The following is a 115,343-nucleotide window of genomic DNA, read 5'->3' as shown; positions in this document are numbered from 1 at the left end:
AGAAGACGAGCGCGAGCAGGGGGATGCGGCTCCATTCCTGCACGTCGCCGGGCTGCCAGTCGGAGGTGGCGAGGAGGATGGTCAGCGTGAGGACGAAGGCGCCGCCGAGGAGGGTGAGCTGCGTCGGGAGCCAGGGCAGGCGTTTCGAGAGGTAGCCCATGAGGAAGCGGCTCAGGGCGATGGAGCCGGCATAGACGCTCAGCAGCCCCGCCGCAATGGCGGGCGCGAGGCCGAAGATGCGCTCGTGGAACGTCGGCAGCCACGTGCCGAAGCTCTGCTCGATCATCACGTAGAGCCACGCGCAGAGGACGAAGACCCACACCATCGGCAGGCGGAGCAGCTTGAACATCTCCACGATGCCCGCCTGCTCCGGATGCGCCGCCACCTCGCGCTCGTCGAGCGGCGTGCTGAGCAATAGCAGAAACGCCAGCGCGCTCACCGAGGCGATGAGCCAGTACGTCTGGTTCCACGAGAAATGCAGGCTCAGGGCAAGGGAGAAGAAGAGCGGCCCCGTCAGCGCGCCGACCTGAAAGGTGCCTTCCAGGATGTTCATCAGGCTGGTGTGGTCCTGCTGGTTTTTCGTGATGAGGCCGATGGTCGAATACACCGCGCCTTTCATCAGCGCGAAGCTGACGCCGATGGTCATGTAGAGCACGGGCGTCACCCAGAAGCCGCTCACGAGCGCCACGAGCATGCTTGCCAGCGTGACGGCCAGCAGTCCCGCCAGCATCGAGCGCCGGTAGCCGAAACGCGGAATGTACGAGGCCAGCAGAAACGACGCCCCGGCGATGGAGAGGTCCTTGAACGCCTCCAGGCTCGCCGCCAGCGCATCGTCGACGCTGTAGCTCTCGATGACGCGGGCAATGACGATGCCGACGGTGTTGAGCAAAATGGCGAAGACGAAGAAGTTCAGCGCCAGCGAGATTCGAACTTTCCAGGTTGAGGACATGGGCCGGATCGGATTGGTGAGTGACCCCGCTTCGCTTCATCCGTCGTCTGCATGGCCGGGTCAGGGCTTGGAGCGGGTTTCGAGGTGGTCGGGTGGCATCGCACGCCGAGCCATGGGAGGCGGCGCGTCCCGTCGGGGCGTTCCCACACGGCGCATGGGCGCGAGCGGTTTCATGAAGGCAGTCGCCTTCCCCCGAACGCGCGCCCGTCGGGGCGAGCCACGGGTCGCCCGATGCGCCATGACTTCAAAGCTCAAAGATCCGCATTTCTCCGGCCTTCATCCAGTACGTTTTTTCGGACCATCCGGCGATGTGCGGGTCGCGCTTTTTGAACCATTGGAAGGTGAAACAGACCCCTTCCGGGATTTCGACCTCGGCGGTCCAGTACGGGTAGTCGTCGGCGTGGAGCGGCACGGCCCGCCGGGGGTCGCCGCCGCCGAGCGCTTCGAGCGCGCCGAAAGCGTGGATCGTCTCGCCCCAGAACGTCTCGATGCGGAGGCGGAGGGTCGTCTTCACCGGCGCGCCCGGCGCAGCGTCGGGCGCGGGCAGGAGCCACCGGAAGCCGTACGGGGGCACGACGAGGTCGCCGGAGGTGAAAAAGAGCGTCTCACCGGTGAGCGCGTCGCGGAAAGCGGGGCCGCGCCAGGCCGCCGGAAGGGCGGAGAGCCGGAGGCGCTCGGGCGCGCGCGAGAAGTTGGACACGACGAGGAGCCGCTCGCCCTCATACACCCGCTCGACGACGAGGAGCCGGTCGCTCTCGGTGAAGAGGAGGTGCTCCTCGGCCCGCCCGTGGAGCGCCCGGAGGCGTTTGCGCGTCGCGGCGAAGCGTTGGAGGCCGTGGAAGAGCCGGTGCGCCGCCGTGCCCGGCACGCGCCTTCGCTCGGCCCGTTCCCAGTCCATCCTCGGGCGATGCACCCACCGGTTGTCGGCGGCTTTGAGCGGGTCGTCGAGGTACGAGAAGTCGTTGAGCTGACCCACCTCGTCGCCGCTGAAGAGCAGGGGCGCGCCGCGCATGGTGAAGACGACGTTGTGCAAAAGCAGGAGCCGGTCGAGCGCCGCCTCGACGGTCTCCGGCGCGCCTTCGACGAGCGCTTTCTGCAGCCCGGCGAGGGCGGCGGCCGTGCCGGAAGTGCGCGCCTCGCCCGTGCGGCGGTCGATCTGAAAACGATAGCCCTCGGCGTAGCTTCCGGCCAGGCGGCCCGCGTAAAAATCCGCGCAGAACATGCGGGTGCGATGCCCGTCCTGCCCGACGGCGGCGGCGTCCTCGTCGGCGATGCCCCATCCGATGTCGTCGTGGCAGCGGACGTAGTTGAGCCAGAGCGCGCTCGCGGGGGCCGGCGGAAGCGTGGAGAGCGCCGTGCGGAGCAGGCGGGTGTTCTCGGAGGCGAGCGCGTGCCAGAGGTGACACATCAGCGTGGCATTGTATGCCAGTTCGCACGCCTTCTCCTCGTGCCCGCCCACGCCGAGATAGCGGATGATCTCGTCGGGCGCGACGATGGCCTCGGCTTTGAAGAGCACCCCCGGCGCGGCGATCCGCATGAGCGCGCGATAGGCGCGGAGGAGCGCGTGCGCCTCGGGCAGATTGCGGCAGTCCGTGCCCATCTCTTTCCACAGAAACGGGACGGCGTCGAGGCGGAGGACGTCCGCGCCGGTGTTCGCCAGAAAGAGCATTTCCTCGAACATCGCAGCGAAGACCGCCGGGTTCCGGTAGTCGAGGTCCCACTGGAAGTCATAGAACGAGGTCCACACCCACTTTCCGATCTCGGGCACGAAGGTGAAGTTGCCGGGCGCGAAGTCGGGGAAGACCTCCGGGAGGGTGCGTTCGAAGGCGTCGGGGAGGGCGCGGTCGTCGAACATGAGGTAGAACGCCTGACGCTCGGGGTCGCCGGCGAGGGCCTTTTGCGCCCACGGATGCTCCCGCGCCGTATGGTTCATCACGAAGTCGATGGCGAGGCGCATCCCCCGTGCGTGGAGGGCGTCGGCGAGGGCGCGGAGGTCGGTCGTCGTGCCCAGGCGCGGGTCGACGGTGCGATAGTCGGCCACGGCATAGCCGCCGTCGTTCGGCCCCTCGCGCGTCTTGAGCAGCGGCATCAGATGCACGTACGTGACGCCGAGTTCTTCGAGGTACGGGAGCTGCTCGCGGACGCCCGCGAGCGTGCCGGCGAAGAGGTCCACGTAGAGCGAGACGCCGATGACCTCCTGGCTTTGATAGTCGTGCGGGTCCGCTTCGTGCCGGGCGTCGCGGGCGCGGAGGGCGGCCCGTCGGCGGAGGGCTCCCCGGACGGCGGCGTCGAGGAGGCGGAGCGCCCACGCGGCTTGCTCGAAGGCCGAGCCGTATACGCTCGCGTAGGCCTCCCAGAAATCGGGCAGGTGCGCTTCGAGGCGGGCGTCGAGGGCCGGCCGGTCGGCGAGCCTCTTCGCCTGCCGCGCCCGGAACGCTTCGAGGAGCAGCCGCGCGTGATCGCCGGTCGCCCACCGCTTCTTCGTGATTCTCTCCGGCGTCTTCGCAACCATGGCGCGCTCGTGTGAGGGCGGCGCCCGGCATGAAGCCCGCACCGTCCGCCCGGGTTTCTTACCAGAACATGCCGACGAAAAGCGCGATGAGCAAAAGCAGGGCCACCGACTGGTACCGATAGTTCAGGTACCACGGGAGCGCGGCCAGCTCTTTCGTCTCCTCACGGAAGAAGGCGGGCGTCCACGTCAGCTCTTTCACCTGCTCCGGGTCCGGCGCTTCCGTCATCAGGCTGACGACGACCATCGTGACGGCGCTGATGGAGAGGAGGATCGGGGGGAGGTAGAGGAAATGGAGCACGGGCACGCCCTGCGCGGCAAGGAGCGCCTCCTCGGGGCCGAGCGGGCCGGTCTGGATGATGAGCTTGCCGGCCAGCGCGAAGGCGAAGATGACGGCCGCCGAGAAGTGTCCGACGAGGAGCGCGGCAAAGGCGCTGTGCCGGTTGGCCCGTTTCCAGAAAAGCCCCACGAGGAAGCAGGCCAGCACCGGCGGCGCGAGGTAGGCGAGCATCTGCTGGAGGTACGTCCACAGGTCGGGGAAGCGGAGGATCTGCGGCGCCCACAGGATCGCCAGCGTCATGAAACCGAACGTGACGACGCGTCCGACGATCACGAGCGTGCGGTTGCTCGCGTTCGGACGGAGCTTCTTGACGAAGTCCATCGTCACGAGCGTCGAGGCCGAGTTGAGCGTCGAGTCCACGCTCGACATGATGGCGGCCACGAGCGCGGTGATGATCAGCCCCCGGATGCCGGGCGGCAGCAGATCGAACATGAGGGTGGGAAAGATGAGGTCGGCGTTTTCGGCCAGGCGCGCGGCGATCTCGGGATGACTCTCCGCCGTATAGATCAGCCGGGCGAAGATGCCGGGCAGCACCATGATGAAGATGATCGGGAGCTTGAGCAGTCCGGCAAAGAGCGCGCCCCACCGCCCGTGGTTGAGGTCCTTCGCGCCGAGCGTGCGCTGGACCATGAACTGGTTGGTGCCCCAGAAATAGAAGCCAAGGAGGAAGACGCCCGTGAGCAGTCCGGGCCACGGCATCGTCGGGTCGGTGGCCGGCTGGATGACGCTCAGGTCCTCCGGCGGCACGACGGCGAGCACGGCGTCCCACGAGCCGACGGCGTCGAAAGCGATGACCGACACGAGCAGGGCGCCGAGGATCAGAAGCACCGCCTGTACGGCGTCGGTGTAGACGACGGCCTTCAGCCCTCCGGCGATCGTGTAGAAGCCCGCCAGCACGCCGAGCACCGTCACGGCCTGCCACAGCGGAATGTTCGGGTAGATCATCTGCACCACCAGCGCACCCGCATACAGCGCCGCCGCCGTGTCGATGACGATGTTCATGAACACCAGCAGCGCGGAGTAATAATACCGCGAACGCGCGTCGAAACGACGCTCGAGAAACTCGGGCATCGTGAAAACCTGCGTTTTCAGGTAGAAAGGCAGGAAAAAGACGATGAAGAAGATGAGCACGAAGGCCGCCATCCACTCGTAATTATACACCGAGATGCCCGAACTGAAGGCGCTCGAGGAGAGCCCCACCATCGTGCTCGAAGACACGTTGGAGGCAAACAGCGAGAAGCCGATCAACCACCATGTCAGCGATCGCCCCGCGAGGAAGTAGTCGGTGGTGGTCTCGGTCTTTTGGGAGACGTAGATGCCGACCCATACGATGAAGATGACGTAGGCCACCACCATGAAGAGATCGAGCGCGGTCAGTTCAAAAGCGGGCATGGAGGTGCGAGGCTGGTGAGCGGACGGGGACGAAGCGCCGCCGGGGACGAATGCGCGTGGACGGGGTGGAGAACGTCCGTCGCCCGGAGGGCAGGGCGGCCTCCCGGAGAGAGGCCCTGAATTGTAATCGTTTGCATCACAAAAATGCAAGCGGGATCTTGTGCACCCGAGAAAAAGCTGAAACAAAACACGCGGTGCGCTCCGGGGCGCGTAAACGCCTCCGCCCGCGCATCCCAAACCGGCAACACCCATGGCATCCTCACGGCTCCTTCCGCTCTGCCTCGTGCTCGTCACCTTCGCTTTCCCGACGACCGCCCGGGCGCAGACGACGGCGGGCCTCGTGCCGCGCTTCGAGCCTGCGGAGAGCGGCCTGAAGCTCGAACGATCCGCACGGATCGGCGCGTTCTTCGACGTGCTCGGACGAAAGTCCGCCGTCTTCGGCTATGAAAACCGGCCCTTCGAGGTGTGGGCGTATCCGCTCAAACTCATCGCCGACTTCGAACTGGCCTTCCGGATCGCGGACTATCCGGGCACGTTCGCCGGGACGGACCTCATCACGAGCGTGGACGTGCGGCCCGAGGCGACGATCCTCACGTACACCCACGCGGCCTTCACCGTCCGGCAGATCCTCTTCGCCCCGGTCGACGAGAGGGGCGTGGTCATGCTCCTCGACGTGGACAGCGTCCGGCCCCTCACCATCACCGCCTCGTTTCGCCCCGATCTCCGCCTCATGTGGCCCGCCGGGCTGATGACGGGCAACATTTTCTGGGATGACGAGGGCGACTATTACGGCATCGTCGAGGAGAGCCGCCGTTTCGCCGGGATCGTCGGCGCGCCGGGGGCGCGGGACGTGTCCGTGATGCCGTATCAGGAGGAGCCGCGCGATGTGCCCAACCGGTTCGTCCTCGACGTGTCGCCGGAGACGGCGCGGGACTATCTCCTCCCCGTCGTCGTGGCGGGGAGCGTGGACGGCTTCGAGGCCGCGCGCGCGACGTACGACCGGATCCTCGGCTCGGTCGAAGCGCTCTATGACGCTAACGTCCGGTATTATCGCGACTTCCTCGCGCGGACGACCGCCCTGCACACCCCGGACGAGCGGCTCGACGAGGCCTTCGCGTGGGCAAAGATCGGCACGGACAAGGGGCTGGCTACGAACCCCTACCTCGGCACGGGCTTCGTGGCGGGCTTCCGAACGGCGGGCAACAGCGAGCGGCCCGGCTTCGCCTGGTTCTTCGGACGCGACGCCCTGTGGACCACGTTCGCCCTCCTGGCCTACGGCGACTTCGACGCCGCACGCACCGCGCTCGACTTCCTCAAAAAATTTCAGCGTGAGGACGGAAAGATCCCTCACGAAGTCTCGCAAAGCGCCGCGCTCCTCGACTGGTTCGACGACTATCCGTATCCGTGGGCGAGCGCCGACGCCACCCCGCTCTTCATCATTGCCCACGCCGAACATTATCGCGCCACGGGCGACCTCGACTACCTCCGGGCGAACTGGGAGGCCTTGAAGAAAGCCTTTGCCTTCACCGCCGCCACGGACACCGACGGCAACGATCTCATCGAGAACACGGGCTTCGGACACGGATGGGTCGAGGGCGGCGAGCTTTATCCGGCGCACGAGGAGATCTATATGCAGGGCCTGTGGGTGGAGGCGGCCCGGGATATGGCGGAGATGGCCGTGGCGCTCGGCGACGCGCGACAGGCGGCGGATGGCCGCGCCGCCGCCTTCCGCACACGGCAGGCCCTCGAGAAGGTCTACTGGCTCGAAGACGTGGGACGCTATGCCTTTTCGAGCCGAACGCCGGGCCGCGCCGACCCCGAACACACCGAGCCCTTCGCCGACGAGAACACCGTGTTGCCCGCCGTGCCGATGTGGTGGGGCGTCCTCGACGACGAACGGGCGCAGGCGACCATCGACCACCTCGGCGCGGGCGCGCTCGCGACGGACTGGGGCGCCCGCATTCTCTCGGATCGCAGCGAACGCTATGATCCGCTCTCCTATCACTACGGCTCGGTGTGGCCGCTCTTCACCGGATGGGCGGCCATGGGAGCGTATCGGTACGACCGGCCCCACGTCGGCTATCAGGCGCTCATGGCGAACGCCTTCCTCACGCATCAGGACGCCCTCGGCTACGTGACCGAACTCCTTTCGGGGGATTTCAATACGGCGTTCGGGCGCTCGTCGCACCATCAGGTGTGGTCCGAGGCGATGATCGTCACGCCGGCGGTGCGCGGGCTCTCCGGCGTGGAGGTCCGGGACGCCGGGCGCACGCTCCGCTTCGCCCCGCAGCCTCCGGCGGACTGGGACCACTTCGAACTGACGAACGTGAAGGCGGGCGATGCGACGTACACGCTCCGGATGACCCGGGACGTCGGGCGGACGCGCCTCGTCGCCGAGCGAACCGCCGGGACGGGCGTGGCGACGCTGGAACTGGCGCCCGCCTTTCCGATAGACGTGACGTTCACGGACGTTCGGGTGAACGAGGGGCCGCAGGCGGACTACGAGGTTGTTTTCCGGGGAGATGGTCAGCGGGCCGTCGTGCGCGTGGAGGATCCGCCGGAACGGGTGGAGGTCGTCTTCACCCACACGCCGGGCACGCACGTGTACGTGCGGCGGGAGCCCGCGCCGGAGGGCGCGCGGAACGAGGGCCTTCGCGTGCTCCGGGCACGGGCGCTCCCCCTTACCGAAGGGGAGGTGCTCGACCTCGTCGTCGAAGGGCGGGGCGGACGGACGTACACGCTCTACGTCCGCACGCCGCACCGGATCGGCGTGGTCGGCGGCATGACGGTGACCGAAGCCGCCAACGGCGACGCGGCCCTCCACATCACCTTCGACGAATCCGACGAAGGGTACGTCCGCCGGTCGATCCGTTTGCCGTTGCGGTGAGCGGCGCTCTCGCCGAAGGGGGCATAACCGAAGGAATTATCGAACCTTGAGGAAAACGGGGGGTAACATACGTCGGTCCCTCGCATCGAAAGTTCGAGGCGCGGAAGGCGTGTGTTTTACGGTTGATCGGAGAGCTCCGAGATGGCGAGGCGAAGACGATTTTTGACGATGGTCGGCGCACTCTGCGGGATGATGTTGCTCGTCGGAGTGGCGCGGGGACAGGGGCTGTCCGGGCTGAACGTTGCGTTCGCCGAGGGCGTGCGGGCCGTCGAGGCAGGGGCGTATGAGGCCGCCGTGATGCCGCTCGCCGCCGTCTTTCGCGAGGCTCCCGACTTCTTCGTGCCGGGGCGCGGGTCGGCGGCGTACTGGCTCGGGCGCGCCTATCGCTCCGCGGAGAAGCCGGAACGCGCCCTCGACGTGTGGGCGCGCGGGTGGCAGGCGCTCACGGAAGCGGGCCGCATCGACCTCCGGCTCGCCGATGCGCTCATCACACAGACCTTTGCGCGGAAGGACACGCTTCGGTATCCCGTGGCGGCGTCCGCCTATCTGACGCTTCTCGAACACCTCGACGGCGATCTGCCGGAGGACCTTCGCCCCATCCGCACGCGCGTGCTCGCCCCGCTGGCGCTCATCCTCCCGGACAGCCTCCGCGAAGCGACGGGGCTCTCCGAGGTCGCCGCCGCCGACACGGTGCGCCTGCCCCCGGGCATGGGCGCGCGGCTGGCCGCGTGGTGGCGGAGCATGGACCCGCTGCCGGCCACGCCCGAGAACGAACGCCTGCTCGAACACCTCGAACGCGTCGCCCACGCGACGAAGACCTTCGGCCACCCGCTCGCCCCGCTCGGCTTCGACGACCGCGCACAGATCTATATCCGTCTCGGGCCGCCCGCCCGCACCACCGCCGTCATGATCGATCAGAATGAGCCGCTTCGGCCCCAACTCTCCGACGCCCTCGCGCCGTTCTATCCGGAGGGCGTCTTCTGGGTGTACGACCACGTAGACGACACCGCGCAGTACCTCTTCGTGCGCGAGCGCGGGCGGCCCTTTCGGCTCGGCAGTCCCGTGGATCTCGTGCCGCCTTCGCTTCGGGGTCGGCGGAGCAGCCTGCGCCTCATGGCTTCGATGATGGGCATCTATCGGTTGCTCGCGCTGTACCATCCGAAGGGGCACTACGTCTCGATGTACGAACAGATCGAGAACTACCTCGGGCTCCTCGAAGACTATGCGCTCGCCGGGACGCAGCGCAGCCCCGCCGGAACGTATCGGGCCACGCCGCCGGCGCCGGCAGCCACGGTCTTCTCGACGCTCTCGCGCGCCCGCGCCGAGGATCGCCGCGCCATCCAAAGCCGCGAGGCCCGCGTCCCCGCCGCCTATACGAACGTTTTCGACGACGTGGACCGCCTGCCCGTCGAGGTGCGATGGGCCCGCTTCCTCGACCCCGACGGCACGACGCGCACCGAAGTGTACTGGGGCCTGAAGACCCGCGACCTCGCGCCTTCGAAAAAGCTGGAGAAGCGGCTGAGCGAGGAGGGCTTCACGCCCGAGGGACCGTATCTCATCGAGATGACGGCGCTCCGCCAGACGGACGACTTCCGCGCGCGGGGCCGGCAGGTGGCCCGCCGCATGGTGGCCGACGCCGGGGGAGACGAGACGGCCGTGATCCCGGCGCAAACCTTCGTGGCGCGGGGCGATACGGGACGATACGGCCTCGCGCTTCAATGGGACGTGTCCGTATCGTCGGTGGGCGCGGCGGTGGCGCGCGGGCCGAAGTTCAAGGTCGGCGTCTACCGCATCGGCATGGTCGAGGCGCTCTCGCCCGACCCGGCCCGTCTGGAGATGAGCGACCTCAAGCCGATCCGGCTCCTCGACGCGGCGCAACCCCTCGACGAGGCGACGCCGTATCCCCACGGCGCCCTCACGCCGGAGATCGCGTTCGGGCTGTACTTCGAGGTGTATCACCTCCTCTTCGGCGCGGACGATCGCGCCCATTTCACCGTGGCGTATGAGGTGGTGCGGCGCGGCAAGAACGGCGAACGCGAACAGCGCATCACCGCGACGACGCCCTACACGAGCGACCACCGCACCGCCCGCGAAACCATCTTCCTGGATCTGCGCAAGCTCCGCGCAGAGGGGCGCTTCGAGGTCGCCGTCCACGTCACCGACGACACGACGGGCCGGACCGTGACGCGCACGCTGTCGTTCGACGTGCGGAAGTGAAGGGACTCGCGTCGGCTCGGCGCTATCGGCCGCGCTCAGGCGCGCGTTCCCCCGGCGAAGATCGGCGTCCTCACTGCGGCCGTTTCGAGAGGACGATTTCCAACTCGGCGATGCCTGCGAAGCCGGGGCCGCTCATCGTGCCCCGGATCTGTTTCAGATCTTCCGTGATGGCGCCGTTGAGTTCACCGAGCGGAGGGCCGTCGAAGAGGAGGTCGAAGTTGATGATAGGGTGGAGATAGCTGCTCGACCCCTCGACGAGCACGAACGATTTCGCGCCGTCCGGGCCGGTCACGGTGCCGCCGCCGGTGACGTTCGAACGGTCCTCGGCAATCGTCATGTCGACCGCGAACGAGAGAGGCATGCCGTTCTGATCCTGCGAGGTGACTTCGCCGACCCAGTTGCCGTCGATGGAGTTCGGCTTGACCTCCGGCTCATTGGAGCCCGAGGAGTCGCACGCGGTGAGGATGAGAAGAAAGGCGAGCGGGAGAAAGAGTGCGGTTCGGGTCATGATGAAGAGGGATACTTCGTGGAAGGGAGTGGCATACATACGCGCGGTGGGGCGGGGCGATCCGGCGGTCTCCCGTCTGAGAGGTTGCACGCAAGCGCCCGCGTGTGACCAGCGTGTGGAAGCTTATTCGCGCCGGGTGAGCGCGGCGTCCGGGGCGTGCCACTGGACGAGTTGGAGGCGGTCGTCGTTACGGGCGGCCACGAGGAGGCGGCTGCCGTCGGCGCGGCGGAGACGGCGGAGGGCGCGCACCTCGCCCGTGAGCCACAGGTTGCTCGTCGCGGGCTCGACGACCGTGAAGCCGCCCCGTCCGTCGCCATGGAGGAACCATCCGTAGCTCGCGTCCTCGCGCCCGCGCCGGGTGGGCGTGCCGCCGAAGTTGCCCGCGAGGATCACGTCCGCATGCCCGTCCCCGTCGAAGTCGCCGGAGAGGACGGCGCGGACGGGGGCGAACTGCGCCTGCACCGGGAGCGCGCGCGTGGTGTACGTGCCGTCGCCGTTGTTCTCGGCATACGTCGTCGTGAACGTGTACGCCACCCGCACCTCGGCGTCCCGGAGGTCGTCGTCGGAGAAAACGTCGTGGAAGCGGGCGGCTCCGAAGGCGGCGTACGTCGGGAAGCGCTCGGCGAGGCGCGGCATCTGCCGGATCAACTCGTCGCGGTCGGCGAAGAGCGACTCGACGCCGTCTTTGTACAGGGTGAGGATCTGATCGACCGTGCCGTTGGCGTCGAAGTCTTTGAGGTAGAGGCGGACGGGCTGCTCGGCGGTGGCGCGGAGGTATGTGTTGTGCCCGAGGTTGCCGAGCACGAGGTCCTCGTCGCCGTCGCCGTCGAGGTCGGCGGCGTGTACGGCGCTCCACCATCCGTTCGTGCCCGTGAAGCCCGCCGCCCCGGTGCGCTCGACGAAGCGGCCGTCCTCGTTCTCAAAAAGGCGCACGGGCATCCATTCGCCCACCACCACGAGGTCCTCGTCGCCGTCGCCGTCGTAGTCGGTCCACGCGGCGGCGGTGACCATGCCCGCCCCGGCGAGGGCTTCGGCTTTCGAGGCCGTCACGTCGGTGAAGCGGCCCGCGCCGTCGTTTTCGAGGAGGAAGCTCGGCGGCGTCGCGCCGTAGGTGCGCGTCTGCACCCGGCTGCCGACGAAGAGGTCGAGGTCGCCGTCCCCGTCGAAGTCGGCGGGTGCGACGACGGACCCCTGCGCGTAAAGCTCCGGGAGGGCCGCCTCGTCGCGCGTGAAGCGGCCCGCGCCGTCGTTCACGTACAGACGGTCGCGGAGGGCGTTGTTTCGGCCCCAGAACTCATTGCCCGCGCTCACCACGTACAGGTCGAGGTCGGCGTCCCCGTCGGCGTCGAAGAAGGCGGCGGCGACGTCCTCGAAGAGGCTGTCGGCCTGCCACAGCGCCTCGTCGGCGGGGCGGAAGTCGCCGGAGGGCGTCTGCTTGAGAAGGCGTGCGGGCTGCCACTTCGCCCCTCCGGCGAAGAGGTCCTCGAGGCCGTCCCCGTCGACGTCGCCCACGGCGAGGGCCGGGCCTTCCGTCGAGAGGAGGTGCGGCATGAGCGGCTCGCGCGTGAAGTCGATGAACGGGTTCTCGCGGTGGCGGTAGGGGAGGTCCACGGCGTCGGTCACGTCCTCGAAGAGCGGGTGGGCGGGGGTCGGCGGGGGATAGACGTAGACGCCGCCCGCCTCGGCCTGCCGGAGCGTGAGCACGCGGTCCGCGGCGACGTCCGTGAGCACCTGAAAGCGGCGATCGGGCCAGATCACCGTCAGCGTGTCCACCAGGGCGCTCGCGCCGAGGCCGAAGTGGAGGCGCGGATCGACCGACGAGACCCACCCGCGCGTGGGCGACTGTTCGAGCATCTGCCGCAGGCCGCCGTGCCGGACGATCACCTTCGCGCCGATGCCCATCGTGTTGCCCCCCTCGCCTTCGAGCGCCACCGTGAGGTAATGGCGGTCCGGTTGCTCGCTCGCGTGGTTCTCATAGATCGACGCCGTCGCGTTGACGTTGTTGACCACGAGGTCGAGGTCGCCGTCGTTGTCGAGGTCGGCATAGGCCGCGCCGTTCGAGAAGCCGGGTTCGCCGAGGCCCCATTCGGCGGCGCGGTTCGTGAACGTGAGGTCGCCGTTGTTTTGGAACGCATAGTTCGGGAGCGGGACGGAGGGCATGTGTTCGAGCAAGGCTTCGAGGACGGGGCGCGTGAGGGTGTCGCGGAGGACGGCCTGCACGCGGGGTTGCACGACGAAGCGGAGGTAGTCCCGGTCGTTCGGACGATGGAAGATGCCGTTCGTGACGAAGAGGTCCTTCCATCCGTCGTTGTCGAGGTCGGCGAGGAGGGCGGCCCAGCTCCAGTCCGTCGCGGCGATGCCGGCATAGAAGCCGAGGTCGATGAAGCGCCCGCGCCCCATGTTGATCTGAAGCGTGTTTCGGGTGAACTGAGGGTGATAGCCCCGGTTGCGTTTGATGCGATAGACGTCGTAGCCCTCCGGGCCGACGACGGTCTTGAGGATGTCCGGACGGGCGGGGAGCATGTCGGTCACCACCACGTCGGGCCGCCCGTCGTTGTTCACGTCCGCCGCGTCGTTGCCCATCGAGGAAAGGCTCGTGTGGCCCATGGCCGAATAGACCGACTCGGTGAAGGTCCCGTCGCAATGGTTGAAATAGAGGTAGTCGTTCTCGTGGAAGTCGTTCGAGACGTAGAGGTCGGGGCAGCCGTCGAGGTTGAGGTCGGAAGCGACGGCGGCGAGGCCGTAGCCGAGGAAGCTGCCGTAGATGCCCGCCGCCGCGCTGATGTCGATGAAACGGCCGTTCTCGTTGCGGAGGAGGAGGTCGCCCGCTTCGGGGTTCCGGTTTTCTCGAAACTCGACGCCGCCGATCTTGCCGATGTCGTGGACGGAGTGTCGGACGAGGTACACGTCGAGGTCGCCGTCGCCGTCATAGTCGAAAAAGACGGCCTGCGTGGAGAGGCCTTCGAGGTCGAGCCCGAAGTCGGCGGCGCGGTCGGTGAACGTGCCGTCGCCGTTGTTGACGAACAGGGCATTTTTGCCCTTCATGGGGCCGTGGGACACGTTCGAGACGTAGATGTCGAGCCGTCCGTCGCCGTCGACGTCGGCCATGGTCGCGCCTTTCGTCCAGTCGGCCTTTCCGCCGACGCCGGCCCGCTCGGTCACGTCTTCGAAGACGAGGCCGCCCCGGTTGAGATAGAGGCGGTTCGGGAGGCGGTTGGCCGTGAAGAAGAGATCGACGAGCCCGTCCCCGTTGACGTCGCCCACCGCCACGCCGCCGCCGTCGTAGAAGTACAGGTAGTCGATGAGGTTGAAGGTCGAGTCCACCGGCAGGTCATTGGAGAAGGCGACGTGCGAGACCTCGGGCGGCACGGAGGTGAAGAGCGGCGGCGCGGTCGGGGCGGAAGGGTCGGCGCAGCCGCCCGGCAGGACGCTCACGACGAGCCACGCGAGGGCGAAGGTGCGAAGACGGACGAAGGGGCGGGAGGCGGTCATGAAAGGGTCGGCGATAGGTTGAAAAGGCGCTCGTAAGCGGGAGGGTCGAAGACGAGGGCACGACCCGGAGGAAGAAGGTTGTTTTGAGGAAGGGTGCGGAGAAAACGGCGAGGGGGCGCTCTGAATGATCTCTGCATGCTCATCGCACGACGAAGGTGCGCGCGGCCGCATCGTTCCGCGCGACGACGACGAGCCGTCGCCCGGGTGTGGCGACGAGGGCCATGCGCCGCGTCTGTCCGGGAACGAAGAAGCCGCTGTCTTTCGGCAGGACGGTCGTGAAGCCGAGCGCGCCGTCGCCGCGAAGGAAAACGCCGTAGCTCGCGTCCATGCGCCCGAGTTCGGGTTTGAAGCCGAAAAAGTTACCGGCGAGGAGGAGGTCCGTGCGCCCGTCGCCGTCGAAGTCGTCGGCGAGGAGGCCGTACATGGGCGAGAGCTGCGCTTCGAACGGGAGCGCGTGGAAGGCGAACGTCCCGTCGCCGAGGTTCTCGAAGACCGCCGTTCGAAGCTCGTACGCCTTTTTCACGAGCGCGCCTTCGAGCTCCGCCGGCGTGAAAAGCTCCTCGACGGATTTTCCCGCGTACGACGCGTGGGTGGGAAACCGTTCCCCGAGGAAGCGAAGCTGCCCGACGAGGTCCTTCCGGAGCGCCATCGGGAGGCTTTTGCCGTCTTTGTACACCGAGAGGATCTGCTCCACCCACCCGTTCCGGTCGAAGTCGTGGACGACCATCGTGAGCGGTTCCGAGGGGGTGGCGCGGAGCCTGGCGTTCAAGCCGAGGTTGCCCGCCACGAGGTCGAGGTCGCCGTCGCCGTCGAGGTCGGCGGGGAGGAGGCGGTTCCACAGGCCGTGGCTTCGGTCGAGGCCGTCGTCGGTGCGTCGTTCGAGCCTGCCGCCGCCCGCGTTTCGGAAGACGGTGACCGGCATCCACTCGCCCGCCGTCACGAGGTCCGCGCGTCCGTCGCCGTCGAGGTCGGTCCATACGGCGTCGGTGACGAGGCCCACGCGGGCAAGGCCGGGCGCGCGCTCGTCGGGGACCTTCGTGAAGAAGCCGCGTCCGTCGTTTTCGAGGAGGACGCTTTCGGGCGTCTCGCCGTATCGCCACGGCACGGAGCGCGCGCCGACGAAGAGGTCCGTGTCGCCGTCGCCGTCGAAGTCGGCGGGGGCGACCACCGAGCCGCTCTCGTACATCCCCGGCAGGCGACGCACCGTTTTCTCGAAGCCGCCGCGTCCGTCGTTGAGGTAGAGACGGTCCACGAGGCCCGGAGCCATCTGCCCGTATTCGCTCCCGCCGCTGACCACGTAGAGGTCCTTGTCCCCGTCGCCGTCGGCGTCGAAGAAGGCGGCGCTCACGTCCTCGGCGATGGCGTCGGCGTCGAAGACGTCCGTGTCGGCCCGCGTGAACGCGCCGTCCGTCGTCTGAAGGAAGAGCGCGCCCGGCGACGCCTTCGCTCCGCCGAAGAAGAGGTCCGTGCGCCCGTCGCCGTTCACGTCGGCGGCGGCGAGGGCCGGGCCTTCGGTCGAGAGCATCTTCGGCAGGAGCGGTTCCCGCTTGAAGTCGACGAAAGGGTTCTCGCGATGGACGAAGTCGGGGCCGACGTCGTCGGTGACGTCCTCGAAGTGGAGGTCGGCCGGGGGCGGTGAGCGGTAGACGTACGTGCCCCGCGCATCGGCCTGTCGGAGCGTCAGGCGTTGGTCGGCGGCGACGTCCGCGCGCATCTCGAAGCGGTCGTCCGGCCACACGACGAGGAGCGAGTCGACGCGCACGGACGAGCCGAGACCGAAGGTGAGCACCGCGTCCACGGTCGATTGAAAGCCGCGTATGGGCATCTGTTCGAGGTACAGCGTTTGCCCGTCGCGAAAGAGCATCACCTTCGCGCCGACGCCCCGGGTGTTGGCCCCCTCGCCTTCGAGCGCGACCTGAAGGTAGTGGCGGGTGCGGAGCGTGTCGGTTTCGTTCCGATAGACGAACGCCTCGTGGTTGAGGTTGTTGACCACGAGGTCGAGGTCGCCGTCGTTGTCGAGGTCGCCGTAGGCCGAGCCGTTCGACCAGCTCGGGGCGTCGAGGCCCCATTCGGCGGCGCGGTTGGTGAACGTGAAGTCGCCGTTGTTGGCGAAGAGGTAGTTCGGCAGCCGCGTCGAGGCGATGCGCGAGAGGAGCTTCGGATAGTTCAGCCCTTCCTCGGCCACGAACTCGCGGATGCTCGCGTCGCTCCCGAACGATTGGATGAAGTCCTGGTCGGTGAGGTCCTTGTAGACGCCGTTGGCGACGAAGATGTCCTTGTATCCGTCGAGGTCGAAGTCGGCGAGGAGGGCGCTCCAGCTCCAGTCCGTCGCGGCGACGCCGGCGATCAGGCCGATCTCGCTGAAGGCGCCGTCGGCGTTGTTCCGGTGGAGCATGTTGCGCATGATCTGATGGTAAAAATCATTGCGCAGGCCGCCTTCATAGGCTTCCCACGAATCGAACGTCGAGGTCGTTTTGAGGCGGAGGTCGCTCTCGGGCAGCATGTCGGTGACGTAGATCTCGGGGTAGCCGTCGTTGTTGAGGTCGGCCATGTCCGCGCCCATCGACGACTGGCTGATGTGGGGCATGGCCTCTTTGACGGCTTCGCGGAACGTGCCGTCGTGGTTGTTGAGGTAGAGGTAATCGCGCTCGAAGAAGTCGTTCGAGAGGTAGAGGTCGGGCCAGCCGTCGCGGTTCACGTCGCCGACGGTGACGCCGAGGCCGAAGCCGATCTCGCTGCCGTAGATGCCGGCGGCTTCGCTCACGTCGGTGAAATGGCCGTCGTCGTTACGAAAGAGGCGGTCGCCGCCGAGCGCGTGGCGGACGTGGCGGACGTTTTGCACCTTGAAGCTCGAGATCGGACGCGACGAGTTGTTCATGAGATAGAGGTCGAGGTCGCCGTCGCGGTCATAGTCGAAGAAAGCGGCGTGCGTGCCGTAGCCCCGGTCGTCGAGACCGAAGGCGGCGGCGCGTTCGTCGAAGCGGGGCACGCCGTCGTCGTCCACGCCCCGGTTGATGAAGAGCTCGTTGGCGCGGTCGTCGCCGGGGACGTCGCCCGAATTGCACACGTAGAGGTCGAGGTCCCCGTCCCCGTCCACGTCGGCGATGCTCACGCCGGTGGCCCATCGGTGCGAGCCGCCGACGCCGGCGCGGTCCGTCACGTCTTCGAACACGAAGTCGCCCCGGTTGAGGTAGAGGCGGTTTTCGAGCTGGTTGGCGGTGAAGAAGACGTCGAGGAGTCCGTCGTCGTTGAAATCGGCCAGCCCGACGCCGCCGCCGTCATAATAATTGCGATAGGTGAAGACGTTGAACGCGTCGGTGTCGGTGAGCCGGTTGACGAAGTCGATGCCGGTGTATGTCGCCGGGAGGAGGGTGAACAGCTTGTCGCCCGCGACGTGGATCGCTTCCCGGGGCGGCTTTTCCTGCGCGCATCCGGCCGGGAAGAGAAGGCCGATCAGGGGGAGGAGAAGCGAAAGGGCGCGGCGTGGCATCGGGCGTATCGGGCGGGTCAGGGGGTGGGGGAAGAGGTCACTATGGTTGAGGATGCGCCCGGTTCCCGGCGTCGGGGGACGCGCGATGCGGGCTTGTGTCAAGGGCGATCGCCCGGCAGGGGCGACCGGCCGATCGCCCCTACACGTTGCGGAAAGGCGAGTGAGGCGAAGGGGCTCAAAAAACGAACCCCGCCCGTCCACGTGGGGCGAGCGGGGTTGTTTCGAGGTAGCCGTTACCCGAAGGGCAACGTTCGGTCCGGTTTAGTAACCGGGGTTTTGGGTCAGGTTCGGGTTGGCGTCGATCTGGACCTGCGGGACCGGCCCGACGACGCGGAAGCCTTCGCTCTGGGGTTTGAATTCCCAGGCGCGGGTGAACTGATCGAAGCGGATGAGGTCCTGGCGGCGGGTGGCCTCCCAGAACAGTTCGCGTCCGCGTTCGGCCAGCACGTGGTCGAGAGCCTCTTGCTGGCTGTTCGCCGTGAGCGGTTCATCCGGGTCGAAGCTCCGGGCGCGCACGAGGTTGAGCAGGTCCATGCCGCCCTGCACGTTGCCCTGGCGGATGAGCGCTTCGGCCTTGATCAGGTACATCTCCGCCAGGCGGAAGAAGGCGTAGTTGTTGCCGTTGTCGCCGCCCGTACGAGCCGGGTCGATCTCCCACTTGAGGATGCGCACGCCCGAGGTCTCATTGACGCCGACGGGGGTGCCGGTGACGGGGTTTCCGTTGGGGTCGAGGAACTCTTCGGTGAACACGAGCGGGTTGCCGACGCGGTCCTGGAGCGGGTCACCCGAGGAGAAGCACTCCGCGCCGATGCATCCCTCGTTGGGGCTGGAGAACATCTGTCCGACGAGGAACATGTTCTTGCGGCGGTCGGTGTCTTCGAAGGACTCGAAGCGTTCGGCGAGCGTCGAGAAGCCGTTCCACGGCGTCTGCGGGATCTGGTTGTAGTGGAGCGTCCGCATGATGAAGTTCAGCCCGAGGCCCGGCTTGCCGAGGTGCCCGACCTGGAAGATGATCTCCGGCGAGTTGTGGTTATCGACGCGGAAGTTGTCGAAGTAGTCGCCGGCGAGGCTGAACTGCCCGGAGTTGATCACCCGGTCGGCGGCGGCGATGGCGTCCTGCCAGCGATCGGATCCGCGCTGGATGCCGGACGTGGAGATCGTGCCGGTGAACTCGCGGGCGTTGAGGTAGATTTTCGCCAGGAGGGCGTCGGCGGCCCACTTCGTGGCGCGGCCCAGGTTGGCGTCATCCCATCTGTCGGGCAAGGCGCTGCGGATCGCGTTGAGCTCGCTCTCGATGAAGGAGAACACTTCGGCGCGGCTGGCGCGCGAGGGCGGATTGTCCGGGTCGACGGCGGCCTCCTCGACGATGGGCACGCCTCCGAAAAGGTCCATCAACTGGTAATAGTAGAAGGCGCGGAGGTAGCGCAGCTCTGCGCTGACGGCGTCCTTCGTGCTCTGGTCCACGTCGGCGTTGGCCAGGTTTTCGAGCACCACGTTGGCGCGGGCGACGCCCGTGTAGGCATCGACCCAGGCGCCGTTCCAGTCCACCGTCAGGGCGTCCCAGTTATGCTGGTGCAGCTGTCGCCAGTGGCCGCCGTCGTCCCAGTCCGTGCCGCGCACGGGGATGATGGCTTCATCGGAGGTCACTTCACTGATGTTGTGGTAATTCCACATCATGGCCCGAAGCTGGGCATAGACCGGCGCGAGGGCCGCGACGATCTCGGCGTCGGTCTTGAAGAACTGGTCGGGCGTGATGACGCCGAAGGTCTCCTCGTCCAGATTGGTGCAGCCCTGGAGCGTCACGGCCGCCGGAGCGAGGAAAGCCGCCGCCAGCAGGACGACCGTCCAGGTCTTGCGCGTTAGGAAGGCATTCATGGGATTAAGGGTCTGGTGTAAAAGTTGAAATACGGGACAGGGCTTCTATCAAGCACCCGGAGGTCAGGGGATGACCACTAGAACCCGATGCTGATGCCCGCCGTGAAGGTGCGCGGACGCGGGTAGTTCGTGTAGTCAATGCCGAGGCTGGTGATCGGGATGTTGCCCACGCTGGCCGAAGCCTCCGTGTTCGCTTCCGGGTCGAAGCCGTCGTAAGGCGTCAGGACGAACAGGTTGTTCGCCGCCACGTAGATGCGCGCCCGGCGGATCATGCCCACGGCGGAGCTGAGCGTCTTGACGTTCTTGAACGTGTAGCCGAGCGTGATATTCTCCATGCGCAGGAACGAGGCATCCTGCACCCAGCGCGAGGACCAGACCGGCGCTTCGGCAAGCGGTGTCGGATCGTTGAGCGCGGACCGGAGGAAGTTGACGTTCGTGTTGAGCAGGTTCTTCGAAGAGTATTCGAGCGCGGTGTTGTTGAACACCTCACGTCCCTGCTCGCCCCGGAGGAAGAAGCTGAAGTCCCAGCTCTTGTACGTCAGATTCGCCGACAGACCGTAGGTGAAGTCCGGCTGGGCGTTGCCGATGATCTGGAGCTTGCGGTTGCCCTGCGCGTCGAGCTCGAAGGCCTGGGAGCCCTGCTCGAGGCCGGCGCACTCGGCAGAGTTCTGATCCACATCCACGCCGCAGAAGCCGAGAAACTTCGGGCCGAAGAACGTCCCGAAGGGTTCGCCGGGCGTGAGGATCTGTGTGTTGATCTGCGACAGACCCGCGCCGCTGGCGCGTCCGGTGAAGATCTGCGTCCGCCCGCCGAGGTTCTGGATCTCGTTGCTGTTGGCGTTGAACGTTGCGCCGAGTTCGAGGAACAGGTCGCCCCGGTCGAGCACGACGCCGTTGAGCGAGAAGTCGATGCCGGTGTTTTTCATCTTGCCGGCATTGGCCAGACGCGTCGGCACGGCGGCCGGCTGCGGCACTTCGAACTCGAGCAACAGGTCGTCGGTGGTTTTGCTGTAAAACTCCACCGAGCCGTAGACGCGGCTCCCCCACAGGTCGTAGTCGAGACCGACGTTGAACTGGGTCGTTTCCTCCCACTTCAGGTTCGGGTTGGGGAAGTTCGTCGGAGCCACGCCGGAGACTTCACTCTCGCCGATGACCGCGTTCCCGGCAGAGCCGAAGATGGGCAGTGAACGCAGGTTGCCGATCTCCTGGTTGCCCGTGACGCCCCATCCGAAGCGGAGCTTGAGGTCGCTGATGGCCTCGATACTTTTGAGGAAACGCTCGTCCGAGAGCCGCCAGCCCACCGTGACCGCCGGGAAGATGCCCCACTTCTCGTCCTTACCGAAGCGCGAGGAACCGTCGCGGCGAAGGGAGGCGGAGAGGATGTACCGGCCCTTGTAGTCGTAGTTCAAGCGGCTGAAGAACGAGATCAGGCGGCTCTTCTGCTTGAAGGATTCCTGTCGGAACGTGTTCGAGCTGCCGGCGGCGAGGTTGTTGTACTCGAACAGGTCCGTGACGAAACCCTGGGCGGCGGCGCGGAAGCCCTCCTGCGTGAACTCCTGGAACGAGTAGCCGCCCACGAGGCTCACGTTGTGTTGCTCCTCGAAGACGCGGGCATAGGTGCCGTAGACCTCGACGAGTTCCGAGCTGAACTCGGCGTTGGACTGGATCGCTTCCCCGTTGACCGATGAACGGAGCGGGTTGGCGCCCGGGATGAAGTAGCGCCGGCTGGCCTGCTGCCGGTCGAGGCCGAGGTTCACCGTGCCGGTCAGGCCCTGCGTGAGGAAGGTGAAGTCATAGTCCGCCTTGAAGCTTCCGAGCACGCGGGTCGTCTTGGTGATGTCCGCGATCTGCCTGGCCATGGCCACCGGGTTTCTAACCGACGTCTGGCCGGGGATCTCGAAGAACTCGTCGCTGCCGACGACGCCGTCGCCGTTGCGGTCGGCATGGACGGGCAACGTCGGGTTATACTTCATGACGTTGGTCAGCAAGCCGCCTTCAAAGCCGCCGGTCTGGTTGAACGGCGCGCGGTTGTCGTTGAAGAACGACCCCGTCAGGCGCGTATCGAGCCGGAGCCGATCGTCGAAGGCTTTGTGGTTGACGTTGATGCGACCCGAGACGCGCTCAAGCCCGGAGTCGATGATGATGCCTTCGTTGTTGAGGTAACTGACCGAGGCCCGGTACTGCGTGGCCGTGGTGCCGCCTCCAAAGGACAGGTTGTGCTGCTGCGAGACGGCGTCCCGCGTCACGGCATCCTGCCAGTCGGTGTTGGCGTTGCCGAGGTTGTTCTCCGGAAGCCCGAACCGGCGGACGGCTGCGCGGTACTCGTCGGCGGTCAGCAGGTCCAGCTTTTTGGCGAAGGTCGACGTAGAGACGTAGCCGTCATAATCGACCTGGATCTGCCCGGCGCGTCCTTTCTTCGTGGTGATGAGGATGACCCCGTTGGCGCCGCGGCTTCCGTAGATGGCCGCCGCCGAGGCGTCCTTGAGGATGTCCACGGACTCGATGTCGTTCGGGTTCAGGAAGACGAGCGGGTTCTTGCGCCCGGAGGAGGGGGTGTTGCCGCCTTCGCCGATCAGCTGCGGCGAGCTGTTGCTGTTGTCGATCGGCACGCCGTCGATGACGTAGAGCGGCTCGTTCGAGGCGCTGATCGAGGTGCCGCCGCGGATGCGGACCGTCACCGGCGCACCCGGCTCCCCGCCGTTCTGGATCACGTTCACCCCGGCCACGCGCCCCTGGAAGAGTTGCTCCGGAGAGTTGATGAGCCCGACGTTCGCCTCATCGGCGATCACGCGCTCGGCCGAACCGGTGATGTTGGCCCGGCGCTGCGTCCCATATCCCACCACGACCACCTCGTCGAGCAAGACCTGGTCGACTTTCATCGCCACGTTGATGACGTTCGACGTGCCGACGGGGACTTCCTGGGTCTGATAACCGACGAAGGAAAATACGAGCACATCCCCCTCGTTGGCCTGGATGCTGTATTCTCCGTCGATGCCGGTGGTAGTGCCGGTCAGGGTTCCTTTGATGGCAATGTTGACGCCCGGCAGGGGGAGACCGCTTTCGGCGTCCGTTACCGTACCGCTGACGGTCTTCTGCGCCAGAGCAAGGCTCGCGCAGGAAAGCATCAGGATACTGAAGAGCAGTATACGTTTGACCATGTCGATTAAGCGTTAAGTTGGCGGGATTTACGGGTGAGGCAAACCAAATCGTGCGGCCCGACGCGAAGTAGACCGCGCGATCCAATGGGTGTTCGGAAGATGAAAGTCAGGCAAAATAGGCGCGTACCTGTTTCGTCTGCCGCCGGACAATAGCTTTCAGAGACGAAGGAGGGGGCGGTAAAAGCGCTTACATGCGCCTGTGTTCGACGCCCAAAGGCGTATGGAGGCACAGGAAAATCAACGCAAAATACACCCCAATGTCAACAGGGGATAAAGAAAATGTAAACGATTACGTCAGGCAAGGGAATTCGGATCGCCCTATGGGCGAAGGCAAGGGCGCGCGAGGCTAGACCACCGGCGCCGGGCCGCACGATTGCCGAACGACGAGTTCGGGTTGAAGCACGACGAGCGAAGCCGGGCGCGCCGGGTCGGCGATGCGTTTCAACAGCAATTCCGCCGCGCAGCGCCCGATGGCATGGCCGGGTTGCCGGACGGTCGTCAGCGGAGGGTTCAGGGAAGCCGCCCACGGCATGTCGTCGAAACCGATGATCGAGAAATCGTGCGGCGGATGAAAGCCCCGCAGGTGGATGGCTTCGAGCGCGCCGAGGGTCATCAGGTTGTTGCACACAAAAAGCGCCGTGGGCGGCTCGGGCAGATCGAGCAAAGCGTCGGTCTGCCGGAGGCCGCTCCGATACTTCGAGTCTCCCTCGCGCACCAGGGCGGGGTCCGGCGCGACGTGATGCTTTGAAAGCGCTTCCATGTACCCCTCCAGGCGCTCCCGGCTCGTCGAGAGCGACGGCAGCCCGGTGATGATCCCGATGCGCCGGTGACCCAGGCGGATCAGCCGCTCGACAGCCTCGAAAGCGCCGCGCCGGTTGTCGACGACGACGGTGTCGGGCGAACTCCCCGGCAGCCGCCGGTCCAGGCACACGACGGGCAGACGATCCTTCTCCAGCAGGTCCTCGATGACGCGGTTCTCGCCGGGGATGGGCGGCAGGATGATGCCGTCCACCGATTCGGCCTGCATCGTGTTCAGATAGAACGCCTGTTTTTGGGGATCCTCGTCCGAACTGCACAGGATGACGGCATATTCATGCGTGTAGGCATAGTCTTCGACGCCGCGCGCCACGTCGGAAAAGAAGGGGTTCTGGATGTCGGGGATCATCAGGCCGAGGATGTGTGAGCGCCCGCCCTGCACGCGCAGCCGCCGCGCTACCCGGCTGCGCCGGTAGCCGAGCCGCTCGATGGCGTCCTCGACCCGTTTGCGGGTCTTCGCGTGCACCTTTGGCGAGCCGTTCAGGACCCGGGAGACGGTTGCGGAAGAGACGCCGGCCTCCCGCGCCACATCTTGTAAGGTTGCCATAAAGGATCTCTGGGATTTCGAGTAGAGCGCCTCCCGAGTTCGTCCGCGCACGGAAGGGGCGCCCGGTGAAGAGCGTCCGGGAAAATGGAGATACCCTCGGGGAGGTGATGTAATCGTTTACCTTTCAAAAAAAGACGGCTCGGTCAGAAAACGTTTTCGGGGGAAAGACTCTGAGAAGATTGGAGGAGCGTGGACCGAAACATGTAGATGGAGCATGGGGCCCGCGCCGGGGGAATCGACCCACAAATCTAGAAATCGGAACGGCGCATTGCAAGCAAGGCGTGTGAAAACGGGTTCGGGAGCGCCGGGCAGCCCGGCGTCATCGGGCAAGGATTACGGCCTCGTGGGGGCGCAGGGACACGTGTTCGCGGAGCGGCTCGTCGTCGCGGTCGAGGTGGGAGGAGAGGAGGAGGCGGCCCTGCCCCGGGAAAGGCACGCGCGCGGGTTCCGCCGCGAAGTTGAGCGCGATCATGACGGTTTCGCCGTCGGCCTGTCGGAGATAGGCGAAAACGTTCGGGGGGACGTCGTCGAGGGGTTGGTAGTCGCCCGCGTGGAGGGCGCGGGTGTTTTTTCGAAGCGTGAGCAGCCGTCGGTAGAGGGTGAGCGTCGAGCGCGGGTCCTTCAGCTCGGCGTCCACGTTGACCGATTCATAGTCGTCGTTGAGGGGGAGCCAGGGTTCGCCGGTGGTGAAGCCTGCGGCGTGAGAGGCGTTCCAGGGCATGGGGGTGCGGCATCCGTCGCGGCCGAGGCCGGGCACGCGCAGCCCCCACGGATCCTGCCGTTTTTCGGGCGGGATGTCCACTTCGCGCAGGCCGAGTTCATCGCCGTAATAGAGGGTGGGCGTGCCGCGCAGCGTGAGCAGAAGCACGGCGGCGACGCGGCTCTGCGCCCGTCCGTAGCGCCCGGCGATGCGCGTCTCGTCGTGGTTGCCGAGCACGTAGTTGGGCCAGGCGCCTTCGGGCAGGGCCGCCTCCAGGCCGTCCACCACGGCGCGGACGGCGCGGGCTTCCCAGTTCGGCCGCAGGAGCGCGAAGTTGAACGGCATGTGCAGCTCGTCGAGGTTCTCGCCGTAATACCGGGCCCACGCGTCCCAATCGTACAGATGGATCTCGCCGACGGCGAAGCGCTCGCGCTCGCGGCTGTAGGCATCGAGGAGGCGGCGCAGGTCCCGGAAGACGCCGTGCACGTCCTCGTGGCCCTTGTCATACAGGTGAAGCTGCGTATCGTAGGCGCCCATGTCCTTGTGGTAGTCGCCGGGATGCGGGTTCGGCGGATTGTCGCGTTCGAGCGGATCCTTCATGATGAAGTGCGCCACGTCGATGCGGAAGCCGTCCACGTCGCGTTCGAGCCAGAAGCGGAAGACCTCGAACATGGCGCGGCGGACCTCGGGGTTGCGCCAGTTCAGATCGGGCTGTTCCTTGAGGAACGAGTGCAGATAATATTGTCCGGTCGTTTCGTCCCATTCCCACGCCGGTCCGCCGAAGACGCTCAGCCAGTTGTTCGGCGGGCCGCCGTCGGGAGCGGGGTCGCGCCAGACGTACCAGTCGCGCCGGGGATGGTCTCGGGAGGCGCGCGATTCGACGAACCACGGATGCGCCTCGGACGTGTGGTTCGGCACGACGTCGATGATCACCTTGAGGCCGCGTTCGTGTGCTTTCCCCACGAGCGCATCGAACGTGGCGAGGTCGCCGAAGAGGGGGTGGACGTCGGTATAGTCGGAGACGTCGTAGCCGAAGTCGGCCATGGGGGAGGGGTAGAAGGGCGAGAGCCAGAGGGCATCCACGCCGAGCGTGTGGTCGAGGTAGTCGAGCGTTTCGATGATGCCCCGGAGGTCGCCCACGCCGTTGCCGGTGGTGTCTTTGAAACTGCGGGGATAGATCTGATAGATGACGCCGGTTTTCCACCACGGCGCGTTCGGAGGGAGGGGCATGGGGCGGGAAGGGATGGGTTGGAGGGAAGCGCACGAAGATACCGCCGACGACGTGCGGAGTTTCGTCGTGCGAGGGGCGTTCCAATGCGAGGGCGTTTGCGCGCGAATTATCCCGGAAGAGGACCGTAAGTGCGGGAGGCGGCGTATATTGAGGACGAATCGTCTCGAGCATCGTGAACAGAGAAAAGGAAGACTATGGCGGGCCACAATAAATGGTCGAAGATCAAGCGGCAGAAGGCTGCGACGGATGCGAAACGTTCGAAAGCGTGGGCGCGCATCACGCGCGACATCATGGTGGCGGCCCGGGAGGGCGGCGGCGATCCCGGCATGAACCCCCGCCTGGCGCTGGCCGTCGAGAAGGCCAAGAGCGAGAACATGCCCAAAGACAACATCGAGCGGGCCATCAAGCGGGGCACGGGCGAGATCGAGGGGGCCGACTACGAGGAAATCACGTACGAAGGGTATGCGCCGCACGGTGTGGCGGTCTTCGTCGAGGCGCTCACCGACAACACGAACCGCACGGTGGCCGACCTCCGGGCGCTTTTCAGCAAGGCGGGCGGCAGCCTCGGACAAAGCGGCTCGGTGGCCTTCCTCTTCGACCGCAAAAGCATCTTCGAAATCCCCGCCGAGGGTCTTGACGAGATGGAGCTTTTCGAACGCGTCGTCGAAGCCGGTGCGGAGGATCTGACGGAGGAGGACGGCGCGTTCGTCGTCACGGCGCCGGTGGAGCAGTTCGGTGCGGTGCAGGAGGCGCTCGAAGCGGCGGGCATCGAGCCGGAGGAGGCGAGTCTTCAGCGCATTCCCACCACCACGGTCACGCTCGATCCGGAGGCGGCGCGGAAGGTCGCCGCGCTGATCGAGAAGATCGAGGAGCACCCGGACGTGCAGGCCGTCTATACCACGCTCAACCTCGACGAGGCCACCCTCGAAGCGCTCTCCTGACCTCCGGCGATTCCCCCTGTTTCCGGCGCTCGGGAACGGGTTTTCTCACGCATGCCCCACCCGCTCCATGATTATTCTCGGCATCGATCCAGGCTCGCGTTTCACCGGCTACGGCGTCGTCGAAGTGACGCGGGGGCAACCGGAACGGTTGATCGAATACGGGGCGCTCAAGCTCGATACACAGGACGATCACCAGCTCCGCCTCAAGCACATCTATGAGCGGGTCACGGGCGTGATCGAGCGATGCTTGCCGGATGCGTGCGCCATCGAGATGCCGGTCTACGGGCGCAACCCGCAGTCGATGTTGAAGCTGGGTCGGGCGCAAGCCGCCGCCATGCTCGCGGCGCTCAACCGGGGCGTGCCCGTGACCGAGTACACGCCGAAGGAAGTGAAGAAGGCCGTCACCGGCATGGGGCAGGCGTCGAAGGAGCAGGTCGCGTACATGATCCGCACGCTGCTCGCCATCGAGGCAGACGCGCCGGAGGTTACGCTCGACGCCTCGGACGCGCTGGCGGTGGCGGTGTGCCACGCGCATCGCCTCGCGCACGGGGCCACGCGCCGGCATAAGAACTGGGCTGAGTTCGTCCGAAGCAATCCGGACCGGATCGGTTGACGGGGAGCGCGGCCGCAGACGCGCGGCCGCGGACGCGCGGATCAGTCGTAAAAATATCCCCGCTCTTCGTCGCGGACGCGAACGACCTCGGCCACCTCATTGAGGTCGAGCGTGCCCTTGCTCATGCGCATGATGAGGTGCGCGATCTGCCGGTCTTTCTGCGGCGCCTGGTTCCATTCCGGATGGGCCTGTTCGATGATGCTGATGAGGATGCGCAGGTAGGGATAGCGTTCTTCGGCGGTCTCCATTTGGCCGATGGCCTGGGCGAACAGTTCGGCGTTTCGCCCGACCTGCCGGTCAACGATCTTGTCGCGATAGGTGGTCATGAAAGTGCGGTAATGAAAAGGTGGGAAGAGAGGATGCCGGGAGGCTGCCGAGCGGGCAGCGGTGGGAATCGTATGGGGCGACTATAATACCCAACGGGCGGCGGCAAACCAAGCCGCCTTATCGGAAAAACGACGAAAACGCCCGGGTGGCCCGGCGGAAGGGAACGCGCGTCGGACGCGGCGGGACTGAATCTTGTCCGGGCACGCGGCGTTAGAGACCCGCCCCGAATCGGCGTTGCCGTCGGCCCCCCCACCAGGGTTTTTGTGCGTTGCGCAGTCAGACAAGCAGGTTCTCGTGAGAAAAGCACGTGCGGCGAAGAAGAATGGATTGAGTCCCTATCGGCTGGAGCTGCTGCCCCGGGTGCCGGCCTTTCACCGGCGCGCCCGGCGAAGGAAAGAGCTCAGCGAAGGACAACTCGTGTATTATGGCCCGATGCCGGTCTATTACGGCATCGGTGAGGTCAAACGCGTGGTCGAGAACTACGTGGCCGTGGACTTCCGGGGGACCGGCCAGTTCGGCGTGCATGAGGACGTGTTCGAAAAGCAATACCTGATCCCGATCCCGTCGGCGACGATGAATTTGCTCTGAGCCTCGGAAGCATTGCGGGCGTGGAGGGGCGAGGCGTATCTTGGCGCCGTCTCTGCGCGTTGTCCCGGTGGCAACGGCGGGTGCTCCCCGTCACCCGAACCCCTTCGGCAGGACCGTCTTCCCGATGCGAGCGACTGCCCCGTTGCGCCTCAGCTTCTGCGCAACTTTTGGAGGGGAGGCTCGAAGAAGATGTTGTTTTTTTGCGATCCGCTGCAGGCCTATGATGCTCTCTCTCGAGAACGTGACGAAGCGATACGACGACCTCGTGGCCGTGAACCACGTCTCCTTCACGGCGCATCCGGGGCGGATCCTCGGTCTGCTCGGTCCCAACGGCGCGGGCAAGACCTCCACCATTCGCATGATTGCGTACATCACCGTGCCGGATGAGGGGCAGGTGCTCCTCGACGGTCAACCGGTGGGACCGTGGAGCCAGGAGCGCATGGGCTATCTGCCCGAAGAGCGGGGGCTGTACAAGAAGATGAAGGTGGGCGAGCAACTGGTCTACCTGGCCGAACTGAAGGGGCTCTCGCGCTCCGATGCCCGGAAGAAGGTGCGGCACTGGCTCGACCGCTTCGGCGCGAGCGACTGGGCGGGGAAGAAAACCGAAGAGCTCTCCAAGGGGATGCAGCAGAAAGTGCAGTTCATCGCCACCATCCTCCATGCGCCCGAACTGCTCATCCTCGACGAGCCTTTCGGCGGCCTTGACCCGATCAATGCCGAGTTGCTCAACGATGTCATCATGGAACTGAAGGAGGACGGGCGCACGATCCTCTTTGCCTCACACCGCATGGAACAGGTGGAACAGTTGTGCGACGACATCTGCCTGATCTCGAAGGGGGAGATCGTGCTGCAGGGAGCGCTTCGCGAGGTGAAACGTCGCTTCGGGCGCAACACCATCCTGCTCGACTTCGACGGCGACGATGCGTTCCTCGACGAGATCGAAGCCGAAGGGCTGGCGCGGGTGAGTATGCGGAGCCGGAGTCACGCGGAGCTTCGCCTGCTCGACGGGGCGACGCCGCGTCGCGTGCTCGAACGGGCCCTGGCCGGCGTGCGGGAGATCACGCGCTTCGAACTCGTGGAGCCGCCGCTGCGGGAAATCTTTGTCACCGTCGTGAGCGGCCGCCGGCAGGAGCCGGAAGCGTCCGGGGCCGCCGCCGGATGACCGTGTGGACCGGCGTTCGCGGGGTGGGCGCACCCTCTCATTTTGAGCCGTTGATGCTATGAGCAAAATCTGGATCGTCCTCAAGAACGAATTCTTGCGACGGGTGCGTTCGAAGTGGTTCATCCTCACCACGTTGCTCGGTCCCATCGCGTTGATCGCCTTCTTCGTGATCATCGGCGTGGTGGCGGTTTCGGCCATGGAAGGCGGAGAACGCACCATCGCGGTGGTCGACGAGACGGGCGTGCTGTTGCCGGATCTGGAGGCGTCGTCGGACGAACGGTACCGGTTCGTCGCGCCCGACGTCCCGCCGGATTCGGTGCGGAGCGCGGTGATGGCGGGCCGATACGACGGTTATCTGGTGCTCCCGGCCGGGTTGCTCGACGGTGAGGGAGAAGCCGTGTACTACTCGCCGGAGGGCGGCGGGGCCTCGGTCTTTCAGGGAGAAATTGCGGGGCGGGTGCGGAGCGCCGTCGAGAAACAACGGCTGCTCCGGCGCAACGTGCCGCTCGAAGTGATCGACATCCTGAAGGAACGCGTGCCGATCCGCATGGTGAAGCTGACCGAAGCGGGCGAGACTGCCGGGGACACGGGTGCGTACATCGTGGTCGGATTCATCATGGGATTCCTCATCTATCTGGCCATGCTCATCTACGGCTCCGTGGTGATGCAGGGCGTCATCGAGGAGAAGCTCAGCCGCGTGGTCGAAATCATCGTCTCGTCGGTGCGGCCCTTTCAACTGCTCATGGGCAAGGTGCTCGGCATCGGCGCGATGGGGCTGGTGCAGATGGTGGTGTGGGCGGCGCTCATCATGGCAGGGACGCTCTTCTCGGGGACCATCCTCTCGCTCTTCCTCGACCCGGCGAAGCTGAACCTCCCGGTCGACGCCTCGCAGGAGGAACTGCTGGCCGCGGCCAACTTCACCCCGCCGCACCTCTCGCCGGACGTCTTCGTGTGGTTCGTGCTTTTCTTTCTCGCGGGCTATCTGCTTTATGCCAGCCTCTTCGCCGCCATCGGCTCGGCGGTGGAACAGCAGCAGGACGCCCAGTCCCTGCTCCTGCCGGTGATGATGCCGATCATCATCTCGATCATCTTCATCCAGCCGGTCATCGAAGCGCCCAACTCCACGCTGGCGGTGCTCCTGTCGATGATCCCCTTCTTTTCGCCCATCCCGATGGTGGTGCGCGTGGCCGTCACCGACGTGCCCTTCTGGCAGGTGTCGCTCTCGTTCCTCTTGCTCGTCGGCGCGTTCATCGGGGCGATCTGGGTGAGCGCCCGCGTCTATCGCGTCGGCATCCTCATGTACGGCAAAAAGCCGCGCCTCAAGGACCTCCTCCGATGGATCCGGTACGCGTGAGGAAGCGCCCGAGAGGGCGATCCGCGGGAGAGGACGGCTGGTTTGGGAAATGACGAACGTCCTGACGCGAAATGTGTGGGTGTATGGGTGTGGGACCTCGACGCGACCGAAGGGAGCCCCCGACGGCGAACGAAGGTGAGTCCCCTGACCCGGGCGGACGCGAGCCTCTGATGTCCCCCCTTTTTGCCTTGGATTTCAGGAACTTGGAGGAAGGCGTCGGTTAGAACCCGGTGTCTCTCCGCGTGTAAATTTCCCCTTTCCAATGTCGAACGCGTCGTGGTGTCGGGTCCGGAGGATGGCGGCGGCCCTGCTCGTGGCAGGGGCGGTGACGGGAGCGGTGGCGGGACGGGCATCGGCCCAGTATTTCCGGTTCGGAAAAAACAAGGTGCAGTACCGGGCCGAGACGTGGCACTACGTGCAGTCGGAGCACTTCGACGTCTATTATTATGAGGGTGGAGAGCGTCTGGCCGGCTTCACGGCGCGGGCGGCGGAGCAGGCGTACGCGCAGATCACACGGCTCTTCCAATACCGCCTCACGCACCGCATTCCCCTGATCGTCTATCAGAGCCACAACGATTTTGCGGTGACCAATGCGGTGGACCTGCCTGCCTACTCCGAGGGCATCGGCGGCGTCACCGAACTGTTCAAAAATCGCATCGCCGTGCCGTTCACCGGCGACTATCGGGATTTCCGCCGCGTGGTGCACCACGAACTCGTCCACGCCGTCCTCAACGATATGCTTTATGGCGGGTCGATTCAGGCCATCCTTCAAAACAACATCCGGCTTCGGCTGCCGTTGTGGTTCAACGAAGGGCTGGCCGAGTATGCCGCCCTCGGGTGGGACACCGACTCCGACATGTACGTGCGGGAGGCGGTTCTCGACGATCAACTGGCCTCCATCGAGCGCCTCGACGGTTTCTTTGCCTATCGCGGCGGGCAGAGCGTGTGGGATTACGTGGCCGAGCAGTACGGAGACGAGAAGATCGCCGACATTCTTCAGCGCTTGAAGGCCGGGCATTCGGTGGACGGCGCCTTCCGGCGGGCGACGGGCCTTTCGCTGGAAGACCTCTCCCGACGCTGGCACAAAGCGCTCCGCGAGGTCTATTTCCCCGAGGTGGCCGCCCGCGAGGATCTCGGCGTCATTGCCCGCCCGCTCATCACGCGCGAGGACGGCTTCTACAACACCAGCCCCGCGCTCTCGCCGCAGGGAGACCGACTGGCGTTCGTCACCACGAAGAACGGCCTCTTCGACGTCTATCTGGCCAATGTCACGGACGGCACGATCCTTCGAAAGCTGGTGGCGGGGCAGACGAGCACGGCCTTCGAGAGCCTGCGCATCCTCACGCCCGGCCTGTCGTGGAGCCCCGACGGGGAGAAGATCGCGCTGGCCGTCAAGAGCGGGCCGAGCGACGCCGTCGCCGTGGTGGACGTGCGCACCCGCGCCGCGACGCACTACCGCGTCCCCGGCGTCGATCAGATCCTGTCCGTGGCGTGGAGCCCGGACGGCGCGCGCATCGCCTTCGAAGCGTCGGTGGATGAACAGAGCGACCTCTTCGTGCTCGACCTCGCCACGGGCGAGACGGTCAACTATACGAACGATGTCTTCAGCGACCACGAGCCGGCGTGGAGCCCGGACGGCGCGGCCCTCGTCTTTCACAGCGACCGGGGCGCCCACCTCGAAACGGGACGCTATCGGGGCGATGCCTTCCGGATGATCGACCAGGACTATCACCAGTTCGACGTCTATCGCCTGAGGTTCGGCGCGGACCGCCTCGAACGGCTCACGTTCGACGAACAATGGGACGACAAGCACGCAAAGTTTGGCGCGGACCCGAACCGGCTGCTCTTCGTCTCGGACCGGAACGGGGTGTACAACCTGTATGAAAAGGATCTCGCCACGGGCGTCGAACGGCCGCTCACGGATCTGGCGGTGGGGGTGATGCAGGTGGCGCTCTCGGCGGACGGGCAGCGCGCGGCGCTCGTGAGCCTGCGGGAAGGCACGCCGTCGATCTTCATCCTGCGTGCGCCTTTCGAGCGGGACCCGGGGCGCGCTCCGCTCGCGCCGAACGTGTGGGCGCAACGGGCGATGAAAGAGACTTCCGCGCCCGCCCCCGCGCTGGCGCTGGCCCGCCCCGCGCTCCGGCAGAGCAACCCCTTCCTCCGCGACGCCTCCGACGGCGTGCCGTATGCCCGCGACCGCACCCGCGACCCGCGATCGCTCCTGCTGGCGGCGGCGCAGCCTCCGTTCTCGGCCTCTTTCGAGGGCGCCGCCGACGCGGACGCCGCCCCGCCTCCTCTCGTCACCGACAGCCTGCACACCGGCGGCGTGCGCGTCGATTTCCCGGACTACACGTTCACCAGCGCCTTCGAAGAGATCCGCCGCGAACGGCGCGAGCGCCGCCGGGAAGCCGGCTACGAGGAGGGCGACCCCTTCGACGACCCCTTTCACCCGACGGACAACCTCGACGCCGAAGGCAACTTCAAACCGAAAAAATACCGGCTCAGCTTCTCGCCCGACATCGTCTACGGCACGGCGGGTTATGACGTGCTCTACGGGGTGCAGGGCATCACGCAGATGATGTTCTCCGACATGCTCGGCAACCACCGCATCGTCGTGGCCACGAACTTGCTCATCGATCTCCGCAATTCGGACTACATCATCGCCTACGATTACCTGCCGCGCCGCACCGACTGGAGCTTCACCGGTTTTCACACCTCGCGCCTGCTCCCCGATTTCCGCAGGCCCTCTCCTACGTACTTCCGCTACCGGCAGTACGGCGTGAGCCTGTCGGCCAGCTATCCGTTCGACAAGTTCCGTCGCCTCGACGTGGATCTGTCCGTCGTCGGCGTCAGCCAGGCCGACATCACCGACGCCGCCGAGCCGTCGCAGACGCGGACGCTCCTCTACCCGTCGGTCACCTTCACGCGCGACGTCACCACGCCGGGCTTCCTCGCGCCTTCCGGCGGGACGCGCGTGGCGCTGAGTCTCTCCGGCAGCCCCTTCAGCTTCAACGACCGCCAGGTGCAGTTCTTCTCCGTGCTCGCCGACGCGCGGGCCTACGCCTCGTTCGGGCGCGGCCGGTACAGCTTCGCCCTCCGCACCTCCGGCGGCGCTTCTTTCGGGCCGAACCGGCAACTCTTCTACAGCTCCGGCGTGCTCAACTGGATCAACCGCTCCTTCGACGAGGTCAACGGCTTCCCCATCGACGACCTCACCGACTTCGTCTTCGCCACCCCGATCCTGCCCCTGCGCGGCTTCGACATCAACGCGCGCAACGGCTCGTATTTCGGGCTCCTCAACGCCGAGTTTCGGTTCCCGCTCGTGGCGGCGCTCTTGCCGGGACCGCTGCCGATCCTCCCCCTCTACAACATCCAGGGCGTCGCCTTCACCGACGTGGGGGGCGTGTGGGGCGGGCGCGGCCTCGACAAACGGTTCAACGTCTTCCGCCAGAACGAAGACGGCAAGCGCGTCTTCGACGACCTGCTCGTCGGCGCGGGCTTCGGGCTGCGCACGATCCTGCTCGGCTATCCGGTACGCCTCGACTTCGCCTGGCCCTACGACGGGCGCAGCTTCGGCCCTCGAAACGTCTATCTCTCCGTTGGCTTTGACTTCTGAGTTTTCGTGAAAAAGTCGGCACGGTGACACTTTTTTGTCGAAAAGGGAAGAACTTATCCCGTTCGGCAGGGTCGATAGCGAGCCGGATGCTCTTCGGCAAATCCTACGCACACGGTTCACACGAGAGAACTCACAGGCTCGGAAAAGCTCATGCGCGAGATCACGGTGATGACGGGGCCGTTCCGGTATGAGGGGCGGCGGCTGGCGCGGGCGCGCGCCCGGCTCTTCGAGGACCGTCTGATGTTTTCCGGGATGGGATGGCGCGGGCCGCACCGACGCCTCGTGTCACTGGCCGACGTGGCCTCGGTCGAGTGGATCGACGGGGTGCGGGATCGCCGCACTGCCAACCTCGTGCTCACCCTTCACGACGGGGAGACGATCCGGGTGTGGATCCGGAGCGCGGGGCTGTGGAAGTTCAAGATCGAAGAGCTCATGCCCAAGCTGAAACGTCATGCGACGCCGCCGAAAAAGGCGCTCTACCCCGCCGCATGAGGGCGTTCAAGGTCAGAATATCTTTTCACGGAGGGGTGCCGAAGCATCCCTTTTCTTGTCGATAGACCGCCGTCGGACCCGGCCCCCGGCCGGTGCGAGACGCGCATTCCAGAGGACGATGCAGACAGAGATCAAACAGATCAGCGACGTCGAGTACGAGTTCGACGTGACCATTCCCGCCGAGGAACTGGCGGAAGAGCTCAACAAGGCGCTTCGGGCGCAGCGAAGCCGGGCCACCATGCGCGGCTTCCGGCCCGGCAAAGTGCCGCTTTCGCTCGTGAAAAAACTCCACGGGCAGGAGATCGGCGAGGCGCTGGCGGCCGAGCGGGTGCAGAAAGTCTACGAGAGCGAAGTGCTCGAAAAGGGCGCCTACGAGGTGCTCGGGCAACCCGTCCTGACACGGCTCGACTATGAACTCGAAGGCGACCTCCACGCCGCGGTGCGCTTCGGCGTGCGGCCCACGTTCGAACTCGAAGACCTGTCCGGCGAACAGGTGACGCGGCTCGTCCACGAGGTCACCGACGAGGAGGTCGAGCGGGAGATCGAGCGCCTGCTCGAAAAAGAGGCCGACCTCGTTCCGGTAGACGAGCCCGCCGGTCCCGAGGACTACGTCGAGGTCGAGATGCAGACCATCGACGAGGCGAGCGGGACCCCGATCATCGGGCAAAAGACGGAGCGCGCCTTTTTCCTCAACGATGAGGAGACGCCCGAAGCGCTCCGCAAGCCGCTCGTTGGAAAGAAAGCGGGCGAGACGGTCCGCGTGACGCTGGCGCACGATCATGACCACGGCGACGCCGGTTCCGGCGCTCCGCATCACACCCACACGTATGACGTGACGATCCGGGAAGTGAAGCGGCGGGAGATGCCCGAACTCGACGACGAGTTCGTCAAGGAACTCACCGAGGGCCGCATCGAGCGCGTGGAAGACCTTCGCGCCGACATCCGGAAGCATCTCGAAGAGATGTGGGAGAAGCGCGGGCGCGAGCTCATGGAAGGAGAGATGGTGGAACGGCTCGTGAAACGCCACCCGATCCCGGTGCCGGAGTCGGTCGTCGGCATGTACCTCGAGTCGTTCGTCGATGAATTGAAACAGTACGTCGGAGGCGAGATCCCCGAGGGCTTCGACCTGTCCGGCTACCTTCAGAGCCGTAAGCCCGACGCCGTGCGGCAGGCGCGGTGGATGTTCATCCGGGACAAGCTCATCGAGCAGGAAGGGCTGGAGGTGACGGACGAAGACCGGATGGCGCACTTCGAGGAGATGGCCGCCGAAGCCGAGTTCTCCGCCGACGACCTCCGCCAGTATTATCAGGTGAACCGGACGCTGATGGATCAACTCGACCAGCGCCTGCTCAACGAGAAGGTCTTCAAAGCTCTGGAGGCGAAGTTCGAGGTCGTCGAGAAAGACCTGGAGACGTACGAGGCGGAGATGAAAGCGCGCGAGGAGGAGGCGCTGCGTCTCGCCGAGGAAGCCCAACAGGCTTCCGAAGCGGAGTTCGAGATCATCGAGGGCGAGGAGCCGGAAGCCGCCGGGGCGGAGGCGACGGAAGCGGCCGCGCCGGAAGCCGGTAAAGACGAGGCCCGGGAGCAAGCCTGAGCGAGACGTTCCGGAGACCGGGGCCGCCGTCGCAGGCCGCTTCCGCCCCACATGGAGGGCGGCGCGGATGGCGCGGGCGCGCGCCCCGGAACGGTGTTTCGGCGACGGAACTAACGCCGTTCCGGCACGGTTGCATCAGGCGTAAAACAGGGGCGGCAGGAGGGCGCGGCTCTTCGAGGCCCGCTCTGCGTCGCATCATTCTGAACCCGATGGAAGGCAACGATGGTTGATGATTTTTTGAAATTCAGCAAGGGCCTGGGCACGCCGCCGGGCGGGATCTACAGCGGTCCTTTTCAGGAGAACTCGATGGGCGCGCTCGTGCCGATGGTGGTCGAGCAGACCACCCGCGGCGAGCGCGCCTACGACATCTTCAGCCGGCTTCTGAAAGAACGCATCATCATTCTCGGCACGGCGATCAACGATCAGGTGGCGAACCTGATGGTGGCCCAGTTGCTCTACCTGGCCAGCGAAGACCCCGAGCGCGACATCAATATTTATGTCAACTCGCCCGGCGGTTCCATCGACAGCGGGCTCGCCGTCTACGATACGATGCAGTACATCAGCTGTCCCGTAGCGACGATCTGCGTCGGTCTGGCCGCGTCGATGGGCTCGGTGTTGCTGGCGGCGGGCGCCGCAGGCAAACGCGCCGCGCTGCCGAACTCGCGCATCATGATCCACCAGCCCTGGATGGGCGGCGTGCAGGGGCAGGCTTCCGACATCGAGATCCACGCGCGGGAGATCCTGAAGATGAAGCGTCGGCTCTACGAGATCCTCGCCGAACATACGGGGCAGGACGTCGACAAGATCGAGGCCGACGCCGACCGGGATTACTGGATGGGCGCGGAAGAGGCCAAAGAGTACGGCCTGATCGACAACGTGCTCATGCCCAAGAAGCAGGCTTCCCCGGACGGGGAGCAAGGCAAAGGCGAATGACGCAGGCCCGGTCATGAAAAGACGAGCGGCTTCGGGAAACCGGAGCCGCTCTTTTTTTTCGTGCGGCGATCGCGAACGACTGCGGCGATCGCAAACAAAAAAGCCCCGGAGGAAGTGCTCCGAGGCTGGGTACCGCGTACGGGATTTGAACCCGTGTTACCGGCGTGAGAGGCCGGCGTCCTAGACCCCTAGACGAACGCGGCGTATCGTTTACAGGCAGTCGGAAACGCCTTTTGCGAATATCGGTTCCCGTCTCCGAAGCACGGGAGGGTCAGGCCGCGTGGAGGGCCTCGGTTTCGAGGTCGGCGAGGTCGAGGTGGGCGAGCGTCGGATGCGGCACGGGCTCGTCGTGCTCGATGCGTCCGTCGCGGAGGCGCACGATGCGGCGGGCGTGCTTGGCGATCTCAGCCTCGTGTGTGACGAGCATGATGGTGTTGCCCTTGCGATAGAGCGTTTCGAAGAGACGAAGGATCTCCTCGCCGGTGCGGGTGTCGAGGTTGCCCGTCGGCTCGTCGGCGAGCAGCAGCGAGGGGTTGTTGACGAGGGCCCGCGCCACGGCCACACGCTGCCGCTGACCGCCGGAGAGCTCGTTCGGCTTGTGATCGATGCGGTCGCCGAGACCGACGTTGTAAAGCGCGCGCTCGGCCATCTCCCGCCGCTCCCGTCGCCGGATGCCGGAGTAGATGAGCGGCAACTCCACGTTCTGCAGGCAGTTCACCCGGGGCAACAGATTGAACGTCTGAAAGACGAAGCCGATCTCCTTGTTGCGCACCTCCGCGAGTTCGTCGTCCGTCATCTCGCTCACGCGCTGGCCGTTGAGGATGTACGCGCCCGTGGTGGGCACGTCGAGGCAGCCGATGATGTTCATCATGGTCGACTTGCCCGAGCCGGAGGGGCCCATCACGGCGATGTACTCGTTCGGGTGGACCGTGAGCGAGACACCCGCCAGCGCGTGCACTTCCTGCGTGCCCATCTGGTAGACTTTCGTGATGTCGATCAACTCGATCAATGGTCGGCCGTCGCTCGGGGGTGCTCCCATATCGGTTCTTTCAGCGTCTGGTCTTCGGGAATGAGGCATCCGGGGCGGTTTATTCGGACGAGGCGACCGGGCCGCGCGCCTCGCCTTCTTTCTTGATCCGCACCGGGTCGTCCGGCTTGAGGATGCGGCTGACCACACGATACGGGCCTATGACGACCTCTTCTCCACCCTGGAGACCGCGCTTGATCTCGATGTGGGTGTCGTCCGAGATGCCGGTTTCGACCTCGACCATCCTGGCCTTTCCGTCCTCGACGAGGAAGACGACCTTGCGGAGGTCTTCTTTGAGCGACGGCTCGGCGCGCTCCTTCGTGGAGTCGGCGGGCGCTTCCTCGGAGGGTTTGACTTTTACGAAGTCGCGCACGGTGACGGCCTGGATGGGCACGGAGACGACGTCGTGGACGGTCTTGGTGTAGATGTCCACGGTGCCGCTCATGCCGGGGCGGAACTGGGGTGTGTCTTCGGTGGGGAGGGGCACCTCTTCGCTCTGAAGCGTCTGCCGGGCCGTATCGCCGAGGTCGAGGTTGTGCCGGTCGAGCACGCGGATCTTGACGGGGAAGTTGGTCACCTGTTCTTGTGTGCCCGCGCCGGTCGTGCGCGCCGAGTTGGCGATTTCGGTGACGAGGCCGTGGAAAGCACGCTCCGGATAAGCGTCGATCTCGATGGTGGCCGTGTCGCCGATGGCCACGTTGACCACGTCGTTCTCGTTGACGTCCACTTCGAGCTCCATCTGGTCGAGCTTGGCGATGCGGAGCATCTCGGTGCCCGTAAACTGCGTGGTGCCGACGACGCGTTCGCCGAGTTCGACTTCGAGCTTGCTCACGGTGCCGCTCATGGGCGCATAGATGGCCGTCTTCGAGAGCTGTTCGCGGGCCTCGCGCAGCCGGGCCTCCGCACTCTCGACCGAGTAGCGGGCGGCGTCGTATCCGGCTTTGGCCACGTCATACTGATTCTTGGCGCGCAGGAGATCGCTCTCCGAGATGGCCTGCTTGTCGAAGAGGGACTGTTGTCGTTTGTACTCGATCTCGGCCGTGAGCATATCGGCCCGGCGCTGGGCCTGCGTCGCCTGCGCCTGAGAGACGCCGGCTTCGGCCTGTTCCACCTGCGCCTCGTAAAAATCCGGTCGGATGCGGGCCAGGAGGTCGCCCTGCTTCACCTTGTCGCCTTCCTTGACGCGCAGCTCGATGATCTCGCCGGAGACGTCGGGGCTGAGCTTGACCTCGATCTCGGGCTGGACCTTGCCCGAGGCGGTCACCACCTGCGTGATCGTGCGCAACTCGGCCTTCGCCGTCTCCACCTCCACGCCCTTGTCGCGGGAGCCGAAGAGTCCGGTCGCCTTGCCGATGGCGCCGACGGCGGCGAGCAGCACGATCAGAGCGATAATCAAGAACAGGATGCGGCGCGTGGCGCTTTTCTTTTGTTTTGCCATGCCTTTGGTTTGCTTGAGGGGAGGGCGTCGGGATGCGAAGAGGCCGGTCCGAATGGGGCCGATGAAAATCAGCGAAAGAGCGGCCGCGAGGCATCGAGGATGCCCTGATAGTATTCGATCAACCAATCCTGAAAATGGAACCGATAGATCGCCTGGATACGGTTGCTCGAAGCCTGCACGAAGTTCGAGCGCGCCTGCGTCAGTTCGACGAGCGTGGAGGCGCCCACGTTGTATCGCTCCTGCTCCACGTCGAGGGCCTGTTGGGCGGCCTGAAGCTGCTTCTCCGTCACGTCGAGCCGCTTGACGGCCGTCTGATAGTCGAGGTAGGCCTGGCGCACCTCCGAAGCGACGGACTGTTCCAGGTTTTCCAGGTCCAGCCGCGCGTTCTCATATTGCACGCGCGCCCGCTCGACGTTGGTTTTCGTTTGAAAGCGGTTGAAGATCGGGATCTGGAGGTTCAGACCGATGAATTCGGAGCGGTTGTCGGAGAGCTGATTGCCGAAGGGCACGGTGGCAAAGCCGGTGGGGATCATCTGGGTCTCGCCGGTGACGGGGTCGGTGACTTCCTGGAAATCCGAAGCGCGCCGGAGCTGGCTGGAATACCGGGTGTTGAGGCCCCCCGACAGGGAAAGGCTCGGGAGCGAGGCGGACTTGGCGAAGCGGATGCCCTCCGAGGCGGCGGCGATGGTCAATTCCTGCGCCTTCAGGTCCGCCCGTCGGTCGAACGCGCTCCGGAGCAGCGCTTCGGCGTCGTACGTCTGAGGAATCAGGCTGATCTCCTGCGCCGTGGGCGCGACGAACTCGTATTCCTGAAAAGGATCGAGCTGAAGCACCTGGATCAACCGCGTCTCGCTGATCTGCGCCAGACGTTCTGCCTCCAGCAACTGAAGCTCGCTGTTGGCCGTGGTGGCCTGTTGCTGGTACAGGTCCGAGATGGGACGGGAACCGACGCGGACGAACTCGTCGATGCGCTCGAGCTGCCGTCGCTGCGCTTCGAGGTCCTCGCGCCGGATGCGGATCTGCTCATGATCGAGGATCACCTGGAGATAGTTGGTGATGACGTTGAAGAGCACGGTCTGTCGCGTGCGGTCGTAGGAATGCTCATTGGCCTCCAACGTCAGCCTGGCCTGGTTGTACGAGGCGACGTCGCCGAAGCCGTTGAACAGGTTGATCGAGGAGTTGGCGCCAAGACTGAAGGCGTCGCTCGTCGTGGAGACGACGCGGCCCGTCGTCTGATCGAACGAAAGGCCGAAGTTGCGGTTGGCGTTCGAGGAGAGGTTCAGGTTGGGCAGGAAGTCGGCGCGTTCCTTGGCGACGGTCGTCGACTGGAGCGAGACGGTGTTGCGGGCGCGTTTGAGCGTGACGTTGCGTTCGAGCGCGATGCGCACGGCTTCATCGAAGGTGATCGAGCGCGCGTTCTGCGCCTGTGCAGAAGCAGGCTCCGGCATCACGAGGAGCATTGCGCCAAGCAGGAAGCAAAAAAAGGAAAGGCATCGATGCGGGAGAGCAAAGGTGTGCATGGTCAAGAGGACAACGCTTGGTGATAGGCGGGCAAATCACGATGGCAGTAAACGGCAGGCGCTGCGAATTGTTACAGGCTGCACGGCGTGCCTCGAAGCCATCGCGGGGCGGGGTGAGGAGCGGAGATTCGGGGAAACCGCCCTCACCATCCTAGACGAACCGGACGGGGGAAGGCTTCCACGTCGTTGCGTTTGGGTGACGGGCTCTACGTCGGCGCTTCGGCCTTGTTGCGCGGCGGAAGCGCCGGAAGCGAGGAAACACGCCGGAGAGGTTCAGGCGGCGCGTGGAAGCGTGGCCGGAAGAGAGGACGGAACGACGCGGGGGAAGCGCACGGTGAAGGTGGCGCCCTGCCGGGGGGCGCTCTCGACGGTGACCTCGCCCTGGAGTCGGCCGGCCAGTTTTTTCACGATCGTCAGCCCGATCCCATTGCCGCCGTAGCGGCGGGTCTCGCCCGCCGATGCCTGGCGAAAGGCGTCAAAGAGATGCGGGAGAAAATGCGGCGCAATGCCCACACCGGTGTCTCGCACGCGCACCATCACCCAGGTCTCGTCGGCATCCACTTCCACGGTCACCCGGCCTTCTTCGGTGAATTTGATGGCGTTCGAGATCAGGTGGAAAAGGATCGTGTCGAGGCTCTTCGGGTCGAGGAGGGCGCAGGCTTCCGGCGCGCGGGCGATCATTTCGAGGCGAAGGCCCTTTTCATGCGCCCGTGGCTTGAGCGCGCGCACGGTCTCGGCGACGGGCACGCAGGCCCGCAACGGCTGCAAGACGAGGGGCGGAGGACTCTGTTCGAGGCGCGACAGATCGAGGATGGCGTTGAGGGTTTCGAGAAGACGCTCGGCATGGGTGCGGATCGGACGGGCGAGTTCGCGTTCGTGCTCTTCGAGGAGGTCTTCGAGCACGGCCAGATAGCCGAGGATGCCGGTCAACGGCGTTCGCACCTCATGGCTGATGTTGGCCAGGAGCGTGGCCTTCAGGTGTTCGAGTTCATCGCGGCGTCGGAGCAACTCGGCAAGGGCGGTTTCGTGCCGTGTCTGGTAGTCTTGCCGGATTTGTGCCGCTGCGTCAAGGGTGCGCTGCTGTATGCTCCGGAACCGGGCCCGGCGTTCCGAGGCGACGGCGCGGCTCCGCCGGAGCAACTCGCGGGCATGTGAGAGCCGGCGGCGGAGATGCGCGGCGTATCCCCACCCGAGCAGACCGAGCCCGGCGAGACCGAGGGTGACCGAGAGCACGAAGAAAGCGGTGAGCGTCTCGATGGCGGCTGGGGAGAGCAGCGCCGGAACCCACGATACGGGCCGGAGGAGCGCCGCCGCGATGGGGAGCGCGGCGGCGGCCGCCAGCCGGTGATCGACGAGGATCAGTCCCAGCGCCGGGAGCGCCGGCAGAAAAAACGGCGCGTGTAGGCCGACGCCGTTCGAGGCGACCGTGAGCGCGGCGGCCACGGCGGACAACTCCATGATGAGGAGTCCGCCCGCAAGCCGGGGCGCGCCGGTTACGCGAAGCACGAGCAGGAGCGACCCGAAAAAGACGGCCTGCGCGGCGATGACCGCTGTGGCCGCGCCGAAGCCGGGGGGCGAACCGAGACCGCGCGCCAGAAAAAGCACGGACGTGAAGAGCATCATGCCGAGCGTGACGACGAGCAGACGGCCCCGCCGTCGGGCCTCGCCGCGGAGATCGTCAGGCAGGATGCGGTCGCTCAGGCGAAGGGGGACGCGCACCACGGAAAGGGCGCGCAGAGACAGGCGGTGGGAGGCTCGTGCGGACATGGGGATCTCGGACAACTTGGGCTCGACTCAGCGGCGCGGTGGATACGCCGCGTCCGTCTACGTTCAAATCACGTACCACCGCACTGCCGACGGCGCCTGTCGTCCCTGTCGGTCCCGGAGACGCGTGGGCCGGGCAAAGATTTCACGATTACGGTAGGACTTGCCGCCGCTTCGGTGGGGGTCAACCCGCCCGGTCGGGGCGCGGCGCCATCGTCACGAGGAGCGTCGTCGGCGCGTCGCTGTCGTTTCGGACGCCGTGCGGCACTCCGGCGCGGGCGATCACCGCATACCCTGCCCCGAGCGACTGCCGCTCTCCGCCGATGTCGAAAACCGCCGTGCCTTCCAGGACCACGTAGATCTTGTCCTCGCGCGCATGCGCGTGCACCTTCTGGAATTGGCCGGGCAACAGGCAATACTGATCAAAAAAGAGCCGGGGCGATTCGAAAACCGGAACCTTCTGCATCTTTTCCGGACGAAAGCGACGGTGGGAGGAGAGGAGAACGGTTTCCATGGGGAAGGGTGATGGTCGGGTGAGGAGGAACGAAAGGAACGATTCATGCCCGGGCGTCGGGCGACGAATACAGGCGTCTGGAGCCCGCAGTATACGACGACCGGTGTTGCGACGTTCGCGTGGTCGGGCGGGGGAGTCGGATGCCCGGATTCGCACCTCTTTTTCAGGAAAAATGTGGGGACCGGAGCCGGTCCTTTCGAGGGATAGGGGACAGAAGAGGCGCGCTTAAGGCATTCCGGCGACAGACGATACCGGGAAACAGCGCCTCCCATTGAATTTGGTCCGTAAGACGGCGCTATCCCGAGATGGATGATGGATTTCCTGCCGAGACGTCGACGGCAGAGGTGGGGGGCTTCCCCGACATCAAAATGGTACGCATATAATGCCTTTTGGGGCGCCCCGGATATTCATTGCTTTGGTGTCGACGCTCCTGTGGATTGCAGGAGGCGGATTCGCGTTTGCGCAACAGGTTCGCTCGCTCGATCCCGAAAAGGCCGTCACGCAGTATGCGTTCGATCGCTGGGGCATCGAGGAGGGATTGCCCGTCAAGACCGTCACGGCCTTGCTCCAGACCCGCGACGGCTATCTGTGGGTGGGCACGCAGGAAGGCCTCGCCCGCTTTGACGGCCTTCGTTTTCACGTCTTCGATAAACGCAATACGGCCCTTCGCGTCAACAACATCGAAACGCTTTTCGAGAGCCGGGACGGGACGCTGTGGGTGGGCACCCGCGGCGGCGGATTGATGCGCTATCGCGACGGGTCCCTGACGCCGCATCCCCTGAACGACAGCCTGGCGAACGGGCGGATCAGCGCCATCGGTGAGGACGAGACGGGCGCGCTCTGGGTCAGCACGTTCGATGCCGGACTGTATCGCTTCGACCCCGACGGCGGTCTGCGTCGTTTCACCACGGAAGACGGCCTGCCGAGCGACGACCTCAATGCGCTTTACGTGGAGCCGGAGGGTCGGGTCTGGATCGGCACGCGCGGGGCCGGGGTGGCGGTTTACGAGGACGGACGCTTCTCCCGGATGACCACCGCCGAGGGGCTGCCGAGCGACGACGTCACGGCGCTTTATGAGGACGCCGAAGGGAATCTCTGGATCGGGACGCGGGACGGAGGGCTGGCGCGCCGGAGCAGAAACGGACGGCTCGACACGTTCACGGTCGCCGATGGCCTCTCCGGCAACGGCATCAACGTCTTGTGTCAGGATCGCGCAGGAAGCCTGTGGATCGGGACGGCGCGCAACGGCCTCAATCGCTTTCGCGAGGGCCGCTTCGAGCATTTTACGTCCGAAGACGGTCTTGGCAGCGATGTCATACACGCGCTCTTTCAGGATCGCGAAGGAAGCCTCTGGATCGGCGCCGAGGGTGGAGGGCTCGAACGCCTGTGGAACGGGAAGTTCACCCCCTATACCACGAAAGAGGGGTTTCCCACCGATGCGGCGTACGCCGTCTACGAAGCCGCCGACGGGGCAATCTGGGCAGGCTCGCAGGGCGGCGGCGTGACCCGCCTTCGGAACGGAGCCTTCACCACGTTCACAACCGCCGACGGCCTGCCGCACAACTTCGTCTTCTCCCTCACCGGCGACGACGGGGGAAACGTATGGATCGGTACGGCAAAAGGGCTCGTGCGCTACCGGGACGGCGTCTTTACCACCTACACGACCGCCGACGGCCTGCCGGCAAACGCCATCTATGCCCTGTATACCGATTCGAAAGACAACCTCTGGATCGGCACCACCGGCGGGCTCGTGCGCTACCGGGACGGCGTCTTCACCACGTACACGACCGAAGACGGTCTTTCGAGCAATGACATCACGGTGATCCTCGAAAGCCGGAACGGGGGACTCTGGGTGGGCACCTACGTCGGCGGGCTCAACCTCTGGATCGACGGGAAAGTGGCGGCGCAGTATACGAAAGCCGACGGCTTGCTCAGCGACTATGTGCTCACGCTCTACGAAGATGCCGACGGTGCGCTCTGGTTCGGGCTTCGCGAGGGGGGGCTCTATCGCCTCGAAGACGGCCGTCTGACGCGATACACGACCGTCGAAGGACTCTTCAACGACACCATACAGCAGATTCTGGAAGACGGGACGGGGCGTCTCTGGATGACGACGAACCTCGGGCTGTTCTACGTGGCCCGGGAACAACTCGATGCTTTTGCCCGGGGAGAGGTCGAAAAGATCACTCCCGTTGTGTTCGACCGCTCGGACGGACTGAAGTCGCGCGAGTTTATGGGGGGCTTTCAGCCGGCGGGGTGGAAAGCGCGGGACGGACGGCTGTGGTTCCCGTCCAACAACGGCATCGTGGCCGTCGATCCGGCCCGCCTGGCCATCAACGACGTCCCGCCGCCGGTCGTGATCGAACAGATAACGCTGGACGGCGAGCCGCTCGTGTCCGACGGCGAGACGCGCATCCGACCGGGACACCACAAGTTCGAGTTTCACTATGTGGGGCTGAGCCTGATTGCCTCGGAGAAGGTGCGCTATGTATACCGGCTCGCGGGTGAAGACGCAGGCTGGGTGGAGGCAGGCACGCGCCGAACGGCCTATTATTCCAACCTCCGTCCCGGCGAATACCGGTTTTACGTCCGCGCCGTCAACGCCGATGGTGTCTGGAGCTCGGGCGAGGCCATGGTCTCGTTCTATCTGGAGCCGTTCTTCTATCAGACGCTCTGGTTCCAGATTCTGAGTGTGCTGTCCCTGCTGTTCGTCGGCTTTACGGCCTATCGTTTGCGCATCAACCGGCTCAAGGCTCGCGGGCAGGAACTGGAGCGGGTGGTGGCCGAGCGCACCCGCGATTTGCGTCTGGCGAAGGAGAAGACCGAGACGGCGCTTCGGGAGACCGAACGCGCGCGGGCCGTCATCGAGGAACAGGCCGAGCAACTCCGGGAGATGGACCGCATCAAGACGCGCTTCTTCAGCAACATCTCGCATGAGTTTCGCACGCCGCTGACGCTCAACATCGGCCCGCTCGAAAACGCGCTGACCGGCATGTACGGCTCACTCAGCGAGACGCTCCGCAAACAGCTCGAGATCATGCTCCGCAACAGCCGCCGGCTGCTCCGACTGATCAACCAGCTCCTCGATCTGTCGAAGCTCGAATCGGGCCGGATGGCACTGAAGGTGCAGCCGGGCAACGTGGTGGACTTCATCGAAGGCATCATGCTCTCGTTCACGGCCTTCACGGAGAAGCGCGGCATCGACCTGCGGTTTGAGACGGAGCAGGAAGAAACCATCCTCTATTTCGACCATCAAAATCTGGAGAAGGTCTTCTTCAACCTGCTCTCGAACGCGATGAAGTTCACGCCCGACGGCGGACGCATCGAGGTGCGCGTCGAGGAAGGACCGGCGGCGATCGGCGAGCGCATCTGCGAAGCCGTGCGGATCATCGTCCGCGATACCGGCCCGGGCATCCCGGAAGAGGAACTGCCCTACATTTTCAACCGCTTCCACCAGGTTGACGGCGCGGTGCACCGGGTCCAGGAGGGAACGGGCATCGGCCTCTCGCTCGTGAAGGAACTCGTCGACCTGCACGGAGGAGACATCGAGGTGGAGAGCGAGCCCGGTTCCGGAGCCGTGTTCACCGTGACGTTGCCGAAAGGTACGGCTCATCTCAAAAACGCCCGGGTGATCGAGGGTGAGGGAGATGATCCGGCCGACGGCCTTCCGGCCCGCGGGCCGATGGTCGAGGTGGTCGTGCTCGACGAAGACGAGACGTTGCACGCCGACGTGTTGGCAGACGTGATGCCGGAAGAAGGAGACGACCGCCCCACTATCCTGATCGTTGACGACAACCCCGACATCCGGGCCTACGTCGCCGGTTGCCTTCGAGAACACTATGCCCTCTATGTGGGCCGCGACGGCCGCGACGGGCTGGAGAAGGCGCGCCGGCATCGCCCCAGCCTCATCATCAGCGACGTGATGATGCCGGTGATGAACGGCTATGAACTGTGCCGGGCCGTCAAGAGCGACGAGGACATCAACCACATCCCGGTCATCCTCCTGACCTCGAAGGCCTCGGTCGAAGACAAGATCACGGGCCTGGAAGCCGGGGCGGACGATTATATCGCCAAGCCCTTCAGCGCGCGCGAATTGCTGGCCCGCGTGCACAACCTCATGCGTTTGCGCGAGCAACAAAGCGCGCTCAAGGTGCTGAACGAGGAACTGGTTCGGATCAACGGCGCGCTGCTCGAAGCCAGCGAGATGAAGTCGCAACTCCTGAGCATCGCCTCGCACGACATGAAAAACCCGCTGACGGCCATCCGCGAGTTTGCGAACATCATCAAAGACGAACTCGACCCCGACTCGCATCTGATCGAACTGCTGGATCTGGTGTACGATTCGACCGACCAGATGCTTCGGCTGATCACGCAACTGCTCGATTCGGCAGCGCTTGAAAGCGGAAAACTGGACCCGGAACGGGCGCCCGTCAGTCTGGCCGAACTGGCTCAGACCGTGGTGCGACGCAATGAAGGACAGGCCGAGAAGAAAGGTCAGCGGATCGTTTGCGCCCTCACGTCGGAGCACAGCCTGCTGATCGAGGCGGATGCGGAGCGGATCCTGGGGGCTATGGACAACCTGATCAGCAACGCGATCAAGTATTCCCCACACGGCAAGGAAATTCACGTGACGGTTTCACGCGTCGATGGGGAGGTGTATTTCGCCGTTCGCGATGAGGGGCCGGGCCTGACCGACGAGGACAAGCGAAAACTCTTCGGCAAGTTTCAGAAGCTGTCCGCACAGCCCACCGCAGGCGAGTCGTCGACCGGTCTCGGGCTGTCCATCGTCAAACAGGTCGTGGAGATGCACGAGGGGCGGGTCTGGGTCGAGAGCGAGCCGGGCCGGGGCAGCACCTTCACGCTTGCGTTCCCTGTGTTTCCGGGGACCCTGCGCGAGGATCACCCCCCGCGTCCGCAGCCGAGAACGGATGCGCCTTCTCAGGATCGCCGCCCTGCCTGATCCTGCGCTTCCCGTCGCGCGGCCCGCTTCCCGTCGCCCCGTGCAATCGCACGGACGGTCGCCGATTCGTTCGCGGGCCGGGCGGGATGCAAAAAAAAGCCGAGAGACGTGTGTGCGTCTCTCGGCTCGTAGAGGACAGCCTGCGTTTCCGCGGTCGATGCGTGGGGTCAGGCGGCGAGAGAGGCCCGCGCCAGCGCCGCGTCGATGGCTTCGTGCAGTTCCGCCTTCGTGAAGGGCTTGCTGACGTAGTGCGTAAAGCCTTCTTCGAGAAGTCGTTTCTGGTCGCTGGGCATGGCATAGGCCGTGAACGCAAGGGCCGGCGTCCGGCTGAGGGCAGGCTGCTTGCGGAGCTCGTGCAAAAGATCCACCCCGTTGTGTCCGCGTCCCAGGTTGATGTCGAGCATCAGCAGGTCGAAGCTTCGATTTTCTGCGATGGAAAGCGCCTCGTCCGGGTTCGTCGCCATTTGGACGTCAAACGTATCCTTGAGCCAGTACGAGACGAGTTGCCGCGTGTGGTCGTTGTCCTCGACGGTTAATATGCAGGGTCTGTGGGTATGCTTCATGGTGAAACGGTATTTGAACAATTAAAAGAAGCGAAGACGGAATCGTTCAACAGGGCGTGCAGGGGTTTTCCACACGTGAGGCAAGGCAGCCGGGGGCGGCGGGAAACAGATGATGGCTTCTCCGGCGCTTTTCAGGCCACACCCTTTGACGAAAGGACATGCCATACAGAAACAAGTATCGTCAATCAGGAAAAAAGCTTAAGAGCTGTCGCGTGAGCATATGATCGGAAAAGGGGCAAAACCGACGGAAGCGGCGTCGGAACAGGGCTGAAGACGGCCGGATCGATCCGGGACCCCCGTGAACGCCACGATCGGGAAGGGGGCGTCGCGGCGTTGCTTGCGCGCGTTCACGGTTGTGGGAATGGGCGGGGAGTCCGGCATGGACGGCGGGTCCTCGGGCGCCGGCGCGCGCCGAGGACGATCGAAATGACGCATTCCGGCGATAGCGGACACAAAGGAAAAGGGCGGCTCGTGAGAGCCGCCCTTCCAGGGTGCTAAGGATTGGGCCATATCACCCGTGAGTCGAAACCCCCTGCTCCTACGCGCGCAGGGTATGGCTAACAATACCGTTTTAGGGCCATATCTCGTAAGGGGGAGCCTCCCCAATTCCGTGTGGGGAAATTCCCCGATGGTTTACGGGTGAAGGCGCTTCCGCTTTTTCCGGGGGCTTGCCCCTGGTCAGAGAAGCATGCGATACGCCAGCGCCGCGAGGGTAGCGCCGGCGAGAGGGCCGAGGACGGGGATCCATGCGTAGCCCCAGTCGCTGTCGCGCTTGCCGGGGATGGGAAGCAGGAAGTGCATGAAACGCGGGCTGAGGTCCCGGGCGGGGTTGATGGCATAGCCGGTGGTTCCGCCGAGCGAGAGGCCGATGGCAAGCACGACGAAGCCCACGGGCAACGCGTCGAGCGCGCCGAGGCCGACCTCCGGCGTGGCAAGGTAGAGCACGGCGAAGACGAGCACGAACGTGCCGATGAGTTCGGAGGCGAAGTTGGCGGAGGCGTTCCGAATGGCCGGACCGGTGCAGAACACCGCGAGTTTGGCATCGGCGTCGTCGGTGACGGGGAAGTGGGGACGATAGTGCAGCCACACGAGCGCTGCTCCGAGCGCCGCCCCGATGAACTGCGCCAGGAGATACGCCGGCACCTCATGCCACGGAAACTTGCCCGCCACCGCCAGCCCCACCGTCACCGCCGGGTTGATGTGCGCTCCGCTGATCGGTCCCATCATGAAGACGCTCACGAAGACGGCCATCCCCCAGCCCATCGTGATGACGATCCAGCCGGACGAAGCGCCCTTGGTTTTTTTGAGCACCACGTTGGCGACGACGCCGTTCCCGAGGAGCAGAAGCATGGCCGTGCCGATGATTTCTCCGACAAAAGGGGTCATGGGGTCCGGGTGAGATTACGGGTTGGTGAGGTCTTTTCGGAAAGCCATGCGGCAGGCTTACGCCCAGCCTCTGGCGCGTTCGAGCGCTTTGAACCACCCGGCGCGGAGGCGGCGCACCTCGTCTTCCGGCATCGAGGGAAGGAAGCGGCGGTCCTCCACCCATTGCCCGGCGAGGTCTTCGAGCCCGTCCCAGAAGCCGACGGCAAGGCCGGCGAGGTAAGCCGCCCCGAGCGCCGTCGTCTCGAGGATCTTCGGCCGCACGACGGGTACGCCGAGGAGGTCGGCTTGAAACTGAAGGAGGAGGTCGTTCTGCGAGGCCCCGCCGTCGACGCGGAGTTCGGCCAGCCGGATGCCGGCGTCAGCTTCCATCGCTTCGAGGACGTCGGCCACCTGAAAGGCGATGCTCTCGAGAGCGGCGCGGGCCAGGTGGGCCGCCGTGGCCCCGCGCGTCAGGCCGAGGATCGCGCCGCGCGCGTACGGGTCCCAGTGCGGCGCCCCGAGGCCGGCGAAGGCGGGCACGAGGTAGACGCCGCCGTTGTCCGGCACGCTCGCCGCAAGGGCCTCCACCTCCGGCGCGGAACGGATGATCCCGAGGCCGTCGCGGAGCCACTGCACCACCGCTCCGGCGATGAAGATGCTGCCTTCGAGCGCGTACTCGGTGCGCCCCTGACGCCGCCACGCCACCGTCGTCAACAGGTTGTTCTTCGAAGGGACCGCCTCCGTCCCGGTGTTCATGAGCATGAAACAGCCCGTCCCGTACGTGTTTTTGACCATGCCGGGCTTCGTGCACAATTGTCCGAAGAGCGCCGCCTGCTGGTCGCCCGCGATGCCGGCGATGGGGATCGGGGCGTCGAAGAGGCCCGCCGCGGTCGCGCCGTAGACCTCGCTCGACGAGCGCACGTCGGGGAGGAGGCTCCGGGGCACGTCGAGGATGCCGAGCAGTTCGTCGTCCCAGTCGCCCGTGTGGATGTTGAAAAGCAGCGTGCGCGAGGCGTTCGAAGGATCGGTGACGTGGACGCGGCCGCCGGTCAGGTTCCACACGAGCCACGAGTCGATGGTGCCGAAGGCGAGCGTGCCCACAGCCGCCTTTGCCCGCGCGCCCTCCACGTGATCGAGCACCCAGCGCACCTTGGTGCCGGAGAAGTACGGGTCGAGCACGAGGCCGGTGCGCTCCCGGAAAAGCGCCTCGTGCCCGTCGGCTTTGAGCGCCCCGCAAAAGTCGGACGTGCGGCGGTCCTGCCAGACGATGGCGTGGTGGATGGGCCGGCCGGTCTCGCGGTCCCACACGACGGTCGTCTCGCGCTGGTTGGTGATGCCGATGGCGGCGACGTCGTCGGCGGTCGCCCCGGCCGTTTCGAGCGCCTCACGGGCCACGGCGAGCTGCGTGGCCCAGATCTCCTCGGCGTCGTGCTCCACGTAGCCGGGCCGGGGGAAGAGCTGCTCGAACTCCCGCTGGGCCACGGCGCGGATCAGCCCGTTGTGATCGAAGACGATGGCGCGGGAACTGGTCGTTCCCTGGTCGAGGGCGAGGACGAAAGGCATGGGGTTGGAAATAGAGAAAGAGGGTGAAAAAAGGGCGCTCCCCAAAATGGGTGCTCCCAAGAAAAGGAATCCCCGCGTAAAAATCTCCCGGCGTCCGGATCGGTTCGGAGCGGGGGCGCGAAGGCGGATTCGGGGAGGGCTTTCGCGCAATCTGAAACCCCTGGCCCGAAACGGGGTCGAAGGCGGACCGATGGAGATGGATCCCCCCTCTTTTTGCCATGCCCCGAACGCTTATTGCCCTACTGGTCGTTTTGCTCGCGCTGGTCGCCGGAGCACTCTGGCTCGGTCCGGGCGGGGAAGCGCCGGTGCAGGCCCGGGTGGCGGTGGCCGAAGCGATGGCGAGCGACACGGCAGGCTATGCGCGGGCCGACGCCGTGCGGCCCTTCCGCTTTCCCGAAGACCACGGGCCGCATCCGGACTTCAAGAACGAGTGGTGGTATTTCACGGGCAACCTTCACACGGAGACGGGCCGCCGGTTCGGGTACGAGCTGACGATCTTCCGCTTCGCCCTGGCCCCGCCGCAGGCCGCCGCGCCGCGCGCCTCGGCCTGGGGCACACGGCAACTGTATATGGCCCATTTCGCCCTCACCGACGTCGCAGGCGGGCGCTTCCTCCCGTTCGAGCGCTTTAGCCGGGGAGCGGCGGGTCTGGCCGGCGCGCGCGCCGAGCCGTTCCGCGTCTGGCTCGAAGACTGGACCCTCGCAGCGGCCCCGGACGGGCTGCCCGCCATGCGCCTGCACGCCGGAGCCGACGACGCGGCCATCGACCTGACGGTGCGGCCCGCGAAACCGATCGTGCTTCAGGGCGACCGGGGGCTCGACCGGAAAAGCGACCGGCCCGGGAACGCCTCGTACTATTATTCGATGACGCGCCTGGAAACCGAAGGCGCCGTCGTCGTCGACGGCGAGACGTTCGCGGTCCGTGGGCTGAGCTGGATGGACCGTGAATGGAGCACGAGCGCCCTCGGCGAGAACCAGGTGGGCTGGGACTGGTTTGCTCTCCAACTCGACGACGGGCGCGACCTCATGTATTACCGGCTCCGCACCCGCGAAGGCCAGGCCGACCCGAACAGCGACGGCGTCCTCGTCGGCGTGGACGGGGCCGTGCGCAAGCTCTCCCGAGAGGCCGTCGCGCTCGACGTGCGCGGCCACTGGCGCAGCCCTCGCGGCGATGCCGTCTATCCCGCGCGCTGGCGGCTCCGCGTCCCCTCCGAGCGCCTCGACCTCGAGCTGACGCCGCTCCTTGCCGATCAGGAGATCGACGGGGCGGTGCGGTACTGGGAAGGCGCGGTCCGCGTCGCCGGCACGGCGGACGGGCGGCCCGTCTCGGGCTATGGCTATGTGGAACTGACCGGATACGACGCCGCCGGAAAGACACCCCTCTCCCGATGAACCTCGATCCCATGACGGCTTCCGAACGTCCCGCGCTCAACCTTCCGCCCGTCGATTTCCGCATCCGGATGCTCGACGGGAAGGAGATGATCTTCGATTCGGTCCGGGGGAAATATGTGCGGTTGACGCCCGAGGAATGGGTGCGGCAACATTTCGTGCACTACCTCATCCACGACCGGGGCGCGCCGCGCGGGCTCGTCTCCGTCGAGCCGGTATTTCCGTACGAGGGGATGCCGCGCCGCGCCGACGTGATCGTGCACGACCGCACGGGGACGCCGCTCCTCATGGTCGAATGCAAGGCGCCCGGCGTGGCGATCGGGCAGGCCGTCTTCGATCAGGTGGGACGGTACAATACCGTCGTGCGGGCGAAGTATCTCGTCGTCACGAACGGCCTCACACATTATTGCTGGGTGACGGACCGGGCGCGCGGCACGCACCGCTTCCTCGACGCGATCCCGCCGTACGAGGCGCTCTGAGCGCGCGGCGTCAGAGTTCACGAAGCTTTCGCTGTATTCTTTGCGGGAGAACGGCATATTTCGCCAGACTTTGAACAGGTTTGAGCCCTCAGCCGGAGCGCAACCCGGTGGGCCTTTCGCATCGCGTCTTCCGGATGCCTGTGTCTTCGGTAAAACTCGCGCGACGCCCTGCAAATGTGTCCGGCCCGGCATGATCGAGCCGATATCTTCTTTTCCTTCGCATGACGCTGCGCTCCCCGGTAGCCGGTCCGCGCCCGTCGATCCCTCATGAGCTTTCCCGAATGATCATGGAAAACACCGCATTTCATCTTGAGCGCGAGATCGCCGTCGCCGCCGTGCGAGAGGCGGCGGCGTTGTGCCGGGCCGTGCAGGCCGGCATCTCTCCCGACGTGATTCAGAAAAAGGACCGCAGCCCCGTCACCGTGGCGGATTTCGGGAGTCAGGCGCTCGTATGCCGGATGCTGTCCGAGGCCTTTCCGGAGGATCCCGTCATCGGGGAGGAGAACGCAGACGCGCTGCGCACGCCGGAGAATGCGGCCACGCTCGAGAAGGTGGTCGGGTACGTGCGGGCGGTCCATCCGGAGGCCGACGCCTCGTCGGTCGCCGCGTGGATCGATCACGGCGGCACGAAGGCGTACAGCGACCGCTTCTGGACGCTCGATCCCATCGACGGCACGAAGGGCTTTTTACGCGGTGAGCAGTATGCCATCGCGCTGGCGCTGATCGTCGGCGGGGAGGTGACGGTGGCGGCTATGGCATGCCCGAACCTGCCCGTGGATGCGGGCGCGGACGAGAAGGGCGTGGTCTTCGCCGCCATACGGGGGCAGGGCGTCGTGCGCGTTCCCCTCGACGGCGACGGAGCGGGCGCTCCGGTGCACGTGAGCGCGCTCGCCGACGTCTCGAAGGCCCGGTTCTGCGAGTCCGTCGAGTCCGGCCACAGTTCCCACGGCGACGCGGCGCGCGTGGCCGAGTACCTCGGCATCACCGCCGAGCCGGTGCGGCTCGACAGCCAGGCGAAGTACGCCGTCGTGGCGCGCGGCGAGGCGGACATCTACATGCGCCTGCCCACCCGGCCGGGCTACGTGGAGAAGATCTGGGACCACGCGGCGGGCATGCTCGTGGTGGTGGAGGCCGGCGGCAAGGCAAGCGACATCTACGGACGCCCGCTCGAGTTCAACCACGGCTATCGGCTGGAAAACAACCGGGGCGTCATCGTCTCGAACGGTTTGCTTCACGACGCGCTCATTGCCGCGCTCAAGGCGCTCGGCGTGGCGGCGTGAGGGGCGCGCCCGGTGCGGCTCACGGGGCGGGCAGGGGCTCCGGGGTCTCCGCCACAAAGAAGCCTTCGCGACGGAGCGCGTGGGCGAGGCGGCGCGTGTTCGGCGTGTCGACGCGGAGGATGAGCCGTGAACGGCGCTCGTCGACGGGATAACTGAGTGCGGCGCGGAGATCGAACGCCTGCTCGGCCGCCACCTGCGCCACGCGGGCGATGGCGGGGGTCTCTTCGTCGAACGTGACGGCGAGCCGGCCGCCGGGCGTCTCCGCCCCCGTCAGCCGCAGCAGGGCCGCCAGCAGATCCGTCACCGTCACCATGCCGACGAGCCGGCCGGCGTCGAGGACGGGCAGGCAGCCGATCTTGAAGCGGTGCATCTCGCGGGCGGCTTCTTCCACGGGATCGCCCGGCGCGGCGGTGTGCGGCTCCCGCATCATCACGCCTTCGACGAGCGCGTCGTCGGAGAAAGGCGCCGGGTGGAGGGCGCTCGTGGCAAAGCGGAGGTCGCGGTCGCTCACGAGGCCGGCGAGCCGCCCCGCCCGCATCACGGGCAGGTGGCGGATGTCGTTTTCCCGCATGAGCCGGTAGGCCTCGGCGAGCGTCTGATCCGCCTCCACCGTGACCACCGGGCTGTGCATGACGTCTCGAACGATCATGGCGCTTCGGGGTTGTGCGGGCCCGGCAGAAGGACGCCTCCCGAGACCCGCGTTCGTGATCCATGCTCCCCGGTATGATCGGCCCGGCGACCGGCGTTCGTGGACGGAAAAGCCCGGCATTTTGCGTAAGCCGATACCCTACATCGGGCGCGCGCCGGCTCGCCGACATTGCCTCAAAAAACCGTCACTCCAGGCCCGTCGAGTGCCTTACGGGACGGCGGCTACTTCAGACGGGCCAGCTTCTCGAGTTCCTCGTCGCGCCCGGCCACGAGGAGCGTGTCCGAGTCCTTGAGGGGGGCATCCGGGTCGGGAGGGAGGTGCATCTGCCCCGTCAGCACGTCGTGGATGGCGACAATCGAGATGTTGTGCTTGCGGCGCAGGTCCAGGTCGCGGAGGGTGCGGCCTTCCCAGGCATCGGGCACGGCCATTTCCTGCAGCCCGATGCCTTCCCCGAGATCGATGTAGTTGATCAGGGATTTTTGCGCGAGGCGCGTGCCCAGGTTGAGGGCCGACTCGCGTTCGGGAAAGATCGTCTCCGTGACGCCGAGGCGCGCCGCCACCCGCGCGTGATCCCGAGAGATGACCTTGACGTAGATCTCCTTCACCCCGAGATCGCGCAGGGCGAGCGTGGCCAGGAGGCTGGCCGTGATGTCGTCGCCGGTGCTCACGATGCCCGCGTCGGCGTCTCGGGCGCCGAGCCGTTCGAGCGTTTCGACGTTGCGTCCGTCGCCGACGGCGGCGCGCGTCACGTGCGGGGCGATCCGGTCGACGGGCAACTCCCGCGTGTCGAGGGCGAGCACGTCGTGGCCCTGCGCGTGGAGGGTTTCGGCAATGCTGGAGCCGAAGTTTCCGAGGCCGATGATGATGAAGCGCTTCATGCGTGTAGCGGGGTTTGAGGAGCGGGCTAACCGACGATCACGTCTTCGTAGGCAAAGCGGAAGCCGCCGACGAGCTTCCGCCGGCTGGCCAGCGCGGCGGCGAACGTCAGCGGCCCGACGCGTCCGAGGAACATGAGGAAGATGAGCGTCCAGCGGCCCACGGGGGAGAGCGTGCCGGTCACGCCCATCGAGAGGCCGACGGTGTTGAAGGCGCTGAAGACCTCGAACGTGTGTTGGAGGAAGCTTCGGGGCAGTTGGGCCTGCAGGTTGCTTTCGATCTCCGAGGTGGTGAAGACGAAGATGCACAGCGTCATGACGACGGCGGCTACCACGAACAGGCCGATGGCGCGCTGCGAGGTTTCCTGCGGGATCGAGCGTCCCCAGAAGCTCGGCGTTGCGTCGCCCCGCATCCGCGCCCAGGCCATGAGCAGGATCAGCGCCACGGTGGTCGTTTTGACGCCGCCCGCCGTAGAGCCGGGCGAGCCGCCGATGAACATGAAGATCGTCGTCAGGAAGTTCGTGCTGTCGGTGGCCAGGCCGTAGTCGATGCTGTTGAAGCCGGCGGTGCGGGGCGTCACGCTGGCGAAAAGGCCGTTGATCAGCTTGGCCCAGACGGGCATGTGGCGGAACGTGACGTCCCACTCGAACAGGGTGAAGAACACCCATCCGATGACGAGGAGCACGCCGGTGGCCACGAGCACGATGCGCGAGTGGAGCGAGAGGCTGAAGCGCGTCTGCTGCTGCCGGGCCCTGCGCCAGAGGTAGAGCTCTTCGAGCGTCAGAAAGCCGAGTCCGCCCACGATGATGAGCGCCATGATGACCGAGAGCACGAGCGGCGACTGCTGGAAGCTCACCAGCGAGTGGGTGAACGTCGAGAAGCCGGCATTGCAGAAGGCGCTGATCGAGTGGAAGAGCGCGGGCCACGCCGCCCCCGCCCAGCCCATGCGCGGGATCCACAGGACGTAGAGCAGCACGGCGCCGACGGCCTCGAGCGCGAAGGTGAAGATGAACACGTTGAAGACCAGACGGCGGCGGTCCACGTGCGGGGCCACGTCGGCCATGCCGGAGACGAGCACCTCGTGCCGCAGCGAGAGCCGCCGCCCGAAGGCGACGATGATGAGCGTCGAGAAGGTGATGATGCCGAGCCCGCCGAGTTGGATCAGCAAGAGGAGGAACGCCTGACCCGCCGACGTGAAGTACGTGGCGGTGTCGACCACGATCAGGCCGGTGACGCAGACGGCGCTCGTGGCCGTGAAGAGCGCGTCGAGCCAGGAGAGCGGCGCGCCCGTGTAGAGGCCCGGAAGCGTCTTGAGGCCGAGCGTGCCCAGCAGCGTGAGAAGCCCGAAGGAGCCTACGAAAAGCTGCGGGGGCGACAGGTTCCGCCAGAGCGAATCGCGTTTTCGGCCCGGGGGGCTCCACAGGTTGAATGCCATCTCACGCAGGGTTTGGATACGGAAAAGGCCGGCGCGTGCAGGATCGGACATGCGCACCGGAAGCGCAAAGGCTCCGCACGTTCTTCAAGGCATGGGTCGCCACAGGATCAGGTCAGTTCGATTTTGAGCGAGAGGTCGAGCGCGGTGACGGAGTGCGTGAGCGCACCGGACGAGATGCAGTCGACCCCGGTGGCGGCGATGACGGGCGCCGTTGCCAGGGTCACGTTGCCGGAGGCTTCCGTCTCGAAGCGCCCGCCGACGAGCGTCACGGCTTCACGGAGCATCGACACGTCGAGCCCTCCGTGCGCGGTGGGCCGGGTCATGTTGTCGAGCAGGATCACGTCGACGCCGCCGGTGTCGAGGACGGCGCGCACCTCGTCGAGCGTGCGGGCCTCGATCTCGATGCGGAGGTCGGGCCGGTCGGTTGCTTCGCGATGCCGCCGGGCGGCGTCGAGGGCGGCGCGCACGCCGCCGGCCGCCGCGATGTGGTTGTCCTTGATCAGGATCATGTCGAAGAGGCCGATGCGGTGGTTGACGCCGCCGCCGAGCCGGACGGCCCACTTGTCGACGAGCCGCAGGCCGGGCGCGGTCTTTCGCGTGTCGAGGATTTTCGCCGGGTGCGGTCGGACGGCCTCCACCATGCGGCGCGTGGCCGTGGCGATGCCGCTCATGCGCTGCATCAGGTTGAGGGCGAGGCGTTCGGCGGTGAGCAGGCTGCGCGCCCGTCCCGTCACGGCGCCGAAGACGGCTCCGCGCCGCACGGCGTCTCCGTCGCGCGCCGTCCACGTCACGCGCGTGCCTGCGTCCACGGCGGCGAAGACGCGCGCGGCGGCGTAGAGCCCGGCGAGCACGCCGTCCTCCTTGGCGAGGAAATGCGCCGTGGCCGTCGTCTCGGCCGGGATCGTGGCGATCGACGTCACGTCGCCCGGGCCCACGTCTTCGGCGAGGGCGCGCGCGATGATCTCGTCGAGGGCGGCGTCGGTGAGGTAGGGAGGGAGCGTCATCGGAGCGGGGAAAGGTCGGAAGGAGAGACACCGGCGGCGAGCGCCCGTTCGAAGACCTCGACGATGGCGGGCGGCGCGGGGATGGGGCGCTTCCGCTCCGTGCTGAAGAAGCAGAGCGTCACGTGACCGGTGACGAGCACCTCGGGCGCGCCCACGCGCCGCACCTCATAGTCGATCCGAACCCGCACGCGCGGCACGCCGCCCACGAACGTGGTCTTGATCTCGAGCAGGTCGTCGTATCGGGCGGAGCCTTTATACTGCACGGCAAGGTCGACGACCGGCATGATGATGCCCGTCTTTTCGAGCTCCGTGTACGCCAGCCCCATCTCGCGCAGCGCCTCCGTCCGCGCCGCTTCGAAGTGGTCGAGATAATGCGTGTGATACACGACGCCCATCGGGTCGCATTCGCGGTATCGGACCCGGTGGCGGTATCGGTGTGTGAGCATGGCCGGGGCGAGAGGTTCGAAAGGCAGGCGGCGCGTCAGAGGTTCGTGGCCACTTCGGAGGACGGCGTCTCGGAGGGCTCTTCGAACTTGCCCATCCGGTCGAATTTTTCGAGGCGGGCGTCGAGGAGCTCGGCGACGGGGACGGGTTCGAGTTCCTTGAGCGCGTCGGCGATGGCCTGCCCGGTGTTGAGAAAGGTGGCCTCGGGATCGTGGTGCGCGCCGCCGACCGGCTCGGGCACGATGCGGTCGATGAGCCCGAGTTCGATCAGGTCGGCGGCGGTGAGTTTGAGCGCGCGCGCGGCCTCTTCCTTATAATCCCACGAACGCCACAGGATCGAGGAGCAGCTTTCGGGAGAGATGACCGAGTACCACGCATTTTCGAGCATGAGGATGCGGTCGCCGAGGCCGATGCCGAGTGCGCCGCCGGAAGCGCCCTCGCCGATGACCACGACGACGATGGGCACGGGCAGGCGCGCCATCTCGAAGAGATTCCGCGCGATGGCCTCGGCCTGCCCGCGTTCTTCGGCTTCGAGGCCGGGGAACGCGCCGGGCGTGTCGAGCAACGTGATGACCGGTTTGCCGAACTTGGCGGCGAGGCGCATCAGCCGGAGCGCCTTCCGGTAGCCCTCGGGGTTGGGCATGCCGAAACGGCGGTACTTCCGGCTCTTCGTGTCGCGGCCTTTCTGATGCCCCACCACGAGCACCGTCCGGTCGCGATAGCCGAAGCGCTCGCCCTTGAACGTGGCGAAGCCGCCGACCATGGCCGGGTCGTCGCCGAAGAGGCGGTCGCCGTGCAGTTCGACGAAGCCGTCGGTGAGCGCGCCGATGTGGTCGAGCGTATAGGGGCGGAGCGGGTGGCGGGCGATCTGCACCCGCTGCCAGCGCGTGAGGTTGCGATAGATCGAGGCGCGCAGCTCTTCGACGCGCTTCTCCATCTCCTCGATCTCCTCCGAAAGATCGACGTCCACCACGCCGGCATTGAGCGCCCGCATCTCACGCAGCTTTTCTTCCAGCTCGTACAGCGGCTTTTCGAAGTCGAGCAGGGGTTGGGAGGATGCTTTTGCCATGAGGATGGAGGGGCAGGTTTCGGGTAAGGCTGTCGGAGGCTCGACGGGGCGTTCGCGGGTCAGGGGGTGTTTCCGCGCTCGGTGCGCGCGTCGCGTTTCGGCTTCTCATGATACATATTCCGGAGGGAACGAACCAGAATGTCCCAGTCGAGCGAGGCCGATTGGCGGCTCACGTAAAACCAGAAGGCGCGGTTGAGTTCCTTCGGGGTGGGGTCGGTGAGGCGGAGCGTCTCGGCGATGGAGAAGACGGCGAGCGGGAGGTCCCACTCGGGTGGGGGCCGGAAGGGGTCCTCGGGTCGGATGCCGACGAGCGCGCGGCGCCCGGCAAGCACGGCGGGCATCTGGCGTGTGCGCCGGGCGAGACGGGCGGGGAAGGAGTCGGGACCGAAGCGCCGTGCCGCCGCCCCGACGAACGGGTGGGCGAGCAGCCCGGCGAGCGCCACCGGCAGTTCGAAGGCGCGGCGGCCCGTGGCGGTGCGGAGCGTGCCGACGGCGCGGTCGGCTTCGAGGAGCGGCGTCGAGAGGTCGTCGATGGAGGCTTTGCCGATGACGTGTTCGCGTCCCTGCGCGAGGATGCGGAACTGCACGGGCAGGTCGCGAAGCTGCTGCATGAGCCGGAAGATGGCGCGGTGCGAGAGGCCGTCTTCGGCGAAGACCACATCGTCGATGCGGCGGAGGCGGACGAGGTCGCGGAGGTGGCGGAGCGAGCCGAGGCGGGGGGGCGCGTCTACGGCGTCGTCCGGCTCGTCGTCCGGGGCGAGGTAGCCGGTCAGTTCGAAGGGCGGGTTCGGGTGCCCGTCGAGCATGCCGCGCAGCCGCGCCGCCTCGGCCCCCCGCCCGACGAGCACCGCCCGGTGTGCGCCCGTCCGCGCGTGCCGTACGAAGCGCCGCCCCGCCAGTGCGAGGGCCACCCCGGGAAAGCTCACGAGCACGACCACGCGCGAGAAGGCGATCTCCTTGACGAAAAACGAGGCGGCGGCCACGGTGAGCAGCCCCGTCAGCGCGCCCACGAGCGCCGGTCGGATGCGCCGGAGACCGCCCCGCCGGTAGCCTCCCGCCAGCGCGATGCCCGCCACCGCGCCAAGCCCGTAGCCGGGCGCGACCGTCGCCAGAAAGAGCGGCGAAAGCGCCGCCCCGAGCGGCATCGAGCGCAGATACCCCACGAGCGTGACGACGCCGTAGACGAGGAGGAAATCGGTCATCGGCGCGGCCAGCCGCCGGAGGCCGCCCGCCAGCACCGTCAGCACGGCGCGGAACATGATGCCGGCCTTGAGGACCCCGGCGAAGAGGCGCGAATAGCGGTCCTGAAAATGCTTCTGCGTGAACAGGAGCATCGCCCCGTAGAAGTGCCGCACGTATCGCAGTTCCCCCTTCTTCGTGCTCTCGCCTTTATAATGAATGATCTGTGTTTCCGGCGTGTAGAAGATCTTCCACCCGGCCCGCTGGATGCGGAAGCACCAGTCGAGGTCCTCGCCGTACATGAAGAAGCTCTCGTCGAAGAGCCCGGCTCCGTCGGCCGGGCGGCGCTCGTCGGGCGGGGCGGCGACGAGCGCGCGGAGCGCCTCCTCGTCGTCTTCCCGCAACCACGTCTCGCGGGCGAAGTAGAGGGCGGCGTGCCGCACGAGCATGCACGAGCCGCTGAGCGCGTCCACCTCGGCAACCTGGTCGATGGGGAGGTACGTCAGGTTGTACCGTCCGAAGCGGCGGCTTTTCGGGAAAAGGCGGCTCAGGCCGGTCATGCGGTAGAAAGCCACCGGCGGCGTCGGGAAGGCGCGGCGGCTCTCGGGCGCGAAGGCCCCGTCGGGGTTGAGGATCTGGCAGCCGACGGCCCCGGCCTCGGGATGCGCCTCCATGAAACGGAGAAGCGTGGCGAAGGTGTCCTCCTGAACGATGGTGTCGGGGTTGAGGATGAGCAGATGGCGCCCGCGCGCCCGCCGAATGGCCTGGTTGTTGGCGCGCCCGAAGCCCGCGTTCTCGGCGTTGGCGATCAGGCGCACCTCGGGAAAGTCCCGGCGCACCATCTCGACGGAACCGTCCACCGAATTGTTGTCCACTACGAAGACCTCGACGCTGAGGCCCTCGGCGGCTCGCCGCACCGAGCGAAGCGCCTGCTCGAGGAACTCGCGCACGTTGTAGTTGACGATGATGACCGAGAGGTCGAGCACCCCGGCGGGAGCCTCGGGCGGAGCGGCGGGCGTGGAGGATATGAGCGGAGAGGTGGACATGTTCAAATGCTACAAAACGCCGTGCCGGTCGGGTTGTTCTTTTGGGAAGCTACGGCGACGGGAGGGGTGGGGATGGGGGGGAGGTTTTGCCGCGCGCCGCCGATTGGTCCCCGGCGGGAGAATGTATGGGGGTGTGGGAGGCGATCTTGACGCGGACGAACGCCCCCCCTGACGCGCCTCCGGCGTACATGACGGCGAGCAAACGCGCCACAGGCGAGTCCATTGCGAGCCCCCTGACGGCGAACACCTGAGAACCGCTGACGCGCAGGCCGTTCGTGGAAAAGCGGGTCGGGGCAGAACGCATTGCGACGGCTTCCGTATACGCTGTCCTTTTTCTCCTTCACCTTCGAGAAGCCGGGATGTCCCCCTCCCGCCACATCCTTCGCACCGAGGTGCGGCAGACGCTCGCGCTGGCTGCTCCCCTCGTATTGACGCAACTCGCGCAGATCTCGATGGGCTTCGTCGACACGGTGATGGTGGGGCGCCTCGGAGCCGAAGACCTGGCGGGCGTGGCGCTGGGCAGTTCGGTCTTTTTTACCCTGCTGATGGTGTGTATGGGCGTCGTGCTGGCCGTCGGGCCGATGGTCTCGCAGGCGTACGGGGCGGAAGACACCGAGCCGATGGGGCGGAGCGTGCGGCAGGGACTGTGGCTCGGTCTGGCGATGGCGATCCCGGCGATGGCGCTGCTGTGGAACATCGCGCCCGTGCTCCGGCTGCTGGGGCAGGAGGAGGCGACGATCGCCCGCGCCCAAGCCTATCTCCGCGCCATCAGCTGGGGCTACCTGCCGTTTCTGTGGTTCGTGGCGCTCCGGAGCTTCGTCGAAGGTGTTTCGCGCCCGCGCCCGGTTACGCTCATCGCTTTTGCAGGCGTGGGGCTGAACGTGGCGGCCAACTACGTGCTCATGTACGGCAAGTTCGGTTTCCCCGCGCTCGGTCTCGTGGGCACGGGCTGGGCGAGCACCCTCGTGTACTGGACGATGTTCGGGCTCTTGCTGCTCTATGTTCAGGGCAAACGCGACTTTCGCGCGTACCGCCTTTTTGCGCGCATCGGCAAGCCGGACTGGCACTATTTCCGCAAGCTTTTTCGCATCGGATGGCCCATCGGAGCCTCGCTCGGCATCGAGTCCGGTCTGTTCATGATCACCGTCATGATGATGGGATGGATCTCGACGACGGCGCTGGCGGCGCATCAGGTGGCCATTCAGTGCGCGGCCTTCACGTTCATGGTGCCGCTCGGGGTGGGACTCGCCACGTCGGTGCGCGTGGGACAGGCCGCCGGACGGGGCGACGCGGCGGGCGTGCGGCGGGCCGGCGGCGTAGGCATCGGGCTGGCGGCGTTCGTCATGCTCGGAGCCGCATTCGCCTTCTGGCTCGCGCCCCGCGCCATCGTCTCGCTCTACCTCGACCTCGACGACCCGGCGAACGACGCCGTGGTGGCGACGGCCGTCGCCCTGCTCGGGGTGGCGGCGGTGTTCCAGGTGTTCGACGGCGTGCAGGTGGCGGCCTCCGGCGCGCTGCGCGGCCTCAAGGATACGCGCGTGCCCATGTTCATCGGGCTGTTCTCGTACTGGGGCGTCGGACTCGTCGGCGGATACGTGCTCGGCTTCGTCCTCGGCCTCGGACCGACGGGCCTGTGGTGGGGACTGGTGCTCGGGTTGGGCACGGCGGCGGCGTTGCTCGGTCGGCGCTTTCACCGGCAATCGCACGCGGCCCTCGCGCGCACTACGGACCCGGAAGAACGCACATAGCGCCCGAGCTTCGTCCGAAGGCCCGGAGGGCTCCGGACGGCAGGATCGGACGCGCCCGCGGGAAAAGCATTCCGGTGCGGCGATGGGGAGACGGGGGGGAAAGGGGCCCGACGTTTCCCGGCTGCGTGGTGAAGATGCCACGGTTTCTCCGGAACGGAGTCCATCAAAAAAAATCCTTCTTGGATCGTGCGCGCTTCCGTTCGGACGGCGCACACGTGCGGGCTATCGAGGTTGGGAACATGGATGATTTTGCCCGTTTTGCCCCGGAGGGTCGCTGAGAGGGGAGGAGCGTGCGGCGTGCGCCGGAGGCGTCGGAGCGGGTGAGGCCGGGGAAGCGGGGACTCGAAAAGGCAGGAATAATCAGCTTTGATCGTTTTCAAAATAGAGTGAAAATGGTCATTTGCTGCTAAATTCAACCTCGTGTGCTCGCTTCATGGCGGATTATTGGTTAGGTTTAACGCCGTCTGTGTTGACGCCTCTTTTCCATCGCCCACCTTCGCGATTCGTATGCCGCAGATTTTCCCTAAAAAGGCCAACATCCTCCCTCACGTGTCGCTGATCGGCGCGCTCTTTGGCGGGGTGTTCACGATCTTCTTTGTCTGGTACTACTTCTCACCGGAGTACACCGACGTCGGGTATGAGCCGGAGCAGCCGGTGCCGTACAGTCATCGCCTGCACGCGGGGCAACTGGGCATCGACTGCCAGTATTGCCATAACTGGGTGGAGGTGGCCGATCATTCCAACGTGCCGCCGACGCAGACGTGCATGAACTGCCACACCCAGATCCGCACCGAATCGTTGAAGCTGCTTCCGGTGCGCGAGAGCTGGGCCACGGACGCCCCGATCCCGTGGGTGAAGGTGCACAACCTGCCCGATTACGCCAATTTCACGCACACCATGCACGTCAACAACGGCGTGGGGTGTGAGACCTGTCACGGGCGTATCGATGAGATGGAGGTGGTCCGTCAGGTCGAGCCGCTGTCGATGGGGTGGTGTCTCGAATGTCACCGGCAGCCGGAGCTCTACCTTCGTCCGAACGACCAGGTTACGACGATGGGTTATGTGCAGCCCGCCGACTTCGTCGAACGCAACATGGAGCGCATTCGGATCGAGCACATCGAGCCGCCCACCAATTGCTCCGGGTGTCATTACTAATTAAATGAAGTTACGGGCTTCGGACGGCAGGCCTCGGGTTTGGTCAACTCGGGCCGGAAAGTCTGCATCCCGGAACGGTTTCCCGATAGCGTATGATCGAGCTTCCCGTCATCGACGCCGCGTCGAACGAAGAACCCTCGCGGCCACGGTTCTGGCGCAGCCTCCACCACCGCAACGACGATCCGGAGTTCCGGAAGGTCGCGGCGCATGAATTTATGCCGGGCGCCTCGGACGGTCCCGGCGGCGCGTCCCGTCGGCAGTTTTTGCAGCTCATGGGCGCTTCGATGGCGCTGGCCGGGCTGACGGCGTGCCGGCGTCCGGTGCAGCACATCATGCCGTTCGCGCGCAAGCCGGAGGAGATGATTCCCGGCGTCCCGATGCAGTATGCCACGTCGATGCCCTTCCGGGGCGCATTGCGGGGCCTGCTCGTCGAGAGCACCGACGGACGCCCGACGAAGATCGAGGGCAACCCGGAACACCCGGAGAGTCGCGGCACGACGAGCGTCTTCGAGCAGGCTTCGATCCTCAACCTCTACGACCCCGACCGCTCCTCGCACGTGTTGCACGACGGCGACGAAGCCGATTGGCAGCGCTTCGTCGATTTCTGCCGCTCGTTCGTAGCCGACGCCGGGACGAAGCGGGTGGCCGTGTTGATGGAGGCGAGCTCGTCGATGACCGTGGCCGGGCTGCGGCGCGCGATGGCTTCGACCTTCGGCTCGCTCCGCTGGGCGACGTACGACGCCGACCCGGTGGCGCAGGGCATGCGGCAGGCCTTCGGGCGCGCGGTGCGCCCGCGCTACGATTTCGCCCGCGCCCGCACCATCGTCAGTCTCGACGCCGATTTCCTCGGTCCCGCCGACCGCGACATGATCCACAACACGCGCTCGTTCAGCGAGGGGCGGCGACTGGAGAACGGGGCCATGAGTCGCCTTTACGTGGTCGAAAGCGGTTTTTCGATCACCGGCGGCATGGCCGACAACCGCCTGCGCCTGCGCTCGAGCGAGATCCCGGCCTTCGCTGCGGCCATCGCGGCGCGCATGGGAGTGAACGTGGGCGATGCCGGCGCGGCCTTCGCCGATCATCCGTACGTCGTCGAGATCGTCAACGACCTGCGACAGTCCGACAACACCGGTGTGCTGCTGGCCGGTGAGACGCAGCCGCCCGAGGTGCACGCGCTGTGCGCCGCCGTCAACAGCCGCCTCGGCAGCGTCGGGCGGACCATGACGCTCTTCGACACCGGCGCCTCGGATGATCTTTCGCTGAACAACCTCGTGGGCGAGATGCGCGGCGGCAACGTCGATGCGCTGCTCATCATCGGCTGCAACCCCGTCTACGACGCGCCCGCCGACCTCGACTTCGCCGGCGCGCTCTCGAACGTAGCCGAGACGATCCATCTCGGCCCGCACGTAGACGAGACGGCGGCGGCCTGCCGGTGGCACCTCCCCCGCGCCCATTACCTCGAAGCCTGGGGCGACGGCCGCGCCTACGACGGCACGATGGCGGTCATCCAACCGCTCATCGCCCCGCTCTACGACGACGCCCACTCCGAAATCGAAGTGTTGAACACGCTGGCCACCGGCCTCGACACGCCGGGCTACGACCTCGTTCGCGACCACTGGCGCAGCGTGCTGCGCGGCGACTTCGAGAAAGCGTGGCGGCGCGTGCTCCACGACGGCTTTCTGCCCGAGAGCGCCTATGCCACCGTCCGGACCCCGGCGCGTGCGCCCGCAGCCTATGCCGCTCCCGCCATCGGCGCGGACGACCTCGAGGTCGTTTTCCGCCTCGATTCGAAAGTGCTCGACGGCAGCTTCGCCAACAACGCGTGGATGCAGGAACTGCCCGACCCCACCACGAAGATCACGTGGGACAACGTGGCCATGATGAGTCCGGCCACCGCCGAACGGCTCGGCGTGACGGTGCGGCTGGAGAACGGCAAGCATTTCGTCGACCGCATCCAGGTCAGCCTCGGCGGGAACAGCGTCGAACTCCCCGTGTGGATTCAGCCGGGCTATGCCGACAACTCCATCGGCGTGACGCTCGGTTACGGGCGCGCCATCGTTTCGAAGCGGCCCGAGCGCCATACGAATTTCTTCGACCTCGACGACTACACCGACATTTACGGCCACGGCGCAGTGGCCACAGGGGTGGGCGTCAACGTGGCGCCGCTCCGCACGTCGACGGCCTTCCACGTGGCGGCCGGCGCTCAGGTCTCGAAGTCCGGCGGCGACTACATGATCGCTACGACGCAGGACCACGGCGCGTTGCCCGAGGAGATGGAGCAGGTGCGCAAGCGCCATGTTTTCCGCATGGCGACGGTCGAGGAATACCGGGCCAACCCGGCGTTCGTCCGGGAGGGCGACCCTGAGCCGATCCGCGAGCCGTGGGAGGAATACCCCACGCTCTGGGAGGAGAACCATCCCACGAAGCAGGACGCCTACAAGGATAACCCCTATTACAAGAACCAGTGGGCGATGGTGATCGACCTGCACACGTGCACGGGGTGCAATGCCTGTGTGATCGCGTGCCAGGCCGAGAACAACATTCAGGTGGTCGGCAAGGAGGAGGTGGCCAACGGGCGCGAGATGCAGTGGATCCGGCTCGACCGCTACTTCACCAGCGAGACGGACAGCGTCGAGGAGCCGCAGATGGTGCTTCAGCCGGTGCCGTGTATGCACTGCGAGAACGCGCCGTGCGAGTCGGTATGTCCGGTGGCGGCCACGGTGCACTCGCCCGACGGCACCAACCAGATGATCTATAACCGCTGCATCGGCACGCGCTATTGCGCGAATAACTGCCCGTACAAGGTGCGCCGGTTCAATTTTTACAACTGGACGAAGACCTTGCCGGTGCAGGTGCAGATGACCCAGAACCCGAACGTGACGGTGCGCTCGCGCGGGGTGATGGAGAAGTGCTCGTACTGCATTCAGCGTGTGCGCGAGGTCAACAAACGGGCCAGTCTGGAGGACCGCCCGATCCGCGACGGCGAGGTGCTGACGGCCTGCCAGCAGGCATGTCCGGCGCAGGCCATCACCTTCGGCGATCTCAACGACCCGAACAGCAAAGTCGTGCAGGTCCGGGCGAGCGAGCGACGGTATGAGATGCTCGCCGAGTTGAACGTCAAGCCGCGCACGTCGTACCTGGGGCGCGTCACCAACCCGAACCCCCGGCTTTCGGCAGAGGCCTGAGGCCGTCCCGTCGTCCTTCGTCTTTTAGACTTTCAACCAAAACCACAACATCTGTGAGCACGGCAAGCACAGGGAAATCCCTCGCCTTTACCGCCGGCGACGGTTATCACGACGACCCGCCTCTCGTGGCCGGCAACCTGTCGTTCCACGAAGTTACCGATCTGGTGGCGTTGCATACGGAGAAGAAGACGCCCATGGCCTGGTTCGGCGCGTTCTCCATCGCCAACATCGGGTTGATGATTCTCCTGCTCTCGGTCGCCTATCTGTTCTGGAACGGCATCGGGGTATGGGGGCTGAACAACCCGGTCGGCTGGGGATACGCCATCGTCAACTTCGTCTTCTGGGTCGGTATCGGTCATGCCGGGACGCTCATCTCGGCGATCCTCTACCTTTTCCGGCAGAAGTGGCGCACGGCCATCAACCGCTCGGCCGAGGCGATGACGCTCTTCGCCGTCATATGCGCGCTGCTCTTCCCGACCATCCACGTCGGGCGTGTATGGGTCATCTACTGGTCGCTGCCCGTCCCGAACCAGATGGAGATGTGGCCGCAGTTCAAAAGCCCGCTGCTGTGGGACGTCTTCGCCGTCTCGGTCTACTTCACCGTCTCGCTCGTCTTCTGGTACGTCGGCCTCGTGCCGGACCTGGCAACCCTCCGCGACCGCACCCCCTCGACGAAAAAGCTTCGTCAGAAAATCCTGGGCTTTTTCGCCCTCGGCTGGACGGGCGCGAACCGCCACTGGCGCAACTATGAGAAGGCCTACCTGCTCCTGGCCGCCCTCGCCACTCCGCTCGTGCTCTCGGTGCACTCCGTCGTGTCGTTCGACTTCGCCGTCTCGATCATTCCCGGCTGGCACACGACCATCTTCCCGCCCTACTTCGTCGCCGGGGCCATCTTCTCCGGCTTCGGCATGGTGATGACGCTCATGGTGATCGCGCGGAAGGTCTACCACATGGAGAACATCATCACGATCAACCACCTGGAGAAGATGAACATCATCATCTTGCTCACGGGTACGATGGTGGGCTTTGCCTACATCACCGAGTTCTTCATCGCGTGGTATTCCGGTTCACAGTATGAGCAGTATGCCTTCATCAACCGGGCCACCGGGCCGTACGCCTGGGCGTACTGGACCATGATGTCGTGCAACCTGCTCTTCCCGCAGTTCTTCTGGTTCAAGAAGCTCCGGCGCAACGTGACGTTCATGTTCATCGTCTCGATCTTCGTCAACATCGGAATGTGGTTCGAGCGCTTCGTGATCGTGGTCACGTCGCTCCACCGTGATTACCTGCCGTCCGCGTGGGATTATTACACGCCCACGGCCATCGACGTGCTGACGTTCATCGGGTCGTTCGGCCTGTTCTTCACGCTGTTCCTGATCTTCCTGCGCTTCCTCCCGATGGTCGCCATTGCCGAGGTGAAGATGGTCATGCCGCAGTCTGACCCCCATTTTTATGAGGGGCACGGCGACGGGCACGGCGGGGCGCACGACCTGTCGGCGGGCAAGCCGGGGTCGGACCAGGGGCACGCCTAGACAAGTTTTTCGCGGCGCCTCGATGGCGCCGCACGACGCACTACGCAAGACGAAACGACCATGCTCAAAGAACTGACGCGCGAAACGAAGGCCACGATGGGGATCTATGAGCCCCGGCGCGACAAGGTCTACGGCCTGCTCGCCGAGTTCTCCGACCCGGGCGCGCTGCTTCATGCGGCCGAAGGGGTGCGCGAAGCCGGCTATAAACACTTCGACACGCATTCCCCCTTTCCCGTGCACGGCATGGACCGGGCCATGGGGCTGGGCAACTCGAAGGTCGGCTACATCGCGCTCGGCGGCGGGCTTACCGGACTGGCCGTAGCCACGTGGCTCCAGTGGTGGACCGGCGGCGTCGACTACCCGCTCGACATCAGCGGCAAGCCGTTCTTCGCCTGGGAGCCGTCGATCCCCATCATGTTCGAACTGACGATCCTCTTCGCGGCGCTCGCGGCGGTGGCCGGCATGTTCGCGCTCAACGGCCTGCCGCGTCCCTACAACCCGCTCTTTTATGCGGAAAATTTCAGCCGCGTCACCGACGACGCCTTCTTCCTTCACGTCGCCGCCAGCGACAAACGGTTCGACATGGAGAAGACCGAGCAGTTGTTGCGCGACCTCGGGGCGCTCTACGTCGAGGTCATTGAAGACCATGGGACGGAGGACGGGCCGGCGGGGGACGTGCGGGGCGAGGCGGTTGAAAAAGCGCAGGCGTGAGCGTGCGTACGGAACTATGAACGACGGATCGGGCCTCCCGGAACGTCTCGGAAGCCCGCCTGTGACGGGGCCGGTGCGTGATCCGAAGCGAGAAATCGAAACAGACGTATGAAAAACCTCTTCGTTGTCGGTATGCTGCTTTCCGCCCTGGCGCTTTCGGGCTGCCGGGGGACGGTTTCGGACAAGCCGCCGATCCACATCAATCCGAACATGGATATGCAGCCTCGCTTCGAGGCGCAGGAGGCCAATGCTTTCTTCGCCGACGGACGGGCCATGCGCCCGCCGGTGCCGGGGACGGTGGCGCGCGGCTTTCTGCGTGAGGATACGCGCTTCTATCGGGGGCGTGAAGACGACGGGTCGCCGGTTCGGCTGATGCCGGTGCCGGTCACGCGCGAGCTGGTGCTCCGCGGGCGGGCGCGTTTCAACGTTTATTGCGCTCCGTGCCACGGCAAGGTCGGCGACGGTCAGGGGCCGGTCTCGACGGGCGGCTACGGCATGGTCCCCGCTCCGACGTACCACAACGACCGTCTGCGCGGCGAGACCGACGGGTACTTCTTCGACGTGATCACGAACGGGATCCGCACCATGCAGCCCTATGGACCGCAGATCCCCGTCGCCGACCGGTGGGCCATCACGGCGTACATCCGCGCGCTCCAGCGTAGCCAGCACGCCTCCGAAGGCGACATCCCGCAGGACATCCTCGACGGCCTTCGGCAACGGCAGTAACCTACGGAACATTCAAGGTAAGTCGGGAAGCGTAAAGGCAACGGGTCACCGTACGTTTCACGCCTCACGAAATAGCATCTGAAGATGGCAAACACGGTTAGAAGAAGCTCCCCTCTGATGTGGCTGGTCGATCCGCTCCAGCCCACCCCGGCGACCGGCGCGGATTTCCGGTACACCGCCGATGCGCGTTCGTGGCTGGCGCCCACCCTGATCGGTGTGGCCTTGCTCATCGTCAGCTTCGTCGGCTGGGCGGTGGACGCGCATCAGTTCTATTTCTCCTACCTCGTCGGCTGGATCTTTTGTGTGTCCGTGGCGGTGGGCGCGCAGTTCTTCGTCATCATCCAGCATCTGACGAAGGCGCACTGGAGCGTCGTCGTGCGGCGCATCCCGGAGGCGCTCGTGTGGGCCTTTCCCGTGCTTGCCCTCCTCTCGATCCCCATCTTCTTCGGGATGCACGACCTCTTCCACTGGACGCATCATGAGCTGTTCGACCCCGGAAGCCCGGAGTACGACCCGGTGCTCGCCGGGAAGGAAGCGTATCTGAACGTCCCCTTCTTCCTCGTGCGCGTGGTCTTCTACTTCGCCGCGTGGACGCTCATCGGGTATCGCCTCTATACGCTGTCCGTTCGTCAGGATGTGGACCCGGATCGCTCGATCCCGGCCCGGCAGCGGAGCACGAGTGCCTGGGGGCTGCCGCTGATGGCCGTGACGACCGCCTTTGCGAGTTACGACTTCCTCATGTCGCTCGATCCGCACTGGTTCTCCACCATCTTCGGCGTTTATTTCTTTGCCGACTCGTTCCTTTCCTCCTTCGCGTTCATCACGTTGCTGGCGGTGCTCTTTCAGCGCAGCGGCATGCTCCGTCGCACCATCTCCGCCGAGCACTACCACGACCTGGGCAAATTCATGTTCGGGTTCACGGTTTTCTGGGCGTACATCGCCTTCAGCCAGTACATGCTGATCTGGTACGGCAACCTTCCGGAGGAAACCATCTGGTACCGCATTCGGCTGGAGAACGGCTGGCAGGTTTACAGCGCGGTGCTGCTCGTCGGGCACTTCATCATCCCCTTCTGGGTGCTGATTTCCCGGAGCGCCAAGCGCATCCTGCCGCTGATGGCGTTCATGTCGGTGTGGATCCTGATCATGCACTGGTTCGATTTCTGGTGGATCGCCACGCCGGTGCTTCGCGAGACGAATCCCGCCTTCCACTGGCTCGACGTTACGAGCGCGCTCGGACTCTTCGGCATCATGCTGGGTCTGTGCCTCTATCGCTTGAGCCGACACAGCCTCGTGCCCGAGAACGATCCCCGACTGCAGAAATCGATCGCGTTCGTGAATGTCTGACCCCGGCGCGAGGTTGCGTTTTGTTGGTCAGAGGCCTTCCTTGCGGTAGCGGCGAGTGGTCAGCCATCTTGTTTTCATGCTTCTTTCATGAGGTGAAACGATCCGCCGGAGCGGTGGCGCGTGTCAGCCCTTCGCTTTGAAAAACAGAACCATGTCAGAACAGAGCAATCTTACGGTTCCCCTTTCGCCCGTCCTCGTGTCGCCGCGTGAAGCCCTGGTGGTCGACGGCGCCTCGGTGACGTTCGAATGGGAGCCCGTCGGGGGAGCCGAAGCCTATCTGCTTCAGGTCGCCGCCGATCCCTCTTTCGAGGAGATCGTCTATGAAGAGAACGTCGGCACGGCTACGGCCGTGACGGTGAAAGATACCTTCGAGACCGACGGTCGGACGTACTACTGGCGCGTGCTGGCGAAGAACGCGGCAGGCTGGAGCCACGGCGAGAACGTGGAGAGTTTCATCAGCGCTACGGCGGACGTGGCGGCCCGGAATCTCGTGGCGCCGGACCTGGTCGAGCCGGGCGGGCCGCTGGCGCAACTGTTGAAGGCCGACGCGCCGGGCGTGGTGCTTTCCGGCGAGGGCGCCGTGGAAGTCGAGGGCGTGGACGTCGGGCCGCTGGTGAAGGCCGCCCTGACGCTGGCGCTGCTGATCGTCGTGGCCGTGGTGGTGGTGTTTCAGTGGACCAACCTGGAGGTGCAGCGGGTGCGGGTGGAGGCTACGCGCGATTCGGGCTATCCGGCGTTGCGCGAGTATGAGGCCGCCTCGGCGAGCAAGCTTACGCAATACGCCGTGGTGGACCCCGAAGCCGGCGTCTATCGCATCCCGATCGACCGGGCCATCGAACTGGTCGTGGCCGAGCGGATGCAGGAGAACGGCGGGCGCTATACCACGGAACTGCAGCTTTTGCCGAACCCGTAGGGCTTCGGACTTCGAGGATGAGGAGGGGGACCTTACACGAAATGATGTCGATACGGCGTACGCATATCGCATGGATGGTGGTCGGGCTCGTCGCAGTGGGGCTGGCGGGTCCGGTCGCGGCGCAACGTGCGGGAGCGTTGCCCAAAGTCTTCGAGGGGGTCGGCATCGACGAGCAACTCGGCGAGCACGTGCCTCTGGATCTGACCTTCACCGACGAAACCGGCGCGACGGTCACCCTCGGCGATTACTTCGACGGCGAACGGCCCGTGGCGCTGAACCTGGTCTATTTCAACTGCCCCATGCTCTGCAGCCTCGTGCTCGACGGCTTCACGAAGACGCTGGAGGAGATGCCATGGACGCCCGGGAAGGAGTTCGACGTGGTGACGGTCAGCTTCGCCGCCGATGAGACGCCGGACCTGGCGGCCCGCGCCAAAGAGCGCTACCTGATGGTGCTCGACCGGCCCGAAGCCGGGCAGGGCTGGCATTTCCTCACCGGCAGCGAAGAGAGCATTCAGGCGCTCGCCGCCGCCGTGGGATTCCGGTTCAAGTGGGTCGAGGAGTCGCAGGAATACGCGCATCCGACGGCCCTCATCCTGCTCAGCGGCGACGGCAAGATCACGCGATACCTTCACGGCATGCAGTACGAGCCGCGCGACGTGCGCACGGCCCTCGTCGAAGCTTCGGCGGGTAAGGTGGGCACGGCGGTGGATCAGATCATCCTCTACTGCTTTCGCTACGATGCCGACGCCAACTCGTACGTCGCGGACGCCGTCAGCCTGATGAAGCTGGCCGGTTTCCTGACGATCATCGTTTTAGGTCTGTTTTTGTTTATCTTCTGGCGACGCGAACGCAGAAATCTGGATCGGTCGCCTACGTCCGCTCCCGTTTGAGGCGGCGGCGTTCGGAGAAAGCCTCGACGGGTGTTCGGCGGAGCGGGTTCTGCCTGACTCGAATGTTACACAGCCAACAGAGTAGCTATCATGGGTGAGAACGGAACGGTGTGGTTGCCGGAGGGCGCCTCGGCGCTGACTCCGGAGTGGGACGGTCTGTTTTATTTCGTCTACTACGTCAGCCTCATCATCTTCGTCGGCGTCGTCAGCGCGATGATCTATTTCGCGTTCGTCTATCGTCGCAGAAAGCCGGAGGAGCGCCCCGCGTTCGTCAAGGACAACAAAATGATCGAGATGGCTTCCGTGGTCATCCCCACGATCCTGGTGCTGATCGTCTTCACGTGGGGGTTCAAGACGTACGTGCGGATGAACGTCGCCCCGCCGGACGCCTATCAGATCCAGGTGCGCGCGCAGCAGTGGTCGTGGACGTTCGAGTACCCGAACGGCGCGCAATCCGTGGGGGAAGTGCACGTGCCCGTGGACCGGCCCGTCCAGATGGTGATGAGCAGCGCGGACGTGATCCACAGCTTCTTCGTCCCCGCCTTTCGCGTTAAGATGGACGTGTTGCCCAACCGATATACCTCGGTGTGGTTTCACGCGACCAAGCAGGGGGAATACCAGGTCTACTGCACCGAATATTGCGGCACGGCGCACTCGAACATGCTCGCCAAGGTGGTCGTCGAGTCGGAAGCCGACTTTCAGAAATGGCTTCAGGAATCGCAGTCTTCGGATCTGACGCCGGTCGAGCGGGGCGAGCAGCTGTACAAGCAACAAACGTGCAATGCCTGCCACAGCACGGACGGCTCGCCGGGCGTGGGGCCGACCTTCAAGGGGTTGTTCGGCAAGGAGCGGCCGCTCGAGGGCGGGGGGACCGTGGTGGCGGACGAGAACTACATCCGCGAGTCGATCCTCGATCCGACGGCCAAGGTGGCGCAAGGCTTCAATCCCATCATGCCTGCGAGCTTCGGAAGCCTGCCTCCCGAGGACATCGACGCCCTGGTGGCCTATATCAAAAGTCTGAGTGAATGAGCTGTGCGTCCGCCGCACCGTGCGAGGATGCGATCGCGAGATGCGCGCGGGGCAGAGGGACGAACAACAAAAACCTGATGATCATGAGCAATACGGCAACGTCTGCAGTAGGCGCGGCGACGGGAGCACACCCGCACGCATCGCTTAATTACATCAACCACGACAAGAGCCTCAAGTCGTGGCTGCTGACGCTCGATCACAAGCGCATCGGCATCATGTATATGGTGACGGTCTCGCTGGCCTTTCTGGCGGGCGGGATCCTGGCGCTCTTCGTGCGCGCCGAGCTGATCGCGCCGGGCCAGACCCTGATGGATGCCCACACCTATAACCAGCTCTTCTCGCTGCACGGCATCATCATGGTGTTCGCCTTCATCATCCCGTCGATCCCGGCGGTGATGGGCAACTTCGTGCTGCCGCTGCACCTGGGGGCGAAAGACGTGGCCTTTCCCCGGCTGAACCTGGCCAGTTATTACATTTACGTGCTCGGTATCGCCATCGTGCTGATGGGCATGTTCTTCGGCAGCGTCGATACGGGCTGGACGTTCTACACGCCGTACTCGGAGACGGTCGGGACCTCGGTGCTCTTCGTGACGCTCGGCGTCTTCGTGGCCGGCTTTTCGTCCATTTTGACGGGGCTCAACTTCATCGTGACGGTGCACAAGATGCGCGCGCCGGGGCTGACGTGGAACCGGCTGCCGCTGTTCGTATGGTCGATCTATGCCACGAGCATCGTGCAGGTGCTTGCCACGCCGGTGATCGGGATCACGATGGTGCTCCTCTTTCTCGAACGGCTCCTCCACATCGGCATCTTCGATCCCTCCCTCGGCGGCGATCCGGTGCTGTTTCAACACTTCTTCTGGTTCTATTCGCATCCGGCGGTCTACATCATGATCCTGCCCGCCTTCGGCGTCATCTCCGAGCTGATGGCGACGTTCTCGCGGCGGCCCGTGATGGGCTATCAGTTCGTGGCGCTCTCGTCCGTGGCGATCGCTTTCCTCGGCTTCCTCGTGTGGGGGCATCACATGTTCGTCTCCGGGCAGTCGGCGGTCTCGTCGATCGTCTTTTCACTCATCACGTACCTGATCGGCATCCCGACGGGGGTGAAAGTGATCAACTGGGTAGGGACGATGTACAAAGGGTCGGTGTGGCTGCGGACGCCGATGCTCTATGCGCTCGCGTTCCTGTTCCTCTTCTCCATCGGCGGTTTCACGGGCATCATGCTCGGCGTGCTCGCCATCGACGTGCACCTGCACGACACGTACTTCGTCGTGGCCCACTTCCACTACGTGATGATGGGCGGCACCGTCATCGCCGCGCTCGGCGGGCTGCACTACTGGTGGCCGAAGATTACGGGGCGGATGTACAAGGAGACCCCGGCACGGATCGCCGTGGCGCTCATCTTCATCGGCTTCAACGTGACGTTCTTCACGCAGTTCATCCTGGGAAGTCAGGGCATGCCGCGCCGGTACTACGACTACCTGCCGGAGTTCACCTCGCTTCACGCGCTCTCGACGTACGGGTCATGGATCCTGGCCACGGGGCTGTTCCTGGCGGCGGGCAACCTGATCTTCTCGCTCTTCCGGGGCGAGAAAGCGCCGGCGAACCCGTGGGGGGCGGCGACGCTCGAATGGACGGACACCACCCCGATGCCGGACCCGCACAACTTCAAGCGGATGCCCATCGTCACGCGCGGCCCGTACGACTTCCACCTCGTCGACGACCTCTTCAGCGGCGACGGCGGCGACGGCGCGCCGGAGACGATCCTGAAAAGCGCCGGACCCACCTCCTGACTTTCCTCGCACACGGCTCTATCCGAAAAGATTATGGCATCAACGACTGCAACGGCGCACGCGGAGGCCCAGGCGCCCCACCATCCTCCGCATCTGCACCACCACTTCGTCTCGAGCGAGCAACAGTTCGACGCTTCGAAGATGGGGATGTGGCTGTTCCTGATCACGGAGATCCTGCTCTTCAGCGGGATGTTCGTCGCCTACACCGTCTATCGCGTATGGCACCCGGAGGTGTTCGACATGTCCGCGGAGCTGCTGGACTGGCGGCTGGGTGGTCTGAACACGCTGGTGCTGCTGGCCTCCTCGCTTACGGTTGCGCTGAGCATCCACTATATCCAGAACGACAACCGAAAAGGGCTGCTCATCAACCTGATCATCACGCTCGTATGCGCGGGGATCTTCATGACGGTCAAGTACTTCGAGTACACGGGCAAGTTTGCGCACGGCGTCTTTCCGGGGGCGAACTTCGCGCCGCACGGGGTGGCCAACGGCCATGATTATGCCGCGTTCAACGTCCCGTATGCCGCGCAGTTTTTCAGCATCTACTTCGTGATGACCGGCATCCACGGCTTTCACGTGCTCGTGGGCATGGGCGTCTTTACGTGGATCATCATCCGCGCGCGCAAAGGTCACTTTTCGAGTGAATACTACACCCCGGTCGAACTGACGGGCCTCTACTGGCACCTGGTCGACATCATCTGGATTTTCCTTTTCCCGCTCCTGTATCTGATCTAGATCCTCCGCCTTCCCCCGTGCGGTCCTGTGCCGCCCGGGAAAGCCTCCGTCTCAAGCCGAACTTCGAAAGCCCATGGCACACGCACACACCACCCATCACGGCCACATTCACCACGTCCCGAAGGAAACGCTCTTCAAGGTCTTCGGCGCGCTGGTATTCCTGACGCTGTTGACCGTCGCCATCTCCCGCGTCCACCTCGGGTCGCTCAACGTTCCGGTGGCCATCGGCATTGCGGCCGTCAAAGCTTCGCTCGTGGTGACGTACTTCATGGCGCTCAAATACGACAACAAGGTGAACGCCCTCGTGATGATGATCGGCGTCATCTTCGTGGGGGTCTTTCTCACCTTCACCCTGTTCGACACCGCTTTCCGGGGAGACCTGAGCAACGTCAGTCGAATGACGATCGCGGACGAAGAGCGCATGGCGGCGATTGCCACGGGTGAGATCGAAGCGCCCACGGGCGGGCATGGGACCGCCGCGGAGACGGGCGAACCCGCGACGCCGGGCGGGCATGAGACCGGCGCGGCGGCCGTAAGGACCGAAGGCGAGCACGCGGAAGCCGCACCGGCCGACACGCTCGACGCCGCGGCGCTGCTCCAGACCTACATGTGCACTTCGTGCCACGCCGTCGACAACCCCAACGTGATGGTGGGCCCCAGCCTGTTCGATGTGGGCAGCCGCCTCACGCCCGAGGAGATTCGCCAGTCAATCCTGGAGCCGGACGCCGTCGTCGCGGAGAACTTCCCGCCGGGCGTCATGAAGGGCACGCTCCAGGCTTCCGGCTTCTATGATAAGGTGACCCCTGAAGAGCTGGATGCAATAGTCAATTATCTCGCCGAGCGCAAAGGGAATTGATGGAATACCGGCGGACGGTGCAGGGTGGCCCGCCCTGTCTACGGCCTGCCGCAGCCGTGCGATATCATGGATTTCTTGCTCCTCATCGTAGCCGTCCCGATGCTTTTCTTTATGGCTACCTGGACGCTCGTCACGGCCTATCGGATTCTCCATCCCGAAGAGCCGTTGCCCCTGGAGCAGCACCCCGCTGAAAAGCGCCGCCGCGCCACGGCCCATGGCGTACCGGTGCCCGTGGGCGCACGCGACATCCGGGAGGACCAGCGCTATCGGCGGACGACGGTCGTCTATCAGTTCTATGAAGGCGACTCGGACGGCGTCCCGCTGCAATGGCGTGAAGATCTGTGGCTCCGCCGGAATTGAGCGGTCCTTTCGCCTGCCGAACAGCCTGACGTCAGGGGCGGCGTTCGTCCGGGCTCGCGAAGGCGCTCCGATAGACGAAGAAGAACAGCCCCAGAATGAAAAGCACCACGCCGACGAACACGGCCAGTTCTTCGGCTGCAATGCCCTCGGTGAAGATCGGGGCAATGTCCATGAGGATGAGGGAGGCGAACAGGACGAAGGCGAAGATGAAGATGCCGGCGTATCGGATCGTCTGTTTGACGCGCTCGCCTGCCGCCTCGGGTTCGACGGCCGTCTCTCGAACGGGCGCGCCCGCCTTCGTCTCGGTCCGTGGCTCGACGAACACGGCGACGTCCGTCTGCGTGAAATCGACCGTCGAGTGCTCGCGTTCGGCGCGCCCCCGCGTCTCCTCGATGATCAGCCTTCTTGCCGCGCGCTCGTGATCGTTCTGCGCCTGCTCGATGCCGGGAGTGATGGCCGGTTTCCACGTAAAGAAATAGTAGTCGAGCGAAAGGCGTCCCGGACCGAAGACGAAGATGATGCACAGGAGGAAGAGCACCAGTACGGACAATTCGAGCGATTGCCCCTGAGCCAGCAACCCTTCGGTCAGGTGCAGGTAGACGGCCCCGAGGAGCACCGGAATCTGAACCAGGGCAGCAACGCGGGTCATCAGCCCCAGCGCCATGATGAAACCGCCGTAGAGGTGCGCCAGGATGACGTAGTGAATGACGAGACCGCCGACCAGAAACCCCCGCGAGGCAATGAAATCCTGGAGGAGCGTCTGATCCGTCATGAACAGATACCCTCGGATGAAAAGCGCGATACCGAGGAAAATACGGATGAGATCCAGGCCATAGTTTTCATGAGGTTCTCGCCACGAGAGTCGGGTCATGGAAGCATTCATGGTGCACCTGGGATTGGTGGGAAGAGGAAGATGAGCGGGCGTCCCCTACTAGGTATAATAAAGCCGGGGTTTTGTCAATATGTCGTGAAGAGAAAGGAAGGGTTACAGGGCGCACCGTCCCGCCCGGATCTCCGCGGCGCAACGGTGAGGCGGGAAGGTTGAGCGCCGGGGAGGCAAGGACGGTGCACGCAAAGAGCCCTCGCCGAGGAGATCCGGCGGAAAAAGCCGCCTTTGCCCGGCGCACCCATTGACAAGAGCCGCGCCAGTGGATATTTATAAGGCACGTGAGCGGGCTTCCCCGGACCCGCGCCGCAATCCTCGGCATCAACCAGAGCGACCCATGAACGACCCGTATCAAAAGATCCTGCAATGGCAATGGCGGCACAACACTCTGGCCACCGACCTGATCCGCATCTTTCTGGGAATCGGACTTTTCGTGCGAGGGGTGCTTTTCCTCGCCGATCCGTCGAGGTTGGAAACGCTGGTGGATGCGCCGGGATTGGACTGGTTCGGCTACTACGTCACATGGGCGCACCTCCTCGGGGGCCTGTTCCTGACGGTCGGCCTCTTCACGCGCCTGTCGGCCCTGATCCAGTTGCCCATTCTGTTCGGAGCGGTGGCGCTGGTGCACCTGCGGGAAGGCCTCTTCGCCCCCACGCAGTCGCTCGAGCTCTCGGCCCTCGTGCTTTTTCTGCTCTGCGTGCTGCTCGTCTTCGGACCTGGACGTTTCTCGCTCGACTATTACCGGCAGCGCCGGAAAAAGGAACCCGGCGCTCCGTCCGGGGCCGCGCCGGCCATGGGCTGATGCGCCCGGCGGAAGGATCGACGGCGGCGCGTCATGCCGCCTGAAGCGTGCTCATCTCCGCGAGCAGGAAATCGGCGATGGTGTTGTGGGCGTCGGAGAGGGTTTGCAGCAGATGATCGTCCGGCGTTTGCATGTGGCCGGTGACGACCTTGACGATGTGGCACGGAAGCCCATGCGTAGCCGTCACGTAGGCGACGGCGTACCCGGCCATGTCCGTCATGTCGGCGATGCGTTGCCAGTAGCTGAGCTCCGTCTCCTCCTGCGCCGTGTGATCCTGCGTGACGAGGGTGCCGCGGGGGAGGTCGGGGAAGGGCACCTCGAGGGGCATGCGCGGATACGTGGGCGTGGAAAGCTCGATGCGGTCCCCCTCGAAGACCTGAGAGGCCGCCACTACGGCTCCCAGTTCAAACGCATCGGTGAGCGAGGTGCAGGTGCCGATGTGGAGCACGCGGCTCAGGCCGAGCGCATGACGGAAGCGCTGTAGCATGCGTTCCGTGCGCAACGTGGACTTGATCTTCCCGATCCCCGTCAGTGAGACGAGCAAATGGTCATCGTGAAGCGTCTCGCCTTCCATGAGGCCGCTGAACCGGCCGCGCTTATATCTCTGTAAAAAAGGTTGCGCTTCTTCCAGTGTCGAAAAAACAATCCCGATCATCGAACATGGTGGGGTTAGGGAAGTAAGAAAACGGCTTTTTGCGCCCGGAATACCCCGGCGGCTGCGTCTATATTAACGATGCAGCGCTGAAAACGAAAATCGCCCGCGAATGAAAGTCATCGAATTGCTGGATCGCGCCACGGAGACGCTGATCTCGTATGAGATCATCCCGCCGAAGCGCGGAGGATCCGTGGGGGAGATTATGGAAATCGTCGAAGAACTCATAGCGTTCGAGCCGCCTTTTATCGACATGACGAGCCATTCGGCGCAGGTGCAGTATGAAGAACGGCCCGACGGGACGTGGCGGCGGATCGTCAAGCGGAAGCGCCCCGGCACGCTCGGGTTGTGCGCCGCCATCCGGGGCCGCTTCGGCGTCGAGACCGTGCCGCACTTGCTCTGCCGCGGCTTCACGCGCGAGGAGACCGAGGACGCCCTCATCGAACTGAACTACCTGGGCATCCATAACGTGATGGCCCTCCGCGGCGACGACATCGGCTTCGACAAACCGATCCCCCGCAACCGTTCCCGCAACGAATACGCCATCGACCTCGTTCGCCAGATCGCCGAGATGAACCGGGGGCACTATCTCGAAGAACTCATCGACGCCGCGCCGACGGACTTTTGCGTCGGCGTGGCGGGATATCCGGAGAAGCATTTCGAAGCGCCGAACCTGAAGTGGGACATCCTCAACCTCAAGAAAAAAGTGGATGCCGGCGCGCACTACGTCACCACGCAGATGTTTTATGACAACCGGCATTTCTTCCGTTTCGTGGACCTTTGCCGGGAAGCGGGCATCACGGTTCCAATCATTCCGGGACTGAAGGTGCTTACGAGCAAACGGCAATTGCGGGCGCTGCCGAGCCGGTTTCACGTAGAGGTGCCGGAGGAACTCGCTGCCGAAATCGAGGCTGCGCCCGACGCCGAGGCGCCGGAGATCGGGGCAGCATGGGCCGTTCGGCAGTGCGAGGAGCTCATGGACGCAGGGGCGCCCTGCATTCATTTCTATATCATGCAGACGGCCCGCCACGTGAAGGGCGTCGTCGAAGCCCTGCGAAAAATGGCCTGACGACGCGCGAAAAACCGGCCGTGAAGGCAGGGCCGTTACCGGTGGACGTCTTTGCTGTTGTCGCGCAGCTTGGCTTTGTATTTCACGATCTGGCGACGCAAGCGCTCTACGCACCGATCGATGGCTTCTTCATGCGTGCCGGCGGTTTCTTCGGCGGCCAGTTTTTGACGATAGACGTTGAGGGTGATTTCGGCATACTCTCCCTGCGTGTGCCCGCTGTTTCTGGCGAGCACGATGTGCGCAAAGGTGATGCCGTCGTAGTAGCGTTCCAGTTTGGCAAGACGATCCGAAGCATACTGGCGAAGCTTCGGGTGAGCTCGGAAATGGCGTGCGGTGATTCTGGTTTGCATAGACCTTCCTCGCAACCTTGTGAGAGCATTGTGGAAAAGAACGCGGTGATGATGCGGCTGTCGGCGGTTTTCGCGAGGAGGGAGACAGAGAACGACGGGGCGGGGAGAGGTGCCATAAACGAAAATTGCGTCCCGGTTCTCGTGCTCATCCACCTGCGATGCGCGCTACCCTTTTTGTAATCAATCCCGGGCGGATTGTCAACGGCGGCGGCTATTTTTTATCGAGGTCGGGCGCGGGGCGGTCGAGGGCGGCGAGATAACGGTCTTCGAGCGCGCGCATGGCGGCTTTTTGGTCCGGGGTGGCGTCCTCGTAACCGGCCAGGTGAAGCAAGCCGTGGGCCACGTATCGTCGCACCTCTTCCTCGAAGGTTGCGTCGAATTCGGCATGACGCTCGGCGGCGGTGTCGAGGTCGACGTAGACCTCGCCGGAGAGGGGTTCGTCGGGCGTGTCGGCGCTGAGGTCGAACGAGAGGACGTCCGTGTGATAGTCGTGGTCGAGGAAGGCGCGGTTGAGTTCGAGGACGTGGGCGTGATCGGTGAGGATGATGCCGAGGTAGCGCCACGGGATGCCCTCGGCGCGCATGATCAGGCGGGCGAGGCGTTCGAGCGGGGCCTCGGCGACGCGGCGGGTGGGATGGGCCTGGGCGATGACGAGCCGGACGTCGGGAAGGTCGGGGGTGGTCGTCATGCGGCGGATGCGCTTGCGCGGCGCGGGCTCACCCGAGGTCGCCGAAGAGCGATTCGGTCATCGACAGGGCGACGGCGCTCATGATCATCTCCGGCGGCAACTGCGTGAAGTCCGCCGAGAGCAGCCGATCGTCAACGTTGGCGTAGAGCGAGCACCCGGCTTCGCGTTCGATCACGAGGCCGTTGGTGAGGCCGCCCTGCTTGGCGACGAAGATGACCTCGCCGAGTTCTTTGCTGGCCAGGAAGCCGGTGCAGTTCTGCAACTGGAGGAAAGAGCTGGCGGCGTAGATCGAGACGAGATTCGACGGGCCCTCGAACCCCGTCTCCGGCGGCAGCTCCAGCGTCATCTTTATTTCCAGCGTGAGGCTGCGCCCGCTCTGCGCGTCGTGAAGTTCGAAGCGGGCCAGAGAGCCGTCCCGTATGGGCGTGACCCCCAGCACCGACGCAATCCGCTCAATGTCGGTGTCCGAGAAAACAAACGCCATAGCAAGAGCATGGTTGAGGGAGACGCAAACAAAAGCCGCCGGCACTTACCGGCAGCTCGGTGCCCCTTTGCAGGCGGGAAAAGCCCGTCAGGAGGTTTGCGGAAAGATAGGTCTTGACCCGGCGAAAAACAACGCGCCTAGGCGGAATCCGTCGGGACCGAGAGCGGCTGGGTCAAGTTCTCCAGTGAGGGGCTTTCCTGGTTGAGCGAGGCGACTACGAGCGAGGGATCGACCGAAGGGCGAACCACCTCGTTCGTGCCCTTCACGCTGTGGGCATGCGGCCCTTTCTCTCCATCGTGCAACTCATATTCCACGATCTCGCCGGTGTGGAGCGTTTTGAAGCGCTTGTCGGTGACGATCTGAGAATAGTGTACGAAGATGTCCGGGCCCTGATTCGGATTGAGAATGAAGCCATAGCCCTTCTTGGCGTCAAACCACTTTACAACACTACGCTGTGCCTTCATGAGCGGCCTCCTTGAGCTGGTGCGGGTCAAAGGATCCTAAAGGGTAAAATCCGTGAGCTTGTGTGATGTCGCAATGGGTGAGCTGTTGTCCCGGGCTCGGGAGGTACGGAGCCGGGATCGCAGTGTGTCGTCACATGAGAACGGGATCCGGTGGCGGCGGTGTGCTTCTTTCCGACAGATGGCCGGATCGAACGGGTCTTCACCTCACCTTCAACACGGATGCACTTCGCGGGTCAAGGGTTGGATGCAGCGAAGCGTTGTGGCGAAACCTTTCGGGTCGATCCTGAGGTGAGAAGCCTTACGATACGATATTATCCTCCAAGATACACGTTCTAGAGAATGAATATAGAACCTAGCCTTTCAATCTGTCAACTCTGAGAACGTCGTTTTGAGGGGAAGGAACGGACCGGCCTTCTCGGAGCGGGCATACACGCAGGTCGGGCCGTTCACGCATGCATCCTGTCTTCCGGCGGGGGACTTGACCTTGGAGGCCGGAAGTCTGAACTTGGCCGGTGTTCGTTTCGCCTGCTCATGGAGCATTCCGGAAAAGACGTTTGAGAGGAATCGTATGCGGGTATTCGTGCTTATCGGGGCCGTGGCGGCGGGTCTGGGCGTGATGGCGGGTGCTTTCGGCGCGCACGCTCTGGCCGATCGCCTGACGCCGACGCGGTTGCAGACCTTCGAGACGGCGGTGCGGTACCAGATGTATCACGCGCTGGCGCTGCTGCTGGTCGGATGGCTGGCCTCGCAGTGGCCGACATGGCAGGTGCGCGGAGCGGGATACCTCTTCATGGCCGGCATCGTGCTGTTCTCGGGAAGCCTCTACGTGCTGGTGCTGACCGATACGCGGTGGTGGGGCGCCGTGACGCCGCTGGGCGGGGTCGCTTTCATCGGAGGATGGGCCCTGCTGGTCTGGGCCGCAGCCGTCCGCTGACTCAGGCCGTCTGGTCTTCTTCGAAGAGCAGGGTGATGCTCGGCGAGAGGTTGTGCTCCCGGGCAAGCCCCAGCAGGACCTCGGCGACCTCGGTGGGGGTGTCGTAGGCTCCGTGCTCCGTGCTGTCCACGGCGAGGGCATAGCCGATGTCGTCCTCTTCGTCGGGCGTGTAGGCTTCCCAGTCGGTGGCTTCTTCCACCACGAAAATCCCGTCGTCCGGCACGTACGAGGCGATGAAGCGCTCTTTGGCGGCGCGCTCGTCGATCAGGCTCAGGTTGCCCAGGGCCCCGTATTCCTCATCGAAGAACAACGTTTCGGCGATCAGCCGGAGGGTGAATGCGTCGAGGTCGAAAGGGGTCATGGTCAAAGGCGGTTTTCAGCTACCGGTTCAGGCGGGATACGAACAACCATGCGTCTCGGACGCGGAGGAAGCAGGGGCCAAGATACGGCAGAAGCGTTTATGTTGTGCTCCAGTCGGGCACAAATCTATCATACGGTGATTTCCGCTTCAAGATAGGCGCTCAGAAAAATGCGAGCTTCTTCGGCTTCGAGGATGGTGGTCCGGGCCTTGAAGCGTTCGGCAAAGTGGGCGACGACGCGCCGGCGCACTTCGGCCTCGTCGACGGGCTCGCCCCGCTCGGCGGCCAGCGACGTGACGCCCCGGTCGGTGATGCCGCAGGGGATGATGTGAGAAAAGAAGCCGAGGTCGGTGTTGAGGTTGAAAGCAAAGCCGTGCATGGTTACCCAGCGGCTCGACCGGATGCCCATCGCGCAGATCTTCCGTTCGGGGCCCTTGTCGTCCGGCCCGATCCACACGCCCGTGCGCCCGGCGATGCGCCCTGCCGCGAGGCCGTAGTCGGCGCAGGTGCGGATGACGGCTTCTTCAAGCTCACGGAGGTAGCGGTGGATGTCGGTGAAGAAGCGGTCGAGGTCGAGGATGGGGTAGCCGACGAGTTGCCCGGGGCCGTGGAAGGTGATGTCGCCGCCCCGGTCGATGCGGAAGAAGGTCGCGCCGCGCGCGGCGAGGGCCTCTTCGGAGAGAAGCAGGTGCGCGGCGTCGCCGTTTTTGCCGAGGGTATAGACCGGTGGATGCTCGACGAGGAGCATCACGTGCGGCGGCGCCTCGGGCGGCTCTTCCCGCTTGGCCGCGATCAGCCGGGTCTGCAGCCGGCGCTGAAGCTCCCACGCGGGGGCGTACGCCATACGGCCGAGGTGGCAGACGACCACGTGTTCCCGGTTCGTGCGCGTCATGGGCTCCTTTGCGTTCGTCGTCATAGGCTCACGGACCTTGCTGGGGATCCGGCAAAAAGACTCGCGGCGTGTACGCGCATCGGGCGGGTCGGTTCGCGCGGAGATCCGGGCCCCGGCTCAGTTCTGGATGTTCACGCGGATGTTGAAATTGCCCTGAATGTTGACGGCCGAGGGCTGGCGGCTGTCCTCGCTGTCGAACTTCTCATAGCGCAGCGTGAAGTTGGCCGTGACGCGATTGCTGAACTGATACGAGATCTGTGGGGAGACCGTCAGGCGGGTGTGGGCCGTCACGAGGGAGACGTTGTCTCCGGAGACGGCGTCTTCGAGGACGAACGTGTCGGTTTCGTCGATGGCCTGTGTGAGCGCGCGGCGGAGCGAGAAGCGCCGGTCGCTCGTCTGTGAGCGGGAGACGGTCAGGCTGAGGCTGACGCGATTGTTGAGTCGCTTGCCGCCGAGGAACGGGATCTTGAGACCGGTCTTCTGGAAGCTGGCCGTGAACGAGATCTCGCTCGTCTTGTTTTCGCTGACCTCGAAGTTGCTCGTGCTCAGGGAGTACGTGTTGCTCTTGTTATAGGTGACGTTGGTCTGGATGCGTCCTTTCCAACTGACGTCGAGGCCGACGAGCGGCTGGTATCGTTCGTTGATGCGGATGGTGCCCGCCTGTGTCTCGGGGATGCGGAAGGAGATGCGGCGCGTGCCGAGGTCGAACGTGGCGAGGGAGTCGCCGCCGACGGCCGCGGTGTTCGTGCGAAAGTCGCTGCTGTAGTCGGCATTATAGCCGTGTCGCACCGTCATGCTCTGGACGAGGCTCCGGAGGAGGGGCCATTTCGAGAGACCGGTGTAGTTGATGTTCCACGTGGGCATGGGGAAGGGCAGCAGCCCCCGCCCGTCGAGCGGGCCGAGGCCGGATGTGAAGGCGGTGCGGAAATCGTCGGCGACGGTCTGGTTCGTCAGCACGACGCGCCCGTTGCCGTCCTCGTCGCCGAGGACGGGCGCATTCGGGTCGAGCTGCGCGGCGAGGTCGCGCTGATAGGTTTCGAGCTGCTGCTGGAACAGGTCAAGGTACGAGGCCCCGAAGGTCCAGACCGAGGCGCGGTTGTTGCCGCCGAGGGTCTGCGTGATGTCGACCGAGTCGAGGCCGGCGATCTGGCGGTAGGTGAGGGTGCGCCCTTCGGTCCAGTCCACGTTCCAGTTGAGGTTGATCTGGAGGGCCTGGCTCGGGTTGAGCGTCGTGCGCCCCTGGATGCGGTTCGAGTTGTTGAACTGGTCGGACACCTGCAGCGTCGGATCGATGAGGCGGTTCTGGAGCCCGATCTCCCGTTCGAGGCCGAAGCGGTAGCGCAGCGACGGTCCCTTGCCCTTGAAGGCGTCGAAGATGCTCCAGGGGGAAGACACCGCCGCGCTGTCGTTGGCGAAGCTGCCCACGTTGGTCGAACTGGCGCTGCGCGTGCCGGAATACGTGATGTTCAGGTCCCGGATGCCGGTGACGGCCAGCACCAGGCGCCGCAGCAGCGAGGCGGGGCTGGGCAAGGGCAGCGAGAGACCACCGCCCTTTTTCTCTTCCTCCACCTGCGCGTCGTCCCCGGCTTCTCCTGCGGCTTTCGTCTCTTCTCCGGCCTGTGCTTCTTCTCCGGCCTGTGCTTCTTCCCCGGTCTGCGTCTCTTCCCCCGCTTTTTCCTTGTTTTTGGCCAGGCGTTCCCGCTCTTTCTTCAGCTGTTCGAGTCGTTTGCGTTCCTCTTCGCGCCGGCGATTTTCGGCCTGCTTGGCCGCGTCGGCCTCGCGCTGCGCCTCTTCCAGGTTGCGATAGAAAGCAAATTTGCGCCACAACTCCTGAATGCGCAGCGTGATGCCTCCTCGCAGGTCGAACTGGTTCGAGACGTTCGCGCCCGTGTTGCGCCCCACCGGACCGTTCTGCCAGGAGAACTGGGCGCTGTAGTTGACGTCCTGAATGTTGAGCCAGTTCAGGGCCTGGCTCCGCGCAAACTGGGGTCGGAACGTGGCCGAGAAACGCTGTTCATGACGTTCGGTGCGGACGCCCTCGACCCCTTTGAGGAATTTTCCGAAGACTTCTCCAGCGGGGCGCACCCGAAGACGCTCGATCTGGAAAGCGTTATTGTCCAGGTCCGCTTCGGTCACCACGCCCTGCGCCAGCGCTTCCTCGAGCGAAAGGCCTTCGAACGTCTCGAGGGCCCCCGTGCTGTCCTGGGTGACGACGCTGAAGAGCGTGTCCACGCCGATGGCGTTGAGGCTCTGGTTGGTCGTCATGTCGAGGCTCAGGTTGAGGAAGCCGAACGGGTTGTATTGCAGTTGGAAGCTGCGGTTGTGCGTGAAGGATTGCTTTTCCCGAAGCGGGAAGGCGACGGGTTCGGGCAACGTCTCGCCGGCCACGGCATTGACGGCGAGCGGGCGATCCCGGGTTTGCGTGAAGCTGCGGGAGGCCGTTCCTGAAGCGGAGAGGGACTGCGGGAGATAGTTGAACCGAAGGTCTCCGAGGATGCCCACGATCGGCACGTCGCCGAGGAACCAGAAGGGGCGGACGGTTTTGGGCCGCCGCACGTTGAGCCGGTAGCTGAGCGTGCTCGACCAGCGCCACGAGTCGTTGATCTGAAGCGAGGGGTTGCGCGCGTCGGTGTCGGTATATGAATAGGTGAGGGCGAGTCCGTCGAGCGTCGTGCGCAAGAGCCCGGAGCGCGAGCCCTGTTTGCCGATGCGCGTCGTGAACGAGCGGGTGAAACTGCGCGTTTCCGCCGACTCGATCGCCTGTTGTTTCTCGAGCGCCTTCTCCTCGGCGGTGAGGTCTTCCCGCTCGTCGATCTGCGCCAGCAGTTCGTTGAGGCGGACGTCGCCGCGGGTGGGCGAGAAGCGCGGTCGGGAATTGTTCGATTGCAGCTGAAGCGAGATAGGGATCGACCAGCCGAAGCGCTCGGGAATGAGTTTGTCGGCGTTGAATTCGGTGGTGACGCTCCAGTTCGAGAGCCTGTTTTGCTCGCGTTCGTCGAGGGTGCTCGAAAGCGAACCGAAGCCGTCGGTCTGCTGCTGGAAGTTTGCTTTGATGCGGGCGAGATCGGCCAGCTTGAAATCGGCATTGACGAGCGCGGCCCAGCCGTTCTGCTCGTCGTAACCGGAGACGCGCAGCTCGTTCACCCAGAGCGTCACGTCTTCGAGGATGTCTTCGAAGGCGGTGCTCGTCGAGTCGGCGGCGTTGCGGATGCCGATGACGATGGTGTTGATGCGACTCAGCGACGGCGTGCCCCGGATGGCCAGCCGCGTGCCCGGCGGGGCGAACGTCTCGGCGTCGGGCGCATCGGTCGCGACGAGGCTGTCGCCGAGCACGTTCCAGAAGGTGCTGTCGGTGGGAAAGGCCAGACGGTCGCGGGTCACCTTGAGTTGGTTGAGCGCGCCGAGCACCAGGTTCATCGAGTTGAGGTCGCGGATCTCGCCGTTGAAGTCCTGGTTGGTCTGCCAGAGCTGATCGGCGTCTCCGGCGGTCTCACTGCTGGGCGAGAGGGGCTGCTCGTATTCGTAATAGTCGTTCGTCTCGTTTGCGCCGAGCCGGACGAAAAGCCGCACCTTCTCGCGGGCGACCTCTTTGGGTAGCGTCGAGAGATCGACGCCGTCCGCCGTCTGCCCGTGCATGTGGACGAACATGCGGAGGTTGGAGTACTTGAGCAGGTCGAGGCCCTGGTTGTACGTGCGGAAGATGGCGCGTTGCTTGCCGGGCCGCAGGTTCTCCGTGCGAAGGATGAGGGCCTGCTCCCGCGCGTTCTGGATGCCGCCGCTGGCCAGGCGCGTCCGGCTGATGATCGCACCCGGCGGCGAGAGGTAGATGGCGTCTTCCTCGTTGTTGATGCTGGAGATCGTCAGCCGGGTCTGGTTGGTGAGCGTGTCGGCCGGCGTCTCGTGTTCGAGCGTGATCTGCTCCGACTTCTGCCACTGGCTGCCGACGAGTTCGAGCGTGGCAAAGCGGATCGTGACGGGCGCCTGGTGGCCGGTCGTCCACAGGCGGATCGACTCGATGAGGCTGAAGTCCCGGATGTCGCCCACGCGCCGCGTGTATTTCTGCACGGGGATGCGGATCTGGTACCAGCCGGTGCGCCGGTCGTTCTCCTTGTCGATGATCTCGCCCACGACGTAGTCGTCCACGCGGTCGGGCGCGGCCAGCGAGTCGAGCACGGCCTTGCTCAAGGGGATCTCGTACTGGAAATAGCTGTTTTCGGTGTCGATGGCCGAGTTCAGGTTGCGGTCTTCCGAGTCGGGGTAGCGCGAGTTGCCGCGCTTGACGGTGGTGTTGTTGGCCAGCTTGTTCTGCGCTTCGAAAGCGTTCAGCTCGTGCCCGGCAAACCACCGGGTGAAGCGCTGCTGGAACGTAGCCCGCCCGGGGAAGAGCTGCGTGTCGTCGAAGAAACGGCTGTTGGCGAAATAGTGATAGTCGTCGCCGGAGGGGTCGAGCCTGGCCTTCTCGACCTCGGCGCGATAGCGGGCATCGCCGCCGACGTCGATGGCGTCGAGGAAGCTGCGGAAGTGCTCCTGCTCGGTCAGCGAGTACGTGCCGTCTGTGGCGTACGAGGCGAGGCCGTCGAGGCCGAGGTCTTCGGTGCGGTTCGTGGCGTCGTCGATGTCCACGGCGCTGTTTTGCGTGCCGTTGGGCAGGCGTCCCCAGGGCGCCACACTGTTCGGAGGGAATTCCGTCAGCGAGAGGCCGTCCTCGTTGTTGAGCTTTTCGTCGGGCAGGACGTCTTCCGAGATCGACCCGAGGTCCACGTAAAGCTTGGCGTCGCGCCCGGCGTCGCCCGAGTTGGTCTCCGGGAAGGGGCGGATGATGAACTCGACGAAGTCGATATTTTTCAGGCTGAAGTCCGTGAAGCCTTCGGGCAGGCGCTGGGCCATGCCGCCCCAGGCCTCCCTGGGGTTGTTCAGGAAATTCTGGAGGTCGGTCGTGTAGTTGTAGGGTCCGCGCTCGGAGGGGTTGAAATAGAGGTCGAGCGTCTGCAGGGTCTGGTCGATCTCGGCGCGGGTGTCGCGGTTGGGGAAGACGTCGCGGATCTGCACGATGTCGACGGCCTCGGGGTTGAAGACGGGCACGCCTTCGAGCTCGCGCAGCATGTTGGCGTTGATGGCGTACCATCCAAAGGAGCCGCGCCAGGTGGTGCGAAGCGAGTCCGAGCGGGCATCGGTCTGCAGGCCGTCCCGGTCGATGACGCCGATGGAGTCCGGGGGGGAAGCCAGTTGCCAGGAGCCCGGCTGTTTGAGGGAGAACGTGTTCTCGAAGCCCTCGAAGTCGTCGATGTACGAGATGCCGTTTTGCTCGTCGGGAGCGAAATTCTGTCCGTTTTTTTTCAACTCATCCTGCGTTCGGCGGAAGGCGATGGTCTCGCTCGCTCCCGGGCGGAGCTGGGCGAACTCGCCGGTGACGGCGAGCGAGCTCGGGGCTTTCGTCTGGATGAGGGGCAGGAAGTCGATGGCGCGCGTGAGCCAGCGGGGTTCGAGTTTGAACGACCCGTCGAGGCCCCAGATGGTGTTCTGGATGGGCTCTTCGCCGATGCGGTATTTGTCGATGGGGGACTTCTGGCTCATGCGCATGACGGTGGCGCCGAGGCCGAAGTTCTCGCTCAGGGTGTAGTCGGCCCGGAGGCCGAGGAGGGTTTTTTTCTGGAGGTTGAAGAACGAGTTTTGTTCATACTGGATGTCGATGTCCCGCCCGGCGGTAAGATAGGCCGGGTTCGTGATGGTGACCGTTCCGCCCTGATAGTCCACCACGAAGTCGGCGCCTTCGTTGAGCGGGGTGCCGCCGGAGGTGACGCGCACCGAGCCGGGCACGAGGCCGGCATAGGCGCGGAGGTCGTAGAAGGATTGCACCGATCCCTGATAGGATCCGCGGATGCGGTAGACGTCCAGCTGTGTGTCCCGCCGGGCGTTGGTCTTTTTCTGGGTGTAGAGGCTCTCAAAGACGAACAGGTCCTTTTTCTGCTGTTTCTCCTGGGCCGTGCCGCCGCTCTGCTCGATCAACTGGTCGATGCGGGCGCCGAAAGGTTCGAGGTAAGGGAAGATGAGCCGTCCATTGCCGGGGTCGATGGTGTAGTTGACGAGGTAATCGAAGCGGTCGTCGGGACGCGGGGCCTGGTCCTCGTTGAGCCGGTCGAGGCCGAGCAGCTGGAGCAGCGTGGCCTGCCCGCCCACGCCGGGGAGCGTCTTGGCGGCGGTCTTTCCGGGGGGCTCGAAGAAGACCTGGAGCTCGAAGTTGGTCGGGTTGATGCCGGCGCCGGGGAAACGATAGATGTTGCGAAGCTGGAGATACCACACGGCGGGGTTGAAGTCGTTCTCCGGCGCGGGCTGTCGGAGCTGCACCGGACGCAGCAGCTTGAGCACCAGCTTGTCCTCGTTTTGCCCGCCGCCCGAGCCGCCGGTGTCCGTCGAGAAGTCGCCGATCTGCACGGCGCGCCCGTTGGCGATGTAGCGATAGCTCACGGCAAGGGCCTCGTTCTCGAGCAGGCGCTGCTTCAACGTGACGTAGCCGAGCACCTCGTCCACGGTGTAGTCGCGCCCGCGTTCGAGCTTCTTGAAACGCCCGACCTGGAAGTCGGAGCCGGTGAGGCCCTTGACGTCTTCGAGGTACGAGGCCGGCGCGGCCTTCTGCCCGTCGCGGAGCTGGGTGTCGAGCTCATCGGGATTGACGGGTTCGCCCCGGTCGCCATACTGGTCCGTGAGCGGGTCGGGCAGGATGGCCTCGGTGAACGCATTGGCCTCTTCGAGCAGGCGCGGGTCCTCGCCCAGATCCACGAGCGCTACGGCCTGCCGCACGTTCTCCTCCTCCGGCGTCGTCGGCTGGAGCTTCCATAGCTCGAGTTCGGCAATGCGTTCGAAGCCGTTGGCCACGCGGATGTTCGGAGGATCGGAGAGCGCATCCTCCCAGCGGTTTCGGAAATAGTAGCTGACGAAGAAGTGGACGTCCTCGTCGTAGTCCGTCGGCTTGAGGTCGAAGGGGGTCGTCTCGGAGCCGCCCTCGATGTTGAGGCTGTTCGACTGGCCCTCCTGCTGGCTCATCACCGTGGTCAGATACAGGCCGCCGACCTGAAACTCACTCTTGATGCCGAAGAGGCTCTGCCCGCCCCGGATGAGCGACGAGGGCGTCTGAAGGAAGACGTTCCCGGCCTCGATCTTCTGAATGATCTCGTCCTCGTAGCCGGTGTACTGCAGCTTGATCTGGTTCTGATAGTCGAACTGGTTGTTCGAGTCGTAGTTGACGTCGATGCGGAGCTTGTCGCCGATGGTGCCGGTGATGCCGAGGCGGAGGTCCTGCTTGAAGTCGGGGTTGAGCTGGGAGGCGCGCCCGGTAAGGGCCACCTGCTGGTCGCTCTTGCGATAGTCGAAGCCGGCCTTGATGTCGGCCTGTCCGTTGACGCGGAGGTCGAGTTCGTTCTTGCCGAAGATGGTGGTGAAGGCGCTGTTGCGCCCGCCGGGGACGACGATGTTCAGCCCGAGGCCGCCGCGTCGCTTTTGCTCGCGGAGGCGGGAACGCTGGTCGTAGAGCTCGCGCCAGTTCTTTTCGAGGCCGTACCGGAGACGCTCCCTCTGGTACGTGCCGAAGTCGAGCGTGAGGGGCTCGCGCACGTCCAGGTCGCTGATGCGCTCCCGCACGATGAACCGCTGCTCGGTAGAGTCGAGGAAGATCTGGTGCTGCCACTGGCGACCGAGGCTGAGCGAGAGGGGACGGCGGCGGCGAGGGAAGAGCGCGGCCGAGGGGCGATCCCGTCGGAAGCCCGGGAGGTATTTCCTGACGAGGCCCGTGTCGGGCGGGACGGCCGTGGAGTCGGTCTGCAGGGAATCCGAGCGGAGCGAGTCGTCGAGGAGCGCCTCCGGGAGCACGTCCGGCAACGCCACGTGCACCGTGTCGGTGTCGGCGCGCGCGACGTAACCCTGCCCGGGCAACGCCGCCGCAAACCGGCCGGGCGCGGCGCCGCCGGAGAGCGCAGCCAGCAGCACGAGCGCGCCGAGCGACAACGCCGCGAAAAACCGCGCCGGGTGCGCCCGCGCGGGCCTACCGGCGCCTGAGACGAGGGGAGAGTTCGATCGCACGAAGCCTGAGTCGGGTTAAACTTCTTTGAAAACAATTGCCGAGGATGGACGGAATCCGCTGCGCCTACGCCAGAGGGCGACGCATCGGGAGTCTCCGGCTCTTGTCAGGTTCGTATCAAGAAGTGCGTATACGCGATCTCTGGATTGGGTCTTCGGAAAGCGGGGCGCCCGCCCTTTCCCATTCTTATCTGCGGGGTGTGCACAGGCTTCGCAAGAGGCACGGATCGGAAAGCTAATCGTTGCGCCGGTATGCTTCAAGAGAAAAAATGCGCGCCTTGCATATACGGTAGATATTCAATACGGCAGGGAGGGGGAGGACGGCAGCCCTTCTAAACCCTGTCGTCGGGCTTTTGTTCTTGGTTCGTGACCGTGGATCCGCGCGCTTGCCTCTTCCTTTCGAAAGGGTGACTTTCGTATCATACACGCGCCGGGGACGCGACGCCCAATGCGTCCGGCACGGGAGCACCCTGAAAATATCGGTCACGCTCATGGAAACGTTAACGTTGGGCGCGCGGCTGTGGGGCGCGCGCCTCGCTTTGCTGTCGCTCGTCCTGCTCGCCGCCTTCGCTTGCCGGAACCCGACGCCGGAGCCCGCCTTCGACGCGGAGGATGCGGAGCGCGCGGTGCGCGAGGTGCTCCGGCGGCAGGTCGACGCGTGGAATCGGGGCGACGTCGAAGCCTTCATGGAGGGCTATGCCCGCACGGACTCGCTTCGCTTCGCCTCCGGCGGAACCGTGCGGCGCGGTTGGCAGACCACGCGCGACCGTTATCTCAAGACGTATCCCGATCGGCAGGCCATGGGCAGGCTCACGTTCGACAGCCTGGAGGTCCGCGTGCTCTCGCCCCGCTGGACAACGGTTTTCGGGCGATGGCATCTGACGCGCGGCGGCGCTTACGAGGACGCCGGCGGCCTCTTTACGCTCCTCTTCGAAAAACGGCCCGCAGGCTGGCGCATTGTCGCCGATCATACGTCGTCCGGAGGCTGAATGGCACGCGCCCGGACCGGGTGACGCAGGGTCGGGTGACCGTTTCGCAGGCAGATCGGAGTGCGTGAAATACTGAAAATATTATCTTTATCAATTCATCACGATGAAAAAACCAGCGCATGACACGCTTGAAGGCAAGGTCGTCGCCATCACCGGGGCTGCCGGACGGCTGGGACGGCGCATGGTGTGCGGCTTCGAAGCCCACGGTGCGACGGTGGCCGCCCTCGTGCGGGAAGCGCCGGAAACGCTGCCGGGCGCTGCGGCGGTTTTCGTCGCCGACGTGACCGAGGAGGAACGCGTGACGGCGTGCTTCGAGGAGATCGCCCGGCGCTTCGGCAGGCTCGACGCGCTCATTCACACCGCCGGCATGTGGGAGGGGCGGCCCTTCCTGGAAACCTCGGCGATGGACTGGGAGCGGGTCATGCGGGTGAACCTGACCTCGGCGTTTCTGTGTTTCCGCGCGGCGGCGGGGGTCATGCGCGGGCGCTCCGGGCGGCTCATCGGCATCGCCTCGGGGCAGGGCGCCGACCGGGGGCGCGCCGGGCAGGCGGCCTATTCCGCCGCCAAAGCCGGGATCATTCGTCTGGTCGAAGCCGTGGCGGAGGAGTTCGCAGCCGAGGGCCTGACGGCGCACGCCGTCGCCCCGTCGTTCATTCGCTATGCCGACGACGACCCGCCCGGCGTCGACGCCGGCGACCTGGTGGCGCTGTGCCGGTATCTTTGCACCGACGCCGGAGCGGCGCTCAACGGGGCCGTGCTCCGGGCCTACGGGTGAGGTCCCGGCCCTTAGTTTTGCACCCCCGGTCGTCTGCCCGCTCCGCGCCTCTCAGCCTTCCGGCTTCCGCACGTCCACGTAGCCGTCGCGCCAGGTCGAGGTGATGGTGAGGCCGCGCTCGATGAGCAGGCCGCAATACATGGCTTTCGGCACCACGAGCTCCGGCGGGGCGGCGCCGCTGCCGGGCGCCTGTCCGGAGGCGAGCATGAGCGCCACCGTGGCGGTGGGGATGCTCGTGCACCGCTTCATCGCGGTGAGCTTCTGCGTCTCGTCGTACCGGTCGATCATCTCGTAGACGAGCGACGTCTTTTGGCCCTCGAGTTCGCCGTGGATGACCACGCGCATGAGCACGGCATCCTCGTGATCGCCGCCGAGGCGCTGGGTCATGCGGCGGACGAGCACGTCGCGGTAGGTCAGGTGTGTGCGCACGTCGATGGTGCGCCGTTCGCCGAAGCCGAGGCCCAGGAGGAAGCTCATCTGATGGGCGTGGCCGGGCCACCGTACGGTCTTGTGGTCGAGCGTTCGGACCCGGCCCACGAGGGCTTCGGCGAGCAGGGCCAGGCTGCCCGCCGTGCAGAAGGCTTCGAGGGTGCGGAAGCCGCCGAAGTGGATGCGCTCGAGGTGCGTCAGGGGCTCGCACAGCTGGAGGTCTCCCTCCTCGATGCGGTGGACGGGGTTCGTGTAGTCGTCGATGACCTTGTTGGCCGACCAGGAGATCCGGAAGTTGAACGGCGGCTCGGGGTGGAGCGGCACGTCGCCCACGCGCAGGTAGGCGGCCTCGACGGCGTCGAACTGGCTGACGCCCAGCAGGCACAGGATGTTGATGAGCCCCGGCGCAAGGCCGCAGTTCGGCACGATCCATATGCCCCGCTCCTTCGCCTCTTCGTCGAGCGCGAGCTCCTCGCGGACGATATCGTCGTTGCCGCCGAGGTCGCAGAAATGGATGCCCAGTTCCAGGCACAGCCGGGCGAGCGCCGGGTTCATCTGCGGGGACACCGAGCCGATGACGCACGCGCTGCCTTCGAGGATCGGACGCAGCACGTTCTGGTCGCGCGCGTCTACCTGGTAGGAATGCAGCTTGGGGCTTTCGACGGTGTCGTGCAGCCTCCGGAGGGACCGGGCATGGGCGTCGCACACCTGCACCTGCGTCACTTCCGCCCGATGCGCCAGGTCATACGCGATGGCGGACCCGATGGCGCCCGCGCCGATCACAGTGATTTTCATGAAAGCCCTCGGTAGAGTCCAATGATGTCACGCACGGGCGTCAAGATACGGATCGCGGACGTACCGGCGAGACGGCCTTCGGGAAGAATTGAAAAAAGCACCGAGGTGGAAGTGCCCGCCTCAGAAAATCTCGGCGACGGAGGCGCGCGGCGTGCCCATGCGGCGCACGAGAAGCGTCGAGAGGGCGATCATGAGCATCAGGAAGACGCTGTAGGCCGCCGCCGCACCGAAGTCGTAGATGCGGAGCTGCGCCAGAATCTCGACGCTGATGGGACGGTTGTCGAAGACGTAGAGCATGATCGAGGAGACGAACTCGCCGAGCGCGGCCACGAACGTCAGGAGCGTGCCGGCCAGGATGCCGGGGCCGATCACGGGGAGGACGACGCGCCGGAACGTGGTGAAGAAGGGCGCCCCGAGGTCGGCGGAGGCTTCGCTGAGACGGTCGTCGAAGCCTTCGAGCGCCGCCGTCGTGGCGCGGACGACGAGCGGGACGTTGCGCACGAAGTAGGCCAGCGGCAGGATCCAGAAGCTCCCGACGAGGATCTGCCCGAAGCTGAGGGCCGACGGCGCGTTGAAGGTGAGGATGAGGTTGACCGCGATGACCGTGCCGGGGATGGCGAACGGAAGCGCCGTAAGCAGACGCACGAGGGTGCGCCCGGCCACCTTGCCTTTGGTGATGAAGAGCGCCGCGGCCACGCCGAAGACCACGTTCGCCGCCGTGGCGAGGGCGGCCATGCGCAGGCTGTTGAGGATCGGCTGAAGCACGTCCGGATCGGCGATGAGGTCGAGGTAGTTGGCCAGGGTGTATCGTTCGGGGAAGATCTGAAACGTCCAGCTGCCCTCCTGTGCGAAGGAGATGAGCACGATGGTGGCGATGGGCAGGAGGAGGAAGAGGATCAGCAGCCCCGCGCCCGTCAGCGCCAGCGCACGCCCCCACCCGCTCCGCACCGGCAACGGCGGCGGCGAAGCGCCTTTGGCCGCGCCCGTCCCGCTCCCCCGGCGAGGACCGAACTCGATCAGGAGGAGGAAGACGAGGCAGATGAGCGTGAGCACCGTCGAGACGGCGGCGGAGAGCTCGAGGTCGCCGTTCGTCTTGTAGTTGTAGATCTGGAGCGTGAGGAAGTTGTCCGTCCCGGCAAAGAGGAGGGGGGCCGTGAACGAGGCCATCGACACCATGAAGACGAGCAGCGAGGCGCTCACGAGCGAGGGACGGAGGAGCGGAAGCACCACGCGCCGGAACGTCATCGCCGGGGGCGCGCCGAGGTCGGCGGCGGCTTCGAGCAGGCTCCGGTCCACGCCCCGCAGCGCGGCGGTGACGAAGAGGTAGAAATACACGTACATCGAGTAGACGTGGACGAGCCACACGGCCCACAGCCCTTCGAACGAAAACGGCACGGCCTCGAGGTGGAAGAGGGCCTGCAGGCTGCGCGGGAGGATGCCGCTCTCGCCGTAGAGGAAGAGGAAGGCGAGCACGCCCACGAGCGGCGGCAGGGCCAGCGGCAAGGCCGCCAGCGCCATGAGCGTGCGGCGAAGCGGGAAGTCGAAACGGAAGAAGAGGTAGGCCAGCGTGGTCCCGAGCACGCCCGCGCCGAGCACCGTCGTGAGCGAGATCCACACCGACGTGGTCAACGCCCGCACGTTCGCCGAACGCCACGAAGAGAAGATCGTCGTATAGTTCTCCCACGTCAGGCCCGTCACGAACATGCGCAGGCTCGGGTAGAGCACGTATCCGAGCAGGATCGCGAGGACGGGCAGAAGGAGCGCCAGCGCGCCACGGCGAGACAGCATAACGGCGAAGGAGGTTCGAAGGACGCGAAGCCCGAAGATCGCACCTGCGGCGGCCTGGGGCAAGCCGAAACGTCAGAATCCCCGTGTCACAGCGTAACCCGGCCTTCGAGGGCGCGGGAGAGCGTGGCCTCGTCGGCGTATTCGAGGTCGCCGCCGATGGGGAGCCCGCGGGCGATGCGGGTCACACGCACGTCGAACGGCTTGAGCAGTTGCGAGAGGTAATACGCCGTGGTGTCTCCCTCCACGTTCGGGTTCATGGCGAGGATCACTTCCTTGACGGGAGGCGGCTCGTCGCCGCCGAAGGAAGGGGCGGGCTCGCGCACCGTCTCGTCGGGAGTCGTCATCGCGCGAAAGTCCGGGTGGACGCGGGCGACGAGCTCGCGGATGCGCAGATCGTCCGGCCCGACGCCGTCGAGCGGTGAGATGACGCCGCCGAGCACGTGGTAGACGCCGTAATATTCGTTTGTGCGTTCGAGCGCGAGCACGTCGTTCGGCTCCTCGACGACGCAGATCACCCGGTGGTCCCGCCGGGTGGAGCGGCAGATGGGGCAGAGGTCTTCGTCGGAGACATTGAAGCAGACGGCACATTGCCGCACGCGGTCCTTGACGGCCACGAGCGCTTTCGCCAGTTCGACCACCTCCTCGCGCGGCATCTTCAGCACAAATGCCGCCAGCCGCTGCGCCGTCTTGCGCCCGATGGTCGGCAGCCTGGTAAACTGCTCCACCAGCATCTCGACGGATTCGGATGTGAATTGCATGGATCTCGGTTCTTTATGACGTTCCGCGCCGGGCGCAAACTATCGCGCGGCGGTGACACCATCGCGTCATGCGCGCCGGATGAGGGACGCCTCCGGCAGCCTTCAAAGCCCCATCTGCCCGAGGTCGAGACCGGGCGGGAGGAAGTTGCCCGCGGCCTGCTGCATCTCGCGCTGAGCCAGCGCCGCCGCCTCGTCAAGCGCCTTGTTCACACCGGCAATGATGAGGTCTTCGAGCAACTCGGGATCGCTCGGGTCGATGATGCCCGGTTCGAGCTTGAGCGCGGTGATGCGCTGCAGGCCGTTGGCGGTCACCTTGACCATGCCGCCGCCGGCTTCGGCGGTGACGGTCTGCTGGGCCAGCTTTTCCTGAGCCTCGGCCATCTTCTGTTGCATCTCCATCATCTTTCCGAACATGTCGGCCATATTCAATCCTTCCATGGGAATGCCTGCGTTGGTTTGGAATGTGGGGGATCGTACGGGGGCGGCGGGCCGTGGTTCACCAGGAGATCTCGCCGCCGAACTGCTCGAAAATCGCCCGAAGGACGGGGTTTTCCTCACGTTTGCGCTGAAAGTACGTCATCAGGTCGATTTCCGGATCAGGCTCGCCCGGCGTGTCGGCAGGCGCATCCGGACGGATGACGAACTGGAGCCGGCGGACGTCCTCGTCTGTGGCGGAGCGCAGGTGTGTGAGGAGAAAGTCGTGCTGGTTATTGAGGAGCCGCTGGTGGAAAGCATCGGGCACGGCGATCCGCACGACGCCGTCGCGTGCGTCGAGGGGGGCGGTGTGCTGGAGCAGGGCGCCCACGTGGATGCGCGCACGGGTGACGGCCTGCACATACGACGGCCAGACGGCCTCGATCCGGCGAAGCATCGGCGGCGCCCCGGCGACGACGGCCGCCGGCGCCTCGGCCTCGATCACGGCGGTAGCGGCGGAGGCGTTCGGGGCGGAACCGCCATTGCGCGGTGTCTTTTTCTTGAGCGCGGGCGTGCCAAAGAGGCTCGGGTACAGGTCGGGCGCAGGAGCGTCGGCGGCAGGGGCCTCGGAGCGCGCCGGCGCCGGGGCCGGGCGAGGCGCCTGCGGGGCATAGGGGACGTCGTCTTCCTTCACGCCGGGTTCCGGCGGTTCCGGTGCGGCGGGGCGTTTCGCTGCGGTCGGCTGCGTTTCGGCGGGGTGAGGCGGGGCTTGCTCGCGCGCGGTTTCGGCGGGATGGGGCGGGGCTTCTTGCACGCGCGCGGTTTCGGCAGGATGGGGCGCGGGCGGCGGCGATGGGGCGGGCGTCCGCGTTTCGGCCGACTTTGGCGCGGGAACGGGCGGGGCGGCGACGGCCCGGGAAAGATGGGCCGGACGTTCGCCCTTCTCGACCATGCGCTCCATCCGATCGAGCCGGGTCAGGGCTTCGCGCAGGTCGGTGGTGTGGCTGAGCGCGGCCATCTTCAGCAACGTCATCTCCAGATGGAGGCGCGGCTGGCGACTCGAGCGCAGGGCCTCCTCGGCCCCGGCGACGATCATCAGTAGCCGCAGCAGGTCGGCTTCGGTGAAGGCGCGGCTGTGCTCGGCGTACCGGCGGCGCGTGGCCTCCACCGCCTCGATGAGCGAGGGATCGGGCATCGTGCGGGCCACGAGCAGATTGCGCAGATGCTCGGCCAGCCCGTCGACGAACTCCTGAAGGTCATATCCGGCGCGGACGATGCGCTCGACCTGGCGGATCATGCTCGCGCCGTCGCGCGCGACGACGTTCTGCGTGATGTCGAAGAAAAGGTCGATGTCCACGACGCCGAGGGCGCTCGCCAGTTCGTCGTGCCGAAGGTCGGTTCCGCACAGGGAAACGGCCTGGTCGAAGACGGAGAGGGCGTCGCGGAGCGCTCCGTCGCCTTTGCGGGCGATGAGCATGAGCGCGGCGTCGTCGGCGGTGATGTCCTCCTCGGCGCAGATGTGCCGGAGTTGCTCGATGATCTCGGGCACGGCGATGCGGCGGAAGTCGAAGCGCTGGCATCGCGAGAGGATCGTCGGGAGCACCTTGTGCGGCTCGGTGGTGGCGAAGATGAACAGCACGTACGGCGGCGGCTCTTCGAGCGTCTTCAAGAGCGCGTTGAAGGCCGCGTTCGAGAGCATGTGCACCTCGTCCACGATGTAGACCTTCTTGCGGTTGCCCTGCGGCGGGATGCGCACCGTGTCGCGCAGCTCGCGGATGTCCTCGACCTTATTGTTCGAAGCCGCGTCGATCTCGATGATGTTCAGGTTGCGCCCTTCTTCGAACGACCGGCACGAGTCGCACCGGCGGCACGGCTCGGTCGCGTCCTCGCGCTCGTCGGGCGGCGTGGTGCAGTTGATCGCCTTGGCCAGGATGCGCGCCGCCGTCGTCTTGCCCACCCCGCGCGGGCCACTGAACAGGTACGCATGCGCCAGCCGGTCCAATCGGATCGCGTTCTTCAGCGTTTCGGTGACGTGCTCCTGCGCGACGACCTCGCGGAAGAGCTGCGGGCGATACTTGCGGGCGGTGACGAGATACCTCTGGCTCGACATACGGGCAACACGCGGATGGCAAACGTTCTGGATGGTCGGACACGAGGCAACATAGAAGGCCGGTCCGAGACGTGCAAGGCTTACCCCGCACTTTACCGCAAAGATCCGGAGCGGAGCGCGGGGCGTCCGGCTTTCTCCGGGCCGCGCCGCCGGTCGCGGCTTGCCTCTTTCATCGGCGCCCCGTTGCTTGCTTCATGCGTCGCGTCGCCGCTCGACGAGGAACGGCAGCGTGTGGCGCGTCCGAGACCGTACAACGGAGGTCTTCATGAGCGCGTCCACCCCTTCAGACTTCGGCTTGACCGAGATCGGGCAGCCGGCCGTCCCGGTCCGCGATATCGAGCAGGCCGTCGCTTTCTATCGCGAGACGCTCGGGATGCGGTTCCTCTTTCAGGCGCCGCCCGGCCTCAGGTTCTTCGACTGCTCCGGCGTTCGGTTCATGCTCGACGCTTCGGCCGGAGGTCGGTCGGAAGGCAGCGGCTCGGTCCTCTATCTCAGGGTCGTCGATCTCCCGGCTGCCTTCGAAGCGCTGACGGCGCGCGGCGTCGCGTTTGAGGCTGCGCCTCACCTCGTCGCCGCCATGGCCGACCATGAGCTGTGGATGGCCTTTTTCCGCGATCCGGACGGAAACCTCCCGGCGCTCATGAGCGAGGCGCGGCCATGAAGGCGGATCGCTGCGTTTCTCCGCGCGCCCGTGTATGCTTTCGCAGCCACGCCGCCAGAAGGTCCCGGGACACCGTTCCGCCGGCGACGCCCTCTATCATGGTTGCCGTTTCTACCGGGTCGGGGTTAAAGGCATAACCGTTTCTGAAGAGAAAAGCACGCATCGCAAGCAATGCTGTGCGCTTGTTGCCATCGACAAACGCGTGGTTTTTGGCCAGGCCGTAGCCATAGGCAGCCGCCAGGTGGAAGATCGACGGCGCGTCTCCATACGCGAACAACTGCCGGGGTTTGGCGATGGGGTTTTGAAGGAGGCCCTCGTCACGCAGTCCCGGAGCGCCCCCGAACAACCGAAGTGTTTCGGCATGAAGCATTTTCGCCTGCGTAACCGTGAGCCGGATCGGCTCATCGGGAAGAGCACTCATCGGGCCAGTTCTCGGAAAGCGTCCCGGTGGGTGCGCATAAATTCGCGCGCGTCTTCCAGCGCCGAAGCAAAATCCGGATCGTAGGGCGTGATGTTCAGGCTGTCGTGCGTGACGGAGACGAAAAGCTCATCGCCCTCCTGAAGGGACATCGTCTCGGCAATCGCTTTGGGAATGATAAACCCAAGCGATCCGCCGAATTTGCGCACTTTCAACGTCTGCGGCATGAGGATCACCCGTTGGTTGGATTCGATGATTTCCTTTCCGGAGTCTTACACGTTTCCGGCGTCATGAGCTTCAATTTATGTTTAACATTGCCCGAACGGGGCAGCCTCGGGTATGCTTTTTTGTCCGTTCGCGCCTTCCCATTAATCCGGGCTTGTTTATCTTGACGTATCCGTTTATCGGCCCATCCTCTCCTTTCCCCCGATCCTCATGGACAGAAGAACGTTTCTCAAAGCCGGCGCGGTGGCGGGCGTCGGAGCCACCGTGGGCGCCTCCCGCGTCGCCGCCGAAGACGCGCCCGCCATCCTCCGGGGCCGCGACGACCGGACGGCCCGCCTCGGCTTCATCGGCGTGGGCCTGCGCGGGCGAAGCCACCTCAGCCTTGCCCTTCGGCGCGACGACGTGACGGTGGCGGCCATCTGCGACATCGACCCCGACGCCGTGGCGAAAGCGCAGGCGATGATCGCCGAGGCCGGACGGCCCGCCGTCCCCGCCTTCACCGACGGCGAGTACGCGTTCCTCGACATGGTCGCCATGGACGAGATGGACGCCGTCGTCATCGCCACACCGTGGCTGTGGCACACGCCGATGGCCGTCGCGGCGATGCAGGCGGGGAAGTACGCGGGCGTGGAGGTCTCGGCGGCAAACACCCTGCCCGAATGCTGGGACCTCGTGAACACCTCCGAGGAAACCGGTATGCCGTGCATGATCCTCGAAAACGTGTGCTATCGGCGGGACGTGATGGCCGTGCTGAACATGGTGCGGCAAGGCGTCTTTGGTGAACTCGTGCATCTGGAATGCGGCTATCAGCACGACCTCCGGAACGTCAAGTTCAACAATGGCAAACAGCCCTACGGCGGCGGCGTCGAGTTCGGCGAGAAAGGCTTCTCGGAGGCGAAGTGGCGCACGTATCACTCCGTCCATCGGAACGGCGACCTCTATCCCACGCACGGCGCCGGTCCGGTGGCGACGATGCTCGACGTCAACCGGGGCAACCGCTTCGTCTCGCTCACGTCCACGGCTACGAAGAGCCGGGGCCTCCACAAGTACATCGTCGACCGGGCGGGCGAAGACCATCCGAACGCGAAGGTCCGTTTCAAGCTCGGCGACGTGATCACGACGGTCATCCGGACGCAAAACGAGGAGTCGATCATCGTCAGCCACGACACGAACCTGCCGCGCCCGTACTCGCTCGGCTTCCGCGTGCAGGGGACCGAAGGGCTGTGGATGGACGTCAACCGGTCGATTTACCTCGAAGGGAAAAGCCCGGAGCATCGGTGGGAGCCTGCGCAGCCGTACCTCGACCGGTACGATCATCCGCTGTGGAAGAAGTACGCCTCGCACGCCGAAGGCGCGGGGCATGGCGGCATGGACTTCTTCGTCCTGCACGCCTTCGTCGAGTCCGTCAAGCGTCGGGAGCCGACGCCGCTCGACGCCTATGACGCGGCGGCATGGAGCGCCATCAGTCCGCTCTCGGAGCGTTCCATTGCCGCAGGCGGCGCCCCGCAGGCGTTTCCCGACTTCACGCGCGGCCGGTGGATGAAACGCAAGCCCGTCTTCGCGCTCGACGACACGTATTGACGCGCCCGGTTCATGCGTCCACTTCGATGACCTGGGTGCCGGCCATCTCGTCGCCCAGACGACGGCCGCGCGGGTCGGTGACGACCTTGTAGACCTCGTACAGTCCGATGGCGGCGGCGGTGATTCCGAGGATCGTGCCAAGCCCGAAAAAGGCGCTGGAGGAGAGCCCGCCGAGCGCCCACATCCAGTTGCGGCGGAAGGAGGCTTCGAGATCCATCGGCGCGCCGTCGAGCCTGACGGGGCGGAGCTTCATGATCCGCTTTCCGAGGGAACGCTGATCCATAAAGTCGAGCGAAAGCCCGTCGCGGAAGAGGAAATAGAGCGCGCCGGTGATGCCGCCGAGCGAGCCGGAGATGAGCCCGACGAGAACGGCGGCAAAGGCGGCCACGAGGCTGTCGAGGAAATGCGCGATGAAGCGCTTGACGAGGTTGGCTTTCGGATACTCGGTTTCCTGAGGCAGGTCCTCAGGGAGGGCGTCGAGGGCGGTTTCCGCTTCGGTGGGTCGATGCTTCGTTTCCATGGCGCAGGGGGCGTGAAGGAGAGAAGATGCGTGCTCGGACTCGTACGAAGCCCCGCCCCGAATCGTTGCGGTGCGCGCTCGTGAAAGGCGGCGCGCGGAGGAACGCAGCTCCGACTATCGCTCGTCGATGGGCTTGACCTTCAGGTCGCGCGGGCCCACGTATTCGGCGCGGGGACGAATGAGACGGTTCGCCTTCCACTGTTCGAGCAGGTGCGCCGTCCATCCGGTGACGCGGCTCATGGCGAAGATCGGGGTGAAGAGGTCGGAGTCGAGGCCGAGCATGTGATAGACCGAGGCGCTGAAGAAGTCCACGTTCGGATAGAGTCCTTTCTCGCGCTCCATCGTCTCCATGATCTTCACGCTGTACTCGTACCACTTGCGTTGCCCGCGTTCCTCGCTGAGCTCTTCGACCATCTCGCGGAGGATGGCCGCGCGCGGGTCGAGCGTTTTGTAGACCCGGTGTCCGAAGCCCATGATGCGCTCTTTTCGGGCGAGCTTTTCCTTCACGTATGCGACCGGGTCGCGGCCCGAGCGGTCGATGTCGAGGAGCATGCGCATCACCTCGATGTTGGCGCCGCCGTGGAGGGGCCCCTTGAGCGCGCCGATGGCCCCGGTGATGGCCGAGTACATGTCCGAGAGCGTCGCGCCGATGACGCGGGCGGTGAACGTGGAAGCGTTGAGGCCATGCTCGGCGTGGAGGACGAGGCACGTGTCGAAGGTGCGTTCGGCGGCGCTCCCGGGTTCCTCGCCGTTGAGCATATAGAGAAAGTCGAAGGCGGTGGAGCCGCGCCGGAGGGGGCGCACGGGTTCGAGCCCCTTGCGCAGCCGATCGAAGGCGGCGATGATCGTCGGGATGCGGGCCGTCAGGCGGATGGCCTTGCGATAGTTGGCTTCGGGGGAATGGACGTCGGCTTCGGCGTCGAAGAGGGCGAGCGCGGAGACGGACGTGCGGAGAGCGGCCATCGGGTTGGCGTCTTCCGGAGTCATGCGCAAGAGGTCCGTCACCATCGGCGGCAACTCGCGCTCGGTCTGAAGGTGCTGCATGAGCTCGTCGCGCTCGCGACGGTCGGGCAAGCGACCGTTCCACAGCAGATAGGCGACTTCCTCGAAGGAGGTGTGCGCGGCCAGGTCGAAGATGTTGTAGCCGTGATAGATCAGCTCTCCTTTTTTCCCGTCGATGAACGAGAGGGAGGAGTCGAGCGCTACGACGCCTTCGAGACCGCGGGTGCGGAGAACCGGTGTGTCTTGCTTTGCCATGGATGCGTGGGACGAGAAGTGAAAGGGTGCGGGCGAATATACGGAAACGCTTCCGTCCCGGCGCGAATTTATGTGGAAAGGCAACGCGCGGGCGCGCCCTTGGGTTGCCCGCTCTTCGAGGCGCCCCCCATGAACGCAGGCAGGGACGACCCGCCGGCCGCCCCTGCCTCTCGTGTGCTTCTGCCGGATGCAAACCTCCGGGGGAGGTCGCCGGGTTCCTAATTGAATCCCTGGCCCGAGACGGCCGGCGGCGCGTCCTGGTTGGCCACCTGCCATGCCGTGGCGAAGATCAGCCGGGCGCGGTTGGCCATCTGCGGGTAGTCGATCTTCTCCGGCTCGTCGTCGAGGCCGTGGTAGTCCTCGTGCGTGCCGTTGAAGAAGAAGATGAACGGGATGTTGTGCTTGCCGAAGTTCCAGTGGTCGGAGCGGCGGTAAAACTGGTTCGGGTCGTCTTTCGTGTTGAAGCGCTCGTTCAGGTCGAGGTCGAGGCCGGTGACCTGATTGACCTTCTCGTTGATCTCGTGCAGTTCCCGGGAGATCAGGTTCGAGCCGATGATATAGACGTAGTTGTCGGGCCGGTCGCCGGGATAGGTGGGGTCGCGGCGGCCGATCATGTCGATGTTGAGATCGGTGACGATGTTTTCGAGCGGGACGACCGGCTCGGTGTCCGTGAAGTACTGCGAGCCGAGCAGCCCCTTTTCCTCTCCGGTGACGTTGAGGAAGAGGACCGAGCGGCGGGGGCCGTAGCCGTCGGCCTTCGCCCGGGCAAAGGCCTCGGCGATTTCGAGGACGGAGACTGTGCCCGAGCCGTCGTCGTCCGCGCCGTTGTTGATCGTGTCGCCCTCGCCCTGCGTCCTGCCGATGTGGTCATAGTGCGAGGAGACGACGACGACCTCGTCCTTGAGTGCGGGATCGGAGCCTTCGATGAAGGCGATCACGTTCTCGGTAGTCGCCTCGTACGTTTCATACGAGAGCTTGCTTTCGACCGTCGCCCCTTCCACTTCGAAGACGACCGGCTCCAGGCGCGTGTCGATCTCGGCTTTCACCTCGGCGAGGGTGCGGCCCGTGGGGGCGAGGATCCGGTCGGCGAGCGCCGAGGAGATCACATAGATGGGGGGAAACTGGAAGCCTCCGCTCTGCGGCTGGAGCGAAAGGTTGCCCACGCCGCCCAGCCGCGCGGCGGCCTCGGCGGCCCCCTCGGCCACGCTCTTGTCGGCGCGCGGCCCGACGTCGTTCACGAGGAGGATGCCCCGGGGCAGCCCGCCCTGCATGAGGTGTCGCAGCTTGACGTTGGCGTTCTCCGTAGTCCACGACGAGGGCGCATGGTCGGGCGTGGGGAGGAGGCTCGTGTCGGCGTCCTTGAGCGGTTCATCCCGGAGGATGAGCAGCCACTTATCGGAGTAGTCGATGCCCTGTGCTTGCAGCGCGGCGTACTCGTTGAAGCCGAGCGCGTCGTCGGCGATGCCGTAGCCGCCGAAGACCACGCCGGCGCTGACTTCGGGCACGGCGCCGAAGGCGAAGTAGGCCTGGTCGTCATGCTCGGTGGGCGAGAAGACGCTCGTCGTCGAGGCGCCGTCGGCGTTCACCGTCAGGCGCGCCTGACGCAGCCGCCGTCCATAGACCGAGAAAGGCTGGAAGTACCGCTCCGGCGCCCTCGGGTCGTCCGTCTCGGCGGTTCCCCGGGGTTCGAGGCCCATTTTCTGGTACTGCGCGGCGAGGTAGCGGGCGGCGAGCTTCTGCCCGCGCGTGGTCGTCTCGCGTCCTTCGAAGAGGTCGGAGGCGAAGAGGTAGAGGTGCGCGGCGAGGTCCTCGGGCGTGATGGTGGCCTGGTATCGCTCCACGACCTCCGGCGCGTCGAAGACGGTGGGCGTGGCGCCCGGGGAGGCTATGCGCGCAGGGGCGTCGCCGGTCTGGGCGAAGAGCGCGGCGGGGGCTGCGAAGAGCCACAGCGCCGCCGGAAAACACGCAGCGAGAAGTCGATGGGAAACGTGCATGTGTGCGGGAGGCTGATGGTGAAAGGAAAGCGGGCGGGGGAGCGCGCGTGCGAAGCCCATGCATAACGATTCCGCACGGGCGTTTATGATGCGGGGGGAGCGTCGCTCGGCCTCCGTTTTCTTCGGACGATCGGGGCCGTAGTTTCAACCGACCCGGCGTTCGAACGTTTTTCTCCTTCGCGGCCCGGGGCCGTTCAGATCAGGTTGCGGCGTTTGTTCAGATAGGCGAGCAGGGCCGTATTGTACGGCTGACCGGTGTCGAGTTCGAGGAAGTCGACGTTGAACTCGCGGCAGCGGCGGCGGAAGCGTTCGCTGAAGGCCTGTACGGCCTCGGCGTAGTTCTCGCGCAACTGTGCCGGCTGGAGGGTGATCTCCTCGCCGGTCTCCACGTCGCGGAAGAGCATGGGCACGTCGGGGAAGCGGAAGAGCCGTTCGGTCTCGCTTTCGAGCACGTGGAAGACGAGCACCTCGTGCCCGCGATAGCGGAGGTGGCGGAGCGCTTTCAGCAGATCCTCGTGCGCGGCGACGTTTTCGAAGAGGTCGGTGATGACCACCACGAGCGAGCGGCGGGAAATGCGCTCGGCGACTTCGTTGAGCACGGATGCGGCGCTGGTCCGGCGGGTCTCGGCGGGGGGCGCACCGGAGAGGCGCTGGAGCGTGGCGAGCAGTTGCCGGAGATAGCCCGGCGTGCTCTTCGGAGGCCGCAGCGTGTGGATCTTCTCGTCGAACGCGATCAGCCCGGAGGCGTCGCGCTGTTTGATCATGAGAAAATGGAGCGCGGCGGCGAGGTACGACCCGTATTCGAGCTTCGAGAGCGGGGCCGTGTGCCGGTACCGCATCGACGGCGAAGTGTCGAGCACGACGTAGTGCCGGAGGTTGGTCTCTTCCTCGTACTGCTTCACGTAGTGCCGGTCCGTCTTGGCGTAGACCTTCCAGTCCACGTGCCGCAGCTCGTCGCCGGGGTTGTACGGGCGGTGCTCGGCAAACTCGACGGAGAAGCCGTGGTACGGGCTTTTGTGGAGGCCGGTGATGAAGCCTTCCACGATGAGCCGCGCCCGCATCTCCATGTTCTTGAGTTGCGAGATGATGACGGGGTCGAGGTAGCGAAGGGCGGTGTCGGGACCGGGCACGGAGCGTTCGGGATGAGTGCGGGAAGGGGCGGTGCGGGGGAGGGTTAGAACGTCGGCGAACCGTTCGGTTCCGCGCGGCACGGGGAGCACGGAGGCGCGCCGTGCGGGTGGGCTTGCCGGGCATTCCCTCGCGCGCCGGTCCTCGCATCCGACTACGGACGTATCGGGCAATAGCCGACGGACGCCCGGCGCGGCGCGCACGACCTTTCACGCAACCGAGCAGCGAGGAAGACGTCGGAATTTCGTGAGGAAGGCGCGCTTCGCCTTTTTCACGGTTCGACGCGCGCGGCGCGAAAATATGCGAGAACGCTTCGTTTAAAAAAGAGACGGGCCGCCGTCGTGCGAGGGCGTTTCGAGACCGGAAAAGGCGCTTGACAATGATTTTCAAACGACGTAACGTTTCATGCGTCCGAAAAAACAGACCAGACCAGACGCTGCTGCGTCGTGGGCGCGCCTATCCTGACGCAGCGGGGCCACCGGGGCAAATGATATGCTCCGTGGCGAAACGCCCGTCCTTTTTCACGCTGCCGTCCCCTTCATGTCCCGATCATTTTCCCGCAGTCATGCGACTGGAAGCGCTTCCGAAAAACCCTGAAAGCAACCCGGCCGCATGGGGCAGATGACGTGTCCATAGATCAAAAAACATCCGGTTTTCCACCCCAACAAACGGAGAAAGTCCATGGAAGCGGTTATGTCAGATCTCGATATGTTCATGAAATACCTCGAGGCGCGCAGCCCGGGCGAGCCTGAGTTTCATCAGGCGGTGCGGGAAGTGTCGGAGAAGGTGCTTCCGTATATCGAGACGCATCCGGAATACGCGCGGGCGCGCATTCTCGAACGGATGACCGAGCCCGATCGCGTCATCATGTTCCGGGTGACGTGGGAGGACGATGAGGGCAACGTTCAGATCAATCGGGGCTATCGCGTGCAGTTCAACGGCGCCATCGGGCCGTACAAGGGCGGGCTGCGTTTTCACCCGTCGGTGAACCTGAGCATCCTGAAATTCCTCGGCTTCGAACAGATCCTGAAGAACAGCCTGACGGGCCTGCCGATGGGCGGCGGCAAGGGCGGCTCCGACTTCGACCCGAAGGGCAAGTCGGACGCCGAGGTGATGCGTTTTTGCCAGTCGTTCATGAGCGAACTCTTCCGGCACATCGGCAAGAACGTGGACGTGCCCGCCGGCGACATCGGGGTGGGCGCGCGTGAGATCGGCTATCTCTTCGGGCAGTACCGGCGGCTGAAGAACGAGTTCACCGGAACCATGACGGGCAAGGGTCTCTCGTACGGCGGAAGCCTCATCCGCCCCGAGGCCACCGGCTATGGCAACGTCTACTTCGCGGCCGAAATGCTCAAGACCCGCGGCAAGACCCTCGACGGCAAGACGTGCCTCGTCTCCGGCTCGGGCAACGTGGCGCAGTACACCACCGAGAAACTGATCCACCTCGGCGCAAAAGTGGTCACGCTCTCGGATTCGTCGGGCTTCATCTACGACCCGGACGGGATCACGCGCGAGAAGCTCGACTTCGTCATGGATCTGAAGAACAACCGGCGCGGGCGCATCAAGGAATACGCGGACGCGTTCGGTTGTGCCTATTATCCGGGTGAAAAGCCGTGGAACGTGCCGTGCGATCTGGCTTTCCCCTCGGCCACGCAGAACGAGATCACGGCCGGAGACGCGCGGGCGTTGCTCGAGAACGGGTGTTACCTCGTCTCGGAGGGGGCGAACATGCCCACCACGTATGAGGCCACGAAGCTCTTCGAAGAGGCACGGATTCTCTTCGGGCCGGGCAAGGCGGCCAATGCGGGCGGCGTGGCCATCTCCGGTCTGGAGATGACGCAGAACTCGATGCGCCTGACGTGGACGCGCGAACAGGTGGAGGAGAAGCTGCAGGAGATCATGCAGCGCATCCACGAGCAATGCCTGGAATACGGCTCGACGAACGGGTATTGCGACTACGTGAAGGGCGCGAACATCGCGGGCTTCGTCAAAGTGGCCGACGCGATGCTGGCCTACGGAGTCGTGTGACGACCCCTCGGGGAAGCCGCGAACATGCGGGCTTCGTCAAAGTGGCCGACGCGATGCCGGCCTACGGAGTCGTGTAAACACGTCCTCCCTCCATGCCGCAAAGCCGGGGCGTCCTTACGGGGCGTCCCGGCTTTGTGCAGGGGCGGCGGCGGTCGAACTTTCGCCGGGGACGGGCGTCCGAGAGGTCGGGTGTGCGAGGGGCGCACGCCGTCGATGAAGCGGACCTCTCAGGCGCATGAACGAGCGCGTACGGGCGGAAACGGCGGGGCGGGAGACGCTGGTGCGGTTGCGGCGTCTGACGAAGACGTATCGCGAGGGCGAGCGCGAGCGTGTGGTGTTGCGCGGCGTCGACGCCGACATCGCGCGGGGCGCGTTCGTGGCGCTGGTGGGGCGCAGCGGCTCGGGCAAGAGCACCCTCCTCAACCTCATCAGCGGCATCGACCGGCCCACCGACGGCGAGGTGATCGTCGGCGGGACGAACCTGACGCGGCTCTCGGAAGAGGAACGCACGCGTTTCCGCCGCCTGCACATCGGCTTCGTCTTTCAGTCCTTCAACCTGATCCCGACGCTGACCGTGGCCGAGAACGTGCTCCTGCCCCTCGAACTGAGCGGGCGCACGGGGACGGCGGAGCGGGACAAGGCACTCGCGTTCCTCGATGAGGTGGGTCTCGGCGACCGGGGGAACAGCTTCCCCGACCGCCTCTCGGGCGGCGAGCAGCAGCGCGTGGCCGTCGCCCGTGCGCTCGCCCATGATCCCCGCCTCGTCCTCGCCGACGAACCGACGGGCAACCTCGACTACGACACGGGGCGGCAGGTGATGGAGATGCTCCACCGCCTCGTCCGAAAGGCGGGCGCCACGATGCTCGTCGTCACGCACGACCGCGACTTCCTCGACGTCTCGGATCGCATCTTCACGCTCCGGGGCGGCGTGCTCGAAGCGGGCGCGCCCGCCCACCTCCGGGCCTGACGCGGCTTTCTCTTTCGAAATGCGCCCATGAGTCCCCTTCTTTTTCGCTCCAGCCTTCGGTATCTGCTCCGGCATCCGTGGCTGCTGGCGCTGTCGATCCTCGGCGTGGCGCTGGGGGTGGCGGTGGTGGTGGCCATCGACCTGGCCAACGGGAGCGCGCGGCAGGCTTTCGAGCTTTCGGCGGAGACGGTCACGGGGAAGGCGACGCATCAGATCGTCGGCGGGACGGAGGAGGGCTTGCCCGAAGCGGTCTACCGACGCCTGCGCGTTGACCTCGGCATCCGAGACGCCGCGCCGGTGGTGGCGGGCTACGTGACGGCCGACGGCGCGGACGGACGCACGTTTCAACTGCTCGGCATCGATCCCCCCGCCGAGGGGCCGTTCCGCCCCTATGCCGCCACGGCGTCGGGGCTGGACCTCGGCGCGTTCATGGCGCAGCCCGGCGCGGCGATCATGGCGGCGCGCACGGCGGCGACCCGGGGCCGCGGCCCCCGCGACACCCTGGCCGGGCGCGGGGAGGGGACGCGACGGACGCGCCCCCACGGGGGGCTGCTCGAAGCGGAAGACGACCGGCGCGCGCAGGCTACG

General features: G+C 65.4%; 85 protein-coding genes and 1 tRNA gene (1 of these 86 running past the window's edge). 39 read left to right on the top strand and 47 right to left on the bottom strand.

Annotation, left to right across the window (positions count from 1 at the left end):
• From AC1HIY_RS07190 to AC1HIY_RS07180, 3 genes are all read right to left on the bottom strand, one after another.
• Positions 1-949, bottom strand: partial view of an MFS transporter gene (locus AC1HIY_RS07190; protein WP_479576041.1) — the 5' portion only. It extends 272 nt beyond the left edge of the window; the window shows 949 of its 1,221 coding nt (coding positions 1-949); it begins with the start codon at positions 947-949; its stop codon lies off the left edge, out of view.
• Between the two features lie 244 nt (positions 950-1,193).
• Positions 1,194-3,461, bottom strand: a complete 2,268-nt coding sequence (locus AC1HIY_RS07185; RefSeq protein ID WP_479576040.1) for an alpha-amylase family glycosyl hydrolase — start codon at positions 3,459-3,461, stop codon at positions 1,194-1,196.
• 58 nt (positions 3,462-3,519) lie between these two features.
• On the bottom strand, positions 3,520-5,190 hold the full coding sequence (locus AC1HIY_RS07180; protein ID WP_479576039.1) for a sodium:solute symporter: 1,671 nt from the start codon (positions 5,188-5,190) through the stop codon (positions 3,520-3,522).
• A 250-nt stretch (positions 5,191-5,440) separates the two neighbouring features.
• Between AC1HIY_RS07180 and AC1HIY_RS07175 the strand changes: the two genes are divergently transcribed.
• Together AC1HIY_RS07175 and AC1HIY_RS07170 are read left to right on the top strand one after the other, a co-directional pair.
• The gene (locus AC1HIY_RS07175) at positions 5,441-8,077 is read left to right on the top strand and encodes an amylo-alpha-1,6-glucosidase (protein ID WP_479576038.1); all 2,637 of its coding nucleotides are present in this window, start codon (positions 5,441-5,443) and stop codon (positions 8,075-8,077) included.
• A gap of 141 nt (positions 8,078-8,218) precedes the next feature.
• Positions 8,219-10,294 (top strand): GWxTD domain-containing protein, encoded by a 2,076-nt coding sequence (locus AC1HIY_RS07170; protein ID WP_479576037.1) that lies wholly within the window; start codon positions 8,219-8,221, stop codon positions 10,292-10,294.
• A 70-nt stretch (positions 10,295-10,364) separates the two neighbouring features.
• Here the strand turns inward: AC1HIY_RS07170 and AC1HIY_RS07165 are convergent, their stop codons facing one another.
• The 7 genes from AC1HIY_RS07165 to AC1HIY_RS07135 form a co-directional block, all read right to left on the bottom strand.
• Entirely contained in the window at positions 10,365-10,802 is a 438-nt protein-coding gene (locus tag AC1HIY_RS07165; protein WP_479576036.1) for a hypothetical protein, read from the bottom strand.
• A gap of 123 nt (positions 10,803-10,925) precedes the next feature.
• The gene (locus AC1HIY_RS07160; protein ID WP_479576035.1) at positions 10,926-14,294 is read right to left on the bottom strand and encodes a CRTAC1 family protein; all 3,369 of its coding nucleotides are present in this window, start codon (positions 14,292-14,294) and stop codon (positions 10,926-10,928) included.
• A gap of 139 nt (positions 14,295-14,433) precedes the next feature.
• On the bottom strand, positions 14,434-17,784 hold the full coding sequence (locus AC1HIY_RS07155) for a VCBS repeat-containing protein (protein ID WP_479576034.1): 3,351 nt from the start codon (positions 17,782-17,784) through the stop codon (positions 14,434-14,436).
• 261 nt (positions 17,785-18,045) lie between these two features.
• Positions 18,046-19,659, bottom strand: coding sequence for a RagB/SusD family nutrient uptake outer membrane protein (locus AC1HIY_RS07150; RefSeq protein ID WP_479576033.1), 1,614 nt, complete (start codon positions 19,657-19,659; stop codon positions 18,046-18,048).
• A 77-nt stretch (positions 19,660-19,736) separates the two neighbouring features.
• Entirely contained in the window at positions 19,737-22,817 is a 3,081-nt protein-coding gene (locus tag AC1HIY_RS07145) for a SusC/RagA family TonB-linked outer membrane protein (RefSeq protein ID WP_479576032.1), read from the bottom strand.
• A 346-nt stretch (positions 22,818-23,163) separates the two neighbouring features.
• Positions 23,164-24,180 carry a LacI family DNA-binding transcriptional regulator gene (locus AC1HIY_RS07140; RefSeq protein ID WP_479576031.1) on the bottom strand — a complete coding sequence of 339 codons (1,017 nt, stop codon included), beginning with the start codon at positions 24,178-24,180 and terminating at the stop codon, positions 23,164-23,166.
• Between the two features lie 319 nt (positions 24,181-24,499).
• The gene (locus AC1HIY_RS07135) at positions 24,500-26,110 is read right to left on the bottom strand and encodes an alpha-amylase family glycosyl hydrolase (protein WP_479576030.1); all 1,611 of its coding nucleotides are present in this window, start codon (positions 26,108-26,110) and stop codon (positions 24,500-24,502) included.
• A 195-nt stretch (positions 26,111-26,305) separates the two neighbouring features.
• Here AC1HIY_RS07135 and AC1HIY_RS07130 point away from each other — a divergent pair, with 195 nt between their 5' ends.
• Both AC1HIY_RS07130 and ruvC read left to right on the top strand, forming a co-directional pair.
• Positions 26,306-27,052, top strand: a complete 747-nt coding sequence (locus AC1HIY_RS07130) for a YebC/PmpR family DNA-binding transcriptional regulator (RefSeq protein WP_479576029.1) — start codon at positions 26,306-26,308, stop codon at positions 27,050-27,052.
• A gap of 67 nt (positions 27,053-27,119) precedes the next feature.
• On the top strand, positions 27,120-27,665 hold the full coding sequence (gene ruvC / locus AC1HIY_RS07125; RefSeq protein WP_479576028.1) for a crossover junction endodeoxyribonuclease RuvC: 546 nt from the start codon (positions 27,120-27,122) through the stop codon (positions 27,663-27,665).
• 41 nt (positions 27,666-27,706) lie between these two features.
• Here ruvC and AC1HIY_RS07120 read toward each other — a convergent pair whose 3' ends face one another.
• Positions 27,707-27,991: a DUF4290 domain-containing protein gene (locus tag AC1HIY_RS07120; RefSeq protein ID WP_456425902.1), complete on the bottom strand. Its 285-nt coding sequence runs from the start codon at positions 27,989-27,991 to the stop codon at positions 27,707-27,709.
• Between the two features lie 295 nt (positions 27,992-28,286).
• Between AC1HIY_RS07120 and AC1HIY_RS07115 the strand changes: the two genes are divergently transcribed.
• The 7 genes from AC1HIY_RS07115 to clpP all read left to right on the top strand — a co-directional run bounded on the left by AC1HIY_RS07115 (position 28,287) and on the right by clpP (position 37,731).
• Positions 28,287-28,580 (top strand): hypothetical protein, encoded by a 294-nt coding sequence (locus tag AC1HIY_RS07115; protein WP_479576027.1) that lies wholly within the window; start codon positions 28,287-28,289, stop codon positions 28,578-28,580.
• A gap of 220 nt (positions 28,581-28,800) precedes the next feature.
• Entirely contained in the window at positions 28,801-29,742 is a 942-nt protein-coding gene (locus AC1HIY_RS07110; RefSeq protein ID WP_479576026.1) for an ABC transporter ATP-binding protein, read from the top strand.
• 58 nt (positions 29,743-29,800) lie between these two features.
• Positions 29,801-31,096: an ABC transporter permease gene (locus AC1HIY_RS07105; RefSeq protein WP_479576025.1), complete on the top strand. Its 1,296-nt coding sequence runs from the start codon at positions 29,801-29,803 to the stop codon at positions 31,094-31,096.
• A gap of 295 nt (positions 31,097-31,391) precedes the next feature.
• A complete protein-coding gene (locus AC1HIY_RS07100) occupies positions 31,392-34,712 on the top strand; it encodes a peptidase MA family metallohydrolase (protein ID WP_479576024.1) in 3,321 nt (1,106 codons plus the stop codon).
• 150 nt (positions 34,713-34,862) lie between these two features.
• Positions 34,863-35,204, top strand: a complete 342-nt coding sequence (locus AC1HIY_RS07095; protein WP_479576023.1) for a hypothetical protein — start codon at positions 34,863-34,865, stop codon at positions 35,202-35,204.
• 118 nt (positions 35,205-35,322) lie between these two features.
• Entirely contained in the window at positions 35,323-36,798 is a 1,476-nt protein-coding gene (gene tig / locus AC1HIY_RS07090; RefSeq protein WP_479576022.1) for a trigger factor, read from the top strand.
• A 306-nt stretch (positions 36,799-37,104) separates the two neighbouring features.
• Entirely contained in the window at positions 37,105-37,731 is a 627-nt protein-coding gene (gene clpP / locus AC1HIY_RS07085; RefSeq protein WP_479576049.1) for an ATP-dependent Clp endopeptidase proteolytic subunit ClpP, read from the top strand.
• Positions 37,732-37,861: 130 nt separating this feature from the next.
• On the opposite strand, the gene AC1HIY_RS07080 is transcribed toward clpP, so the two are convergent.
• The 6 genes from AC1HIY_RS07080 to AC1HIY_RS07055 form a co-directional block, all read right to left on the bottom strand.
• Positions 37,862-37,934, bottom strand: a tRNA-Glu gene (locus tag AC1HIY_RS07080).
• A 68-nt stretch (positions 37,935-38,002) separates the two neighbouring features.
• Positions 38,003-38,770 (bottom strand): ABC transporter ATP-binding protein, encoded by a 768-nt coding sequence (locus tag AC1HIY_RS07075; protein WP_479576021.1) that lies wholly within the window; start codon positions 38,768-38,770, stop codon positions 38,003-38,005.
• 49 nt (positions 38,771-38,819) lie between these two features.
• Entirely contained in the window at positions 38,820-40,196 is a 1,377-nt protein-coding gene (locus AC1HIY_RS07070) for an efflux RND transporter periplasmic adaptor subunit (RefSeq protein WP_479576020.1), read from the bottom strand.
• A gap of 68 nt (positions 40,197-40,264) precedes the next feature.
• Positions 40,265-41,656 carry a TolC family protein gene (locus tag AC1HIY_RS07065; protein WP_479576019.1) on the bottom strand — a complete coding sequence of 464 codons (1,392 nt, stop codon included), beginning with the start codon at positions 41,654-41,656 and terminating at the stop codon, positions 40,265-40,267.
• 333 nt (positions 41,657-41,989) lie between these two features.
• Positions 41,990-43,483: a sensor histidine kinase gene (locus AC1HIY_RS07060; protein WP_479576018.1), complete on the bottom strand. Its 1,494-nt coding sequence runs from the start codon at positions 43,481-43,483 to the stop codon at positions 41,990-41,992.
• A 181-nt stretch (positions 43,484-43,664) separates the two neighbouring features.
• Positions 43,665-43,994 carry a cupin domain-containing protein gene (locus tag AC1HIY_RS07055; RefSeq protein ID WP_479576017.1) on the bottom strand — a complete coding sequence of 110 codons (330 nt, stop codon included), beginning with the start codon at positions 43,992-43,994 and terminating at the stop codon, positions 43,665-43,667.
• A 418-nt stretch (positions 43,995-44,412) separates the two neighbouring features.
• Here AC1HIY_RS07055 and AC1HIY_RS07050 point away from each other — a divergent pair, with 418 nt between their 5' ends.
• Positions 44,413-48,954, top strand: a complete 4,542-nt coding sequence (locus tag AC1HIY_RS07050) for an ATP-binding protein (protein WP_479576016.1) — start codon at positions 44,413-44,415, stop codon at positions 48,952-48,954.
• Between the two features lie 167 nt (positions 48,955-49,121).
• Here AC1HIY_RS07050 and AC1HIY_RS07045 read toward each other — a convergent pair whose 3' ends face one another.
• From AC1HIY_RS07045 to glpK, 3 genes are all read right to left on the bottom strand, one after another.
• On the bottom strand, positions 49,122-49,517 hold the full coding sequence (locus AC1HIY_RS07045; protein ID WP_479576015.1) for a response regulator: 396 nt from the start codon (positions 49,515-49,517) through the stop codon (positions 49,122-49,124).
• Between the two features lie 678 nt (positions 49,518-50,195).
• On the bottom strand, positions 50,196-50,903 hold the full coding sequence (locus AC1HIY_RS07040; RefSeq protein WP_479576014.1) for an MIP/aquaporin family protein: 708 nt from the start codon (positions 50,901-50,903) through the stop codon (positions 50,196-50,198).
• Positions 50,904-50,960: 57 nt separating this feature from the next.
• Complete coding sequence (gene glpK / locus AC1HIY_RS07035; RefSeq protein WP_479576013.1) at positions 50,961-52,445, bottom strand: glycerol kinase GlpK; 1,485 nt, start codon at positions 52,443-52,445, stop codon at positions 50,961-50,963.
• A gap of 218 nt (positions 52,446-52,663) precedes the next feature.
• Here glpK and AC1HIY_RS07030 point away from each other — a divergent pair, with 218 nt between their 5' ends.
• The 3 genes from AC1HIY_RS07030 to AC1HIY_RS07020 all read left to right on the top strand — a co-directional run bounded on the left by AC1HIY_RS07030 (position 52,664) and on the right by AC1HIY_RS07020 (position 55,592).
• Positions 52,664-53,836, top strand: a complete 1,173-nt coding sequence (locus AC1HIY_RS07030) for a lipocalin-like domain-containing protein (RefSeq protein ID WP_479576012.1) — start codon at positions 52,664-52,666, stop codon at positions 53,834-53,836.
• On the top strand, positions 53,833-54,312 hold the full coding sequence (locus AC1HIY_RS07025) for a type I restriction enzyme HsdR N-terminal domain-containing protein (RefSeq protein ID WP_479576011.1): 480 nt from the start codon (positions 53,833-53,835) through the stop codon (positions 54,310-54,312). Before AC1HIY_RS07030 ends, AC1HIY_RS07025 begins: the two co-directional genes overlap by 4 nt.
• Before the next feature lie 287 nt (positions 54,313-54,599).
• Positions 54,600-55,592: a 3'(2'),5'-bisphosphate nucleotidase gene (locus AC1HIY_RS07020; protein WP_479576010.1), complete on the top strand. Its 993-nt coding sequence runs from the start codon at positions 54,600-54,602 to the stop codon at positions 55,590-55,592.
• A gap of 19 nt (positions 55,593-55,611) precedes the next feature.
• Here the strand turns inward: AC1HIY_RS07020 and AC1HIY_RS07015 are convergent, their stop codons facing one another.
• The 7 genes from AC1HIY_RS07015 to AC1HIY_RS06985 all read right to left on the bottom strand — a co-directional run bounded on the left by AC1HIY_RS07015 (position 55,612) and on the right by AC1HIY_RS06985 (position 63,294).
• On the bottom strand, positions 55,612-56,241 hold the full coding sequence (locus AC1HIY_RS07015) for a CBS domain-containing protein (RefSeq protein ID WP_479576009.1): 630 nt from the start codon (positions 56,239-56,241) through the stop codon (positions 55,612-55,614).
• Positions 56,242-56,462: 221 nt separating this feature from the next.
• Positions 56,463-57,119 carry a potassium channel family protein gene (locus tag AC1HIY_RS07010; protein WP_479576008.1) on the bottom strand — a complete coding sequence of 219 codons (657 nt, stop codon included), beginning with the start codon at positions 57,117-57,119 and terminating at the stop codon, positions 56,463-56,465.
• Between the two features lie 26 nt (positions 57,120-57,145).
• Positions 57,146-58,552 carry a TrkH family potassium uptake protein gene (locus AC1HIY_RS07005; RefSeq protein ID WP_479576007.1) on the bottom strand — a complete coding sequence of 469 codons (1,407 nt, stop codon included), beginning with the start codon at positions 58,550-58,552 and terminating at the stop codon, positions 57,146-57,148.
• Positions 58,553-58,659: 107 nt separating this feature from the next.
• A complete protein-coding gene (gene nadC / locus AC1HIY_RS07000) occupies positions 58,660-59,556 on the bottom strand; it encodes a carboxylating nicotinate-nucleotide diphosphorylase (protein WP_479576006.1) in 897 nt (298 codons plus the stop codon).
• Entirely contained in the window at positions 59,553-60,002 is a 450-nt protein-coding gene (locus AC1HIY_RS06995; RefSeq protein WP_479576005.1) for an acyl-CoA thioesterase, read from the bottom strand. The genes nadC and AC1HIY_RS06995 overlap by 4 nt, the downstream gene beginning before the upstream one ends.
• 35 nt (positions 60,003-60,037) lie before the next feature.
• Positions 60,038-61,069 (bottom strand): acetyl-CoA carboxylase carboxyltransferase subunit alpha, encoded by a 1,032-nt coding sequence (locus tag AC1HIY_RS06990; protein WP_479576004.1) that lies wholly within the window; start codon positions 61,067-61,069, stop codon positions 60,038-60,040.
• A gap of 59 nt (positions 61,070-61,128) precedes the next feature.
• Positions 61,129-63,294, bottom strand: coding sequence for a glycosyltransferase (locus tag AC1HIY_RS06985; protein WP_479576003.1), 2,166 nt, complete (start codon positions 63,292-63,294; stop codon positions 61,129-61,131).
• 359 nt (positions 63,295-63,653) lie between these two features.
• Here AC1HIY_RS06985 and AC1HIY_RS06980 point away from each other — a divergent pair, with 359 nt between their 5' ends.
• The 14 genes from AC1HIY_RS06980 to AC1HIY_RS06915 all read left to right on the top strand — a co-directional run bounded on the left by AC1HIY_RS06980 (position 63,654) and on the right by AC1HIY_RS06915 (position 80,268).
• Entirely contained in the window at positions 63,654-65,042 is a 1,389-nt protein-coding gene (locus AC1HIY_RS06980; protein WP_479576002.1) for an MATE family efflux transporter, read from the top strand.
• Between the two features lie 507 nt (positions 65,043-65,549).
• Positions 65,550-66,197, top strand: coding sequence for a cytochrome c3 family protein (locus AC1HIY_RS06975; RefSeq protein WP_479576001.1), 648 nt, complete (start codon positions 65,550-65,552; stop codon positions 66,195-66,197).
• A gap of 92 nt (positions 66,198-66,289) precedes the next feature.
• Positions 66,290-69,382, top strand: coding sequence for a TAT-variant-translocated molybdopterin oxidoreductase (locus AC1HIY_RS06970; protein WP_479576000.1), 3,093 nt, complete (start codon positions 66,290-66,292; stop codon positions 69,380-69,382).
• Between the two features lie 53 nt (positions 69,383-69,435).
• Complete coding sequence (nrfD, locus tag AC1HIY_RS06965; RefSeq protein ID WP_479575999.1) at positions 69,436-70,914, top strand: NrfD/PsrC family molybdoenzyme membrane anchor subunit; 1,479 nt, start codon at positions 69,436-69,438, stop codon at positions 70,912-70,914.
• A gap of 60 nt (positions 70,915-70,974) precedes the next feature.
• Entirely contained in the window at positions 70,975-71,625 is a 651-nt protein-coding gene (locus AC1HIY_RS06960; protein WP_479575998.1) for a DUF3341 domain-containing protein, read from the top strand.
• 108 nt (positions 71,626-71,733) lie between these two features.
• The gene (locus AC1HIY_RS06955) at positions 71,734-72,351 is read left to right on the top strand and encodes a c-type cytochrome (RefSeq protein ID WP_479575997.1); all 618 of its coding nucleotides are present in this window, start codon (positions 71,734-71,736) and stop codon (positions 72,349-72,351) included.
• Between the two features lie 117 nt (positions 72,352-72,468).
• Entirely contained in the window at positions 72,469-73,695 is a 1,227-nt protein-coding gene (locus tag AC1HIY_RS06950; RefSeq protein WP_479575996.1) for a hypothetical protein, read from the top strand.
• 151 nt (positions 73,696-73,846) lie between these two features.
• Positions 73,847-74,608 carry a hypothetical protein gene (locus AC1HIY_RS06945; RefSeq protein ID WP_479575995.1) on the top strand — a complete coding sequence of 254 codons (762 nt, stop codon included), beginning with the start codon at positions 73,847-73,849 and terminating at the stop codon, positions 74,606-74,608.
• A 44-nt stretch (positions 74,609-74,652) separates the two neighbouring features.
• Positions 74,653-75,498, top strand: coding sequence for an SCO family protein (locus tag AC1HIY_RS06940; RefSeq protein ID WP_479575994.1), 846 nt, complete (start codon positions 74,653-74,655; stop codon positions 75,496-75,498).
• Positions 75,499-75,588: 90 nt separating this feature from the next.
• Entirely contained in the window at positions 75,589-76,527 is a 939-nt protein-coding gene (gene coxB, locus AC1HIY_RS06935; RefSeq protein WP_479575993.1) for a cytochrome c oxidase subunit II, read from the top strand.
• An 83-nt stretch (positions 76,528-76,610) separates the two neighbouring features.
• On the top strand, positions 76,611-78,317 hold the full coding sequence (gene ctaD, locus AC1HIY_RS06930; RefSeq protein WP_479575992.1) for a cytochrome c oxidase subunit I: 1,707 nt from the start codon (positions 76,611-76,613) through the stop codon (positions 78,315-78,317).
• Positions 78,318-78,350: 33 nt separating this feature from the next.
• Entirely contained in the window at positions 78,351-79,052 is a 702-nt protein-coding gene (locus AC1HIY_RS06925) for a cytochrome c oxidase subunit 3 family protein (RefSeq protein WP_479575991.1), read from the top strand.
• A 73-nt stretch (positions 79,053-79,125) separates the two neighbouring features.
• Positions 79,126-79,908, top strand: coding sequence for a cytochrome C oxidase subunit IV family protein (locus AC1HIY_RS06920; protein ID WP_479575990.1), 783 nt, complete (start codon positions 79,126-79,128; stop codon positions 79,906-79,908).
• A gap of 66 nt (positions 79,909-79,974) precedes the next feature.
• Positions 79,975-80,268 carry a hypothetical protein gene (locus AC1HIY_RS06915; protein WP_479575989.1) on the top strand — a complete coding sequence of 98 codons (294 nt, stop codon included), beginning with the start codon at positions 79,975-79,977 and terminating at the stop codon, positions 80,266-80,268.
• 31 nt (positions 80,269-80,299) lie between these two features.
• Here AC1HIY_RS06915 and AC1HIY_RS06910 read toward each other — a convergent pair whose 3' ends face one another.
• Positions 80,300-81,151, bottom strand: a complete 852-nt coding sequence (locus AC1HIY_RS06910; RefSeq protein ID WP_479575988.1) for a DoxX family protein — start codon at positions 81,149-81,151, stop codon at positions 80,300-80,302.
• A gap of 340 nt (positions 81,152-81,491) precedes the next feature.
• On the opposite strand from AC1HIY_RS06910, the gene AC1HIY_RS06905 reads away from it, so the two are divergent.
• Complete coding sequence (locus AC1HIY_RS06905; protein WP_479575987.1) at positions 81,492-81,956, top strand: DoxX family protein; 465 nt, start codon at positions 81,492-81,494, stop codon at positions 81,954-81,956.
• Between the two features lie 31 nt (positions 81,957-81,987).
• Here the strand turns inward: AC1HIY_RS06905 and AC1HIY_RS06900 are convergent, their stop codons facing one another.
• Positions 81,988-82,611 (bottom strand): 5'-methylthioadenosine/S-adenosylhomocysteine nucleosidase family protein, encoded by a 624-nt coding sequence (locus tag AC1HIY_RS06900; protein WP_479575986.1) that lies wholly within the window; start codon positions 82,609-82,611, stop codon positions 81,988-81,990.
• Between the two features lie 109 nt (positions 82,612-82,720).
• Between AC1HIY_RS06900 and metF the strand changes: the two genes are divergently transcribed.
• Positions 82,721-83,677, top strand: coding sequence for a methylenetetrahydrofolate reductase [NAD(P)H] (gene metF / locus AC1HIY_RS06895; RefSeq protein ID WP_479575985.1), 957 nt, complete (start codon positions 82,721-82,723; stop codon positions 83,675-83,677).
• 35 nt (positions 83,678-83,712) lie between these two features.
• Here metF and hpf read toward each other — a convergent pair whose 3' ends face one another.
• From hpf to AC1HIY_RS06875, 4 genes are all read right to left on the bottom strand, one after another.
• On the bottom strand, positions 83,713-84,027 hold the full coding sequence (gene hpf, locus AC1HIY_RS06890; RefSeq protein ID WP_479575984.1) for a ribosome hibernation-promoting factor, HPF/YfiA family: 315 nt from the start codon (positions 84,025-84,027) through the stop codon (positions 83,713-83,715).
• 211 nt (positions 84,028-84,238) lie between these two features.
• Positions 84,239-84,715: an rRNA maturation RNase YbeY gene (ybeY, locus tag AC1HIY_RS06885; RefSeq protein ID WP_479575983.1), complete on the bottom strand. Its 477-nt coding sequence runs from the start codon at positions 84,713-84,715 to the stop codon at positions 84,239-84,241.
• Between the two features lie 28 nt (positions 84,716-84,743).
• Positions 84,744-85,199, bottom strand: coding sequence for a hypothetical protein (locus tag AC1HIY_RS06880; RefSeq protein ID WP_479575982.1), 456 nt, complete (start codon positions 85,197-85,199; stop codon positions 84,744-84,746).
• A gap of 137 nt (positions 85,200-85,336) precedes the next feature.
• Positions 85,337-85,663 (bottom strand): cold shock domain-containing protein, encoded by a 327-nt coding sequence (locus AC1HIY_RS06875; protein WP_479575981.1) that lies wholly within the window; start codon positions 85,661-85,663, stop codon positions 85,337-85,339.
• Between the two features lie 568 nt (positions 85,664-86,231).
• Here AC1HIY_RS06875 and AC1HIY_RS06870 point away from each other — a divergent pair.
• Positions 86,232-86,597 carry a DUF423 domain-containing protein gene (locus AC1HIY_RS06870; protein ID WP_479575980.1) on the top strand — a complete coding sequence of 122 codons (366 nt, stop codon included), beginning with the start codon at positions 86,232-86,234 and terminating at the stop codon, positions 86,595-86,597.
• Position 86,598: 1 nt separating this feature from the next.
• Here AC1HIY_RS06870 and AC1HIY_RS06865 read toward each other — a convergent pair whose 3' ends face one another.
• The 3 genes from AC1HIY_RS06865 to sov form a co-directional block, all read right to left on the bottom strand.
• Positions 86,599-86,958, bottom strand: a complete 360-nt coding sequence (locus AC1HIY_RS06865; RefSeq protein WP_479575979.1) for a hypothetical protein — start codon at positions 86,956-86,958, stop codon at positions 86,599-86,601.
• A gap of 128 nt (positions 86,959-87,086) precedes the next feature.
• Entirely contained in the window at positions 87,087-87,848 is a 762-nt protein-coding gene (gene lipB, locus AC1HIY_RS06860) for a lipoyl(octanoyl) transferase LipB (protein ID WP_479576048.1), read from the bottom strand.
• 117 nt (positions 87,849-87,965) lie between these two features.
• Positions 87,966-95,921 (bottom strand): T9SS outer membrane translocon Sov/SprA, encoded by a 7,956-nt coding sequence (sov, locus tag AC1HIY_RS06855; protein ID WP_479575978.1) that lies wholly within the window; start codon positions 95,919-95,921, stop codon positions 87,966-87,968.
• A 488-nt stretch (positions 95,922-96,409) separates the two neighbouring features.
• On the opposite strand from sov, the gene AC1HIY_RS06850 reads away from it, so the two are divergent.
• Entirely contained in the window at positions 96,410-96,907 is a 498-nt protein-coding gene (locus tag AC1HIY_RS06850) for a YybH family protein (RefSeq protein WP_479575977.1), read from the top strand.
• Positions 96,908-97,010: 103 nt separating this feature from the next.
• Positions 97,011-97,682 (top strand): SDR family NAD(P)-dependent oxidoreductase, encoded by a 672-nt coding sequence (locus tag AC1HIY_RS06845; protein ID WP_479575976.1) that lies wholly within the window; start codon positions 97,011-97,013, stop codon positions 97,680-97,682.
• A 51-nt stretch (positions 97,683-97,733) separates the two neighbouring features.
• On the opposite strand, the gene AC1HIY_RS06840 is transcribed toward AC1HIY_RS06845, so the two are convergent.
• The 5 genes from AC1HIY_RS06840 to dnaX form a co-directional block, all read right to left on the bottom strand.
• The gene (locus AC1HIY_RS06840) at positions 97,734-98,906 is read right to left on the bottom strand and encodes a saccharopine dehydrogenase family protein (RefSeq protein WP_479575975.1); all 1,173 of its coding nucleotides are present in this window, start codon (positions 98,904-98,906) and stop codon (positions 97,734-97,736) included.
• 120 nt (positions 98,907-99,026) lie between these two features.
• The gene (locus AC1HIY_RS06835; RefSeq protein ID WP_479575974.1) at positions 99,027-100,694 is read right to left on the bottom strand and encodes an ABC transporter permease; all 1,668 of its coding nucleotides are present in this window, start codon (positions 100,692-100,694) and stop codon (positions 99,027-99,029) included.
• 86 nt (positions 100,695-100,780) lie between these two features.
• Entirely contained in the window at positions 100,781-101,452 is a 672-nt protein-coding gene (locus AC1HIY_RS06830; protein WP_479575973.1) for a recombination mediator RecR, read from the bottom strand.
• 102 nt (positions 101,453-101,554) lie between these two features.
• Positions 101,555-101,890: a YbaB/EbfC family nucleoid-associated protein gene (locus AC1HIY_RS06825; RefSeq protein ID WP_479575972.1), complete on the bottom strand. Its 336-nt coding sequence runs from the start codon at positions 101,888-101,890 to the stop codon at positions 101,555-101,557.
• A gap of 58 nt (positions 101,891-101,948) precedes the next feature.
• Complete coding sequence (dnaX, locus tag AC1HIY_RS06820; RefSeq protein WP_479575971.1) at positions 101,949-103,976, bottom strand: DNA polymerase III subunit gamma/tau; 2,028 nt, start codon at positions 103,974-103,976, stop codon at positions 101,949-101,951.
• Between the two features lie 265 nt (positions 103,977-104,241).
• On the opposite strand from dnaX, the gene AC1HIY_RS06815 reads away from it, so the two are divergent.
• On the top strand, positions 104,242-104,637 hold the full coding sequence (locus AC1HIY_RS06815; protein WP_479575970.1) for a VOC family protein: 396 nt from the start codon (positions 104,242-104,244) through the stop codon (positions 104,635-104,637).
• Here AC1HIY_RS06815 and AC1HIY_RS06810 read toward each other — a convergent pair.
• Both AC1HIY_RS06810 and AC1HIY_RS06805 read right to left on the bottom strand, forming a co-directional pair.
• Complete coding sequence (locus AC1HIY_RS06810; protein WP_479575969.1) at positions 104,615-105,058, bottom strand: type II toxin-antitoxin system death-on-curing family toxin; 444 nt, start codon at positions 105,056-105,058, stop codon at positions 104,615-104,617. The two genes, AC1HIY_RS06815 and AC1HIY_RS06810, sit on opposite strands and share 23 nt — an antisense overlap.
• Positions 105,055-105,282, bottom strand: coding sequence for an AbrB/MazE/SpoVT family DNA-binding domain-containing protein (locus AC1HIY_RS06805; RefSeq protein ID WP_479575968.1), 228 nt, complete (start codon positions 105,280-105,282; stop codon positions 105,055-105,057). The genes AC1HIY_RS06810 and AC1HIY_RS06805 overlap by 4 nt, the downstream gene beginning before the upstream one ends.
• A gap of 208 nt (positions 105,283-105,490) precedes the next feature.
• On the opposite strand from AC1HIY_RS06805, the gene AC1HIY_RS06800 reads away from it, so the two are divergent.
• The gene (locus AC1HIY_RS06800) at positions 105,491-106,861 is read left to right on the top strand and encodes a Gfo/Idh/MocA family oxidoreductase (RefSeq protein WP_479575967.1); all 1,371 of its coding nucleotides are present in this window, start codon (positions 105,491-105,493) and stop codon (positions 106,859-106,861) included.
• Between the two features lie 10 nt (positions 106,862-106,871).
• Here the strand turns inward: AC1HIY_RS06800 and AC1HIY_RS06795 are convergent, their stop codons facing one another.
• The 4 genes from AC1HIY_RS06795 to AC1HIY_RS06780 all read right to left on the bottom strand — a co-directional run bounded on the left by AC1HIY_RS06795 (position 106,872) and on the right by AC1HIY_RS06780 (position 111,762).
• Positions 106,872-107,381, bottom strand: a complete 510-nt coding sequence (locus AC1HIY_RS06795) for an RDD family protein (RefSeq protein WP_479575966.1) — start codon at positions 107,379-107,381, stop codon at positions 106,872-106,874.
• Positions 107,382-107,495: 114 nt separating this feature from the next.
• The gene (locus tag AC1HIY_RS06790; RefSeq protein ID WP_479575965.1) at positions 107,496-108,638 is read right to left on the bottom strand and encodes a citrate synthase; all 1,143 of its coding nucleotides are present in this window, start codon (positions 108,636-108,638) and stop codon (positions 107,496-107,498) included.
• Between the two features lie 218 nt (positions 108,639-108,856).
• On the bottom strand, positions 108,857-110,632 hold the full coding sequence (locus AC1HIY_RS06785) for a M28 family peptidase (RefSeq protein ID WP_479575964.1): 1,776 nt from the start codon (positions 110,630-110,632) through the stop codon (positions 108,857-108,859).
• Between the two features lie 194 nt (positions 110,633-110,826).
• Positions 110,827-111,762: a DUF58 domain-containing protein gene (locus AC1HIY_RS06780; RefSeq protein WP_479575963.1), complete on the bottom strand. Its 936-nt coding sequence runs from the start codon at positions 111,760-111,762 to the stop codon at positions 110,827-110,829.
• A gap of 691 nt (positions 111,763-112,453) precedes the next feature.
• Here AC1HIY_RS06780 and gdhA point away from each other — a divergent pair.
• The 3 genes from gdhA to AC1HIY_RS06765 form a co-directional block, all read left to right on the top strand.
• Positions 112,454-113,788, top strand: a complete 1,335-nt coding sequence (gene gdhA, locus AC1HIY_RS06775) for an NADP-specific glutamate dehydrogenase (RefSeq protein WP_479575962.1) — start codon at positions 112,454-112,456, stop codon at positions 113,786-113,788.
• Positions 113,789-114,023: 235 nt separating this feature from the next.
• The gene (locus AC1HIY_RS06770) at positions 114,024-114,755 is read left to right on the top strand and encodes an ABC transporter ATP-binding protein (RefSeq protein WP_479575961.1); all 732 of its coding nucleotides are present in this window, start codon (positions 114,024-114,026) and stop codon (positions 114,753-114,755) included.
• 27 nt (positions 114,756-114,782) lie between these two features.
• Positions 114,783-115,343, top strand: a 561-nt coding sequence (locus AC1HIY_RS06765; protein ID WP_479575960.1) for an ABC transporter permease, incomplete at its 3' end; no start/stop codon positions are given.

This window comes from Rhodocaloribacter sp., assembly GCF_056451265.1.
This window is presented reverse-complemented; position numbering and strand designations above follow the sequence as displayed.

Excerpts from the sequence above, each read along its gene's own strand:
- AC1HIY_RS07185 (WP_479576040.1), bottom strand. The coding sequence starts at position 3,461 with ATGGTTGCGAAGACGCCGGAGAGAATCACGAAGAAGCGGTGGGCGACC.
- AC1HIY_RS07180 (WP_479576039.1), bottom strand. The coding sequence starts at position 5,190 with ATGCCCGCTTTTGAACTGACCGCGCTCGATCTCTTCATGGTGGTGGCC.
- AC1HIY_RS07175 (WP_479576038.1), top strand. The coding sequence starts at position 5,441 with ATGGCATCCTCACGGCTCCTTCCGCTCTGCCTCGTGCTCGTCACCTTC.
- AC1HIY_RS07170 (WP_479576037.1), top strand. The coding sequence starts at position 8,219 with ATGGCGAGGCGAAGACGATTTTTGACGATGGTCGGCGCACTCTGCGGG.
- AC1HIY_RS07165 (WP_479576036.1), bottom strand. The coding sequence starts at position 10,802 with ATGACCCGAACCGCACTCTTTCTCCCGCTCGCCTTTCTTCTCATCCTC.
- AC1HIY_RS07160 (WP_479576035.1), bottom strand. The coding sequence starts at position 14,294 with ATGACCGCCTCCCGCCCCTTCGTCCGTCTTCGCACCTTCGCCCTCGCG.
- AC1HIY_RS07155 (WP_479576034.1), bottom strand. The coding sequence starts at position 17,784 with ATGCCACGCCGCGCCCTTTCGCTTCTCCTCCCCCTGATCGGCCTTCTC.
- AC1HIY_RS07150 (WP_479576033.1), bottom strand. The coding sequence starts at position 19,659 with ATGAATGCCTTCCTAACGCGCAAGACCTGGACGGTCGTCCTGCTGGCG.
- AC1HIY_RS07145 (WP_479576032.1), bottom strand. The coding sequence starts at position 22,817 with ATGGTCAAACGTATACTGCTCTTCAGTATCCTGATGCTTTCCTGCGCG.
- AC1HIY_RS07140 (WP_479576031.1), bottom strand. The coding sequence starts at position 24,180 with ATGGCAACCTTACAAGATGTGGCGCGGGAGGCCGGCGTCTCTTCCGCA.
- AC1HIY_RS07135 (WP_479576030.1), bottom strand. The coding sequence starts at position 26,110 with ATGCCCCTCCCTCCGAACGCGCCGTGGTGGAAAACCGGCGTCATCTAT.
- AC1HIY_RS07130 (WP_479576029.1), top strand. The coding sequence starts at position 26,306 with ATGGCGGGCCACAATAAATGGTCGAAGATCAAGCGGCAGAAGGCTGCG.
- ruvC (WP_479576028.1), top strand. The coding sequence starts at position 27,120 with ATGATTATTCTCGGCATCGATCCAGGCTCGCGTTTCACCGGCTACGGC.
- AC1HIY_RS07120 (WP_456425902.1), bottom strand. The coding sequence starts at position 27,991 with ATGACCACCTATCGCGACAAGATCGTTGACCGGCAGGTCGGGCGAAAC.
- AC1HIY_RS07110 (WP_479576026.1), top strand. The coding sequence starts at position 28,801 with ATGATGCTCTCTCTCGAGAACGTGACGAAGCGATACGACGACCTCGTG.
- AC1HIY_RS07105 (WP_479576025.1), top strand. The coding sequence starts at position 29,801 with ATGAGCAAAATCTGGATCGTCCTCAAGAACGAATTCTTGCGACGGGTG.
- AC1HIY_RS07100 (WP_479576024.1), top strand. The coding sequence starts at position 31,392 with ATGGCGGCGGCCCTGCTCGTGGCAGGGGCGGTGACGGGAGCGGTGGCG.
- AC1HIY_RS07095 (WP_479576023.1), top strand. The coding sequence starts at position 34,863 with ATGCGCGAGATCACGGTGATGACGGGGCCGTTCCGGTATGAGGGGCGG.
- tig (WP_479576022.1), top strand. The coding sequence starts at position 35,323 with ATGCAGACAGAGATCAAACAGATCAGCGACGTCGAGTACGAGTTCGAC.
- clpP (WP_479576049.1), top strand. The coding sequence starts at position 37,105 with ATGGGCGCGCTCGTGCCGATGGTGGTCGAGCAGACCACCCGCGGCGAG.
- AC1HIY_RS07075 (WP_479576021.1), bottom strand. The coding sequence starts at position 38,770 with ATGGGAGCACCCCCGAGCGACGGCCGACCATTGATCGAGTTGATCGAC.
- AC1HIY_RS07070 (WP_479576020.1), bottom strand. The coding sequence starts at position 40,196 with ATGGCAAAACAAAAGAAAAGCGCCACGCGCCGCATCCTGTTCTTGATT.
- AC1HIY_RS07065 (WP_479576019.1), bottom strand. The coding sequence starts at position 41,656 with ATGCTCCTCGTGATGCCGGAGCCTGCTTCTGCACAGGCGCAGAACGCG.
- AC1HIY_RS07060 (WP_479576018.1), bottom strand. The coding sequence starts at position 43,483 with ATGTCCGCACGAGCCTCCCACCGCCTGTCTCTGCGCGCCCTTTCCGTG.
- AC1HIY_RS07055 (WP_479576017.1), bottom strand. The coding sequence starts at position 43,994 with ATGGAAACCGTTCTCCTCTCCTCCCACCGTCGCTTTCGTCCGGAAAAG.
- AC1HIY_RS07045 (WP_479576015.1), bottom strand. The coding sequence starts at position 49,517 with ATGAAGCATACCCACAGACCCTGCATATTAACCGTCGAGGACAACGAC.
- AC1HIY_RS07040 (WP_479576014.1), bottom strand. The coding sequence starts at position 50,903 with ATGACCCCTTTTGTCGGAGAAATCATCGGCACGGCCATGCTTCTGCTC.
- glpK (WP_479576013.1), bottom strand. The coding sequence starts at position 52,445 with ATGCCTTTCGTCCTCGCCCTCGACCAGGGAACGACCAGTTCCCGCGCC.
- AC1HIY_RS07030 (WP_479576012.1), top strand. The coding sequence starts at position 52,664 with ATGCCCCGAACGCTTATTGCCCTACTGGTCGTTTTGCTCGCGCTGGTC.
- AC1HIY_RS07025 (WP_479576011.1), top strand. The coding sequence starts at position 53,833 with ATGAACCTCGATCCCATGACGGCTTCCGAACGTCCCGCGCTCAACCTT.
- AC1HIY_RS07020 (WP_479576010.1), top strand. The coding sequence starts at position 54,600 with ATGGAAAACACCGCATTTCATCTTGAGCGCGAGATCGCCGTCGCCGCC.
- AC1HIY_RS07015 (WP_479576009.1), bottom strand. The coding sequence starts at position 56,241 with ATGATCGTTCGAGACGTCATGCACAGCCCGGTGGTCACGGTGGAGGCG.
- AC1HIY_RS07010 (WP_479576008.1), bottom strand. The coding sequence starts at position 57,119 with ATGAAGCGCTTCATCATCATCGGCCTCGGAAACTTCGGCTCCAGCATT.
- AC1HIY_RS07005 (WP_479576007.1), bottom strand. The coding sequence starts at position 58,552 with ATGGCATTCAACCTGTGGAGCCCCCCGGGCCGAAAACGCGATTCGCTC.
- nadC (WP_479576006.1), bottom strand. The coding sequence starts at position 59,556 with ATGACGCTCCCTCCCTACCTCACCGACGCCGCCCTCGACGAGATCATC.
- AC1HIY_RS06995 (WP_479576005.1), bottom strand. The coding sequence starts at position 60,002 with ATGCTCACACACCGATACCGCCACCGGGTCCGATACCGCGAATGCGAC.
- AC1HIY_RS06990 (WP_479576004.1), bottom strand. The coding sequence starts at position 61,069 with ATGGCAAAAGCATCCTCCCAACCCCTGCTCGACTTCGAAAAGCCGCTG.
- AC1HIY_RS06985 (WP_479576003.1), bottom strand. The coding sequence starts at position 63,294 with ATGTCCACCTCTCCGCTCATATCCTCCACGCCCGCCGCTCCGCCCGAG.
- AC1HIY_RS06980 (WP_479576002.1), top strand. The coding sequence starts at position 63,654 with ATGTCCCCCTCCCGCCACATCCTTCGCACCGAGGTGCGGCAGACGCTC.
- AC1HIY_RS06975 (WP_479576001.1), top strand. The coding sequence starts at position 65,550 with ATGCCGCAGATTTTCCCTAAAAAGGCCAACATCCTCCCTCACGTGTCG.
- AC1HIY_RS06970 (WP_479576000.1), top strand. The coding sequence starts at position 66,290 with ATGATCGAGCTTCCCGTCATCGACGCCGCGTCGAACGAAGAACCCTCG.
- AC1HIY_RS06960 (WP_479575998.1), top strand. The coding sequence starts at position 70,975 with ATGCTCAAAGAACTGACGCGCGAAACGAAGGCCACGATGGGGATCTAT.
- AC1HIY_RS06955 (WP_479575997.1), top strand. The coding sequence starts at position 71,734 with ATGAAAAACCTCTTCGTTGTCGGTATGCTGCTTTCCGCCCTGGCGCTT.
- AC1HIY_RS06950 (WP_479575996.1), top strand. The coding sequence starts at position 72,469 with ATGTGGCTGGTCGATCCGCTCCAGCCCACCCCGGCGACCGGCGCGGAT.
- AC1HIY_RS06945 (WP_479575995.1), top strand. The coding sequence starts at position 73,847 with ATGTCAGAACAGAGCAATCTTACGGTTCCCCTTTCGCCCGTCCTCGTG.
- AC1HIY_RS06940 (WP_479575994.1), top strand. The coding sequence starts at position 74,653 with ATGTCGATACGGCGTACGCATATCGCATGGATGGTGGTCGGGCTCGTC.
- coxB (WP_479575993.1), top strand. The coding sequence starts at position 75,589 with ATGGGTGAGAACGGAACGGTGTGGTTGCCGGAGGGCGCCTCGGCGCTG.
- ctaD (WP_479575992.1), top strand. The coding sequence starts at position 76,611 with ATGAGCAATACGGCAACGTCTGCAGTAGGCGCGGCGACGGGAGCACAC.
- AC1HIY_RS06925 (WP_479575991.1), top strand. The coding sequence starts at position 78,351 with ATGGCATCAACGACTGCAACGGCGCACGCGGAGGCCCAGGCGCCCCAC.
- AC1HIY_RS06920 (WP_479575990.1), top strand. The coding sequence starts at position 79,126 with ATGGCACACGCACACACCACCCATCACGGCCACATTCACCACGTCCCG.
- AC1HIY_RS06915 (WP_479575989.1), top strand. The coding sequence starts at position 79,975 with ATGGATTTCTTGCTCCTCATCGTAGCCGTCCCGATGCTTTTCTTTATG.
- AC1HIY_RS06910 (WP_479575988.1), bottom strand. The coding sequence starts at position 81,151 with ATGAATGCTTCCATGACCCGACTCTCGTGGCGAGAACCTCATGAAAAC.
- AC1HIY_RS06905 (WP_479575987.1), top strand. The coding sequence starts at position 81,492 with ATGAACGACCCGTATCAAAAGATCCTGCAATGGCAATGGCGGCACAAC.
- AC1HIY_RS06900 (WP_479575986.1), bottom strand. The coding sequence starts at position 82,611 with ATGATCGGGATTGTTTTTTCGACACTGGAAGAAGCGCAACCTTTTTTA.
- metF (WP_479575985.1), top strand. The coding sequence starts at position 82,721 with ATGAAAGTCATCGAATTGCTGGATCGCGCCACGGAGACGCTGATCTCG.
- hpf (WP_479575984.1), bottom strand. The coding sequence starts at position 84,027 with ATGCAAACCAGAATCACCGCACGCCATTTCCGAGCTCACCCGAAGCTT.
- ybeY (WP_479575983.1), bottom strand. The coding sequence starts at position 84,715 with ATGACGACCACCCCCGACCTTCCCGACGTCCGGCTCGTCATCGCCCAG.
- AC1HIY_RS06880 (WP_479575982.1), bottom strand. The coding sequence starts at position 85,199 with ATGGCGTTTGTTTTCTCGGACACCGACATTGAGCGGATTGCGTCGGTG.
- AC1HIY_RS06875 (WP_479575981.1), bottom strand. The coding sequence starts at position 85,663 with ATGAAGGCACAGCGTAGTGTTGTAAAGTGGTTTGACGCCAAGAAGGGC.
- AC1HIY_RS06870 (WP_479575980.1), top strand. The coding sequence starts at position 86,232 with ATGCGGGTATTCGTGCTTATCGGGGCCGTGGCGGCGGGTCTGGGCGTG.
- AC1HIY_RS06865 (WP_479575979.1), bottom strand. The coding sequence starts at position 86,958 with ATGACCCCTTTCGACCTCGACGCATTCACCCTCCGGCTGATCGCCGAA.
- lipB (WP_479576048.1), bottom strand. The coding sequence starts at position 87,848 with ATGACGCGCACGAACCGGGAACACGTGGTCGTCTGCCACCTCGGCCGT.
- AC1HIY_RS06850 (WP_479575977.1), top strand. The coding sequence starts at position 96,410 with ATGGAAACGTTAACGTTGGGCGCGCGGCTGTGGGGCGCGCGCCTCGCT.
- AC1HIY_RS06845 (WP_479575976.1), top strand. The coding sequence starts at position 97,011 with ATGAAAAAACCAGCGCATGACACGCTTGAAGGCAAGGTCGTCGCCATC.
- AC1HIY_RS06840 (WP_479575975.1), bottom strand. The coding sequence starts at position 98,906 with ATGAAAATCACTGTGATCGGCGCGGGCGCCATCGGGTCCGCCATCGCG.
- AC1HIY_RS06835 (WP_479575974.1), bottom strand. The coding sequence starts at position 100,694 with ATGCTGTCTCGCCGTGGCGCGCTGGCGCTCCTTCTGCCCGTCCTCGCG.
- AC1HIY_RS06830 (WP_479575973.1), bottom strand. The coding sequence starts at position 101,452 with ATGCAATTCACATCCGAATCCGTCGAGATGCTGGTGGAGCAGTTTACC.
- AC1HIY_RS06825 (WP_479575972.1), bottom strand. The coding sequence starts at position 101,890 with ATGGAAGGATTGAATATGGCCGACATGTTCGGAAAGATGATGGAGATG.
- dnaX (WP_479575971.1), bottom strand. The coding sequence starts at position 103,976 with ATGTCGAGCCAGAGGTATCTCGTCACCGCCCGCAAGTATCGCCCGCAG.
- AC1HIY_RS06815 (WP_479575970.1), top strand. The coding sequence starts at position 104,242 with ATGAGCGCGTCCACCCCTTCAGACTTCGGCTTGACCGAGATCGGGCAG.
- AC1HIY_RS06810 (WP_479575969.1), bottom strand. The coding sequence starts at position 105,058 with ATGAGTGCTCTTCCCGATGAGCCGATCCGGCTCACGGTTACGCAGGCG.
- AC1HIY_RS06805 (WP_479575968.1), bottom strand. The coding sequence starts at position 105,282 with ATGCCGCAGACGTTGAAAGTGCGCAAATTCGGCGGATCGCTTGGGTTT.
- AC1HIY_RS06800 (WP_479575967.1), top strand. The coding sequence starts at position 105,491 with ATGGACAGAAGAACGTTTCTCAAAGCCGGCGCGGTGGCGGGCGTCGGA.
- AC1HIY_RS06795 (WP_479575966.1), bottom strand. The coding sequence starts at position 107,381 with ATGGAAACGAAGCATCGACCCACCGAAGCGGAAACCGCCCTCGACGCC.
- AC1HIY_RS06790 (WP_479575965.1), bottom strand. The coding sequence starts at position 108,638 with ATGGCAAAGCAAGACACACCGGTTCTCCGCACCCGCGGTCTCGAAGGC.
- AC1HIY_RS06785 (WP_479575964.1), bottom strand. The coding sequence starts at position 110,632 with ATGCACGTTTCCCATCGACTTCTCGCTGCGTGTTTTCCGGCGGCGCTG.
- gdhA (WP_479575962.1), top strand. The coding sequence starts at position 112,454 with ATGTCAGATCTCGATATGTTCATGAAATACCTCGAGGCGCGCAGCCCG.
- AC1HIY_RS06770 (WP_479575961.1), top strand. The coding sequence starts at position 114,024 with ATGAACGAGCGCGTACGGGCGGAAACGGCGGGGCGGGAGACGCTGGTG.